At 63.8% G+C, this 115,343-nt stretch carries 98 protein-coding genes and 1 tRNA gene (1 of these 99 running past the window's edge); 62 read left to right on the top strand and 37 right to left on the bottom strand.

What is annotated here, in order from left to right; all coding sequences use genetic code 11:
* The 5 genes from ACH196_RS06400 to ACH196_RS06380 form a co-directional block, all read left to right on the top strand.
* Positions 1-961: the end of a pseudouridine synthase gene (locus ACH196_RS06400; protein ID WP_396645881.1), read on the top strand. The gene continues 1,157 nt to the left of window position 1, outside the view; the window shows 961 of its 2,118 coding nt (coding positions 1,158-2,118); its start codon lies beyond the left edge, outside the window; it ends in the stop codon at positions 959-961.
* A 6-nt stretch (positions 962-967) separates the two neighbouring features.
* Positions 968-1,522 carry a 16S rRNA (guanine(966)-N(2))-methyltransferase RsmD gene (rsmD, locus tag ACH196_RS06395; protein WP_396645879.1) on the top strand — a complete coding sequence of 185 codons (555 nt, stop codon included), beginning with the start codon at positions 968-970 and terminating at the stop codon, positions 1,520-1,522.
* A 151-nt stretch (positions 1,523-1,673) separates the two neighbouring features.
* The gene (locus tag ACH196_RS06390) at positions 1,674-3,053 is read left to right on the top strand and encodes a M16 family metallopeptidase (protein WP_396645878.1); all 1,380 of its coding nucleotides are present in this window, start codon (positions 1,674-1,676) and stop codon (positions 3,051-3,053) included.
* Between the two features lie 29 nt (positions 3,054-3,082).
* Complete coding sequence (locus ACH196_RS06385; RefSeq protein WP_396645876.1) at positions 3,083-4,426, top strand: M16 family metallopeptidase; 1,344 nt, start codon at positions 3,083-3,085, stop codon at positions 4,424-4,426.
* Positions 4,426-5,268 carry a patatin-like phospholipase family protein gene (locus ACH196_RS06380; RefSeq protein WP_396645874.1) on the top strand — a complete coding sequence of 281 codons (843 nt, stop codon included), beginning with the start codon at positions 4,426-4,428 and terminating at the stop codon, positions 5,266-5,268. The genes ACH196_RS06385 and ACH196_RS06380 overlap by 1 nt, the downstream gene beginning before the upstream one ends.
* Here the strand turns inward: ACH196_RS06380 and ACH196_RS06375 are convergent.
* Together ACH196_RS06375 and ACH196_RS06370 are read right to left on the bottom strand one after the other, a co-directional pair.
* Positions 5,265-6,635 (bottom strand): MATE family efflux transporter, encoded by a 1,371-nt coding sequence (locus tag ACH196_RS06375; protein ID WP_396646000.1) that lies wholly within the window; start codon positions 6,633-6,635, stop codon positions 5,265-5,267. The genes ACH196_RS06380 and ACH196_RS06375 overlap by 4 nt on opposite strands.
* Positions 6,636-6,666: 31 nt before the next feature.
* Complete coding sequence (locus ACH196_RS06370) at positions 6,667-7,083, bottom strand: VOC family protein (RefSeq protein WP_396645873.1); 417 nt, start codon at positions 7,081-7,083, stop codon at positions 6,667-6,669.
* 143 nt (positions 7,084-7,226) lie between these two features.
* On the opposite strand from ACH196_RS06370, the gene ACH196_RS06365 reads away from it, so the two are divergent.
* The 6 genes from ACH196_RS06365 (at position 7,227) to lpxK (ending at position 12,835) form a co-directional block, all read left to right on the top strand.
* Positions 7,227-8,570, top strand: coding sequence for a TldD/PmbA family protein (locus tag ACH196_RS06365; protein ID WP_396645872.1), 1,344 nt, complete (start codon positions 7,227-7,229; stop codon positions 8,568-8,570).
* Positions 8,557-9,381, top strand: a complete 825-nt coding sequence (locus ACH196_RS06360; protein ID WP_396645871.1) for a 3'(2'),5'-bisphosphate nucleotidase CysQ — start codon at positions 8,557-8,559, stop codon at positions 9,379-9,381. Before ACH196_RS06365 ends, ACH196_RS06360 begins: the two co-directional genes overlap by 14 nt.
* Positions 9,382-9,456: 75 nt before the next feature.
* Complete coding sequence (locus ACH196_RS06355; protein WP_396645870.1) at positions 9,457-9,711, top strand: DUF4170 domain-containing protein; 255 nt, start codon at positions 9,457-9,459, stop codon at positions 9,709-9,711.
* The gene (locus ACH196_RS06350) at positions 9,711-10,499 is read left to right on the top strand and encodes a lysophospholipid acyltransferase family protein (protein ID WP_396645868.1); all 789 of its coding nucleotides are present in this window, start codon (positions 9,711-9,713) and stop codon (positions 10,497-10,499) included. Before ACH196_RS06355 ends, ACH196_RS06350 begins: the two co-directional genes overlap by 1 nt.
* Positions 10,496-11,812: a lipid IV(A) 3-deoxy-D-manno-octulosonic acid transferase gene (gene waaA, locus ACH196_RS06345; RefSeq protein WP_396645867.1), complete on the top strand. Its 1,317-nt coding sequence runs from the start codon at positions 10,496-10,498 to the stop codon at positions 11,810-11,812. The genes ACH196_RS06350 and waaA overlap by 4 nt, the downstream gene beginning before the upstream one ends.
* Positions 11,813-12,835, top strand: a complete 1,023-nt coding sequence (gene lpxK, locus ACH196_RS06340; protein WP_396645866.1) for a tetraacyldisaccharide 4'-kinase — start codon at positions 11,813-11,815, stop codon at positions 12,833-12,835. It begins immediately after the preceding gene.
* On the opposite strand, the gene ACH196_RS06335 is transcribed toward lpxK, so the two are convergent.
* Both ACH196_RS06335 and mutL read right to left on the bottom strand, forming a co-directional pair.
* Complete coding sequence (locus tag ACH196_RS06335; RefSeq protein WP_396645865.1) at positions 12,828-13,067, bottom strand: DUF2093 domain-containing protein; 240 nt, start codon at positions 13,065-13,067, stop codon at positions 12,828-12,830. The genes lpxK and ACH196_RS06335 overlap by 8 nt on opposite strands.
* Before the next feature lie 94 nt (positions 13,068-13,161).
* Positions 13,162-14,991 (bottom strand): DNA mismatch repair endonuclease MutL, encoded by a 1,830-nt coding sequence (mutL, locus tag ACH196_RS06330; protein WP_396645864.1) that lies wholly within the window; start codon positions 14,989-14,991, stop codon positions 13,162-13,164.
* 225 nt (positions 14,992-15,216) lie between these two features.
* Between mutL and ACH196_RS06325 the strand changes: the two genes are divergently transcribed.
* The 4 genes from ACH196_RS06325 to ACH196_RS06310 all read left to right on the top strand — a co-directional run bounded on the left by ACH196_RS06325 (position 15,217) and on the right by ACH196_RS06310 (position 17,398).
* Entirely contained in the window at positions 15,217-15,531 is a 315-nt protein-coding gene (locus tag ACH196_RS06325; protein WP_396645863.1) for a hypothetical protein, read from the top strand.
* Positions 15,532-15,658: 127 nt separating this feature from the next.
* The gene (locus ACH196_RS06320) at positions 15,659-15,967 is read left to right on the top strand and encodes a hypothetical protein (RefSeq protein WP_396645862.1); all 309 of its coding nucleotides are present in this window, start codon (positions 15,659-15,661) and stop codon (positions 15,965-15,967) included.
* Positions 15,961-16,587 (top strand): hypothetical protein, encoded by a 627-nt coding sequence (locus ACH196_RS06315; RefSeq protein WP_396645861.1) that lies wholly within the window; start codon positions 15,961-15,963, stop codon positions 16,585-16,587. Before ACH196_RS06320 ends, ACH196_RS06315 begins: the two co-directional genes overlap by 7 nt.
* Positions 16,588-16,720: 133 nt before the next feature.
* Complete coding sequence (locus ACH196_RS06310) at positions 16,721-17,398, top strand: superoxide dismutase (RefSeq protein ID WP_396645859.1); 678 nt, start codon at positions 16,721-16,723, stop codon at positions 17,396-17,398.
* A 24-nt stretch (positions 17,399-17,422) separates the two neighbouring features.
* Here ACH196_RS06310 and queF read toward each other — a convergent pair whose 3' ends face one another.
* Together queF and ACH196_RS06300 are read right to left on the bottom strand one after the other, a co-directional pair.
* Positions 17,423-17,884, bottom strand: coding sequence for a preQ(1) synthase (gene queF / locus ACH196_RS06305; protein ID WP_396645858.1), 462 nt, complete (start codon positions 17,882-17,884; stop codon positions 17,423-17,425).
* Between the two features lie 160 nt (positions 17,885-18,044).
* Entirely contained in the window at positions 18,045-18,914 is an 870-nt protein-coding gene (locus ACH196_RS06300) for a DUF2270 domain-containing protein (protein WP_396645857.1), read from the bottom strand.
* 45 nt (positions 18,915-18,959) lie between these two features.
* Between ACH196_RS06300 and ACH196_RS06295 the strand changes: the two genes are divergently transcribed.
* Complete coding sequence (locus ACH196_RS06295) at positions 18,960-20,162, top strand: acyl-CoA dehydrogenase (protein ID WP_396645856.1); 1,203 nt, start codon at positions 18,960-18,962, stop codon at positions 20,160-20,162.
* A 114-nt stretch (positions 20,163-20,276) separates the two neighbouring features.
* Here the strand turns inward: ACH196_RS06295 and ACH196_RS06290 are convergent, their stop codons facing one another.
* Positions 20,277-20,639 (bottom strand): SPW repeat protein, encoded by a 363-nt coding sequence (locus tag ACH196_RS06290; RefSeq protein WP_396645854.1) that lies wholly within the window; start codon positions 20,637-20,639, stop codon positions 20,277-20,279.
* Between the two features lie 193 nt (positions 20,640-20,832).
* Entirely contained in the window at positions 20,833-21,939 is a 1,107-nt protein-coding gene (locus tag ACH196_RS06285) for a mandelate racemase/muconate lactonizing enzyme family protein (RefSeq protein ID WP_396645853.1), read from the bottom strand.
* 140 nt (positions 21,940-22,079) lie between these two features.
* Here ACH196_RS06285 and ACH196_RS06280 point away from each other — a divergent pair, with 140 nt between their 5' ends.
* Both ACH196_RS06280 and tdh read left to right on the top strand, forming a co-directional pair.
* Positions 22,080-23,264: a glycine C-acetyltransferase gene (locus tag ACH196_RS06280; protein ID WP_396645851.1), complete on the top strand. Its 1,185-nt coding sequence runs from the start codon at positions 22,080-22,082 to the stop codon at positions 23,262-23,264.
* 239 nt (positions 23,265-23,503) lie between these two features.
* The gene (gene tdh, locus ACH196_RS06275) at positions 23,504-24,538 is read left to right on the top strand and encodes an L-threonine 3-dehydrogenase (protein ID WP_396645849.1); all 1,035 of its coding nucleotides are present in this window, start codon (positions 23,504-23,506) and stop codon (positions 24,536-24,538) included.
* A 14-nt stretch (positions 24,539-24,552) separates the two neighbouring features.
* On the opposite strand, the gene ACH196_RS06270 is transcribed toward tdh, so the two are convergent.
* Both ACH196_RS06270 and ACH196_RS06265 read right to left on the bottom strand, forming a co-directional pair.
* On the bottom strand, positions 24,553-24,957 hold the full coding sequence (locus ACH196_RS06270) for a type II toxin-antitoxin system VapC family toxin (protein WP_396645847.1): 405 nt from the start codon (positions 24,955-24,957) through the stop codon (positions 24,553-24,555).
* Positions 24,957-25,208, bottom strand: a complete 252-nt coding sequence (locus ACH196_RS06265; RefSeq protein ID WP_396645845.1) for a type II toxin-antitoxin system prevent-host-death family antitoxin — start codon at positions 25,206-25,208, stop codon at positions 24,957-24,959. The genes ACH196_RS06270 and ACH196_RS06265 overlap by 1 nt, the downstream gene beginning before the upstream one ends.
* Positions 25,209-25,397: 189 nt before the next feature.
* Here ACH196_RS06265 and ACH196_RS06260 point away from each other — a divergent pair, with 189 nt between their 5' ends.
* The 5 genes from ACH196_RS06260 (at position 25,398) to ACH196_RS06240 (ending at position 28,525) form a co-directional block, all read left to right on the top strand.
* The gene (locus ACH196_RS06260) at positions 25,398-25,907 is read left to right on the top strand and encodes an HPP family protein (RefSeq protein WP_396645843.1); all 510 of its coding nucleotides are present in this window, start codon (positions 25,398-25,400) and stop codon (positions 25,905-25,907) included.
* 143 nt (positions 25,908-26,050) lie between these two features.
* Positions 26,051-27,064: a fumarylacetoacetate hydrolase family protein gene (locus tag ACH196_RS06255; RefSeq protein WP_396645841.1), complete on the top strand. Its 1,014-nt coding sequence runs from the start codon at positions 26,051-26,053 to the stop codon at positions 27,062-27,064.
* Positions 27,065-27,137: 73 nt separating this feature from the next.
* Positions 27,138-27,662 (top strand): hypothetical protein, encoded by a 525-nt coding sequence (locus ACH196_RS06250; protein ID WP_396645839.1) that lies wholly within the window; start codon positions 27,138-27,140, stop codon positions 27,660-27,662.
* 12 nt (positions 27,663-27,674) lie between these two features.
* Positions 27,675-27,965 (top strand): hypothetical protein, encoded by a 291-nt coding sequence (locus ACH196_RS06245; RefSeq protein ID WP_396645838.1) that lies wholly within the window; start codon positions 27,675-27,677, stop codon positions 27,963-27,965.
* Between the two features lie 2 nt (positions 27,966-27,967).
* The gene (locus tag ACH196_RS06240; protein WP_396645836.1) at positions 27,968-28,525 is read left to right on the top strand and encodes a DinB family protein; all 558 of its coding nucleotides are present in this window, start codon (positions 27,968-27,970) and stop codon (positions 28,523-28,525) included.
* Between the two features lie 90 nt (positions 28,526-28,615).
* Here the strand turns inward: ACH196_RS06240 and hppD are convergent, their stop codons facing one another.
* Entirely contained in the window at positions 28,616-29,728 is a 1,113-nt protein-coding gene (gene hppD / locus ACH196_RS06235; protein ID WP_396645835.1) for a 4-hydroxyphenylpyruvate dioxygenase, read from the bottom strand.
* A gap of 126 nt (positions 29,729-29,854) precedes the next feature.
* Between hppD and ACH196_RS06230 the strand changes: the two genes are divergently transcribed.
* Positions 29,855-30,322, top strand: a complete 468-nt coding sequence (locus ACH196_RS06230) for an Lrp/AsnC family transcriptional regulator (protein ID WP_396645834.1) — start codon at positions 29,855-29,857, stop codon at positions 30,320-30,322.
* Between the two features lie 210 nt (positions 30,323-30,532).
* The gene (locus ACH196_RS06225) at positions 30,533-31,726 is read left to right on the top strand and encodes a succinylglutamate desuccinylase/aspartoacylase family protein (protein WP_396645999.1); all 1,194 of its coding nucleotides are present in this window, start codon (positions 30,533-30,535) and stop codon (positions 31,724-31,726) included.
* 108 nt (positions 31,727-31,834) lie between these two features.
* Here ACH196_RS06225 and ACH196_RS06220 read toward each other — a convergent pair whose 3' ends face one another.
* Positions 31,835-32,173, bottom strand: coding sequence for a TIGR01244 family sulfur transferase (locus tag ACH196_RS06220; protein WP_396645832.1), 339 nt, complete (start codon positions 32,171-32,173; stop codon positions 31,835-31,837).
* Positions 32,174-32,366: 193 nt separating this feature from the next.
* Between ACH196_RS06220 and ACH196_RS06215 the strand changes: the two genes are divergently transcribed.
* Positions 32,367-33,494, top strand: coding sequence for an NAD(P)/FAD-dependent oxidoreductase (locus ACH196_RS06215; protein WP_396645831.1), 1,128 nt, complete (start codon positions 32,367-32,369; stop codon positions 33,492-33,494).
* 26 nt (positions 33,495-33,520) lie between these two features.
* Positions 33,521-33,865, top strand: coding sequence for a RidA family protein (locus tag ACH196_RS06210; RefSeq protein WP_396645830.1), 345 nt, complete (start codon positions 33,521-33,523; stop codon positions 33,863-33,865).
* Between the two features lie 92 nt (positions 33,866-33,957).
* Here the strand turns inward: ACH196_RS06210 and hutC are convergent, their stop codons facing one another.
* On the bottom strand, positions 33,958-34,698 hold the full coding sequence (hutC, locus tag ACH196_RS06205) for a histidine utilization repressor (protein ID WP_396645998.1): 741 nt from the start codon (positions 34,696-34,698) through the stop codon (positions 33,958-33,960).
* Between the two features lie 14 nt (positions 34,699-34,712).
* Positions 34,713-36,068 carry a formimidoylglutamate deiminase gene (locus tag ACH196_RS06200; protein WP_396645828.1) on the bottom strand — a complete coding sequence of 452 codons (1,356 nt, stop codon included), beginning with the start codon at positions 36,066-36,068 and terminating at the stop codon, positions 34,713-34,715.
* Between the two features lie 166 nt (positions 36,069-36,234).
* Here ACH196_RS06200 and hutI point away from each other — a divergent pair, with 166 nt between their 5' ends.
* From hutI to ACH196_RS06160, 8 genes are all read left to right on the top strand, one after another.
* On the top strand, positions 36,235-37,470 hold the full coding sequence (hutI, locus tag ACH196_RS06195) for an imidazolonepropionase (RefSeq protein ID WP_396645827.1): 1,236 nt from the start codon (positions 36,235-36,237) through the stop codon (positions 37,468-37,470).
* Complete coding sequence (gene hutH, locus ACH196_RS06190) at positions 37,467-39,002, top strand: histidine ammonia-lyase (protein ID WP_396645826.1); 1,536 nt, start codon at positions 37,467-37,469, stop codon at positions 39,000-39,002. The genes hutI and hutH overlap by 4 nt, the downstream gene beginning before the upstream one ends.
* Complete coding sequence (gene hutG / locus ACH196_RS06185) at positions 38,999-39,793, top strand: N-formylglutamate deformylase (RefSeq protein ID WP_396645825.1); 795 nt, start codon at positions 38,999-39,001, stop codon at positions 39,791-39,793. The genes hutH and hutG overlap by 4 nt, the downstream gene beginning before the upstream one ends.
* Positions 39,794-39,821: 28 nt before the next feature.
* Positions 39,822-41,492 (top strand): urocanate hydratase, encoded by a 1,671-nt coding sequence (gene hutU, locus ACH196_RS06180; RefSeq protein WP_396645823.1) that lies wholly within the window; start codon positions 39,822-39,824, stop codon positions 41,490-41,492.
* Positions 41,489-42,076, top strand: coding sequence for a HutD family protein (locus ACH196_RS06175; protein WP_396645821.1), 588 nt, complete (start codon positions 41,489-41,491; stop codon positions 42,074-42,076). The genes hutU and ACH196_RS06175 overlap by 4 nt, the downstream gene beginning before the upstream one ends.
* A gap of 265 nt (positions 42,077-42,341) precedes the next feature.
* Positions 42,342-50,942 carry a GH36-type glycosyl hydrolase domain-containing protein gene (locus ACH196_RS06170; RefSeq protein ID WP_396645820.1) on the top strand — a complete coding sequence of 2,867 codons (8,601 nt, stop codon included), beginning with the start codon at positions 42,342-42,344 and terminating at the stop codon, positions 50,940-50,942.
* Between the two features lie 220 nt (positions 50,943-51,162).
* Positions 51,163-52,938 carry a glucan ABC transporter ATP-binding protein/ permease gene (locus tag ACH196_RS06165; protein WP_396645818.1) on the top strand — a complete coding sequence of 592 codons (1,776 nt, stop codon included), beginning with the start codon at positions 51,163-51,165 and terminating at the stop codon, positions 52,936-52,938.
* A gap of 88 nt (positions 52,939-53,026) precedes the next feature.
* Entirely contained in the window at positions 53,027-53,824 is a 798-nt protein-coding gene (locus tag ACH196_RS06160; protein ID WP_396645817.1) for a heme ABC transporter permease, read from the top strand.
* 9 nt (positions 53,825-53,833) lie between these two features.
* Here ACH196_RS06160 and ACH196_RS06155 read toward each other — a convergent pair whose 3' ends face one another.
* The 3 genes from ACH196_RS06155 to ACH196_RS06145 all read right to left on the bottom strand — a co-directional run bounded on the left by ACH196_RS06155 (position 53,834) and on the right by ACH196_RS06145 (position 56,045).
* On the bottom strand, positions 53,834-54,070 hold the full coding sequence (locus ACH196_RS06155) for an Lrp/AsnC ligand binding domain-containing protein (RefSeq protein WP_349006819.1): 237 nt from the start codon (positions 54,068-54,070) through the stop codon (positions 53,834-53,836).
* Between the two features lie 29 nt (positions 54,071-54,099).
* Complete coding sequence (locus tag ACH196_RS06150; protein ID WP_396645815.1) at positions 54,100-54,921, bottom strand: alpha/beta hydrolase; 822 nt, start codon at positions 54,919-54,921, stop codon at positions 54,100-54,102.
* Positions 54,922-55,019: 98 nt separating this feature from the next.
* Positions 55,020-56,045, bottom strand: a complete 1,026-nt coding sequence (locus ACH196_RS06145) for an aldo/keto reductase (RefSeq protein ID WP_396645813.1) — start codon at positions 56,043-56,045, stop codon at positions 55,020-55,022.
* Between the two features lie 131 nt (positions 56,046-56,176).
* Here ACH196_RS06145 and ACH196_RS06140 point away from each other — a divergent pair, with 131 nt between their 5' ends.
* From ACH196_RS06140 to ACH196_RS06120, 5 genes are all read left to right on the top strand, one after another.
* The gene (locus ACH196_RS06140; protein WP_396645811.1) at positions 56,177-56,989 is read left to right on the top strand and encodes a BtpA/SgcQ family protein; all 813 of its coding nucleotides are present in this window, start codon (positions 56,177-56,179) and stop codon (positions 56,987-56,989) included.
* Complete coding sequence (locus ACH196_RS06135) at positions 56,989-58,122, top strand: M42 family metallopeptidase (RefSeq protein WP_396645810.1); 1,134 nt, start codon at positions 56,989-56,991, stop codon at positions 58,120-58,122. The genes ACH196_RS06140 and ACH196_RS06135 overlap by 1 nt, the downstream gene beginning before the upstream one ends.
* A complete protein-coding gene (locus ACH196_RS06130) occupies positions 58,119-59,612 on the top strand; it encodes an FGGY-family carbohydrate kinase (protein WP_396645809.1) in 1,494 nt (497 codons plus the stop codon). The genes ACH196_RS06135 and ACH196_RS06130 overlap by 4 nt, the downstream gene beginning before the upstream one ends.
* Positions 59,609-60,163, top strand: coding sequence for an SIS domain-containing protein (locus ACH196_RS06125; protein WP_396645808.1), 555 nt, complete (start codon positions 59,609-59,611; stop codon positions 60,161-60,163). The genes ACH196_RS06130 and ACH196_RS06125 overlap by 4 nt, the downstream gene beginning before the upstream one ends.
* A gap of 144 nt (positions 60,164-60,307) precedes the next feature.
* Positions 60,308-61,051, top strand: coding sequence for a creatininase family protein (locus ACH196_RS06120; RefSeq protein ID WP_396645997.1), 744 nt, complete (start codon positions 60,308-60,310; stop codon positions 61,049-61,051).
* A gap of 122 nt (positions 61,052-61,173) precedes the next feature.
* Here the strand turns inward: ACH196_RS06120 and ACH196_RS06115 are convergent, their stop codons facing one another.
* Entirely contained in the window at positions 61,174-61,611 is a 438-nt protein-coding gene (locus ACH196_RS06115) for a hypothetical protein (RefSeq protein WP_396645807.1), read from the bottom strand.
* Positions 61,612-61,754: 143 nt separating this feature from the next.
* Here ACH196_RS06115 and ACH196_RS06110 point away from each other — a divergent pair, with 143 nt between their 5' ends.
* Entirely contained in the window at positions 61,755-62,003 is a 249-nt protein-coding gene (locus ACH196_RS06110) for a type II toxin-antitoxin system RelE/ParE family toxin (RefSeq protein WP_396645806.1), read from the top strand.
* Positions 62,004-62,015: 12 nt separating this feature from the next.
* A complete protein-coding gene (locus tag ACH196_RS06105) occupies positions 62,016-62,378 on the top strand; it encodes a helix-turn-helix transcriptional regulator (protein ID WP_396645804.1) in 363 nt (120 codons plus the stop codon).
* Positions 62,379-62,396: 18 nt separating this feature from the next.
* On the opposite strand, the gene ACH196_RS06100 is transcribed toward ACH196_RS06105, so the two are convergent.
* The 4 genes from ACH196_RS06100 to ACH196_RS06085 all read right to left on the bottom strand — a co-directional run bounded on the left by ACH196_RS06100 (position 62,397) and on the right by ACH196_RS06085 (position 68,724).
* A complete protein-coding gene (locus ACH196_RS06100) occupies positions 62,397-63,314 on the bottom strand; it encodes a carbohydrate ABC transporter permease (RefSeq protein ID WP_396645802.1) in 918 nt (305 codons plus the stop codon).
* Between the two features lie 172 nt (positions 63,315-63,486).
* On the bottom strand, positions 63,487-64,506 hold the full coding sequence (locus tag ACH196_RS06095; RefSeq protein ID WP_396645996.1) for a carbohydrate ABC transporter permease: 1,020 nt from the start codon (positions 64,504-64,506) through the stop codon (positions 63,487-63,489).
* A gap of 201 nt (positions 64,507-64,707) precedes the next feature.
* Positions 64,708-66,354, bottom strand: a complete 1,647-nt coding sequence (locus tag ACH196_RS06090) for an extracellular solute-binding protein (RefSeq protein ID WP_396645800.1) — start codon at positions 66,352-66,354, stop codon at positions 64,708-64,710.
* 258 nt (positions 66,355-66,612) lie between these two features.
* Entirely contained in the window at positions 66,613-68,724 is a 2,112-nt protein-coding gene (locus ACH196_RS06085; protein WP_396645798.1) for a calcium-binding protein, read from the bottom strand.
* A gap of 524 nt (positions 68,725-69,248) precedes the next feature.
* Between ACH196_RS06085 and ACH196_RS06080 the strand changes: the two genes are divergently transcribed.
* The 3 genes from ACH196_RS06080 to rbsK are packed head-to-tail and all read left to right on the top strand — an operon-like array spanning position 69,249 to position 71,723.
* A complete protein-coding gene (locus ACH196_RS06080; protein ID WP_396645796.1) occupies positions 69,249-70,298 on the top strand; it encodes an ABC transporter ATP-binding protein in 1,050 nt (349 codons plus the stop codon).
* 41 nt (positions 70,299-70,339) lie between these two features.
* A complete protein-coding gene (locus ACH196_RS06075) occupies positions 70,340-70,792 on the top strand; it encodes an RbsD/FucU family protein (protein ID WP_396645794.1) in 453 nt (150 codons plus the stop codon).
* A gap of 4 nt (positions 70,793-70,796) precedes the next feature.
* A complete protein-coding gene (gene rbsK, locus ACH196_RS06070; RefSeq protein WP_396645994.1) occupies positions 70,797-71,723 on the top strand; it encodes a ribokinase in 927 nt (308 codons plus the stop codon).
* Positions 71,724-71,732: 9 nt separating this feature from the next.
* Here rbsK and ACH196_RS06065 read toward each other — a convergent pair whose 3' ends face one another.
* Entirely contained in the window at positions 71,733-72,551 is an 819-nt protein-coding gene (locus ACH196_RS06065; protein ID WP_396645792.1) for an SDR family oxidoreductase, read from the bottom strand.
* A 188-nt stretch (positions 72,552-72,739) separates the two neighbouring features.
* On the opposite strand from ACH196_RS06065, the gene ACH196_RS06060 reads away from it, so the two are divergent.
* Both ACH196_RS06060 and ACH196_RS06055 read left to right on the top strand, forming a co-directional pair.
* Positions 72,740-74,371, top strand: coding sequence for an LTA synthase family protein (locus tag ACH196_RS06060; protein ID WP_396645992.1), 1,632 nt, complete (start codon positions 72,740-72,742; stop codon positions 74,369-74,371).
* Positions 74,368-75,666, top strand: a complete 1,299-nt coding sequence (locus tag ACH196_RS06055) for a capsule biosynthesis protein (RefSeq protein ID WP_396645790.1) — start codon at positions 74,368-74,370, stop codon at positions 75,664-75,666. The genes ACH196_RS06060 and ACH196_RS06055 overlap by 4 nt, the downstream gene beginning before the upstream one ends.
* Before the next feature lie 44 nt (positions 75,667-75,710).
* Here ACH196_RS06055 and ACH196_RS06050 read toward each other — a convergent pair whose 3' ends face one another.
* The gene (locus ACH196_RS06050; RefSeq protein ID WP_396645789.1) at positions 75,711-77,105 is read right to left on the bottom strand and encodes an aminotransferase class I/II-fold pyridoxal phosphate-dependent enzyme; all 1,395 of its coding nucleotides are present in this window, start codon (positions 77,103-77,105) and stop codon (positions 75,711-75,713) included.
* The gene (locus ACH196_RS06045; RefSeq protein ID WP_396645788.1) at positions 77,102-84,607 is read right to left on the bottom strand and encodes an SDR family NAD(P)-dependent oxidoreductase; all 7,506 of its coding nucleotides are present in this window, start codon (positions 84,605-84,607) and stop codon (positions 77,102-77,104) included. Before ACH196_RS06045 ends, ACH196_RS06050 begins: the two co-directional genes overlap by 4 nt.
* Positions 84,608-85,207: 600 nt before the next feature.
* Here ACH196_RS06045 and ACH196_RS06040 point away from each other — a divergent pair.
* The 3 genes from ACH196_RS06040 (at position 85,208) to ACH196_RS06030 (ending at position 88,718) form a co-directional block, all read left to right on the top strand.
* A complete protein-coding gene (locus ACH196_RS06040; protein ID WP_396645787.1) occupies positions 85,208-86,659 on the top strand; it encodes a phosphomannomutase in 1,452 nt (483 codons plus the stop codon).
* Complete coding sequence (locus ACH196_RS06035) at positions 86,656-88,071, top strand: mannose-1-phosphate guanylyltransferase/mannose-6-phosphate isomerase (RefSeq protein ID WP_396645786.1); 1,416 nt, start codon at positions 86,656-86,658, stop codon at positions 88,069-88,071. The genes ACH196_RS06040 and ACH196_RS06035 overlap by 4 nt, the downstream gene beginning before the upstream one ends.
* A 74-nt stretch (positions 88,072-88,145) precedes the next feature.
* Complete coding sequence (locus tag ACH196_RS06030; protein ID WP_396645785.1) at positions 88,146-88,718, top strand: DUF1349 domain-containing protein; 573 nt, start codon at positions 88,146-88,148, stop codon at positions 88,716-88,718.
* Positions 88,719-89,236: 518 nt separating this feature from the next.
* On the opposite strand, the gene ACH196_RS06025 is transcribed toward ACH196_RS06030, so the two are convergent.
* A complete protein-coding gene (locus ACH196_RS06025) occupies positions 89,237-90,238 on the bottom strand; it encodes a LacI family DNA-binding transcriptional regulator (protein WP_396645990.1) in 1,002 nt (333 codons plus the stop codon).
* A 236-nt stretch (positions 90,239-90,474) separates the two neighbouring features.
* On the opposite strand from ACH196_RS06025, the gene ACH196_RS06020 reads away from it, so the two are divergent.
* The 7 genes from ACH196_RS06020 (at position 90,475) to ACH196_RS05990 (ending at position 99,821) form a co-directional block, all read left to right on the top strand.
* Positions 90,475-92,070, top strand: a complete 1,596-nt coding sequence (locus tag ACH196_RS06020; protein WP_396645784.1) for a sugar ABC transporter ATP-binding protein — start codon at positions 90,475-90,477, stop codon at positions 92,068-92,070.
* Positions 92,067-93,383, top strand: a complete 1,317-nt coding sequence (locus tag ACH196_RS06015) for an ABC transporter permease (protein WP_396645783.1) — start codon at positions 92,067-92,069, stop codon at positions 93,381-93,383. Before ACH196_RS06020 ends, ACH196_RS06015 begins: the two co-directional genes overlap by 4 nt.
* A complete protein-coding gene (locus ACH196_RS06010; protein ID WP_396645782.1) occupies positions 93,380-94,348 on the top strand; it encodes a substrate-binding domain-containing protein in 969 nt (322 codons plus the stop codon). Before ACH196_RS06015 ends, ACH196_RS06010 begins: the two co-directional genes overlap by 4 nt.
* Positions 94,349-94,723: 375 nt before the next feature.
* Positions 94,724-95,557, top strand: a complete 834-nt coding sequence (locus ACH196_RS06005) for a DUF6030 family protein (protein ID WP_396645781.1) — start codon at positions 94,724-94,726, stop codon at positions 95,555-95,557.
* A 128-nt stretch (positions 95,558-95,685) separates the two neighbouring features.
* Positions 95,686-96,909: an MFS transporter gene (locus ACH196_RS06000; RefSeq protein WP_396645780.1), complete on the top strand. Its 1,224-nt coding sequence runs from the start codon at positions 95,686-95,688 to the stop codon at positions 96,907-96,909.
* Between the two features lie 176 nt (positions 96,910-97,085).
* Positions 97,086-98,060 carry an ABC transporter substrate-binding protein gene (locus ACH196_RS05995; RefSeq protein WP_396645779.1) on the top strand — a complete coding sequence of 325 codons (975 nt, stop codon included), beginning with the start codon at positions 97,086-97,088 and terminating at the stop codon, positions 98,058-98,060.
* Between the two features lie 159 nt (positions 98,061-98,219).
* The gene (locus ACH196_RS05990; RefSeq protein WP_396645989.1) at positions 98,220-99,821 is read left to right on the top strand and encodes an ABC transporter permease; all 1,602 of its coding nucleotides are present in this window, start codon (positions 98,220-98,222) and stop codon (positions 99,819-99,821) included.
* 7 nt (positions 99,822-99,828) lie between these two features.
* Here the strand turns inward: ACH196_RS05990 and ACH196_RS05985 are convergent, their stop codons facing one another.
* Positions 99,829-100,869: an ABC transporter ATP-binding protein gene (locus ACH196_RS05985; RefSeq protein ID WP_396645778.1), complete on the bottom strand. Its 1,041-nt coding sequence runs from the start codon at positions 100,867-100,869 to the stop codon at positions 99,829-99,831.
* Between the two features lie 445 nt (positions 100,870-101,314).
* Between ACH196_RS05985 and ACH196_RS05980 the strand changes: the two genes are divergently transcribed.
* Both ACH196_RS05980 and ACH196_RS05975 read left to right on the top strand, forming a co-directional pair.
* On the top strand, positions 101,315-104,476 hold the full coding sequence (locus ACH196_RS05980; RefSeq protein WP_396645777.1) for a hypothetical protein: 3,162 nt from the start codon (positions 101,315-101,317) through the stop codon (positions 104,474-104,476).
* A gap of 192 nt (positions 104,477-104,668) precedes the next feature.
* Positions 104,669-104,742 (top strand) — tRNA-Gln (locus ACH196_RS05975).
* A gap of 59 nt (positions 104,743-104,801) precedes the next feature.
* Here ACH196_RS05975 and ACH196_RS05970 read toward each other — a convergent pair.
* From ACH196_RS05970 to ACH196_RS05960, 3 genes are read right to left on the bottom strand one after another with little or no spacing between them, the layout of a single operon-like run.
* Complete coding sequence (locus tag ACH196_RS05970; RefSeq protein WP_396645776.1) at positions 104,802-105,833, bottom strand: tyrosine-type recombinase/integrase; 1,032 nt, start codon at positions 105,831-105,833, stop codon at positions 104,802-104,804.
* Positions 105,817-106,023 (bottom strand): hypothetical protein, encoded by a 207-nt coding sequence (locus ACH196_RS05965; RefSeq protein ID WP_396645775.1) that lies wholly within the window; start codon positions 106,021-106,023, stop codon positions 105,817-105,819. Before ACH196_RS05965 ends, ACH196_RS05970 begins: the two co-directional genes overlap by 17 nt.
* Positions 106,020-106,703 (bottom strand): hypothetical protein, encoded by a 684-nt coding sequence (locus tag ACH196_RS05960; protein WP_396645773.1) that lies wholly within the window; start codon positions 106,701-106,703, stop codon positions 106,020-106,022. The genes ACH196_RS05965 and ACH196_RS05960 overlap by 4 nt, the downstream gene beginning before the upstream one ends.
* A gap of 419 nt (positions 106,704-107,122) precedes the next feature.
* Here ACH196_RS05960 and ACH196_RS05955 point away from each other — a divergent pair, with 419 nt between their 5' ends.
* Positions 107,123-107,968 (top strand): hypothetical protein, encoded by an 846-nt coding sequence (locus tag ACH196_RS05955; RefSeq protein WP_396645771.1) that lies wholly within the window; start codon positions 107,123-107,125, stop codon positions 107,966-107,968.
* Positions 107,969-108,052: 84 nt separating this feature from the next.
* Here ACH196_RS05955 and ACH196_RS05950 read toward each other — a convergent pair whose 3' ends face one another.
* The 6 genes from ACH196_RS05950 to ACH196_RS05925 all read right to left on the bottom strand — a co-directional run bounded on the left by ACH196_RS05950 (position 108,053) and on the right by ACH196_RS05925 (position 113,277).
* Positions 108,053-109,129: a phage portal protein gene (locus tag ACH196_RS05950; RefSeq protein WP_396645769.1), complete on the bottom strand. Its 1,077-nt coding sequence runs from the start codon at positions 109,127-109,129 to the stop codon at positions 108,053-108,055.
* Between the two features lie 2 nt (positions 109,130-109,131).
* Positions 109,132-109,683 (bottom strand): hypothetical protein, encoded by a 552-nt coding sequence (locus tag ACH196_RS05945; protein ID WP_396645767.1) that lies wholly within the window; start codon positions 109,681-109,683, stop codon positions 109,132-109,134.
* Between the two features lies 1 nt (position 109,684).
* Positions 109,685-110,239, bottom strand: a complete 555-nt coding sequence (locus ACH196_RS05940) for an HK97 family phage prohead protease (protein WP_396645765.1) — start codon at positions 110,237-110,239, stop codon at positions 109,685-109,687.
* A gap of 67 nt (positions 110,240-110,306) precedes the next feature.
* Positions 110,307-111,671, bottom strand: a complete 1,365-nt coding sequence (locus ACH196_RS05935; RefSeq protein ID WP_396645763.1) for a phage major capsid protein — start codon at positions 111,669-111,671, stop codon at positions 110,307-110,309.
* The gene (locus ACH196_RS05930) at positions 111,572-111,865 is read right to left on the bottom strand and encodes an HNH endonuclease (RefSeq protein WP_396645988.1); all 294 of its coding nucleotides are present in this window, start codon (positions 111,863-111,865) and stop codon (positions 111,572-111,574) included. The genes ACH196_RS05935 and ACH196_RS05930 overlap by 100 nt, the downstream gene beginning before the upstream one ends.
* Positions 111,865-113,277, bottom strand: a complete 1,413-nt coding sequence (locus ACH196_RS05925; RefSeq protein WP_396645987.1) for a terminase large subunit domain-containing protein — start codon at positions 113,275-113,277, stop codon at positions 111,865-111,867. Before ACH196_RS05925 ends, ACH196_RS05930 begins: the two co-directional genes overlap by 1 nt.
* A 401-nt stretch (positions 113,278-113,678) precedes the next feature.
* Between ACH196_RS05925 and ACH196_RS05920 the strand changes: the two genes are divergently transcribed.
* The gene (locus ACH196_RS05920; protein ID WP_396645762.1) at positions 113,679-114,125 is read left to right on the top strand and encodes a hypothetical protein; all 447 of its coding nucleotides are present in this window, start codon (positions 113,679-113,681) and stop codon (positions 114,123-114,125) included.
* 221 nt (positions 114,126-114,346) lie between these two features.
* Here ACH196_RS05920 and ACH196_RS05915 read toward each other — a convergent pair whose 3' ends face one another.
* Positions 114,347-114,643 carry a hypothetical protein gene (locus ACH196_RS05915; protein ID WP_396645761.1) on the bottom strand — a complete coding sequence of 99 codons (297 nt, stop codon included), beginning with the start codon at positions 114,641-114,643 and terminating at the stop codon, positions 114,347-114,349.
* 247 nt (positions 114,644-114,890) lie between these two features.
* On the opposite strand from ACH196_RS05915, the gene ACH196_RS05910 reads away from it, so the two are divergent.
* Positions 114,891-115,256, top strand: a complete 366-nt coding sequence (locus ACH196_RS05910) for a hypothetical protein (protein ID WP_396645760.1) — start codon at positions 114,891-114,893, stop codon at positions 115,254-115,256.
* The last annotated feature ends 87 nt before the right edge of the window (positions 115,257-115,343 follow it).

Genomic DNA, 115,343 nt, shown 5'->3' with positions numbered 1-115,343 from the left:
CACCAATGACGGTGGCCTGGCCCGCACGCTGGAATTGCCCGCGACCGGCTGGCTGCGGCGCTACAGGGCGCGAGTCCACGGCAAGGTTGAGGAATCCGCGCTGGCGGCGCTGAAGGATGGCATCGCGGTCGATGGCGTGTTCTACGGTTCGATCGAGGCGTCGCTCGACCGCGAGCAGGGCTCCAACGCCTGGCTGACGATCGGCCTGCGCGAGGGCAAGAACCGCGAGGTCAAGAATATTCTTGGCGCGCTCGGCCTCGACGTGACGCGGCTGATCCGCATCTCGTTCGGTCCGTTCCAACTCGGCGAACTGCCGGAAGGGCATGTCCAGGAATTGAAGGGTCGCCTGCTGCGCGACCAGCTCGGCGAGCGGCTGATCGAGGAGTCGGGCGCGAATTTCGAGGCGGATATCGTAAAACCGTTCTCCAACCGGCCGGTGCGGGGCAGCGAGGCTCCGGCGGAGGAGGCAGCGCGGCCGAAGATCGTGCGCGACGGGATGCCCGGCCGTATCGGCGAGGGCGGTCTGATCAAGGCCCGCAAGCGCCGTGAAAATAGCCGCGACGACGCTCTGGGCAAGCTTTCGACCAAACCGGATCGCGGTGGCTTCGGTGCGAAACCCGACCGTGGGCCGCCCGGCGTGAAATTCGATCGCGGCGAGAAGCCAGCCTTCGGCGACCGCCCGCCGCGCGGCAAGAAGTTCGGTGAACGTGAGCAGCGGCCGATCGAGCCGCCGGGCCAGCGCAAGACCAATGTCTGGATGGCTCCGGGGTCCAGGCCGCAGGGTGCTGGGCGGATTGCCGCCGAAAAGGCCGCCGCGGAAGCCAAGAAAAGCCGCAAGCCGGGCTACGGAAAACCGGGCGGCGCAAAACCGGTCGGCAAGCCGCGGGGCGAGGGCAGGGGCGGCGATGGGGGTCCGGGCGAGCGCCCGACCCGTCCCCGCAAGCCACGCACGGACGAGTAGCCTCGGATGCGCATCGTCGGGGGAGAGTTTCGCGGCAGGCCGCTGGCCACGCCGCGTTCGCAGGACATCCGTCCGACCACCGACCGGACTCGCGAATCTGTGTTCAACGTCATTGCGCATCGTTTTGGTGACCGGCTGGCCGGTGCCCGCGTGCTCGACCTGTTCGCCGGCACCGGTGCCCTCGGGCTGGAGGCGCTGTCGCGCGGCGCTGGCTTCGGCATGTTCATCGAGGAATCGGCCGAGGGCAGGGGGCTGATCCGCACCAATGTCGAGGCCTTCGGGCTGACAGGGCGCACGAAAATCTTCCGGCGCGACGCGACCAGGCTTGGCGATGCCGGCACAGTCCAGCCTTTCGGTCTGCTCTTCGCCGATCCGCCCTACGGAAAAGGCCTTGGCGAGCAGGCGCTGCATTCGGCCAGCAGCGGCGGCTGGCTGATACCGCATGCCCTTTGCGTCGTCGAGGAGACCGCCTCGGTGCCTTTCGGACCGGTCGCGGGTTTCACGCTATTGGACGAACGCAACTACGGCGAAACGGTCATCCGCTTCCTCGAAGCCGCCTGATGCCAGCCAAAGGCGTGCTGAAATTCGGGTAATGCCGGCCTGACCTAAATATCAACACACCCGTGCTCCACGGCAACATGACGAACAATTCACTTTCCGCGTGAAGCCGGCGAGCCATATAAGGCCGGAACAAAGCAGTTCAGGAGCCTTCATGAGTCTCGAAGACCGCCCGGTCCGCCGCTTCCTCGCCGGCCTTTTTCTGTCCGTCGTCGTCGCATTGCCGGTGGAATCCGCTTTCGCCGACGCGCAAGGCAAGCGCGAACCGGTGGCCGACTTCACGCTGGCGAACGGCATGGAGGTGGTGGTGATCCCCGACCATCGCGCGCCGATCGTTACCCACATGGTCTGGTACAAGGTCGGCAGCGCCGACGAGCCGCTCGGAAAATCCGGCATCGCGCATTTCTTCGAGCACCTGATGTTCAAGGGCACGACGAACCACAAGCCGGGCGAGTTCGACGCGGCGGTGGCCTCGATCGGCGGAAGCGAGAACGCCTTCACGTCCTACGACTACACCGCCTATCACGAGACGGTTCCGCCGGACGCGCTGGGCACGATGATGGCGTTGGAAGCCGACCGCATGCGCAACCTGATCCTCACCGACGCGGTGATTGGGCCGGAGCGCGACGTGGTGCTGGAGGAGCGCCGTTCGCGCATCGAGGGTGATCCGGAATCGCTGCTTTCGGAAGAGGTGCAGGCGACGCTCTACCAGAACCATCCCTATCGCGTGCCGGTGATCGGCTGGATGCACGAGATGGAGAAGCTGAATCGCACCGACGCGGTGGCTTTCTACAATCAGTATTACACGCCGAACAACGCGGTGCTGGTGGTGGCCGGCGACGTCGAGCCCGACCAGGTACGCAAACTGGCGGAGGAAACCTACGGCAAGGTGGCGCGCGGCCCGGACCTGCCGCCGCGCGACCGCCCGACCGAGCCGGAGCAGAATACCAGCCGCACGGTGACGATGACCGATCCGCGTGTCGGCATCCCGAGCTTTGCAAGATACTGGCTGGCACCGTCCTACCGGACCGCCGAGCCGGGCGAAGCGGAAGCGCTCGACCTGCTTTCCGAGATTCTCGGCGGCGGCACCCGCAGCCGGCTGTACCAGCAACTCGTAGTGAAGAGCGATGCCGCGGCCGGAACCGGCGCTTACTACGACGGCACGGCGCTCGACGAGACCAGCTTCGTGGTCTACGGCTCCCCTCGCGACGCCGAGGGCCTCGCCAAGCTCGAGACCTCGATCAACGCAGAGGTCGCCCGCATCCAGAAGGACGGTGTCTCCGAAGACGAGTTGCAGAAGGCCAAGAACCGGCTGGTCCGCAGCATGATCTTCGCGCAGGACAGCCCGTCCAGCATGGCGAACATGTATGGATCGGCGCTGACCACCGGCAGCACCGTCAAGGACGTGCAGGCCTGGCCGGACAAGATCAAGACCGTTACGGCGGCGCAGGTTAAGGCGGCTGCGGTCAAATATCTCAACCCCCATCAGTCGGTCAGTGCCTATCTGCTGCCGTCGCAGGATACGTCGAATTGAGGGGCGCGGGCATGAATTCCGGAGTTCTTATGCGAAATCGGATAACGACCCATGCCGCGGCCTTGCTTGCGGCGCTCGGCGCCCTGCTGCTGCTCGTGAATTTTCCCGCGCAAGCCGCTGTGAAGATTCAGGAAGTCAAATCGGACAGCGGCGTCACCGCCCGGCTGGTCGAGGACTATTCCGTGCCCATTGTCTCGCTGCGCTTCTCGTTCGAAGGTGGCGAATCGCAGGATCCCGTCGGCAAGGAAGGCATGGCCAACTTGATCACCGGCCTGTTCGACGAGGGCGCCGGCGACCTCGACAGCGAGGCATTCCAGACGCGGCTGGACGACGCGGGCGCCGAGATGAGCTTTCGCGCCAGCCGCGACAACATCTACGGCTCGATGCGCATGCTGGCCGACCAGAGGGACGAGGCACTCGACCTGATGCGGCTGGCGATCACCGCGCCACGCTTCGACCAGGCGCCGATCGACCGCATCCGTGGCCAGATGATCGCCAACATCCGGTCGGAGGCCAAAGATCCGCAGACCGAGGCGTCGCGCCGATGGCTGAAGGCGCTCTACGGCGATCATCCCTATTCGCGCCCGGACGACGGAACGGAAGAGACGCTGAAGACCATCACTGCCGACGACCTGAAGGCATTCCACAAGGCGCTGTTCGCCCGCGAGCAACTGCATGTCGCGGTGGTCGGCGCAATCGACGCCGAGACGCTGAAGCGCGATCTGGACAAGCTGTTCGGCAGCCTGCCCGAGAAACCGAGCCTGACGCCGGTGGCCGATGTGACGCCGAAGCTGGATCAGGTGGTGCGCTACGAATATGCGCTGCCGCAGACCAGCCTGCATCTCGCCTATCCCGGTGTCGCCCGCAAGGATCCGGACTTCTTCCCCGCCGTGGTGATGAACCATATCCTTGGCGGCGGCTCCTTCACCTCGCGGCTGTTTCGCGAAGTGCGCGAGAAACGCGGCCTAACCTATGGAATCGATTCGTCGATCGTCAATTACGAGCATTCCAACGCGCTGACCATCGGCACCTCGACGCGCGCCGGAAAGGGCATCGAGACGCTTGGTATCATACGTGACGTGGTCAAGCAGATGGCGGAAAACGGTCCCACCGAGGCGGAACTGGCGGCGGCCAAGAAATACCTGATCGGCGCTTACGCCATCAACAACCTGGATTCGTCGAGTTCGATCGCTTCCACGCTGGTCGAATTGCAGATCGACGGGCTGGGTGCTGACTATTTCGAGCGCCGGGCCGACTACATCAACGGCGTCACGCTCGACCAGGCGAAGGCCGCGGCGAAAAGGCTGCTTAACGCCGAGCCGGCGGTGCTGATCGTTGGACCGGCCGAAGAGAAGGCGCAGGAGGGCAACTGATGAGCCCGACATTCGCCGTCGCGTTTGGCGGAGGCGGAGCGAGAGGACTCGCCCATATCCATATCATCGAGACGCTGGACGAACTTGGCATCCGGCCGGTGGCGATTTCCGGCTCGTCCATTGGCGCGATCATGGGCGCCGGCATGGCGGCAGGCATGACCGGCCGCGACATCCATCACTACGCCGGCTCCATACTCGGCCGTGGAACGGAGGTGGCAAGCCGCATGTGGCAGGCGCGGCCAGGCACCTTTGCAGAGGCGCTGCAAGGCGGCATCAGACTCAGCCAGTTCAACATCGAACGTATTCTGAAGGCCTTCCTGCCGGTGGCCATTCCGGACCGTTTCGAGGAATTGAAGATACCGCTGAAAGTTACGGCAACCGATTTCTACGGCCACAAGCTGGCGGTCTTCGAGGAAGGCGACCTGTTTTCGGCGCTCGGCGCCTCAGCGGCCATTCCCGCGGTGTTCAAGCCTGTGCGCCGGGATGGCGTTCTTCTGATCGACGGCGGCATCTACAATCCGGTGCCGTTCGATCTGGTGACCGGACTGGCGGATATCGTCATCGCGATCGACGTGGTGGGCGCGCCCGAGGAGAATGCGCGGCAGCGCCCGAACTCGATCGATCTGATGTTTGGCGCCACGCAACTGTTGATGCAGTCGATCATCGCCGGCAAACTGGAGCACATGCAGCCGGACATCCTGCTGCGCCCGCCGGTATCGCGCTTTCGCGTACTGGATTTCATGAAGGTCGAGTCGGTGCTGTCCGAGACGGCCAGCATCAAGGACGAGCTGAAGCGGGCTGTGGAGAAGGCTGTCGCGGTATGCGAGGCGCGGCGAGCCTAAGCTGCCGGTTCCTCATTTGATGCCGGAGCCGCGATCTTTCCCAATACCCGGAAGCAAACGATCACCGACGCGATGCCGAACACGACAGCGCCGAGGCCCCAGCCAGCGACCACGCCATGTGCGCCGTACAGCCACGCGCCGGCCCAGACGAAGGGGATGACGCCGAGCGTCGAGCGGCCCCAATTGAAGACCGTCGAATAGGTCGGGTAGCCGAGATTGTTGAAGGCCGCACTCGCCACGAACAGTGCGCCGTTGAACAGGAAGCTGCCGGCGGCGATGTGGCAAAAGAAGACGATCAGCTCGCGCGACAGGCCCTGCGCCTGGAAGAGGCCGGCAATCGGCTCGGCGAAGATGGCGAGGAGCGCCCACATGACAGCGACGTAGATCACCGTGACAGCCAGGCTGTCGCGCATGATCGTGACGAGGCGGTCGTATTTTCGTGCGCCGAAATTCTGGCCGAGGATCGGCCCGACCGCGCCCGACAGCGCGAAGATGACGCCGAAGGCGACCGGCAGGATGCGGCCGATGATCGCCCAGCCGGCGACGGCCTGGTCGCCGAACGCCGCCATCTCGACGGTGACAAAGGTGTTGCCGACCGGCGTAGCGATCTGGGTGAGGACGGCGGGAAAGCCGATCGAGAAGAATGGCCGCGAGGCTTCCTTGAGCCGCGTCCAGTCGGGCAGGCGGACAAGGCGGTGGATATTATGCGAGCCATGGATGCCGATGGCCAGCATGATGAAGCGGACGACGACCGTCGAAATCGCCGCGCCGTCGAGGCCGAGCCCGAGGGCGAAGATGAAGATCGGGTCGAGGATTGCGGCAGCGAGCCCGGCGCCCAGGGTGACATACATGGCCCGCCGGGCATCGCCACAGCCACGCAGGATGCCGGTGGTGCACATGCCCAGCGCCAGGATCGGCGTCGACGGGAAGACGATGCGCAGGAAGCGCGTCGACAGTTCCAGCGTCTCGCCGCGCGCGCCCATGAGCCAGGTGAGTTCCCGCAGAAACGGCCAGACGATAACCATCAACAGTGTCGTGGTGGCCGCCATGAAAACCAGCGATGCGCCGCCCATGCGCGCCGCTTCCTCACGATTGCCCCGCCCAAGGCAGCGCGAGACAACCGCACTGCAGGCGATGGTGAAGCCTATGCCGACGGAGATGGTGAAGAACAGCAGCGTCGAGGCGAAGCCGATCGCCGCCGCCAGTTCCTGCACCCCGAGCAGCGAGATGTAGAAGAGGTTGAGCGCGTCGACGATGAAGATCGAGATGAGGCCGACCGAGCCAGTCGCCGTCATGACGATGACGTGGCGCAGCGTCGAACCGGTGGTGAATTTGGCGACCGGTGCGGATTTCGGCGAGCCGGTCATGGGTTTCACGTTGGCTTATTCAGCCCGATGCTCAGTGCGCGAACACCTGTTCGAGCGAGGCAAAACCCTTGAATTCCAGCGCATTGCCGGAAGGATCACGGATAAATAGCGTCGCCTGTTCGCCGGGTTCGCCGGCGAAGCGGACCATCGGCCGCTCCAGCCAGTCGATGCCGGGTTCGGCTTCCAGCCGTTCGGCGAGTTTCTTCCAGTCGTCCATCAGCAAGACCGCACCGAAATGCGGGATGGGCACGAGCTTTCCGTCGACCTTGCCGTCGGCATCAGCGGCGGCAAGCGTTGGTCGCAGATGTGCCGACATTTGGTGACCGAACAGGTCGAAATCCACCCAGGTCTCGGACGAACGGCCAATCGCGCAGCCCAGGATCTCACCGTAGAAGGCACGCGTCTCGTCGAGATCGCGGACGGGGAAGGCAAGATGGAAAGGCGTCATGGCGTAACTCCCGATGCTGCCGGAACTGCGCCCGACTTCATAAGACCCGGGCCGCTGGGGGCGGCGCGCTGCCGCAAGCCATTGCACAAGCCGGGCCGGAACAATAGATGGTGCAGCGTAAACAATGAAAGCTCGATAGCCTCATGGACGCCAGAATGGAAGCCGCCAGCCTGATCGACCGGGTCTCGGCCCTGGTCGACGCCGCCAAGACGGCCGGCGCGGATGCGGCCGACGCTGTCGCGGTGCGTGGCCGCTCGACCAGCGTTTCGGTGCGGCTCGGCAAGGTCGAGTCGACGGAGGCTTCCGAGGGCGACGACGTGTCGCTACGGGTGTTCGTCGGGCAGCGGGTGGCGAGTGTTTCCGCAACCGCCGCCTCCGACCCGAAAGTGCTGGCGGAACGCGCCGTGGCGATGGCGAGGGTCTCGCCGGAAGACCCGTATCAGGGACTGGCCGACGCGGCGCTGCTGGCAAAGGCGGTGCGCGATCTCGATCTCTACGATCCGACGGTGATTTCCGCCGACACGCTCAAGGAACACGCGCTGGCAGCCGAAGAGGCTGCGCTGGCGGTGCCGGGCGTGAGCAATTCCAGCGGCAGCGGCGCCAGCGCCGGGTTGGGCGGCATGGTGTTGGCGACCTCGCATGGCTTCCTCGGCCAATATGTCGGCTCCCGCTTCTCGCGCTCGGCCAGCGTGATTGCCGGTGAAGGCACCGGCATGGAGCGCGACTACGACTATTCCTCGCGCCTGCATTTCGCCGATCTCGATTCGCCCGAGGCGATCGGCAAAAGCGCCGGCGAACGCGCGGTGCGTCGGCTCAATCCGCGCAAGGCGCAGACTGGCGAGGTGACAGTGATCTTCGATCCGCGCGTGGCGCGCGGCATCGCCGGACATTTGGCCGGTGCGATCAATGGCGCCTCGGTGGCGCGCAAGACCAGTTTTTTGCGCGACATGATGGGCAAGCAGGTTGCGTCGGCGGCAATCACCGTCATCGACGAGCCGGCGCGCCTGCGCGGCCAGGCCTCGCGGCCCTTCGACGGTGAGGGCGTGGACGGGCGGACGCTGACAATGGTCGACAAGGGCGTGCTGAACCACTGGTTCCTGTCGACTTCCGCCGCCCGCGAACTCGGGCTGACCACCAACGGCCGCGGCTCGCGCGGCGGCTCCTCGGTGTCGCCGAGCTCGACCAACCTGTCGATCGAACCGGGCGACCAATCGCCGGAAGCTCTGATCGCGTCGCTGAAGTCGGGTTTCTACGTGACCGAGGTTTTCGGGCAGGGCGTCAACATGATCACCGGCGAATATAGCCGCGGCGCTTCCGGTTTCTGGATCGAGAACGGCGCGCTGACTTACCCGGTGTCGGAAGTGACGATCGCCTCGAACCTCAAAGATATGTTCCTGCGCATGGTTCCGGCAACCGATCTCGACCGCAATTACGGCACGGCGGCGCCTACGCTGCTCATCGAAGGCATGACACTTGCCGGAAGCTGAGACACGCGAGGCTGTTTCGGACCTACAGGCCGACCTCGAGCTTTTGCGCGAGGCGGCAGCCGAGGGCGGCCGCATTGCCATGCGCTATTTCCGGCAAAAGCCGGAGGTGTGGATGAAGGCCGGCAGTTCCCCAGTCAGCGAGGCCGACTACGCGGTCGACCGTTTTCTGCGCGAGACGTTGCTGGCGGCGCGGCCGGATTATGGCTGGCTGTCTGAAGAGACCGCCGATTCGGCGGCGCGGCTTGATGCGCGGCGCACTTTCGTGGTCGATCCGATCGACGGCACGCGCGCTTTCCTCGAAGGCCAGGACATCTGGTGCGTCAGCGCGGCCATTGTCGAAAATGGCTTGTCGGTGGCCGGCGTTCTCGATTGCCCGGCGCGCCGCCAGGTCTATTGGGCATTGCCGGGGCAGGGCGCTTACCGCAATGGCGTGCGACTCAAAGTGCGTGCGCCCGGCGCGCGTTTGGAGATCGGCGGCCCCAAGGCACTGATCGACGCGATGCCGCAGCGCTGGCGCGACGTGCTGGAGCGGCGCGCATACATCCCCTCGCTCGCCTATCGCATCGCCATGATCGCCGACGGCAGCCTGGACGCCACTTTCGTCAAGCCCAACGCCCATGACTGGGACCTCGCGGCAGCCGACCTGATCCTGCGCGAGGCGGGCGGAATGCTGCTGAATGACCGGCGCGAGCAGCCGCTTTACGCGGGCAAGATCGTCAACCATGGCGCGCTCGCTGCCGGCAGCGGCGAGTTGTTGGGCGTAATGGCTGAGGTAGTGGCATCGCAGGCCGACCCAGCTTCCGGTGGGTAGCCGGCGGACATATTTAAAATCCGGACGAATTCCTCTAGACAATGCGCACTCTCGCACACGACTCAGGATCATCGCATGGCTGAAGAAGGCGGCAAGAAGCAGCTTTTGCACCTCGTCTTCGGGGGCGAGCTGAAATCGCTCAAATCCACCGAATTCCGCGACCTCGACGGTCTCGACATCGTCGGCATCTTTCCCGACTACGCCTCGGCTCTTGCCGCCTGGAAGAGCAAGGCGCAGGCCAGCGTCGACAACGCCCATATGCGCTACTACGTCGTCCACCTACATCGCCTGCTCGATCCGGAAAACGGCGCCAAGGCTGGCCAAAACTGATGAGCGACGCACGGCTTGCGCCGCTGGCGGCTAGGGCGGCGAAGAAAAAGCGCCGCCGCGCTGGGGGCATGAAGGGATTCTGGCGCAGGATACGCGAGCCGCTGGCGCAGTCCGACCTGGTCAAGTCGGCGCTTGCGACGCTTCTGGCCGGCGGCCTGCGTTTCGTCCGCGCGACGAACCGCTATGCCGAGGGGTCGAGCGACGTTGCGCAATCCTACGCCAGGGTGACGCCCTCCATACTGGCGATCTGGCATGGGCAGCACCTGCTGGCGCCGGTGCTCTATCCGCGGGGTGAGCCGCTGGCGGCGATGGTGTCGCGCAGCGCCGACGCGGAACTCAATGCCCTGGTGGTCGAAAAATTCGGCTTCGAGGCGGTGCGTGGCTCCGGCGGGCGCGGCGGCAAGAGCAAGAGCGACAAGGGCGGCGCACAGGCGCTCATTGCCCTGAAAAAGGCGCTCGACGGCGGTAGCAATGTCTGCATGATCGCCGATATTCCGCATGGAACGCCGCGCCAGGCCGGCATGGGCATCGTGACGCTGGCGCGGCTTTCGGGCCGCCCCGTGGTGCCCGTCGCAATGACCACCAGCCGCCGCAAGGTGCTGGAGAAGACCTGGGACAAGACCACCATCAACCTGCCTTTCGGCCGCTGCGCCATGGTCGTCGGCGAGCCGATCACCGTGTCCGCCGACGCCGACGACGCCGAACTCGAGCGCAAACGGCAGGAGATCACGGCAGGCCTCAACGAAGCGACGGAGCGGGTCTACCGCATCGTCGATCGCCGCGCATGAGCGAACGCTGGGCAAGGGCGACGCTGCGGGCCTATCGCCTGGCGGGCGCCGCCGTCTATCCGGTGATCGGCACCTATGTCGCCTGGCGCACCAGCCGCGGCAAGGAGGATCGCGCCCGTCGGCGGGAGCGCTATGGTCATGCCAGCAAGCCGCGCCCGCCGGGGCCGATCATCTGGGTGCATGCGGCAAGCGTCGGCGAGACCAACGCCATCGTGCCGCTGGTGCAGCGCATCCTGGGTTACGGCGTGAACGTCGTGCTGACCACCGGCACGGTCACGTCGGCGCAGGTCGCCGAGGAGGTGTTTGGCGACGCCGTCATCCACCAGTATGTGCCGCTCGACCTGAAGCCGGCCGTCGACCGCTTCCTCGACCATTGGGAGCCGGACCTCGCCATCATCGCCGAATCCGAGATATGGCCGATGACCATCCTCGAACTCGGCGACCGGCGGGTTCCGCAGGTTCTGGTGAATGGCCGGCTGTCCGACCGGTCGTTCCGCTCCTGGAAGAAGCGGCCGCACGTGGCGGAGGCGCTGTTCGAGAATCTTGCGCATGTTGTCGCCCAGTCGGAACTGGACGGCGAGCGGTTCCAGGCGCTGGGCGCGCGGCCTGTCACCGTGTCGGGCAACCTGAAAGTTGACGTAACGCCGCCGACAGCCGACGAGACAGTGCTGACGGGTTTGCGCCAGCAGATCGGCAAGCGGCCGACCTGGGCGGCAGTGTCGACGCATGACGGCGAAGAGAAATTCGCCTCCGAGGTGCATCTTGCGTTGCGCGGCCGCCATCCCGGACTGCTGACCATCATCGTGCCGCGCCATCCCGACCGCGCGTCCGCTCTGATGGCGGAATTCTCGGCGGCGGGCCTGAAGACGGTGCGGCGCACCGGCGGCGAGAAGGTCGCGCCCGACACCGACATATTGCTTGGCGACACGATCGGCGAGATGGGGATTTATCTCAGGCTCACCGAGATCGCCTTTGTCGGCCGTTCGCTGACTTCCGAAGGGGGCCAGAACCCGCTGGAACCGGCGATGTTGGAGACGGCGGTGCTGGCCGGCCGCAACGTCCAGAATTTTCGCGATGCCTATCAACGGCTGATCGACAGTGGCGGGGCGCGGCTGGTGCGCGACAAGGACATGCTGGCCGGCGCGGTCAATTACCTGCTCACCAACGAGGAGGCGCGGCGCGAGATGATCGCCGCCGGCGCCACCGCCGTCGGCGAGATGCGCGGCGCGCTGGAGCGGACGCTGAAGGCGCTCGACCCGTTCATCCATCCGCTGGTGGTGAAATCGCGGCTGGAAAAGCCGAACGGGGCCTGATTGTCTCTGGACGCCCCTCGCTTCTGGTGGCGGCCGCCGGGCTGGCAGGCGTGGGCGCTCTCTCCCGTCTCGGCGATTTATGGTGCGGTGGCGCGCCGCCGGCTGGTCACTGCACCGCGGGAGCCTGTCGACCTGCCGGTGCTGTGCGTCGGCAATTTTACGGTTGGCGGTTCGGGCAAGACGCCGGTGGCGATTGCCTTGGCCAAGCAGGCTGCCGAAATGGGCCGAAAGCCCGGCTTCCTGTCACGCGGCCATGGCGGCAGTTCATCTGCTCCGCGGATCGTGGATCCGGCTGCTGACAGTGCCCGCGACGTCGGCGACGAGCCGCTGCTGCTGGCCGCACACGCGCCAGTCGCGGTGTCGCCGGACCGGGCGGCGGCGGCCCGGATGCTCGCCGCACAGGGCTGCGATTTCCTCATCATGGACGACGGTTTTCAGAGCGCCCGCATCCTGTTCGACTACGCGCTGCTGGTTGTCGATGCGCGCCATGGCATCGGCAACGGGAAGGTCCTTCCCGCCGGCCCGTTGCGGGCGCATGTCGCGGACCAGTTGCACTACGCCGACGCGGTGCTGCGCATGGGCGAGGGAACGGCGGCCGATCCTGTGCTGCAAGCGGCGCCCGGCGCGGGCAAGCCGGTATTCGGCGCGGTCTTGCGGCCGCGCAACCCCGCGCGTTTCGCCGGGCGGCGCATGCTCGCCTTCGCCGGCATCGGCCATCCGGACAAATTCTTCGAGACATTGCGCCAGGCAGGCGCCGAAGTGGCGGTGGCACAGCCTTTTCCCGACCATCATTTCTATGCGGCCGACGAATTGCAGAGCCTGGCCGATACGGCGCAGGGTCAGAACCTTGGAATGGTCACCACAGCCAAGGACGCCGCGCGCTTGTCGGGGATGGGATTGCCTGCAGAAATTCTCGGCATGGTCGAGGTTCTGGAGATCGACGCGGTGTTCGAGGACGATCGAACGGCGGAGCGGATTGTCAGGGATGCGCTGGCGGCCTGGAAGAAGCGCTGGCCTACCTGACTCCGCGCCTGCGCAGCGACGGGTCGGCTTCGATCTCGCGCCTCAGCGACGCCGTGGCGTCGATATAGGGCTCCTGCCGCGCGACGCTCCAGTATTTGAGTTCGTCCAGCGCGATGCGCTCGCCGGTGACCGCGCAGCGCACGAAAGACCCAGGGCTGGTGACCTGGAAATCTCCATCGAGGTAGCGGATCCCGGCTTCCCTTGCGCCCGGACCCTCGAAGCGGTTCATCATCTGTTGCTCTGACCGGAGGGCTTGACCCGCATCCGCCACAAAACGGGCGGGAAATCAAGCGCGGGCCGTCACCGACTTTCGCCCGGGCCGGTGGTCATCGCCGCCCGAACAGCTTTTCGATGTCGGTGAGCTTCAGCTCGATATAGGTCGGACGGCCATGGTTGCAGGTGCCGGAACCGGGCGTCGATTCCATCTGCCGGAGCAGCGCGTTCATCTCGTCTGGCAGCAGGCGGCGGCCGGAGCGCACCGAGCCGTGACAAGCCATGGTGGCGGCGATGGCGTCGAGCCGCTGTTTCAGCGTGTCGACGGTGTCGTTGTCGGCGATCTCGTCGGCGAGGTCGCGCATGAGTTGCTCGATGTTGGTTTCACCGAGCATGGCCGGCGTCTCGCGCACGGCGACCGCGCCGGGGCCGAAGCGCTCGATGCCGAGGCCGAAGCGTCGCAGCGTGTCGGCATGCAGCGAAAGCCGCTCGGCGTCGTCCTCGGGCAGGTCCACGATCGCCGGCAGCAGCAGCAATTGTGCCGGCATTGGCCGGCTGGCAAGCGCGTTCTTCAGGGCTTCGTAGATCAGCCGCTCGTGGGCAGCGTGCTGGTCGACGATGACCAGCGAATCGCCGGTCTGGGCGACAATGTAGTTCTCATGCACCTGCGCCCGCGCCGCGCCGAGCTTCAGCCCGGTTGTCTCGACGGCAGGCCCCTCGACCGCTATCCGGACGTCGGCGCTGTCGAGCGGGCCGGTGTCGAAAGCTGCCTGCACCTCTTCGCCGAAGCCGGCCTCCAGCGGCCGATGGAAGGAACGAGCGGTGTCAAACGAGCCGCCGCCACCGCTGCGGAAAGCAGGGTTGTAACCGCGGTGGCCGCCGGCCGGGCCGGGATGGCCGTAGCTGGTCGGCCCGGATCGAAAAGCGCCCATCATCGCCGAAGCGCCGGTTGAGGCCGGGCGGATGCCGGCACCGGCAAGCGCCTCACGGATCGCGCCGACGATCAGCCCGCGCACCAGGCCGGGGTCGCGGAAGCGCACATCGGCTTTGGCCGGATGCACGTTGACGTCGACCAGCGCCGGATCAAGCGTCACGAAAAGGGCGGCCACCGCGTGCCGGTCGCGCGCCAGCGTGTCTGCGAAGGCGCCGCGGATGGCGCTGGCGATCAGCCGGTCGCGCACTGGCCGCCCGTTGACATAGACATATTGCTGGAGAGCGTTGGCGCGCGAGAAGGACGGGATGGAGACGTGGCCGTCGAGCCGCACGTCCTCGCGCATGGCGTCGATGGTGATCGAGTTCTCCGGGAATTCCGCGCCCATCACCTGGGCGATGCGACGCAACCGGTCGTCGGTCGCAGCGAAATCCAGCGTCGAGCGGTCCGGGCCGGACAGGGTGAAACGCACCGACGGGAAGGCGATGGCGATGCGCCTGACAACATCGGCGATGGCCGAGGCTTCGGCGCGCTCGCCCTTCATGAATTTGAGGCGTGCTGGCGTGGCAAAGAACAGGTCGCGGACCTCCACGGCGGTGCCGCGATTGGCGCCGGCCGGCCGCACGGCGGAGACCTGGCCGCCCTCCACCGAAATCTCGGCCGCCTCGCCGGCGCCGGTGCGCGAGCGGATCATGAGCCGCGACACGGCGCCGATCGACGGCAGCGCCTCTCCCCGGAAACCCAGCGTGCGGATGTCGTCTATGCCGTTGGCGAGCTTCGATGTGCAGTGGCGCGACACGGCGAGTTCCAGTTCATCCGCCGCGATGCCGGAGCCGTCGTCGCTGACGCGGATCAGCGACAGCCCGCCGCCGGCGGTCGCGATCTCGACGCGGCTGGCGCCGGCGTCCACGGCGTTCTCGACCAGTTCCTTGACGACACTCGCCGGCCGTTCGATCACCTCGCCTGCGGCGATCTGGTTGATCATGGTTTCGGTGAGGTGGCGGATCGGCATGCAGGCATTGTATCCGGATTCGAGGCGAGGCGAACAGGGTATGGCATGATCGGTTCCGCATGATTTGATCGCGGAGATGGCGTCTGCGCCGCTGCGACGCCGCTATTACGCGCCGCCTTGAAGGCTTTTGTCACGGGCAGTTGATGGCTTGGCGAGGTCGGATGAACAGGCGGGTATGTTTTTCCGGCATTTCGGCGCTACCCTGCGGCTCAACGGAGTGCCGCAATGCGTACGACCAGACTTGGCCTGTTCTTCTACGCACTGCTCGTCGCGGGCCCGTCCATGGCAGACGCTGCGGACCGGCGCGCGGCGCTATTCGACGATCCGCTCTTTCGCCGTTGCATCAACTGGATGCTGGACGGCAGTGGCGGTGCGCTGATCGAGAACCTCTGCATCGACGATTTTGCCATCCCGCCGCCATCGATCTTCTCCTGCGCGCGCAAGGTGATGACGGGCTTCCAGTCTGCCGCCGACCAGGAAGGCTGCGCGTTGATCTTCGAGGAGCAGGCGAAGAAGGTGCGTTCCGGCTATGTGAAGTGATGCCAATGAGAGTGCCAGGCGCCCAGGTCGACCAGAAGATCGTCGTGGCGGTTCAGGATTTCGGCGCACGGAAAAAAGCCGCGGTTGCGGATGCTTGGTATTGCCGTCACGACCGGAGAGGGTGTTCATGATCAGGATTGCCTTGGCGGCCGCCGCATTCTTCATCGCCGCCGTACCGGCGCTTGCCGGCCCCGCAGCCGACGCCGTGAAGTTCTTTTACGAACCGGTCGGTTCTCCGGGCGATCCGGAATTCCGCGACCGCTTCGTCGATTCGGCGCGAACGAAATTCCAGGAGAACGATACGCTTTCCAGCAATGGCGGCGAAATTGGCTGCATCGATTTTGCGCTGCCTGTCGACGCGCAGGATCTCGACGATGCCGAGGTGGCGCGCACGCTGAAGCTCGACGAAAAGGTTTCGGAGACGATGCCATGGTGACGGCGAGCTTCAACCTTTTTCCCGGCGAAGCCGAGAGCCGGAGAGAGGTCGTCTGGACGCTGAAGAAGGTCGGCGATGCCTGGAAGATTTCCGATATCGCCGCGCCGAAGAGCGACTGGAAACTCAGCCAATTCGACTGCACGACCCCGCAGCAGGGAGGTTGCGGCATGTTGACCGGCCGAATCGTAGGAAGCTCCGTCGCGGCCTTGTGCATCGTCGTACCTGCATCGGCGCTCGCCGGTACGCCGACCGAGGCGGTGATGGCTTTCTACGATCATGTCGGCCTGGAACTCGATCCGGCGGAGCGGGGCCGGTTCGTCGATCCGGCGAGGGCGGTGTTCGACGGCAACGAGCGGCTGCATAAGGCGGGCGAGGGCGATTGCCTCGATCCGAACATGCCGCTGGACAATGTCGAGACCGGCGCCGATGAGATCGGCAAGACGCTGAAGTCGCTGGAGACGGTGAAGGGTGACCAAGCGAAGGTCACAGTCGCCTTCGTGGCGGCGGGAGCGCCGCATCGATTGCAATGGCAGCTGAGAAAGGTGGGCGATGCATGGAAGGTCGCCGACATTCTGTCGATCACCGGCGAGTGGGCGCTGAGCCAGTATCACTGCGAATGAGGGTGCTTGCTGAACCGCGCTCTCCCCGCCGGTCACAAAATTGCGAACGCGGCCGGCCAGGCTTCTGCGGGAACCGATCCCCGGATAAGAGGTTGGGGCAGCAGGCAGACCCCGCCAAACGAGGAGACATCCGATGATCGTATCGCGCCGCACCACACTTGCTCTGGCGGCCGGCGCCGCCTTGGCGGCAACCGCGCGTCCGTCCATCCTGCGCGCCGCCGCACCGTTCGTGCAGCCGCCGCTGCCTTATGGCGAGGACGCGCTGGCGCCGCAGATTTCCGCGCGCACCGTCGGCCTGCATTACGGCAAGCATCACAAGGGCTACTTCGACAAGCTCAACCAGTTGGCGCCGGGTACGCCCTATGCCGACATGGAATTGGAGGCGGTGGTTGTCGCCGCGAAGAAGGACGGCCAGGACAAGATCTTCAACCAGGCGGCGCAGGCCTGGAACCATGTGTTCTACTGGGAGCAGTTCAAGGGCGGCCCCGAAAAGCCCTCGGGCGCGTTCGCGGAGGCGGTGGAACGCGACTTTGGCGGTGACAAGGGCTTGTTCGAGGCGTTCGGCAAGGAGGCGGACAACGTCTTCGGCACCGGCTGGGTCTGGCTTTCCGCGGGCCAGGGCAAGCTCGTCCTGAAAGGTTATCAGGACGCCAACAATCCGCTACAGGACGGCTTGAAGCCGCTGGTCGGCATCGATGTCTGGGAGCACGCCTACTATCTCGATTATGAGAACCGCAAGGCGGAACATATTGCCGCGGTTCTGTCCGAGCTAGTGAACTGGCAGGCGGCCGGGGAGAAAATGGCAGGGTAAGTTCACCCGCCGTGAGAGACAGGATCAGCCCCTGCCGCGATAGGGCAACACGCCGGAGTCAGGCAGCCAGGCCCCATCCGGCGGCGCGCCAGTCTGCCAGAAGACGTCGATGGGAATGCCGCCGCGCGGATACCAGTAACCCGCGATGCGAAGCCAAAGGGGTTTGGCGGCTTCGATCAGGCGCCTGCCGATCATCACCGTACATTCCTCGTGAAAGGCGCCATGGTTGCGGAACGACGTCATGAACAGTTTCAGCGATTTTGACTCGACCAGAAGAGTGTCCGGCGCGTAGTCGATAACGATGTGAGCGAAGTCGGGCTGGCCGGTGACGGGGCAGAGCGATGTGAATTCGGGACAGGTGAAGCGCACGATTGCGGGCGGCCCGTCGCCGCGCTGAAACGGCACGATCTCGAGGCGCGCTTCTTCAGGGGAGGCGGGGATGAACGCCTTGGCTCCGAGTAGCGTGAGTCTGTCGGTTTCGGTCATGGTCGGCTCCATTTGGTGCCCACATAACGGTTTGGCCGATGGATCGAAAGCCGATGATCACTGATCCCGCCCCCCAGCCTTGCCGGCCACGAGCATGCATGATGATCCACTTCACCGACGTCAGTCCGGCCGCCTGAAAAAGCCCGGCTTCGGACCGCCGTCACACATGCACGTCTCCGTCGCTCGGCAAGGGCGCAGGCTGAAGGAAGGCCGTGTAAACCAGCCAGGCATAAAAGACCGCGACCACTGCCACCACCAACCAGCCGGGCAGGAAACCCAAAGCAGCATTGTCGATCATCTCGCGCAGCGAAGCGACCACGTGGCGACTGGTTTCGACCTCCTGCAGTTTCGGCGTCGACAGTTTGAGCACCCAGGCGAGCAGGATCATCAGAAAGATCCAGAAATAATTCCGCCGCAGCCGCCGCGACATGGCGCTGTGAAGGCTGATCATGAACTTCGGGCTGTCGAGACTTCTGCCCAGCGCGCCAGCCCAGCCGGGATCGACCGGCTTGCCCGATGAGAACAGCGGCGAGAAATAGTTTCGTTCGACGAGGCGCACGCGGGCGCGGTAGACGTCGAAGAAGCGGTAGCGCCTGGCTTCGATGATCAGGAATAGCAGAACCAGCAGCATGGTGAACAGCAGCACGCCGTGATGCGCGGAGGCCGACGACAGCGATACCGACAGCATCGCGCCGCCGCCGGTTATCGCCCAGTTGGTGGTGCGGTCTATGCGGTCGCGCCAGCCCGCCATGCGGGCGATTTCCGCGCGGTGATAGTGCGCGAGCGCCGTGATGTACTCCGACGACGTTGCCGGCATCGGCGGGGTCGAGAAGACCGGAGCGGCCGGTTCCTGTTGTTGCAGATCGCCTACCCCATTACCTGCTCCTTCTCGGATCGGTGGGATTATGCGCCCGGGCATCCGCGCTGCCAAACACAATCGCTGCCCTTCGAACGGGCGGGATCGTGCCATAGCACATAGGCTCTTTTCGCCCTTGACGCCGGCAATCAGAAAGGCTTCGACCGGCGGCACTTTCCGCTCTAAAATCGGCGCGAAGAACAAGGACTGGATTTTGACATGAACATCGAGAGCAAGCCCGCCGCCGCTTCGTTCGTCTGGAACGACCCGTTCCTCATCGAGGACCAACTTTCGGAGGATGAGCGCATGCTGCGCGATGGGGCGGCGGCGTTTGCGGCCGACAGGCTGGCTCCACGCGTTGAGGCCGCGTATCTGGAGGAAAAGACCGACCCGGCGATTTTTGCGGAGATGGGCGAGGCCGGCCTGCTCGGCATCACCATTCCGGAAGAATATGGCGGGCTCGGCGCCGGCTACGTCTCCTACGGCCTTGTCGCGCGCGAGGTGGAGCGCGTCGATTCGGGCTATCGCTCGATGATGTCAGTGCAGTCTTCGCTGGTCATGTATCCGATCCATGCCTACGGCACGGAGGCTCAGCGCAAGAAATACTTGCCGAAACTGGCGAGCGGCGAATGGATCGGCTGCTTCGGCCTGACCGAGCCGGACGCCGGCTCCGATCCCGGCGGCATGAAGACCCGCGCCGAGAAGATCGATGGCGGCTACCGGATTTCCGGCGGAAAAATGTGGATTTCGAACGCGCCGATCGCCGATGTGTTCGTCGTCTGGGCGAAGTCGGCCGCGCACGACAATCAGATCAAGGGTTTTGTGCTGGAAAAGGGCATGAAGGGCCTGTCGGCGCCGAAGATCGACGGAAAGCTCAGCCTGCGCGCCTCGATCACCGGCGAAATCGTCATGGAGGGCGTCGAGGTTGGCGAGGATGCGCTGTTGCCCAACGTCTCGGGTCTGAAGGGGCCGTTCGGCTGCCTGAACCGCGCGCGCTACGGCATTTCCTGGGGCGCGATGGGCGCCGCCGAGGATTGCTGGTTCCGGGCGCGCCAATATGGCCTCGACCGGAAGCAATTCGGAAAGCCGCTGGCCGGCATGCAGCTTTACCAGAAGAAGCTCGCCGACATGCAGACAGAGATCGCACTCGGTCTCCAGGGCTCGCTGCGCGTCGGAAGGTTGATGGACGAGGGCAAAATGGCCCCCGAAATGATCTCCATCGTCAAGCGCAACAATTGCGGCAAGGCGCTCGACATCGCCCGCCAGGCCCGGGACATGCACGGCGGCAACGGCATCCAGATCGGCTACCACGTCATGCGCCACGCGCAGAATCTGGAAACGGTCAACACCTATGAGGGCGCGCACGACGTGCACGCGCTGATTTTGGGCCGCGCGCAGACGGGATTGCAGGCGTTTTTCTGAGCGGCCCTTTCCCGCGCGAATTCCTGCACAGGTTTTCCGAAACGACATCGGCCCGCCATTTGCATGGCGGGCCGATTGTCTTGCGTCGTTCGGTTCGGCGCTAGGCCGAGCCGGTCACGCATGCGCGTGCGGGCCGTGTCGAAAGTCCCAGACCGCCCAGGCCGACGCCGCAGCGATCAGCACACCCATGATCACATGGGTCCACATCGCGTTCACGTTGGCGGAGAATCCGAGCAGCCAGGGCGAGACGACCAGCCAAAGGCCGAGCAGGAAGTTCACCCATTCCTCCCACTCGGCGAACGCCGAAATCGCGGCGAGCGTGAAACCGGCGAGCACAACGCCTACAACCCAGGCGTTCCATGCCGGCCTGACGTCCGTCACGAATCCGATGAACCAAGGGGAAACGAACAGGCAGACCGCGAGGGCAAGGTTGATCCAGTCTTGCGCCTTCCTGCCTTCCATCAGCGAGTTAGCCATGACAACCTCCACGGATGAAGCTTGATCAAAGCGTTCAGTTCGCGTGCATAGCACGCTTGAGAATCACATAATTGCGGCTGGGCGGGGTTCAAGTGGCTGGCGCTGCTCCGTGACACAAATAGTGAACGCTAGCGCTGCCGCGGCGTTGCGAAGGCCCGCCACGGAACCGTCGGCCATTCCACTCCGCCCTCAACTACTGGCGCGCCACGAAAATCGGATCGCCAAACATTTTTGTATCGACCTCGACTCCCAGTCCCGGCCCGGACGGTGGCGTGATCGCGCCGCCTTCGATGCGGAACTCGGCGCGGGCGTTTGAAACCGTCACCCAGTTGTGGAAGTCGACCGTGTGCTGGCGCAGGCTTTCTGGCGTCGACAGCATAAGCGCGCAATAGGCTGATGTGTCGATCTCGGCGCCGCCGGTGTCCTCGATGGTGATCTTCAAATTGCGGGCAATCGCGACGTCGCGGATCAGCTTCGCCCTGGTGATGCCGCCGACCCGCGCCAGCTTTATCGTGATGCCATCGACCAGCCCATCGGAAATGGCGCGCAGCAGCACGTCGACGCCGTCTATGGTCTCGTCCAGAACGAGCGGCCGGTCGCAGGCCGAGCGGACCGCCAAATTCTCCTCGTAGCTGGCGCAGGGCTGCTCCAGCACATAGTCGATGGAGCGGGTGGCGCTGAGGAAGCGCCTGACCTCGGCGGTTCCCCAACTGGCGTTGGCATCACAGAACAGCACGGTGGCGGAAGGCACGGCGGCGCGGACCGCCTCCAGCCGCGCGACATCCTCATCGACGTCGAGCCCGACCTTGACCTGCAGCCGGCGATAGCCCTCGGCGACGTATTTTTGCGCCCGCCTGGCCATGGCGTCGGGCGCTTCCTGCGCCAGCGAGCGGTAAAGCGCGATGGTATTGCCCTCGGCGCCGCCGGTGAGCGCGGCGAGCGGCTGGCCGGCGCGCTTGCCGGCCAGATCCCAAAGTGCCATGTCGATCGCCGCCTTGGCGTAGGGATGTCCCTTCAGCAGCAGGTCCATTCGGCGGTTCAGCTTTTCGATGCCGGAAGCATCCGCGCCGACCAGCCGTGGGCAGAGTTCGCGCATCGCGGCGCGCGCGCCTTCCGCAAAGGCCGGGTCGTAAAAACTGCCCAGCGGCGCCATCTCGCCATAGCCGGCATGGCCGTCGCGCGTCCTGATCTCGACGATGGTGGAATCGAATCCCTCGGCGCTGCGGCCGCCCGAGCAGCGGTATGTCCCGTCGCGGAACGGCTGCCATTGTCGGAACAGCGTGATCGATTCGATGGTCATTGCATTTGTGCCTCGATGTTTGCTGAACCTAGCGGGCTGGGGCGCGCCTCGCCGCGAGAGAAGCGGCGCGTGGGCTGGTCGGATTTCTGCTAGAGTTCGGCAGCTTTCGGCGCTAACCCTGCCGCATCCGGAGATTTTTCATGGCCCAGCCCTTTCTCGCCCATCTGTCCGCCGAGTTGGAGGGCCTGAAGTCCGCCGGGCTCTACAAGTCCGAGCGGGTGATCACCTCCACCCAGTCGGCCGAGATCGAGGTCGGCGGGCAGAAGGTGTTGAACTTCTGCGCCAACAACTATCTCGGCCTCGCCGACAATGACGGCCTGCGCGACGCCGCGAAAGCCGCGCTCGAGCGCTATGGCTACGGCATGGCCTCGGTGCGTTTCATCTGCGGCACGCAGGAGGAGCACAAGCAGCTCGAGGCGACGATCTCGCGCTTCCTCGGCATGGAGGACACGATCCTCTACGGCTCCTGCTTCGACGCCAATGGCGGGTTGTTCGAGACGCTGCTCGGCGAGGAGGACGCCATCATCTCCGACGCGCTCAACCACGCCTCGATCATCGACGGCGTGCGGCTCTCCAAGGCAAAGCGTTTTCGCTACGCCAACAACGACATGGCGGCACTGGAAGAGGAATTGAAGAAGGCCGAAGGCTGCCGCTTCAAGCTGATCGCCACGGACGGCGTGTTTTCGATGGACGGCATCATCGCCAATCTGAGGGGTGTGTGCGACCTCGCGGAAAAATACGGCGCCATGGTCATGGTCGACGACAGTCACGCGGTTGGCTTCGTCGGAAAACACGGGCGCGGGTCGGCCGAACATTGCGGCGTCGAGGGCAGGGTGGACATCATCACCGGTACGCTCGGCAAGGCGCTGGGCGGCGCCTCGGGCGGCTACACGTCAGGCAAGCGCGAGGTGGTGGACTGGTTGCGCCAGCGTTCGCGGCCCTATCTGTTCTCCAACACGCTCATGCCGGCCATTGCCGGCGCGTCACTGAAGGTTTTCGAGCTGATTGAGCAGGGCGACGCCTTGCGCGAAAGGCTTTATGCCAATGCCGCGCGGTTCCGCGAGAAGATGACGAAGCTCGGCTTCACGCTGGCCGGCGCCGACCATCCGATCATTCCGGTGATGCTGGGCGACGCAGCCCTTGCGCAGGAAATGGCGGCAAGCATGCTGAAGCGGGGCATTTATGTCATCGGTTTTTCGTTTCCGGTGGTGCCGAAGGGCCAGGCGCGCATCCGCACGCAGATGTCGGCCGCCCATTCGAGCGCGGATATCGATCGGGCGGTAGAGGCGTTTGGCGAGGTGGGGAGAGAACTCGGCGTGATATGAATCCCGGAGGCCAGTGCTGCTTTTGCGGGCGCTTGATCGAAAGTTCCGACCGGAATGCGATAGAGTTCCGGCTGATGAATCTTTGGGTTGAAGGCGGCTCCCAGTACCTCTTTTCGCATTCAGAATGTGCCCGCGCGCGGTTTACCCATCGCCAGGCGCCGATAGAATTCGAGGCACTAGCCGATCCTGACGGCAGGCCGCAGGATGATGAACTCATTTGACCGGCTCGGAGTAATCCTATGTCCAACATGATGCGCGCCCTCGTCAAAGCCAAATCCGAACCCGGTATCTGGATGGAACAGGTGCCGGTCCCCGAGATCGGCCCCAACGACGTGCTGATCAAGGTTCGCAAGACGGCGATCTGCGGCACCGACGTTCACATCTACAACTGGGACCAGTGGGCCCAGAAAACCGTGCCGGTGCCGATGGTGACCGGCCACGAATTCGTCGGCACGGTGGCGGATTTCGGCGCGGCGGTGACCGAATACAAAATCGGCCAGCGCGTGTCGGGCGAGGGGCACATCGTCTGCGGCCATTGCCGCAACTGCCGCGCGGGCAGGGGGCATCTCTGCCGCAACACGCTGGGTGTCGGCGTCAATCGGCCCGGCGCCTTCGGCGAATTTTTGGCGATCCCGCAGCACAATGTCGTACCGATCCCCGACGATATTCCCGACGAGGTTGCGGCGATCTTCGATCCGCTCGGCAATGCCGTTCACACCGCGCTGTCCTTCGATCTGGTCGGCGAGGACGTGCTGGTCACCGGCGCCGGGCCGATCGGCATCATGGGCGCGCTGGTTGCTCAGTGCGTCGGCGCGCGAAAGGTGGTGATCACCGACATCAACCCGACGCGGCTGGCGCTGGCCAAAAAACTCGGCGTGCAGCATGTGGTCGACGCTTCGAAGGAAAAGCTGCGCGACGTGATGGGCGGCATCGGCATGACCGAGGGTTTTGACGTCGGGCTGGAAATGTCAGGGGCGGCGCCCGCCTTCCGCGACATGATCGACACCATGAACAATGGCGGCAAGATCGCCATTCTGGGCATTGCGCCGACCGGTTTCGAGATTGACTGGAACAAGGTGATCTTCAAGATGCTGCATCTGAAGGGCATCTATGGCCGCGAAATGTTCGAGACCTGGTACAAGATGATCGCCCTGGTGCAGGGACCGCTGGACGTAACCGGTCTGATCACCCATCGCATCGGCGTCGACGACTATATTTCGGGGTTCGAGGCGATGAAATCAGGCAATTCCGGAAAAGTGGTGATGGATTGGTGAACTGCCACCCGCGCTCAGGCGCTCAACACTTGTACGCCCGCTGATTTCGCGGCCGAAGCCAGTCGGCGATCAAGCGTCGCCAGGGTAGACGGCGTTCGCACGGCTATTTCAAGATAGGCCGCATCATAGACAGTCAAGCTGAACGTCCGTGCAAGACTGAATAGCACCTGCTCCACGACATTCGCGTCGATCACGCATGGGATATCGCCAATCCGTATCAGGCCCTGCTCGATCTGAGCCGGGGCAATCCGGCTACGCCGCTCACTGACGAGAAGCACGTTGCGAAGCTCGTACCAGAACAAGGGTGGCACCAGCATTCCTTCCGCGGATACGATTTCCAAAGCGCTATTGGCAACTTCGGAAAATTCGTCAGGCATCAGCCAACAGGCGGCCACTGAACTGTCGATGACGACAGGCATCAGGGTTTGCGACCCTCGTCTCGCGCCGACAGGATGTCATCGACGGTCATTCCGGTGGGCGGTAGCGTCTTGCGCCAGGCCTTCAGCCGGTCGACCGCGCGCTCGCGGCGCTCCTGCTCGTCCGCTTCCGGCGGTACCAGGCGCGCAATCGTCTTGCCGTGACGGGTTATGCTGACGATCTCGCCACGCTCGACGTCACTGAGAAGAGCCGAAAACTTTGCCTTCGCTTCCGCGGCTTGCACGACTTTCATAGGCGAACCCGTTTCGACTGGTCATTTTAACCGGTCAATTCTACATTTTTCCGGCGCACGCCGCAAGAAATCGGAAGGGGTTCGGAGTGCGATTAATTTTTCATCTCCTGCCCAAAATTCGAACTTTGTTCGTTGCCTGTTGCGTAGGCAAATTGCTATCGAGCCCAGCCTTGACAGTCGGGTTCCCGCATGCGCCGTCACATCGTGCCATTTATCGTCCGCCATGAGCCGAACGGCCGGGCGCTTTCGCATCTGAAGTCCGGCATTGGCGCCGTGATCGGCATTGCCGGCGTCGGCGCGCTGTCGTCTCTGACCGGCCTGCCCCTGCTGATCGCGCCGCTGGGCGCGACGGTGGTGCTGCTGTTCGGGCAGCCAGCCAGCCCGCTGGCGCAGCCGATCAACATTTTTGGCGGCTATCTGCTCGCCACGATCATCGGCGTCGCTGTCGCACTGGCATTCCCGGGCCTGCTGTGGGTGGCGGCGGTTGCGGTCGGCGCGGCAATCGCCGGCATGCTGGTCCTGCGCGTCACCCATCCGCCGGCGGGCGCCATTCCGCTTGTCGCGCTGGCCTCTCCCGCGAGCAGCGCCTCGCTCTTTGTGACGATCCTGATCAGCTGTGTCAGCCTTGTCGCACTGGCGTTGGTACACCATCGCCTGCCGCCGCGCGTCCAGTATCCGCGGCTGCTTCCGCAGAACTGACCAAAATTCCAGACTTTGATAGGTTCGTGTGATGAGCGCATGGATTTCCGGTGCGCTGACAGTCGCGAACCGGCCATGCACCTTGACCCGTCACGAGGATTGGCTTCAGGGTCCTCTAGAATGCGGATCGAGGAGGAGACGGGATGAAGCTTGCCAGCCTGAAGGACGGATCCCGCGACGGGCAACTCGTGGTCGTCTCGCGCGACCTGACCCGTTACACCGACGCGTCCTTTCTCGTGCCGACGCTGCAGGCAGCACTCGACGATTGGCTGCGTCTGTCGCCGCATCTCATGGCAATGGCGGAATCGCTGGAGACGGGTGCCGTTCCGGCCTCGCGTTTCCACGAGCATGACGTCCATTCGCCGCTTCCACGCGCCTATCAGTGGGCCGATGGCTCGGCCTATGTGAACCATGTCGAACTGGTGCGAAAAGCGCGCGGCGCGGCCATGCCCGAAAGCTTCTGGACTGATCCACTGATCTATCAGGGCGGCTCGGATTCCTTCCTCGGGCCGCGCGATGCCATCGCCATGGCTGACGAAGCCTGGGGCATCGATTTCGAGGGCGAGGTCGCCGTCATCGTCGACGATGTGCCGATGGGCGCTTCGGTCGAACAAGCGGGTGCCGCGATCCGCCTGGTCATGCTGGTCAACGACGTCAGCCTGCGCGGGCTGATCCCGGCCGAGCTGGAGAAGGGTTTTGGCTTCTTCCAGTCGAAACCGTCCTCCGCCTTCTCGCCAGTCGCGGTCACGCCGGACGAGCTGGGCGAGGCCTGGGACGGCGGCCGGCTGCATCTGCCGCTGCTGGTCGAGCTCAACGGAAAGCCGTTCGGCCGGGCCAATGCCGGCGTCGATATGACCTTCGATTTCTCGCGCATCATCGCCCATGCGGCGAGGACAAGGCCGCTCGCCGCTGGCGCCATCATCGGCTCCGGCACGATCTCCAACAAGCTCGCCGGCGGTCCCGGCAAGCCGGTTTCGGAAGGCGGCGCCGGCTATTCCTGCATCGCCGAGCAGCGCATGGTCGAGACGATCGAGACCGGCGCCGCCGCGACGCCGTTCATGCATTTCGGCGACACGGTGCGCATCGAGATGAAGGACAAGGCCGGCCACTCGATCTTCGGCGCGATCGAGCAGACCGTCCGGCCGACGGGTCGATAAGCGATCTTGGAGATTTCGACACAATTCCGCTGATTTCCCATCGAGAGTGGAGCGAAAGGGTGGAGCGGTGGAGATGTCTGGAAAAGCACTCGTTAGACGCCTGCTGTCGACAATTGCGATTCTTCTGGCTGCCGAAACAAATGTGCTGGCGTGCCAATCTGGAGATGAAGCCAACTACGACACCGCAAAGAATGCACTGGTCGTGCGTGCGCTGGTCTCGTCCGTTGAACGGGAAGCGACTGCGGGTAGCGTTTGTCTCAACGTGACTTATGAGGTGCGCGAGGTATTTTTCGGCAGTTATTCTGGCTCAGTTAACGTATCAATGTGTACGAAACGCACAGACGATAGCCTTCCTGAATCAGAGCAACAAAGTATCGATGAAGACGCGGGTATTGTAGTGGGAGCGGAGGTGCTTGTCGGCCTCACCAGCGAGCCGCCGTTGAAAGGGATGAATTTGTTGCCAAACGCCGCCGGCGCGTTTCGATTTCTGATCTATACGTGTTGGGGACCACTGCACGTCCGCCACGACCAGCTTCCCGATGAAGAACGGTCGGTTTTTATCGAACAAATCCGGACGGATATGAAAAGCTGGCAGTAGACAGGAGGCGACATGAACGCGTTCGGATGGATGGCAGGCATTTGGGGGCTCGTCATGGTGGCCGTGTTCATCCAGGCGATCCGACTGTCCTATCGCATCGAGGCGCGGTCGCCGGCTTTGACCAACACCTCCGGATTTCCGCGCAACGCCATGATCTTCCTCACCGTTACGAATTCGGGCGTGGCGCGCGACGCCGAGACTCAAGGCATGCGGCGGCGCATGAACCTGCTGCTGCTGGTCAATCTGCTCGGCTTCGCGCTGCTTGGGGCGGGCATATATTTCTCCCGGCTGCCGGAGGCATGAGCATGGACCCGCTTACCCACTTCCGCCGCATGGCCGAGAACAATCTCTGGTCGAACGATCGGCTTTATCGGGCCGTGCAGGCTTTGCAGCCGGGCGAGCTGGAGGCACCGCGCACCAGCTTCTTTCCGTCACTCAAGGAGACGCTGAACCACATCCTCTCCGTCGATCTTTTTTATCTCGACATGATGGAAGAGGGCGGCGTCGGTCGTGCGATCTTCGATGTCTATGTCGACAGTGGCGACGCGAAGGCGCTTGCGGAGAGCCAGGCTAACTTCGATCGTCGGCTTCTAGCTTTTTGCGAAAGGCTTATGCCGGCCGACCTCGACCGCCGCGTCCCGACGGATCGCGGCAAGGCGGGCATGATCCCGGAACGCATCGGCGACCTGCTGGCGCATCTGTTCATCCACGAAATCCACCATCGCGGCCAGGTGCACGCGATGCTGTCGGGCACGTCGGTGAAGCCGCCGCAACTCGATGAATATTTTCTCGACTACGATTTGAGGTTCAGAAGGGACGAGGTGACGCGGCTTGGACTTGGGAACGCGGCCGAGGCGAATTAGCCTCTGGCCGACACTGTTCGTAGGCCAAATGTCCTCGGACAAAAAAGGGCCGGCATTTCTGCCAGCCCTGATTGCGAGGCAAAGGCGCCGTTAGGCAGCCTTGTTCGCGTGCAACACGCCGCGCCGAATCTGGTCCTCCTCGATCGATTCGAACAGGGCGCGGAAATTGCCCTCGCCAAAACCTTCGTCGCCCTTGCGCTGGATGAACTCGAAGAAGATCGGGCCGATGACGGTCTTGGAAAAGATCTGCAGCAGGATTTTGGTCATGCCGCCGTCGACCACGCCTTCGCCGTCGATCAGGATGCCGTGCTTCTTCATGCGTTCGATCGGCTCGTCATGGCCAGAGACGCGGGCGAAGGAGCGCTTGTAGTAGGTGTCCGGCGGGCCAGGCATGAATTTCAGGCCATTGCCGGCCAGCCGGTCGGTTGCCTCGTAAATACCATCGGTGCCGACGGCGATGTGCTGGATGCCTTCGCCCTTGTATTTCTTCAAAAATTCCTCGATCTGGCTGGTGTCGTCCTTCGACTCGTTCAGCGGGATGCGGATTTTTCCGCACGGGCTGGTGATAGCGCGGCTGACCAGGCCGGTGATGCGCCCGTCAATGTCGAAATAGTGGATCTGCTTGAAGTCGAACAACTCGCGGTAGAACGCCCACCACTTGTCCATCTGGCCGCGATAGACGTTATGGGTGAGGTGGTCGAGATAATAGAAGCCGACGCCTTCCGGTTTCGGATCGCGCTCGCCAAGCCACTCGAACTCCTGGTCGTAGGCGGAACCCTTCTCGCCATAGTGATCGACGAAATAGAGCAGCGAGCCGCCGATGCCGACGATGGCCGGCACGTCCAGCGCCTTGTCGTGGCCGTAGTAGGGCGTCGCACCCTTGGACACAGCGTGCTCGAAGGCATGCTGCGCGTCGACGACGCGCCACGCCATGGAGGGCGCGCAAGGGCCGTGCTGCTCGACGAAATTCATCGCGTGCGAACCGCGCTGGGCGTTCAGCACGTAGTTGATGTCGCCCTGCCGCCAGACCGTGATGTTCTTGGTGCGGTGCCGGGCGACGGGGACATAACCCATGCGCTCAAACAGCGTCGCGAGCTTTTCCGGCTCGGGGTGCGCGAATTCGACGAATTCGAAACCGTCGGTGCCGGCCGGGTTGGCCTTGCTGATTTTCGCGGGCGGTGCGTCGTGCGGGAAGGGACCCATGCTGGCCTCCGGTCTGCCTGAAATGATCAACGCCGATCATAAGCCTTTCGATCCGCATTGTGCTTGCATTCGGAGGCGTTCGGTGGTGCCATGGTGCATGGATCATGCACGAAGTGACGCCGAACCATGCAAGACGAACGCATAGACCGCTTTGACCGCAAGATACTGGCGCTTCTGCAGGCGGACGCGCGGCTGACCAACAACGATCTGTCGGAACGCGTGAACCTGTCGCCGTCGCAATGTTCGCGGCGTCGGCAGCGGCTGGAGGAAGAGGGTTTCATCGCCGGCTATCGCGCGACGCTGGATCGTGAGCGGCTGGGCTTTTCGCTGGTCAGCGTGGTCTCGGTGACGCTCGCCACCCACAATCGCGACAATGCCCGCCGCTTCGCCGACCTGATCTCGCGCCTGCCGGAGGTGCAGGAGGCGCATGCGCTGACGGGGGAGATGGATTACTACCTGAAGGTGGTGACGCCCGACCTCAAGGCGCTGTCGCGTTTCGTCAACGAGGAACTGTTGCCGCACGATTCCGTGCAGCATGTGAAGACCGCGATCGTGCTGGAAACGCTGAAGGAAACCGGCGCGCTGCCTTTGTGAACCCGTCCCAAGGTGGGAATGGTTGACCGAGACGAGCAACCAACGCCATTTCCGGACTTTGCCGCAAAGGTCCTCGTATCGCCGACATTGCTGGCAGAATCTTGCTAGGCCATGAGCCCACTGGCAGTTGCAAGTCGGGTGGGGATTTTTATAGTCGGTCTGCGCGTCGTTGTTCGACCGCAGCTTTTCACATCGCAAAGGATTCCCGTCATGTCGGACAGACCTCAAGAAGGCCTCGGTCGCCGCGACTTCATGCTCGCATCGATTGCTGCGGTCGGCGCGTCGGCTGCCCTGGCGGTCAGTGCCGGCGCCGCGAATGCCCAGGAGGCGGCAAAACCCTCGGCCGATGCGCCTTCAGGAACCGTCTACACCGGCGATGTGATCGATGGAAAAAAGGTCGTCACCACGCTCGACGTCAACGACCTGGAACCCGGGCAGAAGCATCTTTTGTATTTTCAGGGTGTGCAGATGCCCACGGGGCACTACTGGTATGTGTCCGTGACAGTCGTCAAGGGGGCAAAGCCGGGCAAACGCGTCGTGCTGACCAGTGGCGTGCATGGCGACGAGATGAGTTCCATCCATACGGTCCAGACCGTGATGAACCAGCTCGATCCGGCTGATATGTCGGGCACGGTCATGGCAGTCACGGACATTGCACGCCCGGCCCTTGAAAGCATGCAGCGCAGATGGCCCAACCAGGGCAGGGGCATCGACCTGGTCGACATGAACCGGGTGTGGCCCGGCAACGAGAACGACGTCACCGCAGCCAGCCGGCACGCCGGGTTGCTGTTCAACCGGCTGCTGCGGCCGAACGCCGACTTCGCGATCGACTTCCATACCGGAACGACCGGCTTCGAGGTCGCCGCATTCAATATTGCCGAGATGAACGTGCCCGAGATCAAGGCGATGGCGGAGCTCTATCCCGTCGGCCAGATTTTCGACAACCCTACATATCCCAGTGTCCTCCACAACGCGTTTAACGCCGCGGGTATCCCGTCCTTTTGCCCGGAGATCGGGGCGGCCCGCCACCTGGACTTCGAGATGATCGCGCTGTTCGTGGAAGGCACGATGAACGTGCTCAAGCATCACGGCATCGTCGCCGGGCCGATGGGCCGCACGGGCAAGGACGTGACCGTCTTCGTCGGCAACAGTGCGTTCCCTATCCTGGCAACCGAGGGCGGGATCGTCGAGCATCTGGTCAAGCTCAACGACAAGGTCGAGGCCGGACAGAAGGTGGCCATCCAGCGCAACAGTTTTGGCGAAGTGGTCGCGGAATATACCAGTGGCGTGGCCGGAGAGGTGACGGGCCAGCGCAGCGACGTAATGTCCGAGCCTGGCAACCCGCTGGCATTCATCCTTTTCAACAGGCCGGCGCCGGAAGGCGTTGAGACTTATCCCGAGTGAACCAACGCCGGAGCGACCTTCGCGACGGGATCTGACTTAACGTCACAAACGTCGCGGCTGGAACAGTTTTTGCGGAATCTGTCGAAGCAGGCGAGACTCAGCGTGTGCCTACGCCTTCGTCTGCTTTGCCGCCATATAGATGTTGGTCGAGCGGGCGCCGGAGCGGCAATAGGCGAAGACCGGACCGGGAATCTCGTCCAGCGCCTCGACCATCTTCTGCACGTCGTCCTCAGTCATCTGGCCACTGACGAAGGGAATGTGGCGGAAGATGAGGTTGGCGGCCTCGGCGGCCACGGCGATGTCGGCAGCACTTGGCTGGCCGGGCTGCTCGTCGTCGGGCCGGTTGCAGATGATGCTGCGGTAGCCGGCTTCCTTGATGGTTTTGATGTCGTCGGCGGCGATCTGCGCGGAAACGGCGTAGTCGTCGGTAACTTGGCGGATGTCCATGGTCGAAACTCCGTGAATTTTTCTGCGGCTGTCATGCCACCGCGCGCGCCGCTCCGCAACCATCGTCCGGCGCGGCCAATCAGCCGGTTTATCGATCGGTCCAGAGGGGTCGGATGCTTGCATCGTCGGCAGCCCCTCGCTAGGTCGATTGCGGGGCCAAGGCGCGGTGTGTCCGCAAAAGTGGGAGCAGGCGATGGCTGACTTCATCGAGGCCGATATCGTCGTTATCGGCGCAGGCATCGCGGGCACTGGCGTGGCGGCCGACCTGGCGCGCGATTTCCGGGTGGTCATCGTCGAGCAGGAAGACCGGCCGGGCTATCATTCGACCGGGCGCTCCGCCGCCCTGTTCATCCAGAACTACGGCAATGCGGTCATCCGCGCGCTGACCCGCGCCAGCGCGCCGCTGTTCAACGGTGCCGACCGCGAGCTTTTTCCCCATCCGCTGCTTTCTCAGCGCGGTGTGCTGAATGTCGCCGACGCCGAGGCAGCCGGCGAACACGCCAAACTGGTCGTCGAAGCGGAAGGGTTGCGCGAACTGACGGCCGCCGAGGCGGTGGCGATGGTGCCGATCCTGCGGGAAGAAAATATCGTGGCCGCCTCCTACGAGGAGGACGCGCAGGACATCGACGTCGCCGCTCTGCACCAGGGCTGGCTGAAGGCGGCGAAAGCCGGCGGGGCGAAACTGGTCACCAGCAATCCGGTGCTTTCGGGTGAACGGTCGGACGGACGCTGGATTGTCGAGACGCGCGACCACCGAATCGCCGCGCCGATTGTCGTCAATGCCGCGGGCGCTTGGGCAGATCAAGTCGCGCGCTCCTTCGGTCTGGAACCGATCGGCCTGCAGCCCATGCGCCGGTCGATGGCCGTGCTGCCGGCGCCGGAAGGGTATGACAGCCGCCGCTGGCCGCTTCTCAACGACGCAGCCGAGCGCTGGTACGCAAAACCCGACGGCGGACGCCTGTTTGTTTCGCCGTCGGACCAGGATCCGGTCGAGCCGCATGACGCCTTTCCCGACGACATGGTGCTGGCGGAAGGTCTCTACCGCTTCGAGCAGGCGGTGACGATCCCGGTGACCCATGTCGAGCGCAGTTGGGCGGGGCTCAGAACCTTTGCGCCGGACCGCACGCCGGTTGCTGGGTTCGACCGGACGGCGGACGGTTTCTTCTGGCTGGCGGGGCAGGGCGGCTATGGAATCCAGACATCGCCCGGCTTGTCACGGCTGGCGGGAGCGTTGATAAGGCGCTCGACACTGCCGGCCGAGATGGAACAGATCGTGCCGGCGCTTTCGCTGAACAGGTTTCGCGTTTCACGTCCGGAATAGCCGGCAATTTCGAGGAAGGAATGACTATGAGCGTAAAGAGACTTGGTGTCGGTCCGCGCATGAGCGACATCGTCATTCATGGCAACACCGTCTATCTCGCCGGCCAGGTCGGCGCCCCGGGTGAAAGCGTGACCTCGCAGACCAAGGCGATCCTCGCCACCATCGACGGGCTGCTGGCGCAGGCCGGATCGGACAAGACGAAAATCCTGCAGGCGATCATCTGGCTGGCCGACATGTCGACCTTCCAGGAGATGAATGCCGTCTGGGACGCCTGGGTGCCGCAAGGCAACACGCCGGCCCGCGCCACCGGCGAGGCGAAACTTGCCGCTCCCGATTACAAGGTCGAGATCATCATCACGGCGGCGATTTGAGATAAGTGCTGGGGACAGTTTATTTTTTTCGGCCAGCGTGACTTCTGAACTGCCGCAGCTTTTCGGCCGAAAGAAGCAGACTGTCCCCACCGCTACCCATGTGACGGCGTGAAGCGGGCGACCAGCGTGTGACTGTCGCCGGCATAGGTGAAGCGTACATGCGTCACCGGTTGGTCGGCGCTCCAGGTCTGGCGCTCGACCACCAGTGACGGCGTTCCGGCATCTATGTCCAGCATCGGCGCGAGGCCAGCCTCCACGCCGGTGGCGCGGATACGGTGCTCGGCGACGCTCCACGGGATGCGGGCGACCAGCCACGGTCCGGGAGCAATGTTGGCAAAGGTCTCGTGCCCGGCATCCGGCACGGTTTTCAGGCTGATCACCCGATTCTCATGGCAGAACGGACGCAGGCCCGCGAAATGCAATGATATCAGCTCGATGATTTCGGATGGCTTGGTCAGCCCAAGCCGCTCGATATCGTCGGATGTACCGCGTCTTATGCACCGGGAGACCAGTTGATAGTGATAGGGCAGGCCGAGCGCCTGCACCTCGGTCTTGATGTCGTGGATCTCGAGGATCGCCGCTTGCGACTTTGGCCGGCGGACAAAACTGCCGGAACGCCGGCGCCGCTCGATCAGGCCTGCCTTGGCGAGTTGCGTCAGCGCCTTGTTGACGGTCATGCGCGAACAGCCATACGTGGCGGACAGCTCATATTCGTAGGGAATGCGATGTCCCGGCGCCCATTCGCCCGACAGAATACGATCGGAAATATCGGACAGGATGCGCTGGTGCAGCGACGGCGTGTCTTCCGCATGCGGCCGATCGGCAATCTCCAGCACCGCGAATCTCCTCATTGTACCGAGAGTACAATCATCGTCTTCCTGAAGCGTTCGGCAATTGCCTCATGGTGCAAATGCCGGCCCTCGGATACCAATTTGCGGCCGCCGGCCCAGACGCAATCGACATGCGCGCCGGCGGCGAAGATCCAGGCGTCGAGGATGGAGTCGCCGGATTTTCCCGCAAGCGACGGATGCGAGGCGTCGAGGGAGACGAGGCTGGCAGCATTGCCGACGGCGATGCCGGAAGGCCGTCCGCCGAGCGCCTGGTTGCCGCCGGCAAGCGCGGCATCGAGCAGCGCCCGGCCGTTCGAACCACCCGGCGCGGCGAGCACGTTGCGCTGGCGGTGGGCGAGCCGCTGCGAATATTCGAGCTGCCGCAACTCGTCGGTGACACCGATCAGCACGTTCGAATCCGAGCCGATGCCGAACCGGCCCCCCTGCGCGAGGAATGGGCGTGCCGAAAAGGTGCCGTCGCCGAGATTGGCCTCGGTGATCGGGCACAGGCCGGCCACCGCGCCGGATTTCGCCATGGCCCCGGTCTCTGCCTCGGTTATGTGGGTGGCGTGGATCAGGCACCAGTTTTCATCGACCGGCGCATTGGCGAGCAGCCATTCGACGGGCCGCGCGCCCGACCAGGCGATGCAGTCCTCGACCTCGCGCGTCTGCTCGGCCACATGGATGTGGATCGGGCCGTCTTTTCCTAGCTCGGCGACCGTCGCAAGTTCTTCGGGCGTCACGGCGCGCAGGCTGTGTGGGGCGACTCCTACCACAGCGTCGTCCATGCCCGAGACGATTTGCCGGCTCGCTTCAAGCAATCGCCTGAAGGAATCGATATCGTTGATGAATCGCCTCTGGCCCTCGTTCGGCGACAATCCGCCGAATCCCGAATGCGCGTAGAAGACCGGCAGCAGCGTCAGGCCGATGCCCGTCTCGGCCGCCGCCGCCGCGATGTGCTCCGCCATTTCGGCGACGTTTGCATAGGGCTGGCCGTCGCGGTCGTGGTGCAGATAGTGGAACTCGCCGACGCGGCCGAAACCGGCCTCCAGCATCTCCATGTAAAGCTGCGCGGCGACCGCCTCGACCTGATCCGGTGTCATGGTGAGCGCAAAGCGGTACATGACCTCGCGCCATGACCAAAAACTGTCGTCGCCGGGACCGCGCGTCTCCGCCAGCCCCGCCATGCCGCGCTGGAAGGCATGGCTGTGCAGGTTTGGCATTGCCGGGATGAGAATGGCGACGCGCTCGTCGGTGGGCGCAGGCTTGCTCTCGGCTTCCACACCGGTGATGGCCCCGCCGTCGAAGACGATACGGACGTCGGTCGCCCAACCGGACGGGAGGAGGGCTTGTGAGGCGAACAGACTGGTCATTGCATAGCGCTCCCGGATGCCGTCGGCAGAGTAACGTCGAGCGGCATCGTTTCTGGCTCCTTGCGACAAGATTTGCTGAATGCGAACATTTCCCCTCGCCAATCCGCTTGCATCCATCCTCATTATGTATATACATATTCGGGCCGACTTGAAATGGAAAAAGACGATGGGCGTCAGCAAAAGGCAAGCGACGGTGAATACGCGCATCTGGCGCAATGCCCGGTTGGCCACCATGTCGCCGGCGCTTCCCGGGCTGGGCGTCATCGAGCATGGCGCCATCGCGGCGGTTGACGGAAAGATCGTTTTCGCCGGAGCGGAAGCCGAGCTGCCGGCGAATGTGGCCGCCAATGCGGAGACGATCGACTGCGAGGGCCGCTGGATCACGCCCGGCCTGATCGACTGCCACACCCATCTGGTCCATGCGGGAAACCGCGCCAACGAATTCGAGATGCGGCTGGCCGGCGCCACCTATGAGGAAGTGGCGCGGGTGGGGGGGGGCGTCGTGTCGTCGGTGCGTGCGCTACGCGCCGCGAGCGAGGACGAACTTGTCCGCCAGACCTTGCCGCGCCTCGACGCGCTGATCGCGGAAGGCGTGACGACGGTCGAGGTCAAGTCCGGCTATGGGCTCGATCTCGCGAACGAGGCGAAATCGCTGCGCGCCGCGCGCCAGCTCGGCCGCGAACGGCTGGTGTCGGTCAAGACCAGTTTCCTCGGTGCGCACGCTTTGCCTCCGGAAGCCGCCGGCGACAAGGACGCGTTCATCGCCAAGGTCGCCGACGAAATCCTGCCGGCCATCGCGGCAGAACATCTTGCCGACGCCGTCGACGGTTTTTGCGAGGGCATCGCCTTCTCGACGGACCAGATTTCGCGCGTTTTCGATAAGACGAAGGCGCTGGGCATCCCGGTCAAATTGCATGCCGACCAGCTTTCCAATCTCGGCGGCGCCGCGCTTGCCGCACGATACGGCGCATTGTCGGCCGATCATCTTGAATACACCGACCAGGATGGCGCGGTCGCCATGGCCAAAGCCGGCACGGTCGCGGTGATCCTGCCCGGCGCTTATTATTTCATCCGCGAGACCAAGAAACCGCCGATTCAGCTTTTTCGCGACGCCGGCGTGGTTATGGCGGTGGCGACGGACTGCAATCCCGGCACCTCGCCGCTGACCTCGCTGCTTTTGACCATGAACATGGCGGCGACGCTGTTCGGCATAACGGTAGAAGAATGCCTGATCGGCGTCACCCGCAACGCGGCCACCGCACTTGGCCTGTCCAGCGAAACCGGCACGCTGGAACTCGGCAAATCGGCGGACCTGGCGATCTGGGACATCGAGCGCCCGGCCGAACTGGTCTACCGCATGGGTTTCAACCCGCTTCACGCGCGCGTCTGGAGAGGCGAATGAACCAGATTGTCCTGAAATCCGGCTCGGTTCGGCTGCAGGATTGGCAGGCCGTCCTCGACGGCGCCGTGCCGTCGCTCGACCCGGCCGGCCGGGAGCGCATCGCCGCGGGCGCGGCGGTGATCGCCGGCATCGTCGCCAAAGGCGATCCTGTCTACGGCATCAACACCGGCTTCGGAAAGCTCGCCAGCGTGCGCATCCCGGCAAACGACGTCGAGACGCTGCAGCGCAATCTGATCCTGTCGCATTGCTGCGGCGTCGGCGAACCGCTGGCGCCGGAGATAGTGCGGCTCATCATGGCGCTGAAGCTGAATTCGCTCGGGCGCGGCGCATCTGGGGTGCGGCCCGAAACGATCGCGCTGATCGAGGCGATGCTGGCGAAAAATATTGTGCCGGTCATCCCGGAAAAAGGCTCGGTCGGCGCTTCGGGCGACCTTGCCCCGCTGGCCCATATGACGGCGGCGATGATCGGCGTCGGCGACGTTTTTTACGAGGGCACGCGCATGCCGGCCGAGGCCGCGCTGCAAAGGGCCGGGCTGAAGCCGGTCGTGCTGGCGGCCAAGGAGGGGTTGGCGCTGATCAATGGCACCCAGGTTTCGACGGCACTGGCGCTGACCGGCCTGTTCCGCGCGCATCGCGCGGCGCGGGCTGCACTTATCACCGGGGCACTGTCGACCGATGCGGCGATGGGTTCATCCGCGCCGTTCCATGCCGAAATCCACGAACTGCGCGGGCACCGCGGCCAGATCGATACGGCCGCTGCCTTGCGGGCGCTCCTGAAGGGGTCCGAAATCCGCGATAGCCATCTCGAAGGCGACGAGCGCGTGCAGGACCCATACTGCATCCGCTGCCAGCCGCAGGTCGACGGCGCCTGTCTCGACCTGTTGCGTATGACCGCGCGGACGCTGGAGACCGAGGCCAACGCCGTCACCGACAACCCGCTGGTGCTCGGCGATGGGTCGGTGGTATCGGGCGGCAATTTCCATGCCGAGCCGGTGGCTTTCGCCGCCGACCAGATCGCCATCGCGGTCTGCGAGATCGGCGCGATCGCCCAGCGCCGCATCGCGCTCCTGGTCGATCCGGCGCTATCCTTTGGTCTGCCGGCCTTCCTGGCGAAGAAGCCGGGGCTGAACTCCGGATTGATGATCGCCGAGGTGACGTCTGCGGCTTTGATGAGCGAAAACAAGCAGATGTCGCATCCGGCTTCGGTGGATTCGACGCCGACCTCCGCCAACCAGGAAGACCACGTTTCCATGGCCTGCCACGGTGCGCGACGCCTGCTGCAGATGACGGAGAATCTCGCCGGCATCATCGGCATCGAGGCGATCACCGCCGCGCAGGGCGTGGATTTCCGCGCGCCGTTGAGGACCGGAACCGAGTTGCTCAAGGCGCATGCCGCGATCCGAGCGGCCGTGCCCGATCTGGAGGTAGACCGCTTCATGGCGGACGATCTGGCCGCGGGAGCGGAGTTGGTGCTGTCGGGCAGGCTCGATGCAAGCGTGAGCGCGGGGATACTGCCGGGGTTGGGAGCATGATTCCTGTCGAAGTCACACGTGGCTCGTCGCCGGTCATCCTCGGTTTTCCGCATGTCGGCACGCATGTGCCCGACGACATATGGGCGCGCTTGAACGACGAAGGCCAAAAGTTCCGCGATACGGACTGGCATGTCGACCGGCTCTATGACGGACTGCTGCCCGGCGCGACGATGGTGCGCGCCACGTTCCACCGCTACGTCATCGACGCCAACCGCGACCCGTCGGGGCAAAGCCTCTATCCGGGCCAGAACACCACTGGCCTCGTGCCGCTCACCGACTTCGATGACCAGCCGATCTGGCGGGAGGTGCCGACCGAGGCGGATGTCGCCGCGCGGCTAGAGGCCTTTCATCAGCCCTATCACGCCGCTCTCGCCGCCGAGATCGAGCGCGTGAAGGCGGAGCACGGCGTCGCCATCCTCTACGATTGCCATTCCATCCGTTCCGTATGCCCGTTCCTGTTCGACGGGAAGCTGCCGAACTTCAACATCGGCACCAACAATGGGTCAACCTGCGCTCCGGAGATCGAGGCGGCGGTGCGCGAAACCTGCGCGAAAGCAGAAGGTTACACGCATATCGTCAATGGCCGCTTCAAGGGCGGCTGGACGACGCGCCACTATGGGCAGCCCGCGAAGGGCGTCCACGCCATCCAGATGGAACTGACGCAGTCGACGCACCTTGCTGGCGAGTCTCTGCCGTTCGCCTATGACGAGGCGAAGGCGGAGCGGCTGCGCGTCCATCTCAAGGCAATCCTGACCGAACTCGAAACCATTGCCCGGCGGCTCGCCGCCTGAACATCGCCCGCCATCGAAGGAGCGCATCATGACCAACCCGCGCCACAACATCCGCGAAGTCCGCGCGCCGCGTGGCGAGAAGCTCAACGCGAAATATTGGACGACCGAAGCGCCGCTCCGGATGCTGATGAACAATCTCGATCCGGACGTCGCCGAGAACCCGAACGAACTGGTGGTCTATGGCGGCATCGGCCGCGCGGCGCGCACCTGGAACGACTTTGACCGCATCGTGGATTCGCTGAAGACGCTGGAGAACGACCAGACGCTGCTGGTGCAGTCGGGAAAGCCGGTCGGTGTCTTCCGCACCCATGCCGACGCGCCGCGCGTGCTGATCGCCAACTCCAATCTTGTGCCGCACTGGGCCGACTGGGCGCATTTCAACGAGCTCGATAGGAAGGGCCTGATGATGTACGGCCAGATGACGGCCGGTTCATGGATCTACATCGGCACGCAAGGTATCGTGCAAGGCACCTACGAAACCTTCGTCGAGGCCGGCCGCCAGCACTATGGCGGCAATCTCAAGGGTAAGTGGATACTGACCGCCGGTCTCGGCGGCATGGGCGGAGCGCAACCGCTGGCCGCCGTCATGGCCGGCGCCTCCTGCCTCGCCATCGAATGCAATCCCGACTCGATCGATTTCCGTCTGCGCACGCGATACGTCGACGAGCGTGCCGACACGCTGGACGAGGCGCTGTCGATGATCGACCGCTGGACCAAGGCCGGCGAGGCGAAGTCCGTTGGCCTGCTCGGCAACGCCGCCGACATCGTGCCGGAACTGCTGCGCCGCGGCGTGCGGCCGGACATGCTGACCGACCAGACGTCGGCGCATGATCCGCTGAACGGCTATCTGCCGAAAGGCTGGTCGCTGGCCGAATGGCGCGAGAAGCGCGTCAGCGATCCCAAGGCTGTGGAGCGCGCTGCCCGCGCGTCGATGCGCGAGCATGTCGAGGCGATGGTCGGCTTCTGGAACGCCGGCGTGCCGACGCTCGATTACGGCAACAACATTCGACAGGTGGCGAAGGACGAAGGATTCGAGAACGCCTTTGCGTTCCCGGGCTTCGTTCCGGCCTATATCCGTCCGCTGTTCTGCCGCGGCATCGGCCCGTTCCGCTGGGCGGCTCTGTCGGGAGATCCTGAGGATATCTACCGCACCGACGCCAGGGTGAAGGAGCTTACGCCCGGCAACACACATCTGCACAACTGGCTGGACATGGCGCGCAAGCGCATCTCGTTCCAGGGGCTGCCGGCGCGCATCTGCTGGGTCGGGCTAGGCGACCGCCACCGCCTGGGGCTTGCCTTCAACGAGATGGTGGCCAAAGGCGAGTTGAAGGCGCCGGTAGTCATCGGCCGCGACCATCTGGATTCCGGTTCGGTCGCCTCGCCCAACCGCGAGACCGAATCGATGAAGGATGGGTCAGACGCGGTGTCCGACTGGCCGCTACTCAACGCGCTGCTCAACACGGCCTCGGGCGCAACCTGGGTGTCGCTGCATCATGGCGGTGGCGTCGGCATGGGCTTTTCGCAGCATGCCGGCATGGTCATCGTCGCCGACGGCACTGAGGACGCGGCGCGCAGACTGGAGCGGGTGTTGTGGAACGACCCGGCGACCGGCGTCATGCGCCATGCCGATGCGGGCTACGACATCGCGCTTGACTGTGCTCGCGAACACCAGTTGAACCTGCCCGGCATCCTCGGGTGAGTGGGCTCACCGTCATCCGCGCCGCCGACCATCGCGTCATGCGCTGGAAGAACGGCGGCGGCACGACGGCGGAAATAGCGGTGTCGCCGCCGGGCGGCGGCCTCAACGATTTCGACTGGCGGCTGTCGATGGCTAACGTCGAAACGGACGGGCCGTTCTCGACGTTTCCGGGCATCGATCGGACTTTGTCGATCCTGGAAGGCGAGGGGATTCGGTTGCGGGTCGGAGCGAACGTACCGATCGAACTGACCAAATCGTCAGATCCTCATTTCTTTGCGGCTGACGTTTCCGCTTCGGCGGAACTGGTTGCCGGCCCCGTTCTCGACCTCAACGTCATGTCGCGGCGGGGCCGCGTCGCGCATGCCGTCCGCCGTCTGCATCTGGTGGAACCCGTGGAAATCGCGGCCGGCGGCCATGACGCGGCCATCTTTTGCGCCGAAGGGCGATTGCAAGTGGACACGGGTGATGGACAGACCGATCTCGCCCACCACGACACTGCGATCTGGTCGAATGGCCGGACCGAAGCAAGGCTCCGGCCCGATCCGTTCGCCCTGGTCTACACGGTCGAAATCCGGCGCGTCTGACCACGCGTCCGCGATATTTGGGACGCGCTTATTTTTATCACGAAAAAGCCAAAATCTCGCCGCTTTGCATCGCCGACCGGACGAGTTCGGCTGGTTTCGGCAGACTGCCGGAACGGTCGAGTTTCGAAAAACATTGTGTCGCGGCTGAATTTGAGGATCGGCTGGTGTTGCAATGCAACTTTTGCCATCTGAAGCGGTTATGCGTTGATTGCGGCTGCGGCATTCGCCGTGGCCTCCCTGTCTGTACCCTGGAATCTGTCGTTTCATGAATATTCAGGCTCGGCCCGAAGCCACCCAGACTGCGACCTTGCTGTTTCCTGCCGAAGCTGAGCAGCCCATCCGATCGACCTTCCTTCAGGAGGACCGTTTGCGGGCGCTGGGCGCAAGCCTTGCCCGCAACGAGATTGAGAGCCTCTACGGGTTGAAGGAATTCGACTTTCAGGCGCGGCACCGCGAGAACGCGGCCAAGATTCTGGAGACCTATCGCTCGACCAACGCCGCGCAGGCGCGGGGCGAGCCGATAACGCCTGCCGCGCAATGGCTGCTCGACAACAATTATCTGGTCGAGGAGACGATTTTCCAGATCAAGCGCGATCTGCCGCGACGCTTTTACAGGCAACTTCCGTCGATGAAGGTGCCGGGCGGCGGCGAGGTACCGCGCGCCCTGGCAGTTGCCTGGGCCTATGTGGCGCATTCCGACAGCGCCGTGTCGTCGCAGATGCTGAAGGCCCTGGTCGACGGCTACCAGAGCGTGGAGCCGTTCCGTATCGGCGAGTTGTGGGCGCTGCCGTCGCTGCTGCGCTTCGTGCTGGTCGAGAACCTTCGCCGCATCGCAGTCCGCGTCAAGCGGGCGCGCGAGATGCGGCACATCGCAAATGACGTCGCCGACCGGGTTCTGGCCTCCGGCGACGGCGAGGACCGGCGCAAGATCATGTCGGGCTACGCGGCGCATGCCCGCGACACCACCTTTGCGACGCAGCTTCTCTACCGCTTGCGCGACGGCTCCCACAATGCCGGTGAAGCGCTGATCTGGCTCGAGGAGGAACTGGAAAAGTCCGGATCGGACGCGGAAGAAATCACGCTCGGCGAGCATCATACGCTGTCCAGCGGCAACGTCACGGCTGGCAACATCATTCGAGGCCTGCGCCTCATCAACGATGTCGACTGGCCGGACTGGTTCGAGGGCGTCAGCCGCATCGACGAGCAGCTGCGCCAGCGTGGCGACTATGCCGCTCTCGATTTCGAATCGCGCAACCAGTATCGCGGCGAGATCGAGGAACTGGCCCGCCGCTCCAACCTGTCAGAGTTCGAGGTTGCCAAGCGGGCGACCGAGCTTGCCGGCATGTCGTCGCGGCCGGGCGATGTCCTGGACGATGAGGGCGCGCCGCAAGGCACGGATGTCGGCTTTTTCCTGGTCGGCGAGCGTCGTCCCGAACTGGAAAGGGCGATCGGCTACAAGCCCGGTTTCGGCCGCCGCCTGGTGCGGGCTTTCCGTTCCACCGGCTGGCTGGGCATCGCCGTGCCGGTCTTTATCCTGACCGTGGTGCTGCTTGTCGCGAGCGGCATGGCGCTGGAGGGCATCGGCCTGCCGGGTTGGGCGATCGCGCTGATGCTGATCCTGTTCGCGGTGCCGGCAAGCGACGGCGCGATGTCCTTCTTCAACACGGTCGTGCTGCTGTTCCTCGAACCCACCCGCTTGCCGGGCTACGAGTTCAAGGAGGGTATCCCGTCCCGGGCGCGCACGCTGGTCGTGGTGCCGTCGTTGATCAACTCGCGCGACGACGTTGAGGAAGCGGTACGCACGCTCGAAGTTCATCATCTCGCCAACATGAAAGGCGCGCTGCATTTCGCGCTGCTGTCGGACTGGCCGGACAGCGATACCGAGCAGAGCACCGCCGATCTGGAGATCCTCGAACACGCCCGGGAAGAGATCGCGCTGCTGAACGAGCGCTATCCCTCGGAGGGACTGCCGAAATTCTACATCCTGCATCGCCGCCGGCTCTTCAATGAGTCGGAAGGTTGCTGGATGGGATGGGAGCGCAAGCGCGGCAAGCTGCATGAGTTGAACATGCTGCTGCGTGGCGACGCCGACACCACCTTCCTGCCGACCGAGCAGCCGCTGCCGAACGACGTTGTCTACGTGATGACGCTCGACGCCGACACCAAGATGACGCGCGACGTGGTCACCGAACTGGTCGGCAAGCTGTCGCATCCGCTCAACCGCCCGGAGTTCGACGCGACGACCGGCAAGGTCACCCACGGCTATTCGATCCTGCAGCCGCGCGTCACCGCCTCGCTGACCACCGGCGACGAGGCCTCGTTCTTCCAGCGCGTCTTCTCGGCCAATCGCGGCCTCGACCCCTACGTCTTCACCGTCTCCGACCTCTATCAGGACGTTTTCGGGGAAGGCACCTTCACCGGCAAGGGGCTCTATCACGTCGACGCCTTCGAGGCGGCGCTGCGGGGGCGCATCCCCGAAAACACCGTGCTCAGCCACGATCTGCTTGAAGGCGCCTATAGCCGTTGCGCACTGGTTACCGACGTAGAGGTGGTGGAGGATTATCCGACCCGCTATTCGGTCGACGCCTCCCGGCACCATCGCTGGGCGCGGGGCGACTGGCAGCTCCTCAGCTTTATCATGGACCCGACCTCCGGCGTTCCGGCGCTGTCGCGCTGGAAGATGGTGGACAATCTCAGGCGCTCGATCACCCCGATCTTCTGGGTGATGGCGACGATCGCCGGCTGGGCTCTGCTGCCGTTCACGCAGGCCGCGCAATGGCAGGCTCTGCTGATCCTCAGCCTGTTCATGGCTCCGACATTCAACATCGTCGACGCCATCCTTCCGAAGAACACTGACGCGACGGCGCGCGGCCACTTCAACGCGCTGTTCCAGGATACCGTCTTTGGCACCGCCATGGTGGCGCTGAAGATCGTGCTGATGGCGCATTCGGCCTGGATGATGGGCGACGCGATCATCCGCACGCTCTACCGCCTGTTCGTCAGCCACAAGCACATGCTCGAGTGGCGCACCGCTTCGCAGGCACAGAAGTCCGGCGACAACTCGCTGACTTCCTACTATCGCATGATGTACGGCGCAGTGATCATCGCTGTCGTCGGACTGGTGATCCCGGTCATGGCCGACTCGACAGGGGCCTTTGTCGCCTTCTTCTTCGCCATCTTCTGGGCGGGATCGCCGGCCTTCGCCTGGCTGATCAGCCGCTCGGCCGAGACCGAGGACCGATTGCGCGTGTCGAAATCGGACCGCAAGGCGCTGCGGGTCGTCGCCCGCCGCACCTGGGCCTATTTCGAGGCGCATGTGACGGCCGAGCAGCATTTCCTGCCGCCCGACAATTTCCAGGAAACGCCGCTGCCGCTGGTGGCGCCGCGCACCTCGCCGACGAATATCGGCGTCTACCTGCTATCGACCGTCTCGGCGCGCGACTTCGGCTGGATCAGCCTGTCGGAGGCGGTCACCCGCATCGACCAGACGATGGCGACGATCGAAGGCATGGAGCGCTTCAAGGGCCACCTCTACAACTGGTACGAGACCAACACGCTGCGTCCGCTCTATCCGCTCTATATATCGGCGGTCGATAGCGGCAATCTGGCCGGCCACCTCGTCGCGGTCGCGGCCGCCTGCAACGAATGGGCGGAGGCGCCGTCGGTCCATCTGCAAGGCGAGTTCGACGGGCTTCTCGATACGGTGACCATCCTTGAGGAAAGCCTCGACGAACTGCCGGACGATCGCCGGCAACTGCGGCCGCTGCGCCAGCGCCTGCGCGACCGCATAGAAGGCGTGCGCCGCGCCGTCGAGACGATCAAGGGCCAGCCCGAGATGGCCTCGATCCGCACCATCAACCTGACGGTGCTGGCCGGCGAGATCCGCAAGCTCGCCGGCGCCATGCATGCCGAAGTGGGTTCGGAAAAGAGCGAGGTTCTCGCCGAATGGGCCGAGAAGCTGCTGGCGACCTGCGAGGCGCATGTCCATGACGCGCACAGCGACGACCGCGCGGTCGAGGCGCTACGTGCAAAACTGATCGAACTGCGCGACCGCACGCGCAAATTCGCTTTCGAGATGAATTTCTCGTTCCTGCTCAGGCAAGATCGCAAGCTGCTGTCGATCGGTTACCGCGTTGAGCAGCATCAGCTCGACGAGGCCTGTTACGACCTGCTTGCCTCGGAGGCCCGCCTCACCAGTCTGTTCGCCATCGCCAAGGGCGACATCCAGACCGACCACTGGTTCCGGCTTGGCAGGCCGATCGTCGAGATCGGCTTCCAGGGCGCACTTCTGTCCTGGTCGGGCTCGATGTTCGAATATCTGATGCCACCGCTGGCGATGAAGGAGCCGCAGGGCGGCATCCTCAACCAGACCAACAAGCTGATCGTCCACCGCCAGATCCAGTATGGCCGCCAGAAACGCGTGCCGTGGGGCATCTCGGAAGCCGCCTACAATGCGCGCGACCGCGAGATGACCTACCAGTACACCAATTTCGGCGTGCCTGGTCTCGGCCTGAAGCGCGGTCTCGCCCAGAACACGGTGATCGCCCCCTATGCGACGATCCTCGCGGCACAGTTCATGCCGCACGAGGCCATGCGCAACCTCGAACGGCTGAGGGCGGTCGGCGCGCTCGGCCGCTACGGGTTCCACGACGCCGTGGACTACACGCCGCAGCGCGTGCCCGAAGGCACCGACCACGCTGTCGTCTACAATTATTATGCTCACCATCAGGGCATGTCGATCGTGGCGGTCGCCAACGCCATCTTCGAAGGCCGGATGCGCGACCGTTTCCACAGCGATCCGGTCATCGAGGCTGCTGAACTCCTGCTCCAGGAGAAGGCGCCGCGCCATATCCCGGTGGCGACGGTGCGCACCGAGGCCGACGACGAGGTTGGCGTCGAGGAGGACGAGACCATGAACGACAGCCGCATGATCCTCAACCCGGCACATGCGCTGCGAGCCACCAACGTCATGTCCAATGGCCGCTATTCGGTCATGGTCACGGCTCTCGGCGCCGGCTACAGCCGATGGCAGGATTTTGCCGTCACCCGGTGGCGCGGCGATCCGTCGGAGGATCGCGACGGAACTTTCATCTTCCTACGAGACGTGGAAACCAGCGACTGGTGGTCGGCGACCGTCGAGCCGCGCCGCGCCGAGGGCGAGAAGGTCTATGCCCATTTCACCGACGATAAGGCGACCTTCGTCAAGACCGTCGGCACGCTGCGCTCGGAGGTCGAGTGCATCGTCGTTTCCGAAGGCAATGGCGAGGGGAGAAGGGTCAGCATCTACAATGAGGGCGACGTCGACCGGCATATCGAGGTGACGTCCTTCGCCGAGTTCGTGCTGGGGCCGGACGCCAACGACGTGGCGCACCCGCTGTTCTCGAAAATGTTCGTCGAGACCGAGATCGGGCGCGGCGGCAACGCAATCTTCGCGCGGCGTGGCAAGCGAGCGCCCGACGACCCCGAAATCGAGGCCGCGCATTTCGTCACCGATGCCTTCGGCATCGCCCGCGAGACCGAGGCCGAGACCGACCGGCGCGCCTTCATCGGCCGCGGGCGCAGCATCGCCGATCCTGCTGCCTTCGACGATGGCGCGACGCTCGGCGGAAGCGCAGGCTTCGTGCTCGATCCGGTGATGGCGCTGCGAAGGCGCGTACGCGTTCCGGCTAACAAGAAGGTGCAACTGACCTTCTGGACGGTGGTCGGCGCCAACCGCGGCGAGATCGACGCGGTTGTCGCCCTGCTCGACCATCCCGAAAGCTTTGCGCGCCAGGCCATGCTGTCGTGGACGCGTTCGCAGGTGCAGACCCGCCACATGGGCCTCAGCCTCGCCGATGCTGCCAACGTCCAGCGGCTGGCACGCTACCTGATCTATCCCGACCCCTTTATGCGCACTGCGCCAGAGACGATTGCGTCAGGCCTCGGCAAGCAGTCGGCGCTGTGGCCGATGGCGATCTCCGGCGATTTTCCGATCTTCACGGTGCGCATCGGCGATGTCGCCGACCTCGAGATCGTCGCGCAGGCGCTTCGCTATCAGGAATACATGCGGGCGAGGGGGCTGGTCGCCGATCTGGTGATCCTCAACGAGCAGGCGGCGTCCTACGTGCAGGATTTGCAGCAGGCGATCGAATCGCTCTGCGAGAACAGCCGGGCACGCGGCAGCGAACTTGGTCCCCGCCAGCACATCTTTGCCGTCAGGCGCGACCTCATGGACGAGGACTCCTATCGGACGCTGCTGGCGGTGGCACGCATCGTGCTGCACACCCGCAACGGCACCGTCTTCGACCAGGTCGAGCGCGCCGAGGCGGAGGCGCTCGCCGCACGCGACGCGCTGCGGGTCGTGGCCGATACGAGTGGGGCGGCTACGGCGACGCCGGCTACAGCGGTGGCGGATATCCGCCCGGTCGCGCGGCTCGCCGAACGGCGCAACATCGCCGCAGACGGATCGGGACTGGAACTGTGGAACGGCTTTGGCGGCTTCGCCGACGGCGGACGCAACTATGTCGTGCGGCTGGCCGGCACGCGCTCGACGCCGCAGCCGTGGATCAACGTCATCGCCAATGCATCCTTCGGCTTCCACACCTCTGCCGAAGGCGCGTCCTTCACCTGGAGCCGCAACAGCCGCGACTTCCAGTTGACGCCATGGTCCAACGATCCGGTGTCGAACCGCCCGGGCGAGGCGTTCTACGTCTACGACCACGCCAGCCGTAAACTTTATTCGCCTTTCGCTGCCGTCGCGCGCGATCCGGCGGTTACCTACGAGGCTCGCCACGGGCAGGGCGTCAGCACCTTCCTCGCCACGCGTGGAACGGTGTCGCTCGAACTGACGCAGATCGTCGATCCGAAGGATTCGGTGAAACTCGCCCGGCTCAAGCTGCGAAACACCGGTTCGCTGGCGGCAAGATTCACGGTCTATGCCTATGCCGAATGGGTGCTTGGCAACAACCGGGCGCTCTCGGCGCCGAACATCGTGCCGTCGCTCGATGCCGAGACCGGCGCGCTGCTCGCCCGCAACCCGTATAGCCTGGATTTCTCTGATCGCGTTGCCTTTCTGGCGTCCGACGACAAGGCGGACTCACTGACGACGGACCGTGGCGAATTCCTCGGGCCGGAAGGCTCGGTCGAATGGCCGGTGACCGCCATGGCGGGACAGACGCTCTCGGGCAAGGTCGAGGCGGGCGTCGATCCCTGCGCGGCGATGGCCCGCGACATCGAAATCGCACCGGGCTCGGAAGTGACGCTGCTGTGGCTGATGGGCGATGCCGGCTCGGCTCAGGAAGCCACGGCCCTGGTCGTCCGCCACCGCGCGAAGGATTTTGACGAGCGCCTTGCCGAGAACAAGGCGGCATGGCGCGGCTTCCTGGATACTCTGCAGGTCGAGACGCCCGACAAGGCGCTCGACGCCATGGTCAACAACTGGCTTCCCTACCAGAGCCTTGCCTGCCGCATCCGCGCGCGCTCGGCCTTCTACCAGGCGAGCGGCGCCTTTGGCTTCCGCGACCAGCTTCAGGACACGCTGGCGTTTATGCTACATGACCCGGATCTGGCGCATGAGCAGATCCTGAATGCCGCCGCCCGTCAGTTCACGGAGGGCGACGTGCAGCATTGGTGGCTGCCACGCAGCGGCGCGGGCGTCCGCACCATGATTTCGGACGATGTCGTCTGGCTGGCCTATGCAACCGCGCATTTCATCGATGTGACGGGCGACCGGACTATCCTCGACACGAAGATCCCGTTCATTTCGGGGCCTGCCCTTAAGGAAGGGGAGCATGACGCCTTCTTCACCCCGGAACCGACCCGCGAAACGGCGACGCTCTATGAGCATTGCGCCCGCGCGCTCGACCTCGCCATCGCCCGGTCGGCGCCGAGCGGCCTGCCGCTGATCCTCGGCGGCGACTGGAACGACGGCATGAACGGCGTCGGTGCGCATGGCAAGGGCGAGAGCGTCTGGCTGGGCTGGTTCCTGCTGAAGGCGCTCGGCGACTTCGCGCCGATCGCGCGCGCACGCAAGGACGAGGCGCATGCCACGAAATGGGAGGCCCACGAAAAGGCGCTGAAGAAAGCGCTGGAACATTCCGCCTGGGATGGCGCGTGGTATCGCCGCGGCAGCTACGACGACGGCTCACCGCTCGGATCGCACAAATCCGACGAATGCCAGATCGATTCGATCGCCCAATCCTGGAGTGTGCTCGCGGGTGGCGATCCGAAGCGGTCCGCACAGGCGATGGAGTCGGCCTTCGAACGGCTGGTCGATCCGGAACTCGACATCGTCAAGCTCTTCACCCCCGCCTTCTCGAAGACGAAGAAGGAACCCGGCTACATAAAGAACTATCCGCCGGGCGTTCGCGAAAATGGCGGCCAGTACACCCACGCCTCGACCTGGTTTGTCATCGCTCTGGCCAAAATGGGGCGGACCGACGATGCGTGGCGCTGCTTCCGCATGCTCAATCCGGTGAACCACGCGGCCGATGAAAGCGCCGCCGAGCGCTACCGCGTCGAGCCCTATGTGGTCGCGGCCGACATCTATTCGAGCGACGACAAGGGTGGCCGTGGCGGCTGGACCTGGTATACCGGCTCGGCCGGATGGCTCTATCGCGCTGCCGTCGAGGGCATCCTCGGCATCACCCGCAAGGGCAGCGAAGTTATTGTCAATCCTGCGATTCCCGGCGACTGGAAAGGCTATTCCGCAACCCTTGTCCTTGACGGCGAAAGCTATCGTATCCGCGTCTCACGCGAGGAGGGTGCGAAAGCGGCGACAGTCGAAGTAAACGGCAAGAAATTGAAGGACGGAAGCTTTCGGATAGCCGGCGCCAAGACAGGCGCCCGCCGCTCGAATGTCATACCGCTTCGAGGCACGGGAAGCTGAGTTCACAAATTGGGTACCGTTCGCCATGATTTCGCCGCACCGGTGCCTTTTTTCCTTAAAACTCAAACCGTTACCTGATCACGAAAAGTTGCAGACCGTTACGATCTTTTGTTCGAAACCGGGGAACCCGGTGTGTAGGAGGGCATTGAAGTGCGGGGCCGCAGTCGATACGTCTTGTGGATTGCTGCAACGCACAATGTTTTAGGTATGAGGTATTCGCGTGACTTTGTTTGAAGTCTACTGGCGGGCGCTCCGTTACCTCGCAGCGGAAAGACACAAGGTCGCTCTGATCTGCGCGGCGAATGTCGGGCTTGGCATCGTCACCATTGCCGAGCCGGTGCTGTTCGGCCAGATCATCGATGCGATCGCCGACAAGGACGACCTGATCGATTCGCTGGCTCTGTGGGCCGGCCTGGGCGCCTTCAACATCGTCGCCTTCGTTCTTGTCGCCCGTGGCGCGGACCGGCTTGCGCATGCGCGCCGCGTTTCGGTGCTGTGCGAATCCTTCGAGCGCGTGATCTCCATGCCGCTGTCGTGGCATCAGAAGCGCGGCACCTCCAATGCCCTTCATACCTTGCTGCGCGCGGTCGAGACGCTGTTCAGCCTGTGGCTGGAATTCATGCGCACCCATCTTTCGACGGCGGTGGCGCTGCTGTTGCTCATCCCGACCGCCATGTCGATGGATCTGCGCATGTCGGGCGTGTTGCTCATGCTCGGCGCGCTCTACCTTGTCATCGGCCGCCTCGTCATGCGCAAGACCAAGGACGGGCAGGCTCGCGTCGAGGGCCATTTCCACGAAGTCGTCTCGCATGTGACCGACACGGTCAGCAACGTCTCGGTGCTCCAGAGCTACAACCGTGTCTCGCAGGAGACCGAGGCGCTGCGCATGTATACCCGCCGCCTGCTCGACGCTCAGTTCCCCGTGCTTGACTGGTGGGCGCTGGCCAGCGCCATGCACCGTCTCGCCTCGACCATCTCGATGATGGTCGTGCTTCTGATCGGCGCGCTCCTGGTGCAGAGCGGGCAGTTGCGCATCGGCGACATCGTTGCCTTCACCGGCTTCGCAACGCTGCTGATCAGCCGCCTCGACCAGATCTCGGCCTTCGCCAACCAGATTTTCGAGGCTCGCGCCAAGCTCGAGGCGTTCTATGACCTCGAGGAGGCAGCAACCCTCGCCGCTGAACCGGAGGGGCTTGCCGAACTCCCGAATGTCGACGGGCATGTGCGCTTCGAGGATGTCAGCTTCTGCTTCCCCGACACGGGTGAAGGCGTCGAGGACGTGTCGTTCGACGTGAAGGCCGGCCAGACGGTGGCGATCGTCGGCCCGACCGGCGCCGGGAAGACGACGCTGATCAATCTGCTGCAGCGCGTCCACACGCCGAAGGAAGGCCGCATCCTGATCGACGGCACCGACATACGCACGGTAACCAAGCATTCGCTGCGCCAGTCGATCGCCGCGGTGTTCCAGGACGCCGGGCTGTTCAATCGCTCGATCGAGGACAATATCCGCATCGGCCGCGAAAGCGCGCACAACGTCGAGATCCATGCCGCCGCCCAGGCCGCGGCCGCGCAGGAATTCATCCTCGCCAAGAGTGAAGGCTACGACACGCGTGTCGGCGAACGTGGCGGCCAGCTTTCCGGTGGCGAGCGCCAGCGCGTAGCGATCGCCCGCGCCATCCTCAAGAACGCGCCGATCCTCGTGCTCGACGAGGCGACCAGCGCGTTGGACGTCGAGACCGAAGCCCGCGTCAAGGACGCCATCGATGCGCTGCGCAAGGGCCGCACGACCTTCATCATCGCTCACCGCCTGACGACCGTCCGCGATGCCGACCTGGTGATCTTCATGGACAAGGGCCGGGTGATCGAGATGGGCGGCTTTGCCGAACTGTCGGCGACCAACGGCCGCTTTGCCGCGCTGCTGCGCGCCGGCGGCCTGCTCAACGACGAGGAGGTCCGTCGCCTGAGCCGCATCTCTGTGAAGGACGAGGCCGCCTGAGCCGGCAACCGGTTCGGCTCGTTCCGACGAAACTGCTTCGACCTTTCGCCGCGTTGCGGCGGTGGGCGGCGCGGTTTATGTAGGTCCCATGAGCGAGACCCCCACACGCAACCAGACGATTGCCCGGACCGGACGATGGGCGGACCTCGCCAATCCCACCCGCTTCCTGGCGCTCGCCGATCGCCTCCTGCCGTGGTTCGCCGCCGTCTCGGCGATCGTCCTGGCGGTCGGCCTCTACCTCTCCTTCACCGCGCCAGAAGACTACCAGCAGGGCATCACGGTGCGGATCATGTATATCCACGTGCCGTTCGCCTGGCTGGCCATGATGTGCTACACGCTGATGGCGATCTCGGCGCTGGGCACGCTGGTCTGGCGTCATCCTCTGGCTGACGTCGCGCTCAAGTCGGCGGCGCCGATAGGTGCGATTTTCACGGCGCTGGCGCTGGTCACCGGCTCGATCTGGGGCAAGCCGATGTGGGGCACCTGGTGGGTTTGGGACGCCCGGCTGACCTCGGTCTTCGTGCTTTTCCTGATGTATCTCGGCATCATCTCGCTGACCCGGGCGCTCGACGACCCCACGCGTTCGGCCCGCGCCGCCGCGATCATCACGCTGGTCGGCTTCATCAACATCCCGATCATCAAATTTTCGGTCGAATGGTGGAACACGCTGCACCAGCCGGCATCGGTGCTGCGCCTCGACGGCCCGACCATCCACCCGAGCCTGTTGTGGCCGCTGCTGGTCATGGCGGTCGGCTTCACCGTGTTGTTCTTCACGCTGCATCTGATGGCGATGCGCAACGAAATCCACCGCCGCCGCGTCGCCGCCATGCGCCAGATCGCGGCACGGCGCGCCGAGCGCGGGGCTGCCGTCAGGACGGCCTCGTAGGCGGTCCGTTCAGAATGCGGTAAAAGTCAGCGTCGTCAGAGAACGGACGATGCCCGGCACATTGGCGATGTTTTCGTTGATGAATTTGCCGATGTCGACCTCGTCCTCGAGATAGATCTTCATCAGCAGGTCGTATTCGCCGCTGGTCGAATAGAGCTCCGATACGACCTCGCGCTCATAGAGCGCGCCGGCGACCTCGTAGGTCTTGCCGGGTGTGCATTGAAGCTGGACGAAGACGGCTCGCATGGAAACTCCGGAGGGCTATCCGGCCCTTCTTACAGGGCAAGCAGCGATCGGACCAGAGCGTGGTTGCGATCGGCCAACCCTTCGATGACGCTGAAATGATGTTTTGCCGGCTCGACGACGATATCCACCTTGGCATTGCCACCCCAGGCATCCTGCATCAAGCGGGTCTGACGCAGGAATTCCGGGCGCTCGTCCGCTCCGACCCAGAAGGTGATCTCCGTTCCGGGGAGAGGTTGCAGCAGTGACGTGCTTTCGCGCTCTGCCTCCGCTGCGTCGAGTTTCAGCGTCTCGACCATCTTGGTGTTCATCAGCGGCCGCAAATCGTGGACGCCCGAAATCGACACGGTTTTTCGCAGCCGTGACAACAGGTTGGGCGCCAGCGGCGATGTGGCCGAAACCATGCGCGAGACCAGATGGCCGCCCGCCGAATGGCCGGTCAAATGGATCGGCCCGTCGATCTCGCCGGCGGCCACCGCGATTGCATCACCGATTTGCGCGGTGATGTCGCTGATCCGCGCCTTCGGGCAAAGCACGTAGGAAGGGACGGCTACCGCGTAGCCTTGTTCCACCGCGCCTTTCGCCAGATGCGAAAAAGTCTTGCCGTCGAACAGCATCCAGTAACCGCCATGGACGATAACGGCCAGCCCCTTGGGTTTGCCCTCCGGCAGGAACAGGTCGAGCCGGTTGCGCGGATGCGGGCCGTAGGCGATGTCGGCGTGCATCCGGCCTGACTGCTCAAGCTCGTCGCGGAACACTTTCGCATCCACCGGCCATTGGTCGACGATGATGTTCGCATCCTTGATGTAGGCGCGGTTGGCGTAGGCGTCGTCCCAATCGGTAATCTGTTGCATCTTCGGCGTTCGGTCCCTGACATTTCCCGCGGCGAACATGCCGCCGCTACGCTGTCATTGCAACGCAGCGCGGCCACAAATGAAAGACGTCCCCGGCGTCAACCGGCGGTCGGCGCGTCCTGCCGCAGCAGCCCCTCTGACTTGAGGTCCTCCCAAAGTTCGGGGGGGATTTGGACATCGAGTATCGTGCGGTTGCCTTCGACCTCAGCCACCCACTGGCCGCCAGGAATGAGAGAAACCACCGACGGATGAGCGAGTGGGAACTGAAGCGCGGCTTCGATGAGCTTGACCCCATGGCGCTTGCAGACCGCCTCGATGCGGTTGACGCGGTCGAGGATATCCTGAGGCGCCGCGTCGTAATTGTAGTAGGCGCCGGGCTTGGCTCCCGTCGCGAGGATGCCGGAATTATACGGGCCGCCGAGCACGATGCCGATGCCGCGCTTTTCGCAGAGCGGCAGGAAGCTGTCGAGCGCTTCCTGTTCAAGCAGCGTATAGCGCCCGGCGAGGAGAAAAAGATCGAAGTCGCCGCGTTCGGCGAGCGTCTGGGCGACCTGCCATTCATTGATGCCGCCGCCGATCGCCTTGATGACGCCCTGGTCGCGCAGCGAGATCAGAGCGCTGTAGCCGGAGCGCATGAACTCGTCGATACGCGCGTCCGACGCCTCCTTGCTGCCGTGGGTAAAGATGTCGAGGTCATGCGCGAACAATATGTCGACGCGGTCGACACCGAGCCGCTCCAGCGAGAATTCGATGGAGCGCATGACGCCGTCAAAACTGTAGTCGTAGACCTCGCGGCGCGACGGCGTGTCGAAGAATTTGCCGATGCCGGTGCGCTCTTCCGGTTTCGACACGCGCATGAGGCGGCCGACCTTGGTCGACAGCACATAATCGTCGCGGCGCTTGCCGCGCAGGAAACGGTTGAGGCGGGTTTCGGAGAGGCCGAGCCCGTAGAGCGGCGCGGTGTCGTAATAGCGGACGCCGGTTTCCCAGGCTTTTTCCAGCACGGCATTCGCATCGTCCTCCGAGATGGCACGGAAAAGATTGCCGAGCGGCGCGGTGCCGAAGCCGAGTTCCGTGAAATTCAGACCGCCATTGCCGATCCGGTCGAAATGCCGAACTTTCATAAGACGTTTCCTCTGCGAATTCGGCGCGGACACTAGCAACTGTCTGGTACGACCAAAAGTCCGTGGAAGCGTTGGACAGGCATTTTTCCGGTTGCTAATCATGCGCCGGAAACAAGCGGTTCGAGGCAAGAGTGACCCAAAAATTCAGGAATGTTTTCGGCGCCGGCAAGCCGGTAATCGCCATGGTGCATTTCGGCGCGCTGCCGGGCTCGCCGCTCTATGACGCCAAGGGCGGGCTCGCCGCGCTGATCGACGGCGTGACCAAGGATCTGGATGCCTTGCAGAAAGCGGGCGTGGACGCAGTCATGTTCGGTAACGAGAACGACCGGCCCTATGAATTCCAGGTCGACACTGCCTCGACAGCCACCATGGCCTATGTGATCGGAAAAATACGCGAAAAAATCACTGTGCCATTCGGCGTCAACGTTCTGTGGGACCCGATGGCGTCGGTGGCGCTGGCGGCGGCGACGGGCGCTGCCTTCGTGCGCGAGATCTTTACCGGCACCTACGCCTCCGACATGGGGCCGTGGACGCCGGACGCCGGCAAGGCGATGCGCTATCGCGACCGGCTGCACCGCTCCGACCTGGCGCTGCTCTACAACGTCTCGGCGGAGTTCGCCTATTCGCTCGACCAGCGCTCGCTGCCCGACCGGGCGCGCTCGGCGGTGTTTTCGAGCATTCCGGACGCGATCCTGGTGTCCGGCCAGATCACCGGCGAGGCGGCGTCGATGAGCGACCTGGAGGCGGTCAAGAAAGTGCTGCCGACCACGCCGGTGCTGGCCAACACCGGCGTCAAGCATGCGACGATCGCCGACGTGCTGAAGATCGCCGACGGCGTCATCGTCGGCTCGTCGCTGAAGGTCGACGGCAATACCTGGAACGCGGTCGACCCGCAGCGCGCGGCGGAGTTCATGCGGCTGGCACGCGCCGCAAGGGGTGAGTGATGCCAGCGGTGGCCGGATCGAACGACGAACTGCGCGACCGCCTCCGCACGCTCCTTACGGAGCTGATGCTGATCCCCGGCCTCAGCGGCCACGAAGGGCGTGTGCGGCGGTATCTGGCGGCCGAACAGCGCAAGCTGGGTCTGACCACTCGCACCGACCGGCTCGGCAACTTGATCGCCACGCTGGAGGGGGAAGCGGGCGCGCCTGATGTCATGCTGTTCACCCATATGGATCAACTCGGCTTCGTCGTGCGCAAGATCGAGAACGACGGTTTCATCCGCGTCGAGCGGCTGGGCGGCGTGCCGGAGCGGGCGCTGCCGTCGCAGGCGGTGACGATCTGCGTCGGCGAGGGCAGGGACCGCGCCGGCCTGATCGCCAACAAGAGCCACCACGCCACCACGCCGGACGAGAAATACAAGGTGGTCCCCTATATGGACCTCTATATCGACGCCGGCTTTTCGAACCGCGCCGAGGCGGAGGCCGCGGGTGTGCTGATAGGCACGCCGATTGTCTACCGGCCGCAGGTGATCGAGCTTTCCGAAACGCGCATTGCCGGAACCTCGGTGGACGACCGCGCCGGCTGCGCGGTGATCGTCGAGGTTGCCCGCGCGTTGGGCGAGGCGGCGAAGCGGCCGACCGTGCATTTTGTCTTTTCCGTGCAAGAGGAATTCAACCTGCGCGGCGCGCTGACGGCGGCGCAGGTGCTGAAGCCGGACATCTGCATCCAGCTCGACCTGCTGCTCGCCACCGATACGCCCGACATGGCCTATCGCGGCAATGTGACCATGGGCGGCGGCCCGGGCATCAGCCTCTATTCCTTCCATGGTCGCGGCACGCTGAACGGCACCATCCCGCATCCGGCGCTGGTTTCGCTGTTCGAAAAGACCAGCCGCGCGGAAGACATCCCACTGCAGCGCAGCGCCCATACCGGCGCGCTGACCGATTCGTCCTATGTGCAGCTCGTCGAGGGCGGGGTGGCGTCGATCGATGTCGGTTTTCCCATGCGCTACTCGCATTCGTCGCTGGAAGTGGTCGATCTCGGCGACCTGGAGCAGCTTACGCGCCTGCTGGTGGCGGGCATTTCTTCGATCGACAAGGATTTCAGCCTGGACCGGGACGATTTCGTCGGATGAGCTACACACTCGGCATCGACATCGGCACCTTCGAATCCAAGGGCGCGATCGTCGACGGATCGGGCAACGTCGTTGCCACGGCGGCGCGGCCGCACAAGATGCTGGTGCCGCAGCCCGGCTGGGCGGAGCACCGGCCGAAACAGGACTGGTGGGGCGACTTCTGCTTCATCTCGAAAAAGATGCTGGCCGAGAGCGGCATCGACCCGAAGGCGATCCGGGCGATCGGCACCAGCGCCATCGGCCCGTGCATGCTGCCGGTCGATGCCGAGGGCGAGGCGCTGTCGAACGCCGCGCTCTACGGCGTGGACAACCGTGCCGTGGTCGAGATCGAGGAACTTACGAAGCGGATCGGTGCGACAAAAATCCTCGACCGGTGCGGCAACGCGCTGACCACGCAGTCGGTCGGCCCGAAAATCCTGTGGCTGAAGAAGAACCGCAGGGAACTCTATGATAAGGCGGCGAAAGTCGTCACCTCGACCACCTATCTGGTGCAAAAACTGACCGGCGAATGCGTGGTCGACCACTATTCGGCGGCGAATTTTTCGCCGCTTTACGAGATCGACGTGAAGGGCTGGAGTGCGGCACTGGCGCCCGACATCATCGAACTCGACCGGCTGCCGAAAGTGCTGTGGACGACCGACATCGCCGGGCAGGTGACGAGGAAGGCCGCGCGTGAGACGGGGCTGGCGGCGGGCACGCCGGTGATCGCCGGGACCATCGACGCTGCCGCGGAGGCGCTCAGCGTAGGCGTGACCAGGCCGGGTGACATGATGGTGATGTACGGCTCGACCATCTTCATCATCATGCTGTCGCAAAGGCGCATCCAGGACGGGCGGCTCTGGTACGCGCCCTGGCTGTTTCCCGGCGAGCACGCCTCCATGTCGGGGCTGGCGACCAGCGGCACGCTGACTCATTGGTTTCGCGACCAGTTCGCGAAGGATTTGCCCTTCGAGAGCGCCTTCCGGACGCTGACTGAGGAGGCGGAAAAATCGCCGCCCGGCGCCAATGGCGTGATCATGCTGCCGCATCTGTCGGGCGAGCGGACGCCCATCCACGATTCGCACGCCAAGGGCGTGATTTTCGGGTTGAACCTGACGCACAACCGCGGCGACCTCTACCGCGCGGCGGTGGAAGGCATCGCCTACGGCACCAACCGCATATTCGAGACCTACCGCGAGATCGGCGAAGCGCCGCAAAAACTGCTCGCGGTCGGCGGCGGCACCAAGAATCCGGTGTGGATTCAGGCGACCTCGGACGTTTCCGGCATGCCGCAAACAGTCCGCGAACGTTCCTTCGGTGCAAGCTACGGCGACGCTTTCCTGGCCGCGCTGGCGATCGGGGCGGTGAAGAAGAGCGACATCGCATCGTGGAATCCCACGGCGCGAAAAATCTCGCCGCGTGGGAAATTCCGCGAGGTCTATGAAAAACAATATTCGATCTTCAAGCGCATCTACGGTCAGACCAAGGATCTGATGGCGGAACTGTCATGACGACATTGTTCCAGACAGCGCTCGACGAACTGGGAGCCGTGCTGGGCCGCGTGGACGAGGCTGATGTCGATCAGGTCTGCAGGATGCTGGCGCAGGCGAGGCGCATCGGCACGCATGGGCTCGGGCGCGAGGGGCTCCAGATGCGGGGCTTCGCCATGCGCCTTTTCCATCTCGGCATGCCGGTTGGCGTGGTCGGCGACATGACCATGCCGCCGCTGGGCAAGGGCGACGTTTTCCTCGCTTCGTCCGGCCCGGGCGAGACGACGACGGTGCTGACGCTGATGAAGGTGGCAAAGGATGCCGGCGCCACGGTGGTTGTGGTGACGGCAGAGCCGCAAGGCAGCGCGGCGAAACTCGCGGATTTCACGCTGCTGATCCCGGCGCAGACCATGGCCAGCGACCGGGGCGCGGCTAAAACCTCGGTGCTGCCGATGGGCTCGGCTTTCGAGGGTGCGCTGTTCGTGCTGTTCGAGGTGATGGTGCTGAAGCTGAAGGCGCTGGTGAACGCCTCGCCGGAAGCTATGCGGGCGCGCCATACCAACATGGAGTAAGAGACCTTGGAAATTCGTGATGGCGGGCTGCAAATGGCGATTTCTGCGCTTCCGGTGCTCACGTACCCAAAAGTACGCTGCGCTCCGGTTCTCGAAATCGCCATTTTCGCCTCGCCCTGACGAATTTCGAAAGGTCTCTTGGCCATGCGCTACGAACTGATGCTGCCGCACCAGATCCGGCAGGCGATTGCCGAAAACTGGCCGGTGGCGCTGCCGCTCGGCGTGCTCGAATATCATGGCGAGCACATGGCCGTCGGCATGGACACGCTGGCCGTCATCAAGACGCTCGATCTGATCGAAAAGGAGATGCCGCTGGTCATCCTGCCGCCCTTTTATTACGGCGCGGCGAGCTACGCGGTGGAGAAGCCGGAAGGCAACGGCTCGGTGCAGGTCGGCGGCAAGGCGCTGGCGGCGTTTGGCGAGGATTTCTTCTACTCGCTGCTGCGCATCGGCTTCCGCAACATCCACGCCATCATCCATCACCAGACCGAGAATTTCGCGGCTGGCATGCCGACCGATCTGGCGTTCAAGACGGGCGGACGGCAGGCGATCTTTCGCTTCCTCGAGAAGGAGCATGGGGAGGGATGGTGGGGCAATGAGGCCTCGGCCAATTATTATGCCGACCATGCGGCGGGGGCGAACCCGTTCAACTGGGTGCAGGTCCATTCGCTCATGGGGCCTGAAATGTTCGGGAAATTCCCGTTCGACCACGCCGGGGAGGGCGAGACCTCGCTGATGCTGGCGCTTTGCCCGGAAGCTGTTGATATGGCGAAGGTCGGCGACAACAAGGGCTGGTACACGGAGACGGCCAAGGCGGCGAGCGTCGAGGTGGGAGCCAGGGGCGTGGAGATGATACTGGCCCGGTTGCGGACCTTGTTGAAGGGCTGAGGCTGATGCCAACGGCGGTCGACTTTGATCGCCGTTGGCATAGACCCACGACTCTTGCCGCCAAGCGCTCCCGGCGGATGGCGTTCGAATTCTCAACTCGTTTTAAACTGGACGGTCGGCGGTCATGACGTATCGATGCGTCCCGCCCCGCAAGAGACCATTGCGCGCCGCGCCTTCATCGCGCGGCCTCGCCCTGTCATCGCCGGCGCGCATTGCGAAAGACGCCCGCCTGGCCTGCCGCGAAACAGCCGCCACCCGGCGAAAAAGCCCTGCAGGCCGCCGAAGACGCAGGCCAGCAAGCGGAAGCAGCGGGCGAGCCGCAAAGCTTCGGCGCAGCCGTCGCCATCGGTCCCGCAGAGCGCGGCCGGAGGCAAGGCCATCGCGCCGCCGGCCAATTCGATAGCGAACGCCCGCGCGACGGCCTCGGCCGGCCGCAGCAGCGTCAGCACCATAACGCGAACCCGGAGCGGCAGAACGCAAAGGAGTTCAGCCAGAACGGCCAGATGGAGCAGCGTCGCAACGATGCCCCTCAGCGTCTCCTCGTATTCGCCGCGGTCCATTCCAGCCTCCATTCGCCACACAGAATAGCAGAGAGGCGAGAAAGATCAAGGAAATATTTCCTATTTCAGCCCGGACTTGCTCTCTATCGCAAGGTGTGATTTAGGACCTTGTGAATAAATAGCTTTATGCGATATTCGCTCTTATGAAGCGCGTCGTCTATCTCGCCGCCGCATTAAAAGCGTTGCGCAAGCATCGCTCGGATGCGGCACGCATAGACGAGAAGATCAGGCTTTACGCAGCAGAGCCGGCGGCGCTCGCCAACAATGTAAAACAGCTTGCCGGCTCCGAGGAGAAGCGGTTGCGCGTCGGCGACTATCGGGTGATCTTCCTGGAAACTGAGGACGAGATCATCGTCAGCCGGATCGGCCCGCGCGGCTCCGTCTATGATTGAAGGGATATCGGAATGAGTGTTCACTATTTCACGACGCCGAAGGGCGAGGAGATGGCGATCTTGCCGCGCGCCGAACTGGAGGAACTGCGTGATATGGCGGCGCGGACCCGAGAGGTGGCGGACTATAGAGCCGGACGCGCGCCAGGGTTCTCGCCGGATGAGGCGCTCGCCTATGCCAGCGCCGCGTCGCCGCTCGCCTTCTTCCGCAAACGCGCCGGGCTGACTCAGGGCCAGCTCGCCGACAAGGTGGGCGTGGCGCAGGGTTATCTTTCCGACGTCGAGAACGGCAAGCGCGATGGACCGGTCGCGCTCTGGCTAAAGCTTGCTGGCGTGCTGGAAGTGCCGGTCAATCTGCTGGCCGACGGCGAAGAGTGAAGCCGACTCGGATTGACGCTACTTCACCGCGCCCGCCGTCATGCCCTTGATCAGATAGCGTTCCAGCAACACGCCGATGATCGCCAGCGGGGCGATCGCCGCGGTGGAGAGCGCCGCCATCGACCACCAGTTGATGCCTTGCGAGCCCGTCTGGCTGGCGACCATCACGGGGATGGTATTGGCGTTGGTGGAGGTGAGCAGGGCGGCGAAGAAATATTCGTTCCAGCACAGCACCATCGACAGGATGAAGGCCGCCACCATGCCGGGCAGGGCTATGGGCAGCACGATCTGGAAGAACGCGCCCCACACCGACAGGCCGTCGACGAGTGCCGCTTCCTCCAGTTCGACAGGGATCGAATTGAACTGGTCGCGCATGATCCAGATGACGATCGGCAGCACTGCCAGCGTGTAGAGCAGGATCAGGCCGATCCTCGTGTCGAGCAGGCCGAGCCCCTTATAGAGCGCGAGGAAGGGCAGGGCGAGCACGACGGGCGGCAGGATCAGTTGCGACAGGAAGAAAAAGGAAATGTCCTCGTTCTTCATCCACAAAAACTTGTAGCGGAAGCGAGTGAGCCCGTAGGCCGCCAGGCTGCCGATGACGATCGCCAGCACCGAGGCGCCGATCGAGGTGATCACCGAATTGAAGAAGCGCTTCAGGAATTCGTCGCGCACGGTGGAGGTACCACCGATCGTGTCGGGCGACAGGCCGAGCGAACGCCAGCCGCGCCAGTCCGGCGTGAAGTCGACAAAGGGGATGAGGTGGCCCTGAGTGACGTTGGGCGCCGTCTTGAACGAGGTGGTGATGGTCCAGTAGATCGGAAAAAGACAAATGAAGGCCCAAAAAATCAACGCGCCGTAGATGAAGACGCGGCTGGTGAAGAAGGCAGCCGGAGAGCGGACTTCGGAAGGGGCGTGTTCGATGGCTTCGGCGGTCATGCGGCCATCTCGAATCTTGTGTGCGGAGTACCCCCACCCCTAACCCCTCCCCACAAGGGGGAGGGGGATACTGCGACCGTTGCGCCAACAGTGGTGATGATAGCGCCGCGTTTTTCCCCTCCCCCTTGTGGGGAGGGGTTAGGGGTGGGGGTACGGTTCATCTCCATCGCCATCACGTCACATTCCGCACGAAGCGGTTCGCGAGTTTTAAAAGAAGCGTCACGAACACGATGATGATGACGAGATAGACCATGGCGAGCATGGTGCCGTAGCCGACATTGGAGCGATCTCGATACTCGCGGAAGATGAAGCTGGTGACCGTGTCGGTCGCCCCGCCGGGGCCGCCGGAGGTGACAGTGATGACGATGTCGGCGAGTTTCAGCTTGAAGATGATGCGCAGGATGACCGCGGTCACCGACACCGGCAGCATCAGCGGGAAGGTGACGCCCCAAAAAGTCTGCCAGGCGGTGGCGCCGTCGACCTTGGCGGCTTCCAGCACGTCGCGCGGCATCGCCTGCAGGCCGGCGAGCAGCATGATCATCAGGAAGGGGATGAAGGTCCAGGCATCCAGCAGCATGATCGAAATCTTCGCCGTCCATGGGCTGGCGAAGAAGGCGGGATTGTCCCATCCCAGCTTGCGCGCCAGCGTGGCGGCCGGGCCGAAGCGGTATTCCATCAGCGACTTGCCGATCATCCACGACACCGCCACGGGCGACAGCATCAGCGGCAGAAGGAAGACGACGCGGAAGAATTTTCTTGCACGGATCTGAGCGTTGAGCAGGAGCGCCAGGCCGAAGGCGATGACATATTCGACGAACACCGCCAGCACGTAGAATACCATGTTGAGCAGCGCGTTGCTGTAGAACGGATCGCGCAGCATTTGCCAGAAATTGTCGAGGCCGGCGAATTTCGGCGTGCCGCTGAGATTCCAGTCGAGCGTGGCGATATAGAAGCCGAACAGCGTCGGGAAGACCACCATGGCGACGGTGAACAGCACTGCCGGCAGCAGGAACAGCGCGCGGTGGCCTTCCTCGCCGCGCGTCAGCACCTGGCCGACGCCGAGGGCCACGCCCCACACTATGTAGGCGTAGAGCAGCGGCCGCCAGGTCGAGAAACCGAAGCCGATGGCGCCGGCGGCGTAGAGAATCTGGAGGAGGGCGACGATGACGAGGCCAGCCGTGGCGAGCGCCATGACGGTGCGGCCGAGTTTCCTGCGGCCGGGCGCGATGGTGTCGAGCGCGGCGCCCAGCGACGTGTTCTCAGCGATTGCCGTGGCTTGTTCGGACACGCGGTCGTTCCAGAGGGCGGATGAGAGGAAGCCTATCCCGGCTTGCCGGTCAAAAAAAGCCCGGCGGCAGGGCCGCCGGGACGATATTCAGGCCTTTCGGCCGGGCTACATGCCGAGCGAGGCCTTGTAGAGCTTGATCTGGCTCTCGCGGCCGATCTGGTCGGTGATCTTCTCCCAGGCGGCGGCGATGGCGTCGGCAGTTTCCTGCGCCGATTTGTACTGGCCGTTGACGCCCTTCACCAGTTCGTCCTCGGCAATCGAGTAGTACTGGAAGATGCCGGGGATGCGCGGTTCGATGGCGGCGTTCGGGTGATTGTAGCTGTCGAGGTTCGAGCCCAGATAGTCCTCGACGAAGGCACGGTCATAACCGGCCGCTTCCCACTCCTCGTACTGGAAGTGCGAGTTGCGGTAGGGCTGGAAGCCCGACGGATAGGCGGCGGTCCACAGCGAGATGTCCTTGCCGCCGAGATGAGCGGCGGCAGACCAGGCGGCCTTGCGTTTCTTCTCGTCGGCCGAGACGCGGCTGGTCACGTAAACGCCCCAGCCGATATAGGCCATGTTCGGAGCGAAATTTTCCTTCTCCTCCCAGGCGCTGGTCTTGGCGTTGTAGACGCGCTTGGCGCCGGGGTTGATCGAGAAGCCGACCACGTCGCCGACCACGGAGGTATCCGAGGTGCGGGCGTTGGAGCCGACGTCGCCCCACCAGCACAGTGCCGCACCCGTGCCGCCGAGGAACTGCGAGAACGCCGTGGCGTTCGGGTCGGCGTTGAGCTGATCCGGTGGATAGGCGTTGGCCTTGACGAGATCGAGCACGTCCTGGATCGCCTGTACCCAGGCCGGGTTGTTGACGCGCGGCTTCATGGTGTCCGGGTCGAACAGCCAGGCCCGATCGTCGGGATGCTTGGCATAGGCGGAGGCGCGGTCCCCGAGGAAGTAGAAGCCGAAACCGCCCCACTGGTACTTCAGCGGATCGAGGAAGCCAAAGGCCGGTGCGCCGGTGAGCGGATCGGTCTTGCCGGCGAGCGCGGTCGCCAATGCCGGGAAGTCTTCCCAATGCTTCGGCACTTCAGCCATGCCGCTGAGCGAACCGTCGCCGAAATAGTCCTTTCGGTAGGCGAAGGTGTGGCAGTCGCCGTCGATGGTGATGCGGTAGGTCTTGCCGTCCCAGGTGCCGACGGGCGCTTTCAGATAGTTGACGAGGTCGTCGGCTTCGATCTGGGTCGCGACCCAGTCGGGCATCTCGTCGAGCAGGCCCTTGCCGGCGGTGTCGCCCTCGAACGGCGCGCCCATCTCGATGACGTCGAAGTCGACCGTGCCGGTGGCGATCGACTGCTGCAGGCGGGCGTTGTAGTCGGCCTGGGCGAGGTCGATCCAGTTGATCTTGGCGCCGGTATAGGCTTCCCACGGCTTCAGGAAGCCGCGGAACAGGAAGTTGTGGAGGTTCTGGTTGTTGAGCCCCATGAAGGTGAGCTCGACGCCGGCGAACTCGCCTTCCTTGACGTTGGCCTTGGTGGCGCCGAGGCAGAGTTCGCCCACCTTCTGCCAGTCGGCGTCGGTGGGCGAACCCTTGCCGACGCCCGGAATCTTCAGGATTTCGGCGCGCACATTATCCTGCGCCGACGCCTCGCCGGTCAGTGCGCCGAGCCCGGCGGACGAAGCGGCGGCGATGGCTGCCATGCTGGCGGCACCCTTCAGCACGTCGCGCCGTGTGGCGCCCATGCGAAGCATCTGGTTGTAAAGACTTACTTTCATGTCGTTTTCCTCCCGGACATGCCCTGTGAACTGGTGATGGCCAAAACGGCCGCTTGCGGTGCTCTCTGTCGTTCCCCTTGAGCCGAACGAAATAAGGTGAGCTTTTGCTCACCCGTTTATCGGCGCAGATTTATTTCATGCGTGCAAGACGTGTCGCCACTATTCTCGGAACGCGTTTGCGTGTCAACGAAGTTGGTGGAATTGATCGAACCAGTTGGGGTTGTAGTGGAACGGGCGTTCCACCGCCTTGGCTAACGACTACAGGAAGAACCAGCTGGACTCAGGCGCCGTCGCACCGAGAAAGCGGATGGCGAACTCCGCGTCGGCGTCGCCGTCCACGTTGAATTCGGCGAGGAAGCCGCCGGTGACGGCGGAAAAGCGGTACTGTCCGGCGGAGGAGAAGGCGGTGCCCTCGGCGATGAGCTCGTCGAACTTCTGGTCGAGGATCTGCCCTTCGTCCGCGTCGATGGCGATTAGGTCGACGAGATCTCCCTCGGCCCGGTCGAAATCGTCGATGCGATCGAGGCCGGAGGCCTGCCGGCTGTCCGACAGAGCGAGGTAGCGGAACGTGTCGGCGCCGAGATTGCCCCTCAGTGCGTCCGCGCCTCCCATGCCGGTGATGAGGTTGTCGCCGGCATTCCCGGTGATGCGGTTGGCGCCCGCGGTGCCGGAGGCGCTTCGGTCCGACGATCCGAGCAGCGTCAGATGCTCGACGCCAGTACCGAGCCAGTAGTCGACCGAGGAAAGCACCGTATCGGACCCTTGGGCGTTGCTTTCAACGACCTCATCGAAGACATGATTGACGACATAGACGTCGTCGCCCTTGCCCCCGGTCAGCGTGTCGCCGCCGCCGAGACCATTCAAGCGGTTGTTCCCTTCGTTGCCGGTCAGCACATTGCCGGCGGCGTTGCCCCAGCCGTTGGCGTCGGCCGTGCCGGTGAGCAGCAGGTTTTCGAGATTGGCGCCGAGAATGTAGCTGTAGCGGATTTCGACCGTGTCGATGCCTTCGTTCGCAGCCTCGATGACGACGTCGCCATGTTGGTCGACCACATAGGTGTCATTGCCGCGGCCGCCCTGCATCTCGTCCGCGCCGCGCCCGCCATCCAGCCGTTCCTGGGCCGCGTAGCCATGCAACCTATCGTTGCCTTCCTCGCCATAGAGGTCGTTGCGGGAGCTTGCCGCAGCGCTCACGTCGACGTACACCTCGTCGTTGCCGGCTCCGCCGTAGAGCTTCGAGTTGGTTCCGGCACCGCGGAGCTGGTCGTCGCCTTCGTCGCCATACGCCTGGTCATCGTTCGAGACGGCGATCAGATCGGCGCCGGCGCCGCCGTGCAGGATGTTGTTGCCGAAGGAGCCCTGCAAGTGATCATCCCCGGCGTCGCCGAAGGCAAGATCGTTGCCCGACGTCGAGATGAAGTCCCCGCTGTCGCCGCCATGAAGCTCGTCGACCGTCGGATCGGAGGTCGAGTCGTAGTAGCTCGTCCTGTGCCCGCCGTAGAGATAGTCACTGCCGCCGAGCCCGTGCAAGACATCGGCTCCGGAAGAGCCGATCAGCTCATCGCCTTGGCTTCCCCCGGACAGATCGTCCGTGAAGGCGCTTCCGGTGATCGAAACGCTCTCGATCTCGACGAACCGGGATCCGTTGTCCAGTGTCGCGACGCCGCCCACGACCACGAAGGAGAAAGCAGTGCCGCCGGTGCGGTCGATGACGACCCGGTCGATGCCCGCGCCGCCGGCGAAATAATCCACGCCGCTGCCATAGTGGAAAATGTCGCTCCCGCCGCCGCCTCCAACCTGGTCGCTGAACGGGCTATCGAGGATGATATCGCGGCTGGCCGACCCCGTGAAATACAGGGCGGACGTCAGGTGGCGGGCATCGTAGGTGTTCGCCTCGCCGGTCGCCATCGTTGCCTGCAGGTCGAGCGCTCCGCCGGCCCCGAACAAGCGGAAATACGCCAGCGTTCCGCCGATTTCGTCAAAGCCGGCGAGCTGGGCGATCGATATTTCGGTCTCCCATCCGACGTTCAGGACCTCGAAACCCGAGAGATTTGCGTCGCGCAGCGAGAGAAAACCATCCACATCGTCGGCGTCCCCTCCGGGGTCCAGACGAATTCCGAGATTGAGCGTGTCCCGTCCGGCGCCGCCTTCCAGGACGCCCTGGAAGCCCGGGTCCAGGTAGTTGAAGAAATAATCGTACTGCTCTGGATAGGTCTCCACGAATTCGAAATAGGCAATCTGATCGATGGTCGCGACGTCGTCGCCGCCGCCGAGGTCGATCTGGTCGTTGTCGCCGGTGTTGCCGGTCACAGTGTCCGCACCGGGCGTGCCGTCGATGACGTCATCGCCGTATCCGATCGTGTAGTCCGCCATTTTGATCATGCTCCTGCGTAGAAATGTTGCACAAAAGCCAATGTGGCTGCCTAACAAATAAGCATATACATCAAAATTAGGCAGGAAAGCATAGTCTATTTTGCTTCAATAAGAGAAATAAACAGTATCCTGAAATTCTATTGGAAGCAACCGATAAGCACCTTCATACTTTACTGGCAAAATGCCTTGTGAATTTTCGTCGGCAGACGGGCTCGGCAAATGTCCGTCGCCCGCGAGTGGGGATCTGTCTCGAGCAACCAGCGCTTGTCTGTGTTTTCGAAGTGGAACTGCCGGTGACGTCAGACGCCCAGGGGTGGCGGCACCCACAGAAAGCAACGCCGCCTAGGTGTGAGCGCTCAGAAGGTGCCGGGCTGCTTCCATCGGATGCGGTTCCCGTTCGGGGTCGCGCGGTGGCGGGCTGGAGGTCCAACAATGAACGACAGTATCGTTCGCCTGTGGACTTGCCGCCGTCCGTTCGTTAGCTTCGCCGCAAAAATCGGCGGACGCCGACACGCGGGGGAGCGATGGCGCAGGTAGCGATCCGGAACGTTTCGAAGGCCTTTGGCGCGGTCAAGGTGCTGCACGAGGTCAGCGTCGACATCGCCGACGGCGCGTTCGTGGTGCTGGTCGGGCCATCGGGCTGTGGAAAGTCGACCTTGCTGCGCATGGTGGCCGGGCTGGAGAGCGTCAGCGGCGGCAACATCGCTATCGGCGAGCGCGAGGTGACCAACCTGCCGCCGGCCAAGCGCGACATCGCCATGGTGTTCCAGAACTATGCGCTCTATCCGCACAAGACCGTGGCGCAGAACATGGCTTTCGCGCTGAAGCTCAGGAAAACGGACCCGAAAGTCATCGCGGAACGCGTAAAGAAAGCCGCCGAAATCCTTGATCTCGCTCCTTATCTCGAACGCTATCCCCGTCAGCTCTCCGGCGGCCAGCGGCAGCGTGTGGCGATGGGTCGCGCCATCGTTCGCAATCCGCAGGTGTTCCTGTTCGACGAACCTCTGTCGAACCTCGACGCGAAACTGCGCGTGCAGATGCGCACCGAGATCAAGGAACTGCACCAGCGGCTGAAGACGACCACCATCTATGTGACCCACGATCAGGTCGAGGCCATGACCATGGCCGACAGGATCGTCGTCATGCAGGCAGGGCGCATCGAGCAGATGGGCGCGCCGCTGGACCTTTTCGACCGCCCTGCCAATGTCTTCGTTGCCGGTTTCATCGGCTCACCGTCCATGAACATGCTGAAGGGCAAGGTTTCCGGCGGTGCGGTCGACATCGACGGCGTGAAGATGCCCATCCCCGCCGGCGCGAAGGTGTCAGACGGCCAGGACGTGCTTTACGGCGTGCGGCCGGAGCATCTCGAACTCGCCGCGGATGGGTTCCCGGCCGAGATCAAGGTGGTCGAGCCGACTGGGTCCGAGACCATGGTATTCCTGCGCTTCGGTTCGGGCGAACTGGTGGCGCTGTTCCGCGAAAGGCACAATTTCAAGCCGGGCGACACGCTGAACCTGCGCCCCCGCGCCGAAGCCGTTCATCTGTTCGACCCGCAGAGCGGCAAGCGTCTCTGATGCAACATCGGGTCCGTAAGGCGATTCCAGGAGGAGTTTGAATGCTCAAGGGAATAAATCCGCTGCTCAACGCGGATGTGCTCTATGCTCTGCGGGCGATGGGCCATGGCGACGACCTGATCCTGGCCGACACGAATTTCCCATCCGATTCGGTGGCCCGGCAGACGCGGCTCGGCAAGCTTCTCAGGATCGACGCCAGCGCCGCAGAGGTTGCGAAGGCGGTGCTGTCGCTCTACCCGCTGGACACTTTCGTCGACGATGCCGCCGCGCGCATGGAGATCGTCGGCAAGCCGGACGAAGTTCCGCCGGTGCAGCAGGAGGTGCAGAAGGCTGTCGACGCTGCCGAAGGAAAGTCCTGGCCGATGATCTCGGTCGAGCGCTACGCCTTTTATGAGCGCGCCAAGCAGGCCTATTGCGTGATCCAGACCGGGGAGCGCCGTTTCTACGGCTGCTTCGCCTTCCGCAAGGGCGTGGTCCCGCCGGATGCCGCGTGACGCCATGGCGACCGGCAAGCCGATCGTCATTCTCGGCGTCTTCGTCGCCGACACCGCCTATCGCGCGCCACGCCAGCCGCGCATCGGCGAGACCATCATGTGCGACTATTTCAAGCTCGGGCCCGGCGGAAAAGGCTCCAACCAGGCGGTGGCCGCGGGCCGGCTCGGAGCCGACGTGACCTTCATCACCAGGCTTGGCCGCGATCCTTTCGCCGAGATGGCGATGGCGACGTGGAAACAGGCCGGCGTGAAAGCGGCTGTCATCGAGACGCCCGAGAGCTACACGGGCGCTGCCTACATCTTCGTTGAGGAGGGGACGGGCAACAACGCCATCATCGTTTCGCCGGGGGCCGCGACGCTGATCTCGCTGGCCGACATCGACAACAATGCCGAGCTGATCCGCTCGGCGGGTGTGTTCGTCACGCAACTCGAGCAGCCGATCGACGCGGCAATCCATGCCCTGGAGATCGCCAGGAACGCCGGCGTGACGACGATCCTCAATCCGGCGCCGGCCGCAAAGCTGCCGGATACTATCTTCGCACTTTGCGACTACGTGACGCCCAACGAGACCGAGACCGAGGAATTGACCGGCATCAAGGTCGAGACCGCCGACGACGCACGCCGCGCCGCCGCGGTGTTTCTGGAAAAGGGCGCGGGCGCCGCCCTGATCACGCTCGGCGAAAAGGGCGCGCTGCTGCACGACGGCAAGGTGTCCGAACTGGTCCCGGCCGTTTCCGCGGGACCGGTGGTGGAGACGACCGGGGCAGGCGACGCCTTCAACGGCGGCTTCGCGGTCGGCCTGTCACGCGGCCTCGATCCGCTGGCGGCGGTGCGCTTCGCTTGCGCCGTCGCTGGCATATCGGTGACGCGGCCGGGCACGGCGCCGTCGATGCCGACGCTCGACGAAGTCGAAAAATTGCTGGTGCGCTGACGGCCAGTGTCAGGGCTTGCGCGATTGGATCCGGCGCGCCACGGCGATCTTGCGGTCGAACCACGGCCTCAGCAGCGGCATGGCGACCGATCCGAACAGGCCGAGCATCTTCATCTGCATGCCGGGGTAGATGGCGAACCGGCCGCGATCGAGTCCCGCCAGAGCCACGCGCGCTACAGCAGGCGCCGGCCACAGGCCGCCGGCGCCGATGGTGGCGTGTGCCTCCGCCGGCCGCAGCGGGCGCTCTGCAGCAAGCTGCGGCGTTTCGGTGTCGGGCGGAAAGCAAATCGAGACAGTGATGCCGTGGGGTCTTGCCTCGGCGCGCAGGGCTTCCGCGAATCCGGCCACGGCATATTTCGACGCGCAGTAGGCGGTGTAGCCATAGACGCCGATCAGGCCCGCGCCGGACCCGAGCATCAGGATTTTCCCGCGCCGCCGCTCGCGCATGCCGGCATAGACCGCGCGGACCGCGTTGACGGTGCCGAACAGATTGGTGCGCAACTGGCTTTCGAAAGCCTCGGCGGAAAGCTCCTCGAACCGGCCGGGAATGACGATCCCCGCCGATGTGATCAACGTGTCGCATGGCCCGAGCGCGGTTTCGCAGGCGGCGATTGCGTTGGCGACCGCCGGGCCATCGCCGGTATCAGCCATTTCCGCATGGAAACGCCGGCCGCTTTTGCCGAAACGCCTTTCAAGGTCGCCGAGCCCTGTCTGCAAGGCGGTTTCCGAGCGGGCGATCAGCGAGACGTCGTCGCCTTTGGCCGCACTCGCCTCGGCCAGGGCGGCGCCGATACCGCTCGATCCCCCGGTTATGATGACATGCGCCATGCCTGCTCCCGTCGATGGGTCGTTACCATGCGGCTGCTGCCGCGACAAATCCGTGAAACGTCGCCGGCGCATAAGAATGGGGCGATGTGCCTTGATATCGGCGGCAAAAATTGCGAACACCCGCCGTCCAACGGCAATACCGGAGGGGGTTCGGCCGTTCTGAAATGCAGCAGGTCCCGCCTGTTCGAATTGGGGCCTTGACGGGGAATGGCTTGAGTTTGGCACTTTTCGGGCACCCTTTGGCGCTGGTGGCGACGATGTTCGTCGCCGCTTTCGCCGTGACGCTCGCCGTTGACCGCCTTGCGATGCCGGCGGCCGCGTGGAGCGCCAGCCGCCCTGCAGGCGGGGCGCATCTTTTTTCCGACCTCATGGCGCGCGCGGTCATGGTGGCGGTGATCTTCGCCTTCTTCTTCGCCATCTCCTGGCGTCCGCTCTATGCGGCCGCGGCTGCCATCAGCACCTTTGCGATTTTCACGCTGATCTCGCGCGCCAAATACGAGTTCATCCGTGAGCCGCTGGTGTTTTCCGACATCGCGCTAGTGATGCTGGTCTTCCGCCACAAGGAGATGTTTTATGCCGGCTGGCTGAACATCCTCTTCTGGGTCGTGGCCCTGGGCTATGTATTCGGCGGCTCGGCGCTGTTCATGGTATTCGAGCCCTCGGTCCTGCCGTTGACCGGACGACCGCAATTGATAGGGATCATGGCGCTGGCGGCTGCTGCGCCGTGGCTGCTTCCGCTCGATCCGCATGTCCGGCGGAGGCTGGCGGTCATCTCCGCTTGCATCGTCGGCAGGCACGACATCAAGGTCTTGACGGTTCGCCTCGGAACGCTGGCGGCGGTTACCTACAGCTTCCTTGCGTGGCTGGGGGCGCGACCGGCCCCGGTGTCGCAACCGGCGCTGCCGCGAGAATCGGAGACTTCGAGCGGGGCCGGAATGCCGGAAGGCAAGCCGCTGGTGGTGGTCTGGCAGTCCGAATCCTTCATGGACATGCGGCATTTCGGCGTTACGTCGCTGTCATTGCCCAATCTCGACCGGCTGCGCCTGCGCTCGGTCGAATGGGGGCGCATGTCGAGCATCTTCGAGGGAGGCTATACGCTGCGCACCGAGTTTTCGGTGATTTCAGGCCTGCCGCCCGCCGATCTGGGTCATGACGCCGCGCATCCCTATCTGCGCGCAGCACCATACGCGGATGTTTCCTGGCCCAATCGTTTCCGCAAGGCGGGCTGGTCGACGCACTTTATACATCCCTATGATCGTCAGTTCTTCTCGCGCGACCGCGCCCTCCCGCAACTCGGTTTCGAAGCGCTTACCATGCTCGACGCCTTCGACCACGACACGGAGCATGACGGCCCGTATGTATCCGACCTGACCTTGTCCAAGCGGGTGCTGGACTATTGCAAGGAGCAGGGCGAACCGAAAGGCCAGTTCCTGTTCGCGGCATCGATGGAGAATCATGGTCCATGGCGTCCCGGTCGCCACGGCGACAGCACCGACCCGGTGGAAATCTATCTCGGCATTCTGGAGCGCGCGGACGCGGCGCTGGGCCATCTCGCCGATGAGCTTGATCGCATGGACCGGCCCGTCTGGCTGGCTTTTTACGGCGACCATGCGCCGGTCCTGAAGGCTTTCGCCGACCCCTTCTCCGATCCCCGGACGGAATATCTCATCGTTCCGATGGCGCGCGCCGCCGCAGGCGCGACACCGGCGAAATCGCCTACCGAAAAGGCGCCGTGGCACATCATTGCCGATATGGTGAAGCACGCGGGGATCGAGGGCTGGCTGGCTGAAGCCACATCGCGTGCCGGAGCGGCGCGATGAGGGTGGAAAAGCCGGCCGAGGCTGCTTCGTCGCGGCAAACATTCCTGTTCCTGCAAGGGCCGTCCTCGCCGCTGTTCGCGCGCATCGCCGATAATCTGCAGCGGCTGGGACATCGCTGCCTTCGTGTCAATCTATGCGCAGGCGACTGGGTATTCTGGCGCCGTCCTGGCGCGCTCAACTACCGGGGGCATCCCGACGGTTGGCCGGCTTTCGTCGCGGCTCTGTTGGACCGCGAGCGCGTTACCGGCATCGTGCTGCTCGGCGAGGAGCGCCCGCATCATCTTGTCGCCATAGCGGCTGCGAAGGAGCGGGGTATTCCGGTCTACGCCGTCGAGATGGGCTACCTCAGGCCGGACTGGATTCGGATCGAAAAGGGCGGCAGCGGCCATCACTCGCATTTTCCGGTTGAACCAACGGCGATCCTGCGCGCCGCGGCCGATCTTCCTGAGCCGGATCTGCGCGCGCACTATAGCCAGACGTTCGTTTCGGACGCCGTCTACGACCTGATGTTCAACCTGCCCAACGTCTTCGCCTGGTTCTTCTTTCCGCATTACCGCTGGCATGCGATCTTCCACCCGCTGGCGGAATATTATGGATGGATCGGCCGGCTTCTCACCGGACGGCGGCGGACCCGGGAGTCCGAGGAAACCATCGCCCGGGTGACGGATGGCTCCGATCCCTATTTCGTGATGCCGCTGCAACTGGAAACCGACTACCAGATACGCAGCTATTCGGTCTTCCGAAGCCAGCGCACCGCGATCAAGCTGGTGATCACCTCCTTCGCCGAGAATGCGAATCCGAATGCCCGGCTGCTTATCAAGGTCCATCCGCTGGACAACGGGCTGATCAAATGGCCCGATGAGATCAAGGCCCATGCGCAGCGTCACGGCGTCGCCGACCGCGTCCATTTCATCGATGGCGGCAACCTCAATCGTATGGTTGCCCGCTCGGCCGGCGTGGTGACGATCAATTCCACCGCCGGAATGGTCGGGCTGCAGCGGGGGATCCCGGTGAAGACACTGGGGCTCGCGATCTACGACATTCCCGGCATGACCGACGACCAGCCGCTCGACAGCTTCTGGCTCGAGCCGAAAGCGCCGGACGCGGAACTCGTCGGAGCTTTCGTGCGCCTGGTCGCGGCGACCGTGCATGTGCGCGGGAATTTCTATTCCGACGCCGGGGTAGAGGCAGGTGCGGCGGCCATTGCCAAACGCCTGCACGAGAACACGGTCAACGAACCGGGTGGGTTCGTGGAAGAGCCGCAGCGCAGCCGTCCCGACAAAGACCATTTCTGAGAGGGGTAGCGGGTTGCTCGGGCGCGGTTCGCCCGGCCCGGCGCTCAGACTTCCGCGGCCATCCTGCGCAGCACCGCCTCGACATCGACCGAGCCGATGCCGAAATTGCGGGCGACCAGCGCTTCGAGCTTTTCGGCGGTCTGGTCCACGGCGTATTCGATCTGCTCAGGCGTGTGCTCGCTGGTGATGAAGAAGCGCAGCCGCGCCAGGCCCTCCGGCACCGCCGGGTGGATGATCGGCATGACATTGACGCCGGCCGCCAGCAGGTCGTTGGAAAGCTGCGCGGCCCGTAGCGAGTCGCCGATGATGACGGGGATGACGGAGCAGCCGACGCTGACGCCGGTGTCCAGTCCGCGCTCGCGGGCGAGGTCGAAGAACAGATTGCCGTTGCGGCGCATGCGGGCGACACGCTCTGGCTCGCGGTCGATCAGGTCGAGCGAGGTCCATGCCGCGGCGGCAAGCGACGGGGCGAGCCCGACGCTGTAAACGAAACCGCCGGCGTGGCCCTTGAGCAGCGTGATCAGCGCCTGGTTGCCGGCGATGTAGCCGCCACAGCTCGCGGTCGTCTTGGACAGGGTTCCCATCCAGATGTCGACGTCGCGTGGATTGCGCTTGTGATATTCCGCCGTGCCCCGGCCGGTATCGCCGATGACGCCGAGCGCATGTGCGTCGTCGACCATCAGCCAGCATCCGTAACGCGACTTCAGTTCGATCAGCTTGGGCAGGTCGGCGACGTCGCCATCCATCGAATAGACGCCTTCGACCACGATCAGGATGCGGCGATGGCGGCCGGTGACCGAGCGCAGCACGCGCTCCAGGTCTTCCATGTCGTTGTGGCGGAACAGCCGGCGATGCGAGCCCGAAAGTTTCGCTCCGATCAGCGCGCTGTTGTGGATGAACTCGTCGTGGATGATGAGATCTTCCGGGCCGAGCAACGTGCCGATGGTCGCCACATTGGTCAGGTAGCCGCTGACGAAGACGATGGCGGCCTCGACCCCGTAGAAGGCGGCGATCTTGGCCTCGAGTTCGCCATGGACCGGCCGCTCGCCGGCGACGAGGCGGCTGGCCGAGGCCGAAATGCCGTAGCGGTCGATCGCGGTCTTGGCCGCTCCCAGCACCTCGGGATGACGGTTCATGCCGAGATAGTCGTAGGAAGCGAAGTTGATCAGCGTCTTGCCGTCGACGACGGTGGTTGCGCCGGCGGCGCCCGCATGGCTGCGGAAGAACGGGTTGTCGATGCCGAGCTGGTCGCCGGCGGCCGCCTGCGCCATGATCTGCTTGTGCTCCGGCAGGTCGGTGAACGCGGGAGCCGGACTGGCCTGCGGCACGGCGGCCGGCCGGGCGGGGCGCTTCGGTGTCGCCGGTCGGGCATGGTCCTTCATGAAGCTCAGGACCTGGTCCCGGACCGCCCTGGAACCCTGGTTGGTGCCGTCGGTCATTGCACGTTCGCCTTGGCCGGATTGGTGTGGCGTGTCGCGAGGTGATCGACCACGACGGTGTTCGCCGCCTTTTCCTCTGCCTCGTCGGATCCCGCGTGCTGCGTGATCTTGAGATAGAGTTTTCGGGACACGTCGCCAACCGTCGTGCTCTGCGTGACGCTCGAAAGCGGCATCTCGAAGCCGGTCTTCTGGCGGAAGCTCATGCCGAGTTCCATCGCCATCAGGCTGTCGAGACCGACATCCTTGATCACTTTCAGCGGCGATATCTCGCTGGCCGGGACGCGCAGGATCGACGCAATCTCGCTTGCGACAAGCTGGAAGATGAGATTCTCGCCTTCCTCCTGGCTCTTGCCCTCGACCAGCGCCACGAGATCGATCAATTCGCCGTCGCCCGCCGTCGACTGGGTCTTGGCGGAACGGGCGACCACGTCGAACAGGGGCGCGGCGACCGTCTTCAAGTGGCGGGCCATGCTCATGTCGATCTCGGCGATCGCCACGGAAGCCGCGTCGACGGTCCCGGGATCACGCAGCAGATAGTCCTCGACATAGGCCAGCGCTTGCGCTGCGGTCATGCCGGTCTTGCCGATGCGTTTCGACAGCATGTCGTTGACGTCGGTGTTGCGGGCCAGGAAGCCGGTGTCGGAGATCGCGCCGAAGCCGGCCGCCAGCGCCGGCAGTCCGATGCGTCGGCGTGCCCGGGCCAGCCCTTCGAGATAGCCGTTCGCCGCGACGTAGTTCGCCTGTCCCGGATTGCCGACCAGGGTGGTGGCCGACGAGAACAGGATGAAATGGTCGAGTTCGTCCTGGCGGGTCAGCCTGTCGAAGATCGCGGCGGCCTTGGCCTTCGGTTCGACGACGGCGCGCACGCGCTCTTCCGTCAGGTTCTCGATCAGCGCATCGTCCAGCACCATGGCGGCGTGGATCACGGTCTTCAGCGGAGCGTCCGCCCGGATATCGCCGAGCATCTTGGCGACCGCGGCTTCGTCGGTGATGTCGCAGGCATAGACACTGGTGATCACGCCGCGCGCCGCCCATTTGCGGATCGCCGCCGCAGTCTCTTCGTCGGCGACGCCGCGGCGCGAGCAGAGCGCGAGCTTGCGCGCGCCATGTTCGACCAGCCAGCCGGCCGTCGCCAGGCCGAAGCCGCCGATGCCGCCCAGCACCAGATGCACGCCTTCGCGGTCCAGTTGCAGGCCGGCGCGCGGGGCGATGGACACGAAATCCTCGCCCGATACCGGCGCGGTCACGACGATCTTGCCGATGTGGCCGGAGCCCTGCATCAGGCGGAAAGCGCCGACGATCTCGTCGTGCCGGAACGCGCGGTAGGGCAGGGGCGCGAGTTCGCCCCGATCGAACATTGCGGAGATTTCGGCAAGCAGGCTGGAACTCAGTTCCGGCAGCGTGTTCAGCAACTGGTCGGCGTCGATGCCAAAATAGCTTATGTTGCGACGGAATGGCCGAAGCCCGATCTTCGTGTCGGAGTAGAAGTCGCGTTTGCCGAGTTCGAGGAAGCGGCCGAACGGTTTCAGCAGCGAAAGGCTGCGCTCCATCGCTTCCGAGAACAGCGAGTTGAGCACGACATCGACGCCCACCTGACCGGTCGCGGCGAGCACATCGTCGACGAACTGCAGGCTGCGCGAATTGAAGACGTGGTCGGCGCCCAGCGTTTCGAGCAGCCGGCGCTTTTCCGTCGACCCGGCCGTGGCGATGACTTTTGCGCCGCGCGCCTTGGCGATCTGCAGCGCCGCGAGCCCGACGCCGCCCGCGCCGCCATGGATCAGGATCGTCTCGCCGGGACGGATACGCGCCAACTCGACGATCGCATAGTAGGCGGTGAGGAAGGCGACCGGCAGGGTTGCACCGGCGATCGGGTCGATACCGGCGGGAAGTTTCGCCACGCCGGAACGCTTCACGCAGACATGCGTCGAGAACGCTGCCGGCGCGACCGCCATGACCGCATCGCCAACCGCGAAACCCTCGACATCGACGCCGACGGCCTCGACATAACCGGCGCATTCCATGCCGATGGTCGGGCCGGCAAAGCCGTCTTCGAGCGCTTCCTCGGGCAGCATGCCCATGGCCCACATCACATCGCGGAAGTTGAGGCCGGTGGCCGCGACAGCGATACGGATTTCGTCCGGCTCCGGCTCGGCCGGGACGGTAGTCTGCCATACGATGCTGCCGACCTGCGAGGCCGTGCGCTGCCTGACAGTCGCGGCGGCGAAATCGCTGGTCGATGCCTGGCCGGCCGGCAGTGGGCCGGGAACCACGCGCACTTCCATCGCGCCGGCGGTAACCGGGTCAATCGCCCATTCGCGGTTTTCGCTCTCGGCCGTCATCAGGGCCAGGGTCCGCTTGATGCGGGTTGCGAAATTCCAGTCCCGGGCGCCGGAGAGATCGACGGAATGGAGGTCGATCACGTCGAACTCATTTCGCAGCACGCGCAAGAATGCCCACAATCCGGCGTCGCTTGCGGATGCATGATGCGCCGTCTCTTCGGCCTCCATCACTGCCGCCAAACGCTTCTTCACGGCAGGCGCATCCGAGGGTGCGTGTGCTCTCAGGACTTCGGCGACGGTACGCAGCCGTAGGACGCTGCGCTGCAGCCTTTGCGACCCGTCGCCCTCAATGGTGTCGGGCAGATAGATGACGTTGACGTCGCCATTGCCGAAGCGGCCGAGCGCCGTCGTCAGTGCGGCGCGATCCTTGTCGGCAGTGCCGGTCAGGCGCAGGAAGCCGGCTTCCGAATCCTCGAACGCGGTCCTGGCCTTCGCGGATATCCGGCCGTCATGGACGACAAGCACAGGTGGCCGGGCGGCAGGCGCCGCGGTCACCGCATCTGCGGCTCGTCCGCGTGCCTCGACCGCGATGGCCGGTCCGTGAGCCAGGCTGTGTCGCGCTACGGCGACATTTTCGAAGGGCAGGTAGCGCAGCAGCGAGTGCCAGTCGTCCACGGAGGCAAGCTGCCCGATCGGGAACTCGACGCCTTTGCTGCGGTCGAACCATCCGTGGTTGAGACCGAAGGCAAAATCGACGAACGCATTGGGTGCGGTCGCGCAGAACAGAAGCTGCGTCGAAGCCCCGACCGCGGCTTCGATGGCCTCGTGGCCGCCTTCGGCGCTCAGCAATTCGTAAATATGGTCCGCGGCGCTGACGATGATGTCGGCGGCTCCGGTCCGCGCCAGGTCCGACGGCCGGGCAATGGTGACATGCGGAGCGGTTTCGAAGGCGATCGAAAGTTCGCCAAACGCGGCATCACGCGATTCCACGGCAATGAAGGCCGCCCCGGCTTCTGCGGCGAGGCGCGCAAAATTCGCCGTCACCGAGCGAGAAACCGTGCCGAGCTCAATGATGCGGCGCGCTGGCGCCGAGGCTTTCCGCGCCTCGATGGCTTTCTTCAAGGCGCTGGTCACCATGCCGACGCGGCTCGCGCTGGCGGGCGAATGCACCCGCAGGCTTTCCAGCACCGTATCGCCGATGACATAGGGTTTCGGCTGGCCGGAGTTCTCCTGCCTGGCCTGTCCGCTGGATGGCGCATGCAGCGCGTCGAGCCGCTGAATCGCCTCGAAACACACATCGTTGACGGCAACGATCTCGGCGATACGGTCGGGCCGTTCGCGATAGATGGCGTTGAGGATAGCCGGAACCGGCGGCAGCGAGCATTCCGCCTGAAGTGTCCAGTTGCCGTCGCCTTGCGCGGCGAGGCCGACTTCCTCGAGCAGATACAGGCCATTGGCGACGAAACGCTGGAAACCCAGATCGCCGGGCAGAGCGTCACTGGCAATGACGCCGGTGTTGCGGCTTGCCTTGCGGGCGATCTCGAAATTGGCGCGATAGATTGCCGCTTCGAGCATCTGCGACGAACCGTCGCCCTCGTCATCATCCGACACGGAGAAGAACGGGACAGGCTGTTGCCCGGTCTGCTGCCTGCCCGCGTCGCCGAACGGCGACAGCCGCGAGGGTATCAGGGTCTGGTGATAGCTGACGTCTTCGAGCGGCTTCTGCTGACGCAGGAAAGTGCGTTTGAAGCGGCAGTCCTCGAAGCTGGCGACGACTTCGCCGGCCTTGTCGAGGAAGATGAACCCCGCCTTGATCGAGCCGGAGGAAACACGCCCGATGTCTATGATCGCGCGCGTGATCGTCGCGCCGGGGCGATAGAGGCGCGCCGTCCCGAAACGCACGGGAATATAGGGCGCGCCGCGCTTTTCGCCCGAAATCTCTCCGAACACCGCGACAAGCCCGTGGAAGGCCGCGTCGACCGACACCGGATGCAGGCTGTAGGCGGAATGCGGGTTCCTGGCCGGCTCGGGCGGGGCGATGGCCACGTCGATGCGGCTTTCGCTGATCCGCGACGCCTCGCGCATCAGGCGGAAAGTCGGCCCATAATCCAGCCCGAACTGATGGGCGGTCTCGTAGGCCGTTGCGCCATTGATCAGCGTCGTGTCGGCGCGCTTCCAGGCGGGCGACATCGCCGCCGGGCGTCCGGTCGAAAGTTTTCGGCAGCGGGCAACGGCATGCAGCGTCCAGTCGTCGTTGCTCAGCCTGTCGCGCGACTTGATCTCGACGTCCCCGGTATCGCCGAAGATCGTCGTCGACAGTTCGCGAAGATGGTTCTCCGACAGCTCCAGCGGACGGAATATCTCCAGGTTGGAGACCTCGATCTGGTCGGTCGAGAAAAACTGGCGCGCGACCGAGAGCGCGATGTCGAGGAACGCGCTGCCCGGCAGGATCGATTTGTGGTCGACGACATGCTCGGCCAGATCCGGAAACAGATGGGCGTCGACATGGTTCTTCCAGCTGCCGCTCGACAGGTCGATCCGCCACCCGGCCAGCGTGTGAGGAGCCTCGAGCCGCCCGTAGAGGTCGATCGCGTCGCTGGTGAACTCGTGCCGCATGTCGGTCGGTTCGAACGGCAGGGACGGCAGGACGATCCTGGCGTTGCGCTGGCCGAACGCCTTGCGCCGGTCGAACGCGCCGCCATTGGCCAGCACCCGCGCATAGACGGTCGACACCGGGTCGGCGACGCTTTCCTCGCGCATCAGCGACGAGATGGCGGAGGCTGCCACGGCGCGCTCCTTGATCGTGTCGCGCAGATACGAGGTCAGGATCGGGCGCGGCCCTATCTCCACGAACAAGGTGCAGCCCATGTCCAGCGCCGCATTTGTGCCGGCCAGGAAGTTCACTGGCTCGCGGACATTGCTCCACCAGTAGCTTGGATCGAGGTTGTTGCCGGAGAGAACACCGCCCGTCACCGTCGAGATGAAGGGGATCTGCGACGGCCTGAGCGCGATCTGCGCCATGTCGTCGAGGAAGTCGTCCTTGGCGATCTCGATCAGCGGGTGATGGAACGGATAGTTGATGTCGAGGACCTGGCCGACGATCCGCTCGGCCTTCATGATTTCCCGGAGCGCGACGATCTGTTCGCCCGGTCCCGAGACCGTCACCGAACCCTTGGCGTTCACGGCCGCGACGGTGATCTGGTCGAGGCCGTTGCGCCGGCAGAACGCCAGCGCATCGTCGGGAGAAAGCTGCATGGCCGCCATGCGGCCGAGGCCGGCAAGCCGGTCCTGATGATAGGAGCGCTTGGCGACCACCGAAACCGCGTCGACCAGCGAAATCGCGCCGGAAACATAGGCGGCCGCGACCTCGCCGACCGAATGGCCGTAGACCGCATCGGGCTTCACCCCGAGCAGCGACAGCACGTCGGCCAGTGCGGCCTGGATGGCGAACAGCAGCGGCTGCGCGATCTTGGTGTCCTGCAGCCTGGTCTCCAGGTCGCCGTCGAACAGAAGGTCGATCAGGCTGATTTGCGAGCGCACCTGGAACAGCGCGTGGATAACGTTGAAACGGTCGCGGAAGGCCATGTTGCGGCGATAGGCATCGATCGCCATTCCCGCCCATTGCGAGCCGTTGCCCGAAAACACGAAGGCGATCTTCGATTGATCGCGGATAGCTTCGGCCTGCACCGCTTCGCGGCTGTCCCGGTCGCGAGTGCGCGAATCGATCGCCTTGACGATCACGTCAGGATCATCGTTCGCCACCACGAAACGATGCTTGAGGTGATGGCGGTTGGCGCCGGCAGAGGCGATCAGCGGCCGCCGTTCAGCCGGCGTCGCGTCCCTGAGGGCTGCACGGTAGGATTTGAGCAGGGTGTCAAGTGCCGAAGCGGTATGCGCGCTGGCGAGGAAGACCTTGCCGACTGCTTCGGGCTTTTCGCGTTCGCGCGGGTTCTGCGGGTCGCTGATGATGATATGGGCGTTAGTGCCGCCGAAGCCGAACGAATTCACGCCGGCGAGGCGCGCATGCTTGCCGTGCAGCAGCTCGATCGGCTCGGCTGCGACATGGACATTGAGCGCATTGAAGTCGACTGCGTCGTTCGGCGTCTCAAAGTGCAGCGAGGCCGGGAAATAATTGTTCTCCAGCGCCAGCATCGCCTTCATCAGCCCGAGCAGGCCGGAGGCGGGTTCGGTGTGGCCGATATTGCTCTTGATCGAGCCGATCGGGATCGGAGCCCTGCGGGCCGCACCGATGACCGTGCCGATCGACCAGACTTCGGCCGGATCGCCGACCTTCGTGCCGGTGCCATGGCCTTCGATGAAGGCGAGACGGTTCGGATCGATGCCGTTGCCTTCGTAGAGCGATTTGAGAAGCTGCGCCTGTGCCTGCTCCGAGGGCAGGGAAATGCCGTTGGTTCGGCCCGCCGAATTGACCGCGGAAGCCAGAACCCGGCCATAACTCCTGTCGCCTTGGGTCAGCGCGACATCGCTGCGGCGCAGGATAACGACGGCGCCGCCCTCGGCGCGGACATAACCCATGCCGTCATTGTCATATGCCCGGCAAAGTCCTTCGGGCGAGAGCATGCGGGCCTGGGCGAAACCGACGAAAGCGGCGGGATGCGTAAGCGCGTTCACGCCGCCGACGATCGCTGTATCGACCTCGCCGCTTTCCAGCGCCTTCATCGCCAGATCGAGCGCCACCAGCGACGACGAGCATGCGGTGTCGACCGTCAGGCTCGGCCCATTGAGCCCGAAGACGTGCGAAATGCGGTTGGAAACGATCGACAGCGTGTTGCCGGTCATGAAATGCGGACCGGCGGCGGCTGGATCCTCGACCATCAGATTGCCGTGGTCGAGCGCCGAAGCGCCGACATAGACGCCGACGCGCTGATGGCGAAGGTCGGAAAAATCGATGTTGGCGCTTTCCAGCGCGCGCCAGGTGAGTTGCAGGATCATCCGCTGCTGTGGGTCCATCAGTTGCGCTTCGCGCTGTGACAGCCCGAACACGCCAGGGTCAAAGCTGAAGCAGTCGTCGATGATGCCGGCTGCGAAACTGTAAGTCTTGCCGCGCGTGCCGATCTCGGGATGCCAATAGCGCGACTGGTCCCACCGGTCGGCGGGCACTTGCGTGATCATGCAGCGACGCTGCCGCAGCAGGTCGAAAAGCTGTTCGGGTGTGTCCGCGCCGGGCGCTCGGACTGCGCGACCTATGATTTCTACCGACATGTCCCCTGACGCCACTATACCAAGATCATGAATGAAATACCGGCTTTCGCAAGCCGGGCGTCAGCGGAAGCCGCTCGTGCTTCCCGTATATGTTGCGCCTCGCAAAAGAAGACGAGAATCTGGAAATGACACCATTGGCGTGTCCCACCGTCCTGGTAGTTGCATCCTGAGCCCGCAAATTGCCTGCCGCCTAGTCTCATGCTCCCCAGCAATTCCGTAGTAGCTCATATGGTGGCGCGAGACAATCGACGCGAGGCGAATAGAAAGATGCTGCAACGTAACCCGATCGGGAAAGCGTTTCCATTCAAACCTTTAACCGGACCCTGCCGGACCGCTCGTATCGCCGCCGCCTTTCCGTCCTTATTGTCCATGCGAGTCGGACGATTCAGCGGCCAAGTCGAGTCCAATCGTGGTTTTCTTGCGTCAAACCGCCAAAAAATAGCAGCCATGACTCTATCGCATGGCTGCGCGGCGAATGGCAGGACGATCGGGTCGTCGAAACAGGTCGACGTCGTGCGCGGGCTGGTTGCAGGAAACGCCCGGCATTGACAAGCCGCCGCTGCCCGATCATTGGACGCACCAAGCGCTGAAATCGCGAAAATGCGGGGTGGAATGGTTGCGTTCGGCACGAGCGGACTTCGCGGCCTGGCCACGGACCTTCTGGCCGGCCCCGGCTACGCCCATGTGGCGGCCTTCGCGTCCTATCTTCTCTCCAGCGGCAGGGTTGCCCGCGGCGGCAAGATCCTTGTCGGCTGCGACCGCCGCGAGAGCAGTCCGGATCTGACCCGGCAATCGCTGGCGGCGCTCGTCGGGGCAGGGCTTCAACCCGTCTATTGCGGCATCCTGCCGACGCCCGCGCTTGCTTTCAGCAACATCACGCTTGGGGTGCCGGCGGTCATGGTCACGGGGTCGCATATCCCGCCGGACCGCAACGGTCTCAAATTCTACCGGCCGGATGGCGAGATCGACAAGGCGGATGAGTGCGCGATTGCCGCGCTGGCCCTTGAAGCTTCCGCCGCCGGCATGCCGGTATTGGCCTCCTTGCCCGGCCTGCCGTCTCCCGACGGCGAAGCGCTCCGCTCCTACGTTGCGCGCTACAAGGCAGCCTTCGCCGAACCAATCCTGCAGGGCCGGCGCATCGGCGTCTATCGGCACAGTTCCGTCGCCAGCGACACGCTCGCTGAACTCGCCGCCTGGCTGGGGGCGGATGTGATGCCGCTCGGCGAAAGCGGCGAGTTCGTCGCGGTCGACACCGAAGCCATCGACGCATCCACGGCCGGGCGGCTGCAAAACTGGTCGCGACAACTTCGGCTGGACGCGATCATCTCCACCGATGGCGACGGCGACCGGCCGCTGATGACCGACGAAACGGGCGCCGTCATAAGGGGCGATGCGCTCGGCCTGCTGTCGTCTCTGTTCCTCAAGGCGGACGCGGTAGTGACACCCGTCTCGTCCAACCCGGGAATCACCGGCCGCTACGGCTTCACCGTCATCCGCACGAAAGTCGGCTCGCCCTACGTGCTGGAAGAGATGGACAAGGCGGTGGCGCAAGGGTTCAAGCGCGTCCTCGGCTTCGAGGCGAATGGCGGACTGCTGGTCGGCACCCCTGTCGAGGTGAACGGTTCCGCCCTGGCCGCGCTGCCGACACGCGACAGCATCCTGCCTATCCTCTGCGCCTTCTCGGCCGCGCATGCGGCAAGGCTGCCGCTGTCGGAACTGGTCTCAGACCTGGCGCTGCCGGTCTGTCTCAGTGGCCGCATCGAGAATTTTGCGCGCGGAAACAGCGACAGGCTGATGGCGAAGCTGCGCATTTCGACGGAAAATATCCGCGTTTTCTTAAGTGATGTCGGAATAGTGTCCCGCGTCGAGGATATAGACGGGATCCAGATCCATCTTGAGGACGGCGGCATGATCCATTTGCGGCCATCCGGCAACGCTCCGGAAATGCGGTGCTACGCATCCGCGCCGACCGGTGAGCGAGCCGCGGCCCTGTTGCAGGCGGGGCTGTCCAGGATCGAGCAATTCCCTGACAACAACGGGGCAGGCGATTGAGCATCGTTTCAGTGATCATCAGCGGCGGCGCCGGCGCGCGGCTTTGGCCGCTGTCGCGCGAAAGCCATCCGAAACCGCTGATCGACGTCGGCGACGGGCAATCGCTTCTCCAGCATGCCTTCCGCCGTGCCCTGGCGATCCCGGGGGTAACGGAACTGGTGACCGTCACCAACCGCGAACTGCTGTTCGCCAGCGAGGACGAATACCGCGACACCGGGCTGACGCCACCGGGCCTGACCTATCTGCTCGAGCCGGAGGGCCGCGAGACGGCGGCGGCGATCGCTGCCGCGACGCTTGCCGTCGAGGAAGCACATGGCCGCGACGCTGTGCTGTGCATACTGCCGGCGGACCATATGGTCGCGGACGTGCCGGCCTTCGTCGCTGCGGTCGAGCAGGCGACCGCCCTGGCCAAAAAGGGGCGCCTCGTCACCTTCGGCATCCGCCCGACGCGCCCTGAAACCGGCTACGGCTATATCGAGGCTGATGGCACCGACGTCGTCCGCTTCGTCGAAAAGCCCGACCTCGAAACGGCGGAGAAATATCTCGCCAGCGGCCGCTTCTTCTGGAACGCCGGCATGTTCTGCTTCACCGCCGCCACCATGCTCGATCTGCTCGGAAAGCTCGGCGCCGACATTCTGCAGGGCTGCCGCGACGCCCTGAAGGCCGCCCGGCGGTCGTCGGGCACCGGCGTGGTCCAGATCGAACTGGACAAGGCGACATTCTCCACGGTCCGCAAGGAATCCATCGACTACGCCGTGCTGGAAAAGGCTGACAACGTCTCGGTCGTGCCCTGCGACATCGGCTGGAGCGACATCGGCTCCTGGACGGCCTTTGCCGACCTCTTGCCCGGCGATGAATTCGGCAACCACACGCTGGGCGAGGTCGCGCTGGTCGATACGAAGAACTCGATCATCAGCGGCGGCGGCCGGCTGATCGGCGCGGTCGGCGTCGAGGACATGATCATCGTCGACACCGCCGACGCGCTGCTCGTCGCCCGCAAGGATGACGCGCAGAAGGTGAAGACGCTGTTCAACCGGCTGAAGGCCGAGGGACACGAATCGACGAAACTGCACCGCACCGTGCATCGCCCGTGGGGCACCTACACGGTTCTGGAGGAAGGCGAGCGCTTCAAGATCAAGCGCATCGAGGTCAAGCCGGGTGGCCGCCTCAGCCTGCAGATGCACCATCACCGCTCGGAGCATTGGGTCGTCGTCTCGGGAACCGCGCGCGTCGTCAATGGCGATACCCAGATGCTTCTCGCCACCAACCAGTCGACCTATATCCCGGCGGGAACTAACCATCGGCTGGAGAATCCGGGCATATTGCGGCTCGTCATGATCGAGGTGCAGACCGGCGATTATCTCGGCGAGGACGATATCGTCCGCTTCGATGATGTGTATGGTCGGAGTTGATCGGAATCCGGCCAATGCTTTCCGTAGCCCGGCTGTTTCAGAGATCTCCAGACGAAGAGACGGGGAGGGGAGTTTTGACCGGCATTTATAGTTGGATCAACGAGCCCGCCTCATGGCAGGGCGACGCCGCCGACCTCACCCTGGCAACGGGCGAGGCGACCGACTTCTGGAAAAAAACCTTCTACGGCTTCACCCGCGACAACGGCCACGCCTATCTCCGCCCGGTCTCCGGCGACTTCAGCGCCTCGGCGGCGGTCCTCGGCGCCTATGAGCAGCTCTACGACCAGGCCGGCCTGATGCTGCGCATCGACGAACGCAACTGGATCAAGACCGGCATCGAATATACCGACGGCCTGATGCATTTCAGCGTGGTGGTGACGCGCGAAATGTCCGACTGGTCGGTGATCCCGCTTCCCGATGCCACGACCGAAAGCCGGGTCCGCGTCCGGCTCACCCGCCATGACGACGCGGTTCGCGTCCAGTATGCGATCGACGATTCGCATTGGCGCATGGCGCGGCTCGCGCCGTTTTCGGCGGCCGACGCCTTTGTCGGTGTGATGGCCTGCTCGCCCGAGCGCGCCGGGTTCCGGGCGCAGTTCCGCGATATCGAAGTCGGACCGGCGATCGACCGGAAGCTGCACGACTAGATCCGGCCGCTGCATTGTCCGGGCTGCGCGCAAGCAGCATCGCCCGCGTTTCGATCGTCAATCCCTCCGGGCCGTTCTCCTTGACTATCCGCGTTCGTCGCTGCGAAGCGAGCAAGGCGGACGCTGGCACGGCTTTTGCAACGTCTGAATCGCCAGCCACATTTTGGCACCGATGTACCAAATCGGGAATGAAAGATCGCCGGGGCATGGGCGGGGTGGGTTAGGCCCCGGCGAGCTTTCAATAGGTTGGTGACCGGGCTCACCTCAACACGTGGCGATATGTTGCCTGAGTTCGCCTCGTGGTGGTGTGCAGTGAGCCCGGCCGTCTCCTACGCTATCTGAGTCTTCGAAATACTGCTTTTTACAATAACGTATGTGCACAGCTTCTAATGCGCATCATGGTTACCTGTTCCTAAACGAAACAGGTAAAAATGCGAATTGACCGGCCTGCTGCCGCGTTTCCGCCATTTCGGCACAAGCCCATTCGATGTGGCCGGCGGACAAAGCGAACATGTCGCCTATCCGCCTATTCGCGGAGCGCAGGAGTTTCGCACGATCAGCCTGCCCTGCAGCACGATTTTTCGCGGCGGCGCGTTGCGATTCGCGCCAAGCCGGTCGAGCAGCAGTTCCGCCGCTTGCTCGCCGATGGCGCGCACCGGCTGCGCGACGGTGGTGAGCTGCGGCTGAAAAACGTCGGCCCAGGGAAAATCGTCGAAGCAGGCGACCGACACGTCCTGCGGACAGGTGAGGCCGAGGTCGCGGACCGCCTTCATCGCGCCGATGACCATCGGGTTGTTGGCCGAAAAGATGGCGGTCGGCCGGTCGGCCACCGAGAGCAGTTGCATCGCCGCCCGGTATCCCCCGGCCTCGCGGAAATCGCCGATGCGCACCAGGTCTTCGGCGACCGGCAGGCCCGCTGCCCGCAGCGCCTGGTCGTAACCCAGCCGCCGGTCGTGGATGGGTGAAGTGTCGAGCGATCCCGAGATATAACCGATGCGGCGGTGGCCGAGACCGATCAGGTAACTGATTGCGTCAAACACCGCGCGCTGGTTGTCGAGCACGACGGCGTCGGCCTCGATGCCCTCGCAGAGGCGGTCGATCAGCACCACGGGCACGCCGCTTCCCTCGATCACCTTCTTGAAACTCGCGCCGTCACCGACGCGCGCCACGATCAGCCCGTCGACCATGCGGTCGAGCAGCAGCCGGATCTGTTCGTCCTGGTTGTGCAAGTCCTCATCGGTGCAGAACAGCATCACCGCATAGCCGGCGCGGTCGAAGGCCTGCTGGATGACCGAGACGACGTCGGTGAAGAACGGGTTGGTGATGTGCGGCACCGTCAGGCCGATCGTGTGCGTGGTGCCCATCTTCAGGCTGCGGGCGATGGCGTTGCGCTTGTAGCCGATGTCGCCGATCACCCGCTCGATCCGCGCCTTCAATTCCGGGCTGACGACGGCATTGCCGTTCACCACCGCCGAAACGCTGGCAACCGACACGCCGGCCGCCTCCGCGACATCGATCATCGTCGGCGCGTCGGATCGTCTGCGGCGGCGGGATTCGCTCATTTTCTTGAAACGTTTAGAAATGCCCGTTTCAAGAGGACTAGGCAGTTTTTGCCTGTTTTGCAAGCGTTTGGCTGTTTGCGGTGCAACATCTTCCGTAATTACTCCAGACGGACAGGGCATCGCATTGACAATCCCGAAACGTTTAGATTAGCTTTCGAGGCAGATGACGACGTGGAAGGGAGGCCACGGTTGTTATGACGGGAGAGCCGCTTTCAGCCGCTTCTGGCGATCAAAGTTCCGGCGCTGGACGGCGTCCGGTGCTGGTCGCTTCCGGCGTCAGCAAGCATTTCGGCGGTATCGCCGCCCTGACCGATGTCGGTTTCGAACTACGTGCCGGCGAGATCCATGCGCTGATGGGCGAGAACGGCGCCGGCAAGTCGACGCTGATGAAGATCCTGTCGGGCGTCTACGCCGCCTATGACGGCGAGATTGCCGTCGACGGTCGGCCGGTTCATTTTGCCAACGTACGGCAGGCGGAAGCCGAAGGCATCGCCATCATCCACCAGGAACTCAATCTCGTCCCCGAGCTTTCGGTCGCCGACAACATTTTTCTTGGCCGCGAGCCGCGCATTGCGGGTCTGATCATCGACCGCAAGGCCTCGCGCGCCGCCGGGCGGGAACTACTTGCAAGGCTGGGTATAGCGCTCGATCCTGATGCCCGTGTCGGCGGCCTGCGCGTCGGCGAGCAGCAGCTTGTTGAGATCGCCAAGGCGCTGTCGCTTTCGGCCCGCATCCTGATCATGGACGAGCCGACATCAGCGCTTTCGCCAGCCGAATGCGAGCGGCTGTTCAAGATTGTCCGGCAACTGGCCGAAGACGGCGTCGCCATCGTCTACATCTCGCATCGGATCGACGAGGTCATGCACCTTGCCGACCGCGTGACCGTGTTCCGCGACGGCCGGCATGTGCTGACACGCGACATCGCGGATCTCGACGAGGACCGTATCATCGCCGCCATGGTCGGGCGCAACCTGTTGGCCACTGCTGGCACGGAGCGGAATTCGAGCGGAGAAACAATCCTTTCGGTGCGTAACCTCACTCTGTCCAAGCCGCATCGGCGCGGTTGGCGCGAGGTGCTACGCGGCGTCAGCTTCGATCTCTGCCAAGGCGAAATCCTCGGCATTGGCGGCCTGCTAGGCTCCGGCCGCACCGAGATCCTCGAATCGATCTTCGGCTCGACCACCGGCAGCGTCGGCGGCGAAATCCGGCTTTTCGGCGAGGCGGTCGACATCCGCTCGCCGCTGGACGCGAGGCGGCTCGGCATCGCGCTGGTAACAGAGGACCGAAAATCGCAAGGCCTGCATCTGCAATCCTCCATCACCGACAATGTGGCGCTGCCGCTGGTCAGCCGTCTGTCGCGGTTCGGCGTGCGGTCGTTTTCGGCGGAAGGCGATCTGGCGCGCCAGGCGGTCGAAAAACTCGGCATCCGCTGCAGCGGTACCGGGCAGCTTGCCGGCACGCTTTCCGGCGGCAACCAGCAGAAAGTGGTGATCGGCAAGTGGCTTGCCACGCGGCCGCGCATCCTGCTTCTCGACGAGCCGACGCGCGGCATCGATGTCGGCGCCAAGCGCGAGATCTACGACCTGGTCTTCCGGCTGGCGCGCGAGGAGGGGCTGGCGATTGTCATCGTCAGCTCCGAGCTTCCGGAACTCCTGCTCCTGTCGGATCGCATTCTGGTCATGGCCGAAGGCCGCCAGACCGGCCTGATGAGCCGCGCCGAGGCAAGCGAGGAGCGTTTCATGCAGCTTGCCGCGCCTTACGGCGGCGTGCGTGGAAAGACCGCCGCATGACCGCTCTGCGCTTCCTGTCCAGGACAAAACTCTATTGGGGCCTGATCGCCATCTTCCTGATCGGCGTGCTGACCTCGCCGGTCAGTTCCAAGGGCAACAACATTTTCCTGTCCTATGGCAATCTGCTCGACGTGCTGCGCCAGGTGTCGATCACCGGCCTGATCGCCACGGGCATGACCGCCGTCATCATCACCGGAGGCATAGATCTGTCGGTCGGCTCGCTGATGGCGATCTGTTCGGTCGTTACCGCCATGCTGCTGACCGTCGAGGGCGACACGCCGGCTGCGGCGATGGGACTGCCGATGGCGGGCATCGTCGCCTTGGTGATCGGCTTTTCGGTCGTCCGCTTCGTCTTTTCCAACATTGAAAAGGCGCGGGCCGGCGGGTCGGTCGGTCGCGACCTGACGCTCGACACAACGCGCGGGCTGGTCATTCCGCTCGCCGCCGGCGCGGTATTGGCCGGCCTGCTGATCTGGTTCCTGTTGCCGCAGGTCACCACAAAATTTGGCGTGCTCGGCGTATTGATCGTCGCGCCCTGCGTCGGCCTGTGTTTTGGCGCCATCAACGGCCTGCTGATCGTCGGCGGCCGGCTGCAACCCTTTATCGTCACGCTCGCCATGATGGTGACGGCGCTGGGCATCGCCCGGCTGACGGCGGGTCAGAACAATGCCGTGCTGCCGGTTTACACCGGCTCCAACGCCGTCGCCGAGTTCGACAATCTGCGCTCGCTGCTGTTCGGCGTGGTGCCGATGCCCGGCATCTTTTTTATCGCGGCGCTGGTGATCTACGCGGCGGTGCTGCGCTTCACGCCGTTTGGCCGCTACGTCTATGCGATCGGCGGCAATGAGGAGGCGGCGCGGCTGTCCGGCATCGAGGCCGGCAAGGTCAAGATCGCCACCTATGCCGTCTCGGGGCTGCTCGCCGGCATCGCCGCCGTGCTCTATGTCGCGCAATACCGCCAGGGCAAGCCCGACGCCGGCGCCGGGCTGGAACTCGACGCCATCGCCGCCGTCGTCATCGGCGGCACCAGCCTGATGGGCGGCCGCGGCTCGATGGCCGGCACCTTCTGCGGTGTGCTGATCTTCGGCCTGCTTTCCAACATCCTGCAGCTCCACAACATCAACTCGAACCTTCAGCTCGTGCTGAAGGGCCTGATCATCATCGGCACCGTGCTCGTGCAGGAGCGCAACGCCGCCGATCTCCTCAGCTTTCTGCGCCTGCCGGTCCGCCGGCCGGCGCAAAAGGAAGCGGCAGCGCGCAAGCTGCCGCCGCAAGAAACAGCAACTGAAAACATCGGAGGAAACACCAAATGAAACGTCGCGACCTGTTCAGACTTGCCGCCCTGTCCGCCGTGCTCGTGTCGGGCACCATGCTTGCCGGAAGCGGCGACGCCTTCGCGCAGGACAAGAAGTGGAAGATCGGCTTTTCGCAGGCGACCACCATCGAGCCGTGGCGCGCCCAGTTCAACAAGGACATCATCGCTGAGGCGGCGAAACATCCCGAGGTCGAACTGATTATCACCGATGGCGAGGACAAGACCGAGAAGCAGGTAGCCGACGTCGAGAACCTGATCCGCCAGGAAGTCGACGCATTGCTGGTCTCGCCGAAGGAATCGGCCGGCCTGACCGGCGTGGTCCAGCAGGCAATTGATGCGAAGATTCCGGTCTTCGTGCTCGACCGCAACGTCGACACCGACCAGTACACGCAGTTCGTGGGCGGCGACAACAAGCTGATCGGCCGCGCGGCAGGCGAATATGCGGTGGAAGTTCTGGGCGGCGCCGGCAAGGCGACGGGCAACGTCGTCGAGATCTGGGGCGGCATGGGCACCCAGCCCGCTCATGATCGCCACGACGGTTTCCATGAGTTCACCGACAAGGAGCCGGGCATCAAGAACCTGCTCGACCAGCAGTCCGGCGACTGGAAGCAGGACCAAGCCTACAACATCATGGCCAATGCGCTGAAGAACAACGAGAAGATCGATCTCGTCTACGGCCACAACGACCCTATGGCCTATGGCGCCTATCTCGCCGCCAAGGACGTCGGCCGCGAGAAGGAGATAAAATTCATCGGCATCGACGCGTTGCCGGCCGAAGGCGTGACCTGGGTGAAGAATGGCGAGCTCACCGCCACCTTCCTCTATGCCACGCCGGGCGCCGAGGGTCTTCGCCAGGCGATCAAGCACCTGAACGGCGAGAAGGTCGAAAAGGCGATTGTGCTGCCGACCGAAAAGGTGACCTCCGAGAACGCCGAGGCGATTCTGAAGGAAAAGGGCCTGTAATATTGTTCCATATCGGGCGGCGCTGGCGCCGCCCGGTTCGTTCGCAACAGGACGCGGTGGGCCACGTCACGTTTCTGCTGGTCGGATCATGGTTCTGGCGCTTCGTAAGGGGCTAATGTCCGGTCTCCGAGGGCTCTATGTCCGGCCTATCGTCGGGTTTTCCAATGGATTTTCCCGCAAGCCTCTGAAGTCGTTCTATCTTTCAGGCATGACATAGTGAGTGTCGGTCGGTCGCCCTTCGGGTCTTGCCGCGCCAAAGCCTTGTTTCCCTTGCAAAAGCTTTAGCGATAATTAGGGCAAGCTGACGGAAGCTATGCTTGATGCCGCATCCCGCCCGGAGCGGCAGGCGAGGCCGCGCAGGGAATGAAACGGGACATGCCGAGCGAACCTGAGATTGCCGGGGGGAAGGACGCGCGATCGACCAGGATGCGGGCGATCCTGCTGCCGCTTATGGGTCTTGCGCTCGTGCTGCCGGTCGTGGCGATGGTGTCGATGATGCCCGAATCCGCGCCGCGTCCCGAACCGGCGCTGCCGGTAGAAATCCTTGCGGATCAACCGGTTACAGTAACCAAGGCAATACTTGCCACGCCGGAGCCGACGCGCTTTCGCCCGGGTTTTCTTTCGTCAAACGTCGACAGCCCGCATCCGTTTCGGCCGCTGATCGGCAAGGATCCCGAGCGCATCTGTGAGAACCTCGACGGGGCCGGCTTTGCCAATCTCGGCTGGAAACCCGCCGAGGTGGCCGGCACCGGATGGGAGTGCATGGCCCGCACCGACGAGGCCGACATCGTCGACACCAGCTCGAACAGCCTGTTTTACATGCTGCGTGGCCGCGGCGGCCAGCGCATCGGCAACGCCCGGCTAAAGATCAACCTTCCAGATCCCGCCAACGGCGCGTCAATGCTCGATCAGGCACAGGAATTCGTTCGCTTTTTTTCGGAACAGGTCGGCTTGGCCGCGCCACCGGAAATCCTCCGCGCGATCCGCGACACCCAGCCGGCCAGGGTCGTCCTGCGTGATGCCACCTACACTTTGAAGCGTGAGTTCGGCGATCCGCCCCGCTACAATCTGTCGATCGAGTTCGGCCCAAGCCCTTATTCTTTCTATCAGACCGCCGACCTTCGGATCTCCGGCGAAGCAGGCCTGACCCTGCCGCCCGCGGCTCCGGCAGCCGGTGGAACCGAGAAAGGCCCGCGGCTTCGCAACTGATCGAGCCGCCGGCGACCGCTCCACCCCTGGAGCGGTGGAAAGCGCGCCGTGGCGCTGACGCCCCCCAGTGATCGGCCCGATCATCGCGGAAACCCGAATCCGGGCACGAAACGCGCAAGGCCGTCGACATGGACCATACGCAGCGGCTGCATCAGGCGGCCGACATAGACGGCGCCTATGCCTGGACGCGGCTGGCCACCAGCGTGCTTCTGGCCACGATCGGCGGCGCCGGCATGTGGGCGGTGGTCGTCGTGCTGCCGGCCGTCCAGGTTGAGTTCGGCGTGGATCGGGCAGACGCATCGCTTCCCTACACGGCGACCATGCTCGGCTTCGCCTTCGGCAATGTGGTCATCGGCCGCCTGATCGACAGCATCGGCTACTGGCGGCCGGCGCTGCTCGCCTCCATCCTGCTCGGCGGCGGCTTTGTCCTTGCCTCGCTGACCACCTCGATAATCCAGCTTGCGATCGTCCAGGGCGTGATGATCGGCGCCGGTTCGTCGGCGATGTTCGGCCCGTTGATCGCCGATATTTCGCACTGGTTCCAGCGCCGGCGCGGCGTCGCGGTATCGGCGGCGGCGGCCGGAAACTATCTGGCTGGTGCACTCTGGCCGATCGTCATGCCTTACATGATGGCGGCGCAAGGCTGGCGCTTCACCTATGCCGCGGTTGGCGTGGTCTGCCTCGTGACGATGGTGCCGCTGGTCTTCCTGCTGCGGCGGCGCGCGCCGCTGCATGCCGCTTCGAGCCCCAACGGCGCTCGACCAGTTCAGCCAATCTCGATCTCGCCTTCGGCCTTGCAGGCTTTGCTCATCGTCGCCGGCCTCGGCTGCTGCGTCGCCATGTCGATGCCGCAGGTCCATATCGTCGCCTATTGCATGGATCTCGGCTACGGTGTGGCGCGCGGCTCGGAGATGCTGGCGATCATGCTCGCCGCCGGCGTCATCAGCCGCATGGCCTCCGGCTTCGTCGCCGACCGCATCGGCGGCATCCGGACGATTCTCATCGGCTCGGTGCTGCAGGGCCTGTCGCTGCTACTCTATATCCCGTTCGACGGACTGGCTTCGCTCTATGTCGTGTCGGCGGTGTTCGGCCTTTCGCAGGGCGGCATCGTTCCCTGCTACGCGATCGTCGTGCGCGAATACATGCCGGCGTCGGAGGCGGGCAGGAGGGTCGGCATCGTCATCATGTCGACCATCATCGGCATGGCGCTGGGCGGCTGGATGTCGGGCTGGATCTACGACATGACCGGTTCCTACGCCGCCGCTTTCCTGAACGGCATCGCCTGGAACCTGCTCAACGTCACGGTGATGAGTTTGCTGCTGTGGAAATCGAGCCGGCCGGCTGTGGCCTGACCCGAATCCCGATACAGCCTATGCGGCCAGAATAGCTTCCATGTGCGAGCCGGTCGTCCGCCCTCCCACGGCGGCGCGAACTGTCATAGAACAGTTATCCTTCGCGCTTAGGGGAGGGTTTCGCGTCCGGTTCCTTCGTTGCGGATCGGCCACGCTTTGCCGGGAAAGGGATTTTTATGCGCAAGACGGTTCTCGCCTCTCTTCTGTTTGCGGCCGCTCTGGGCCAGGCGCAAGCGGCCGATGGCAAGCTCGTGCTCTACACCAGCCAGCCCAACACGGACGCGCAGCAGACCGTCGACGCCTTCATGGCGAAGAATCCGGGCGTCACCGTCGAATGGGTGCGAGACGGCACGCCGAAGATTATGGCCAAGCTGCGCGCCGAGATCGAGGCCGGCCAGCCACAGCCGGACGTGCTTTTGATCGCCGACATCGTCACCATGGAAGGGCTCAAGAAGGAAGGCCGTCTGCTCGCCTATCCCGAAGCCAATCTCGCGGGCTACGACGAGACGCTGGCTGACAAGGACCGCACCTATTTCTCGACCAAGCTGATCACAACCGGCATTGTCTACAACACCGAGGCACCGTTCGTGCCGGAAAGCTGGGCGGACCTGGCCAAGCCGGAGGCCAAGGGCCTGATCGCCATGCCGAGCCCGCTCACCTCGGGTGCGGCGCTGATCCACACCGTCACGCTGGTCGAAAACCTGCCGCAGGGATGGGACTATTATGCCTCGCTGGCCACGAACGGCGCGCAGGCGGCCGGCGGCAACGGCGACGTGCTGAAAGCCGTCAGCGGCGGCGACAAGCTTTACGGCATGATCGTCGATTACATGCCGATCCGCGAGAAGGCCAAGGGCGCGCCGGTCGAGTTCGTGTTCCCCAAGGAGGGCGTCTCAGCCGTCACCGAGCCGGTGGCGATCCTGGCGACCGCAAAGAATCCCGACGCGGCCAAGGCCTTCGTCGACTTCCTTATTTCCAAGGAAGGCCAGGAGGTTGCGGTCAAGCAGGGTTACATCCCGGTCCGCGCCGATGCCGGTCTTCCCGCCGGCTACCCCGATCGCTCGGCTATCAAGATCCTCGGCTTCGACGCCACCGCCGCCCTTGCGAACGAGACCGCGAACAAGGAGAAGTTCAGCGAGATGATGGGCCAGTAAGACGTCGCCGTTTCGGTGACTTCCGTCCAGGATTTTTTTTTGGCAGCACGGCCAGTTCCGCGGTCCGGCTTTCCAGGCCAGGCCAGCGCCTGGCAAGGCTTGTTCCGCCCCTCGACCATTGTTGTCCTGCTGCTGATCGGTCTTCTCAGCGTTCTGCCGATGGCGCGGCTGGTCGTCGCGGCTATCGCGCCGGGTGGCGAGGTTGATCTCGCTGCCTTCTTTAGCCGCTTGGCAAAACCCTCGGCATTACGCGCCATGGGGCACACGCTGGACACCGCTTTCTTCGGTGCGCTGCTTTCGCTGCTGCTCGGCGTGCCCTTCGCGATCGCCGTCGCGATGACCGACCTGCCCGGGCGCAAGATCTTGGGCTTCCTGCTGCTCCTGCCGCTGATGATCGCGCCGCAGGTGACGGCGCTATCCTGGCTGCATCTGTTCGGTCCGTCCAGTGCTCTGCTCAGCATGCTCGGCCTCGCGCCGCCGCCCGGCACGCCGAACCCGATGCTCGGCCGCAACGGCATCATCCTGCTCTACGGCGTGCAGCACGCGCCGATCGTCTTCATCACGCTGCGCGCCGGCCTGGCGCGGGTGCCGCGCGATCTGGTCGAGGCGGCGCGTGCTTCCGGTGCGGGGCCGGGGAGGGCGCTCGGCACCATTGTGCTGCCTTTGCTGCGTCCCTATCTCGTGGCCGCCGCAGCACTTGCCTTTGTCTCCGGCGTCGGGAATTTCGGGATACCCGCACTGCTCGGCGCGCCGGTCAACTACCTAACCTTGCCGACGTTGATCTATCAGCAACTGGCGAGCTTTGGTCCGGAGGTCCTGCCGCAAGTTGCGGCGTTGTCGGTACTGATCGGTGCGCTGGCGCTGGCGGGCGTCGGCGCCCAATCCTACGCCTTGCGTGGCGCCGGCCACCGCTATGCCGCCGGCACACCGGCGCAATTTCAGTTAGGCCGCTTCCGGCTGCCGCTTGCCGCTCTCATGTGGCTGGTGATCGCCATAATCCTGGTTCTGCCGGCCCTGGCATTGCTGACGACCTCGCTGATACCGGCATTCGGCGTGCCGCTGGGCTGGGAGACGGTGACGCTTTCGAGCTACGCGGAGGTTCTGACACGGCAGGCCTCGACCATGCGCGCATTCCGCAATTCAGCGCTGCTGGCGGGAGGAGCAGCGGTCATCCTGGCAATCGGCGTCATCCCGGCGGCAATCGTCATGCAGCGATTCAGCCAGCGCCTTCGCCGGCCGCTCGACGGCCTGATGGAACTGCCCTACGCGATACCCGGCGTTGTCCTGGCGATCGCCTGCATCCTGCTGTTCCTGCGCCCGCTGCCGTTGATCGGCAGCCTCTACGCGACCGCCGCGATCATTCTGGTCGCTTATACGATGCGGTTTCTGCCGCTGGCGATGAAACCCGCGACCACCGCCATCGGCCAGATCCCGCGCGATCTCGACGAGGCGGCGGCGGTCGCAGGGGCGGGGCCGCTGCGCCGGCTGGCGACGATCACCGCGCCGCTTGCCGCTCCGGCCGCGGTGGCCGGCGGGCTGCTGGTGTTCATGAGCGCCTTCAACGAACTGACCGTCTCGGCGTTGCTGTGGTCGAGCGGCAACGAGACGCTTGGCGTCGTGCTGTTCAGCCTCGAGGAGGCGGGACTGGGAACGCAGGCCGCTGCCATCGCCGTCTCCACCATCGTCGTCGTCATGGTGATGCTGGCGCTGCTCGACCGTGTCGGACGCAAGCTGCCGCCGGGAGTGCTGCCGTGGCGCTGAGGACACGTCAGGCGGTCGGGATGACCCAGGCATCCGAGCAAGCCACATGAACAAGTTCGCCAACAGCCGGCGCGTGGATGCTGTCGAGGACGAGTTCCTCATCCGTCGCAAGCGCCAGCCGCACCTCGTAAACCGGTCCGCGATAAACGGCGTCCACCACCCTCGCGGCAAAACCCTCCGAAGCGAGGCGAAGCGCCTCGGGCCGCAGCAGAATCTTTGCCGGCCCCGTCGCCTTGCCGCCGCTTCGCGCCTTAAAACGATGCCCGGCGGCCTCCACCATCGCCGTCCCGCCCGCGGCCTCTTTCACCGAGCCGGCTATGAGGCCGCCGCGTCCGACGAATCCCGCCACCGTCGCGTCCGCAGGGGCCCGGTAGACTTCCTGCGGCGGCGCGACCTGCAGCAGTTTTCCCTTGCTCATCACCGCGACGCGGTCTGCAAGCGCCAGGGCTTCGGCCTGGTCATGCGTGACATAGACGATTGTCGCGCCCGTACGGCGGTGGATGTCGCGAAACGCGTCCACCATCGAGGCGCGAAGGTGCATGTCGAGATTGGCGAGCGGCTCGTCGAACAGGATGATCTTCTGGTCGGCGACGAGGCAGCGGGCGAGCGCCACGCGCTGCCGCTGTCCACCGGAAAGCTCCTCGATCCGGCGCGCCTGGAAGCCGGCGAGCCCGACGATCTCCAGCACGTCGCCGACGCGCGTGGCGATTTCCGTGCTTGCCGTCCGTCTCGTCTTCAATGGATAGGCGACGTTGCCGGCGACATCCATGTGCGGCCAGAGCGCATAGGACTGGAACACGACGCCGACGCCGCGCGACTCGGGCGCAACCTGCCGCTCAGGATCGGCCATCAGTTTTCCGTCGAACAGGATTTGCCCTTCCGCCGGCGCCTCGAAGCCGGCGATCAATCTGAGCAAAGTCGTCTTGCCGCAGCCGGACGGGCCGAGCAGGGCGGTGAACGATCCTGTGGGAAAATCCAGAGAAATACCATCGACCGCCGCGATGTTGCCGTATCTGCGCGACAGCGTCTCGACGCGAATGAAGGTCACTGCGGGCTCCCGGCGAATCTGATCGACGCGTCATTACCGTGGCCCAGCCATGGCGTCTCTTTTTTTCACGGGTTTGACGGATGGAGAACAAAACGCCGAAAAGCGGCCCTCCATTGCCTCCGGGTTTGCGTGGTGGCCCATGGCCGGGAACGAATCCGGCTGGCGGCTTGCAGTGTAAGGGACTACACTCGCAATCCTTGGAAGTATATGCGGACAGGTTTCGTATCGGCTTCGGCAGTTTTCGCGCCGCGGCTGCAAGTACCCTTGCGGAAGCAAACCATATGGGGTACCGACAAGCCGCCGAACGCGATGCGCCGCGCTTTTCGGGGCAGTGCATTGTTTGACTGTCGAAAGCGAAACCAGCCTAACGGCAATTGATCAGGCAAGAGTGGTTGCATTGAAGATGGGCGTTATCCGTAAGCAAATTGCGAAACAATCCAAACGTTTGGCATCACGCACCGGTATCATCAAGCTGTCCCGCAGCTTGCACCGGGGCACAAGCGACTTCCTTACGAGGACCGCGCAGAATCTTGCCGAGAAGACCTACGACAAGCCGAAGACCGAGCGCTTCGTCGACACCTCGATACGCCTGCTCGGCTTTTCCAGGACCAGGCGGGTTTTCGCTACCGGCCTCGTGATCAACAGGCTGAAAAAGGCCGACCCGGATGATATCCGCGTCCTCCTGACAGGTCTCGCGGAGATGGAGGCCATTCGCGCAACCGCACCGGCGGTCGCTGGCAAGCGCATCGGCGAACTGCTGATCAGCGATGAAGGCCGGGAAACGATACGGGAGGCCGCTCGCGATGTGCTCGAGCGCTTCCCCGCAAGTGCTTTCCTGACCTATCTGTATGCGGCGACCCTGGCCAAGTCCGGCGCCTATCAGGAAGCCCACGACTTCGTCATGACGGCCATCCAGGACTGCCAGAAGGCGATGGCCTCGGGCAACGCGACGGCCGATGAAACGCGGCGCTTCAACAGCCTCAACAAGACCTGGCGGATCGTCGACGAGATCTCGCGCGACAACATGACCTGGGCCGATGGTGGCGACGGCTACGGCGGCGGCGAGGAAGGCTCGAACGACACCGGCGGTACGGACGACGTAACCGGCGCCTCCGATGATGCAACCGGCACCGCAACGTCGCAGGAGGGCGCTTCCGCGGAGGATGAAGACGGCGATGCCACGAGCACGCGGGAATCCGACGATCGATCGTCTTCCGCTTCGGAGCCTGCCGGTCAGGAGACAGCCGGCAAGGAAGATGGCGACGAAAAATTCGTCTTCGCGGAGCGGTTGATCCAGGGGCGGCAGCACGACCGCTACCTTCAGGTCTGCAAGCGCCAGTTCGACGAAGCCAAGGACCTGAACGGAAAGTTCAAGGCGATCAATGCTATGCTGCGACAGGGCATACGCCGAATCCCCAGCTATCAGGACTCGCATCGCCTCGCGCGGGCCAGCTTCAAGCAGATTCGTCCGATGTGGCTGGAGATCACCAGCCAGAAGGTGATCAAGACGCATATCGACAAGGCCGGCATCCGCTCGCTAACGCTTGCGCGCCAGTTGCGCACGGCCCTGCAGATATCGAGGGATCTCGACCTGCCGAGCGAAGTTTCGCGGTTCGAGAAGGCGATGCTCTATCTCGCCGAGAAGCCGAGGGCCATTCCGGCTCTCTGGTCGATCGCGGCATCGCTGGTCGAAGGGGATTCCAATAAACATGAGGCGGTCACGGCCCGCTTGTTGTCGGACGCCGCACGCAAACCGGAGAAGGAGCACGAGATTCGCGACTTCTTCCTGTGGGCGCTGAACGCGCAGCGCTATGACATGGCGCATGAATTCGTCAAAAGCCTGCCGGAGAAGGACAAGCGCTCCAAGGCTTTCCTGCAATATGCCCGTATCCTGCAGCGCGAGGGCCAGTTCGAGCGCGCCACGACGCTGGTCAAGCGTGTCCACGAATCGCTTTTGTGCCGGCCGCATTCGGTCGATCCGAAAGGGAGTTGGAGCCTCATTCGCCGGGTAGGCGAACTGGAGTTCGCCGCCGAATCGACACGATGGTTCTCCCGCGTCGCGCAGCCGCAAAAGCCGGAAGGTGTCATCTTCGTCGCGCCGCGTTCGATCGAGCAGCTACGGAAATTCCCGTTGGTCGTGCTGATGGAAATGAAGAAGATGGGATGGGCGATCATCCCGCTGGTCAAGGGCGTCCTTCCTCTCGAGAAGACCGGCAACCCGCAGATTGACCGTTTCCTCGGCTGCCTGACGCCCGAATGTGAGTTCGACCGCAAGGCGAAACGGCTCCTCAAGCCGATCGAGGATTTCGAGGTGAATGTCGCGCAGGGCCAGTTGCGCTGGAAGAACATCGACCTCGAGCACATCGTCTGGGAAGAGGCCGCGATCAACCGCCGCCGCTACAACGTCGACTATACATGTCCGGTCATGCAGAAATTCCTCGGCCGCCTCGCGGAATGGACGAGGCTCACGGCGATCGTCCTCGAAAACATCAACCGGTCGGTTGTCAGCGCCGGCATCGATTGCGGCTTCATGGTCTTGCAGCAGTCGCGCCTGCCCGATGCGGTCGTGCGCTTCTACCTTGAGGAATTCGGCCATCCCGAAAAATTCTTCTGCATCCATTCGGCGAACGGCTACCAGAACTACTTCCTCAACTTCGCCTCTTCGGTCTCGACCAAGACGACCGTGCGCAACATCACGCTGCATCGTGAACTTCGCACCGCGAGTTTCCCCATCCCGGGCGAGTTCCTGAAGTTCTACCAGGAGAACAAGCACCGCGGTCCGGAGATGTTGCAGGCCGTGCAGGAGGTCGCTCTCACCCGGCGGTCCACGGGCGGCCAATCCGAACGCATGCCGGAGGCGCAGCAGGCCCTGGACCGTATCCTCGACTGGCGCAAACGGGGCGGCAAGGTCGCCTGCCTGTTCGGCAAGGTCGTGTGCGACTCCCTTGTTCCCTTTGACGGCGGACCCGCTCACGTCAACATGAAGGACTGGCTGAACCACGCCATCGAAGCGGTGCGCGACAGCAACACGCTGCTGCTCATCAAGCCGCATCCGCACGAGATGCGGCACGACATCGGTGTGTTCCTGACGGAAAACTTTGCCGACCTCATCGAGGTCGAACTCCCCGACAATGTGATGGTGCTTGGCCACCGCTGGCTGGACCTTCAGGATCTCGACGGGCTGATCGATCTCGGCGTGATCTACAACGGCACCAGCGCGGCCGAACTCGGCCTGCTGGGCGTCCCTTGCGTGCTGTGCGGCCATTTCGCGCCCATCGACTATCCGATCGGCCATCTGGTGCCGAAGAGCCGCCTGCATTTCCGCCGCATGCTGCGCTTCTCGCAACGCATCTCGGCCGCCAAGGACCTGAAGGAACGCGCCGCGGCTTGGATCTATTTCATGAGCAGCGATAACATGTCGCGCGACTATCGCTATCACGCGCGCCAGATCACCAACCGCGTCGTCTATCCACCGTGGTGGTTCCGCGACGACATCGAGCGCTATCTGGCCGAGGGCGATCCGAATGTGGCGGTGCTTGCCCGCCGGGCGATCGAATCGGCCCATGCCCACGATCACGGCGGCTACGACGCGGTCGCGGCGGAATAGTCTTTTCGGCGCGCAGCGCAGGAAATGCGGCCGGATTGCGCGCGAGATACCAGGCCGGCCTTGGAGCTGACCAAAAGCAAGGCCGCGCGATCGACTGCAATTGGTTTGCGGGCTTGACTCTTTCGCCGCGACGAATACAACGCAGCCCATTCCGCTTCGGCGGGATCGGTTGCGGCTTCGGCGGACCGCTGCTGGGGAATAGGTTAACGGTAGACCCACGGACTCTGACTCCGTTAGTCCTGGTTCGAATCCAGGTTCCCCAGCCAATTGATTTCGCTACGCTTTTTCCCTTTCTCATCTGGAACATTTTGTGTCAGTTGGGCGCTCAGTTGGGAGATTTCGTTCTGTTTTCGAGCTTCGTGATGGCCGAATCGCCGAGCCTTTGATCCCTGTGAAGATAGTGCGCGTCGAGAATCGCATTGACATCGCGCATGCTGTGCCCCGTGATCGTCGCTATCTCCGGGACCTCGCAACCTGACAGAGCGAGGCGGGTGACAGCAGTCCCGCGAAGATCATTGAACGTGACGCCTACGACGCCGGAAGCAGCACATGCCTTGCGCCAGGACGATCGGAAGCCGTCGGGCGTCCACGCTGCGCCATCACTATTGAGGAGGATTTGGCCTTCCTTCTGGCGGACAGGGTCGAGGGCAGCCTTTAGCGGCGCTCCGACCTTAATCACGACACGGCGGCCCGTCTTGCTCTGCCGAAGGCGAATGTGTGCGCCATCGTACTGCATCCATGTGAGCGCGAGAATGTCGCCCTGCCGCTGGCCGGTCCACAGACCGATAAGAAGCGGGAGATGTAAGTGTGCGGGCGCCCTCGCGAGAAAAGATGCTTCGTCGTCATCAGTCCATACGTTATCGGCCCGGGTGCCGCGGTAAAGGCGACCGCCTTTTTCGCATGGGTTCCTCGCAATCAGGCCGCGCCCTTGCGCCCACGACAGAATGCGGGCGAGTACCTGCCATCCATAGTCGGCCTGCCGACGTGATGACTTGGCGCGCTTATCTCGCCATTCCATAAATTCGCCCCGCGCGCGCTGGTCAGCGAGCGCTGACAGCGGCATGTCGCCAAAATCCTTCTCGATGACCTTGATCAGCTTGACGTAATCCCGGCGTGTTCGATCGGCGAGATCATCCCAATCCGAACTGGCCTGGAAGCCTTGGAGGATGGAAAGCAGCACTCCTGCCGGCGTTATGACCTTCCGGGCTACGGCAGCATTGTAAGAAGCGATGAACTCGGGTTCGCCAGGCTGGCCGGAGAGGGGAGGGCCACCCTTCCATGCGTACCAGAAGATTTTGACGGTGCCATCCGCGAGCGTCTTCTTGGTACGGTTGAGGCCTCTAAGATTGATTCGCATGGCGTTTGGCCTCCCGATTTTTGAAATACGTATCAACCTCGTCGACAGCCCCTTGGGCAGTCGCCGCCGGCGGATGAATAGTGATCTTGCCAGGTTCGATCTCGACGGCTCCCGGTTCGAGACCCGCCGCGCGATAGGCTTTCAGCGCACGTTTGAGGTCTGTGATCGTGAATATTGATACGCGCTTCACGTCTTGCGCCCTCTAAAGATGGCAAGCCGATCGAGGCCATTGCGGATTGCCAGTGAAAGGTTGACGGTTAGAATGCCGACGGCGTTTAGTCGAAGTGACTTAGTTGCCTCGTTTAGCCGATCTTGGTCATCAGCTCCTCTCCACTCGGAGGTTGTCTCTGCCAATGAGTGAAACCCGACGTCGCTTCCGCGCGCCCATCCTTCAATCCGCCCCTCATAGTTCCATTTGTCGGGTTCTATGACACCGCCGAACGTGAATACGTGTTCGCGCTCCGCAATCTCGACACGGTAATCCGACTCGAACGCTTCGCCTGGTCGATAAAGATCCGGCCTTGTGAGGAGCGCACGATGCCGCCAGTAATCGGACATCCCACGATCGCGCGGGAATGCCGCAGGACCGAGGTCATTGTCGAAATCGACAAGCCGGCTCGGAAACTCGCCGTCGGTCTGATTGAGAGCCCAAAGTAGCTTATTCGTAACCCGCCCCGCGACGAGCATCGGAACACCGGCCGAAACAAATGCGCCGATCGCGCAACCCCGCTTGAGGTCGCGAATTCCTCCGTCGCCGGGCAGCAACCCGTTGTCCGCCACCATCTGCACCGACCGTTTGGTGCTGCCACTTGCAACCGCCAAATCGTTGTGGCTGAATAGGTCGGCAGGGTCTTTAGGGCGACGCGGCATGGCACATTATCGAACCAATTGTGTGCGATTGTCAACGCTTCAAGCCGCCGTTTGGCAGCGTGCTTTCGGAGACGAAAGGGCGGCATATTTTTTCATAGATATTCAGCCGGTTTGCGGCTGCACGGTCTAATAGAATCCCGTCAAGCAGCCCTTGCGGCCTCGGGCCAAGCTTTTTTGTGAAAACAGCCCCTTCAGAAAATGAAGCGCACCACAGTCGCGATGCCATGAGTTTGAAAAGAATTCCAATCCCCCGATCGTTGCAAAGCGAGGTGCTCATAGCGAACAGACATGCGTGCTGCGTCTGCCAAAAGCCGCGCGTGCAACTCCACCACATTGACGGTGATCCTTCGAATAATACGTCAGAAAATTTAGCCTCTTTGTGCCTAGATCATCACGATATGGCATCAATGCAGATTGGGTTGACGAAGAAACTGCAACCTTCGCACGTTAGAAAGTATAAGAAGGATTGGGAAGATAAATGCTCGTCAGATATTTTATCTCTGTCGCGAAGCCGTTTTACGTTTTATTATTGTATATACAAGAATCCAATCCGACTACGCGAGGCTTATCGGTCTCTTTCAGAATATGAGAGAAAATCATCTGTTGAGAGATTAAAGAGACGCTTGAGTTTAGAGCAAGATCGAAAAAGCGAAGATAAGTGGTATGGCATGAATGCGGTACCTCAGGTTGATATACACACGATCGAGGCACTTCGATCTATTTATGACGGGGAAGAGCGTCCATCATATCTTGGAAAATTCAAGCCACATCCGGAGGACCCAGACTATTCAACGGACAGTTCATCCCAAGAGGCGATGAGCGCCTTCCATCTATACGACCTGTGGTGTCAGGTTTTGGCGCAAGTTTTGGCAGAGGCGCGGGAGCCAATTGCACTTGAAGATATATTTAGATTTGAGAGGGAGGAAGAGGTTGACCATTTTGTTGGCAGACTGGTCCACTTTCGGCTGAGCATTAGGGGAAAGGGAATACGAATTCCCTCTCTGTGGAAAGAATCTCCGGTAGGGACACTTCAAGCGGTTTCGAAAGGAGAGTATCGAAAGTGCCGTGTCAGAATGCAGGTTCGAAACATGTATCTTTTTTCGGACACGGCAGCGATCAACCTTGAACGCGGTCGCGTTTCCGGACTGGGTATTCTAAACGGTGCTGTCTTAAACGAAGATGATGAGATGGAAATTACTGTTATCCCGTTGGTGATTGGAGCAGGAGGATGGAATCTTCACCCTGAACATTATCCAACTCAATAAATATCGCCTCTCTCATAACTGCCGAGTGACGCGCCATCAGTGCATCAAGTTGACAAAAAATTTCGCTTGGTAGGATGTATCTGCCTAAGCGGCCCCATCGTCTTTTCCCCAATTGACGAGGGTCAGTGCCGCATTGACGTCTCCCGACGTTAAGCCGCCTTCCTTGGCGCGGGCGAGTGCGTCCACGATGGTCGCAAGCGCGCGAGCACGGCCACCGGCGTCAAAAGCTTGAACAGGCCGCATCAGGTCAATCATGACCTCGCTTCCGAGCTTCTGAGATGCTTCCTCGGCAAGAAGCATCGCAATCGGCTGGAGCGCCCATCCAGCGAGGTGGCGTTGTGCCTCTCGCACAAGTGGGCCAGTGGTCGACGAAGCGAATAAGGCCGGCAGAACACCAAAGGCCCCACAAACGGCCTCCCGGGCCGCCGACAGCGTTTCTGCGGTCATTGCGCGCTCCAGGTCCGGGGACAGGCTTGCTGGACGCCAGTCGGCTGCCGGCGCCGGTCCGCCGGCAGCCGAGACGGCGACGGACTCGCGCAAGAGCACGCGGCCTCTCTGACCTCGAAAGGATCGACCAAGGGCAGTACTGTCCTGTTCCGGCTGTTCCGGCATCGGCACGACTTGCGAGCCGAGTGGACTGTTTTCGAACACTTCGCCCAAGGCGCTTTCGACGGCCTGCAACAACCCGGCGGTGAGGGACGCGCGCCGCAATGGCGCCGTTCCAAGCCAAGGTGCAGCAGGATCCGATCCGATGCGAAGATGGAGCACTTCCGCCGCCAAGACCGTTTCCGTTGTGCCGCCGCCCGCTTCCGAAATTGAAATGCGGTAAGCACGAGGAACGCCGTTGCGCGTCGACAAATCCCAATCGCTACACGAGACAAGCGTGTCCCGGATCAGGAACAGTGCCTCACCGCGCAGCGCCACGGAGCGGGCCAGGAGAGCGAGGGTGCGGCGGTCCAGCAGATCGGTGCCCGAAACATCGGCAAGGGCGAACGCGCCCTCCCACAGGCTGACGCAGCCTTGTGCCGTGGCCGTGAGTTCGGCAACGCCGCGCCGGCCGCTGATGTAGGATTCGCGAGCCGCGACAATCTCCGCGGTAAAGCCGGATGCGGACGACCGCTTTTCGGCCCTGTACCTTTTACCGAACAACCACTCGAGCAACGTCAAACCCTCCGGTAGGGACGCAGGAGGTCGGCGGCCCCGCTATTTTGGACGGCGCGAGCCACCCACGACGCCGATCGGCTGATTTCCTTCGTCCCGATGCCTTGAACGATCTCAGTTTCGGACGTCGCTCCCGGTACGCCAGGCTTGGCGGCCGCGTACTCGGCAAACCTGCGGTAGGCTTCCAAGACCGGGGCAGGAATGGCGGACTCGTCATCACCGACAGTGCCGCTTATTCGATAGGAGCCATTGGGGAGCCTGAAACCTCCGAGTGGCGTCGCACCGGCGGTGAACGGGCCCCAACCGTCGCCCTGCCACCTCTCGACCGTCAAAGCGCTCGTCACCGGAGCAAGAGGCGCATTCCATCCGCCGCCGCCTTCGACGGCGACAATCCACGTCACAGCGCGTTCCGACCAGCGCCAGGCCGTGTAGGCTTCGATTCGCTGCCAGACCATCGCCGGGTCAAGCGCAGCGGCTGCCGTCGAAAGACCGGCTGGCGGGTCAGGATACCCCTCTGGCGGGCCTTCCGTCTGTTTGAGTGTCGTCGCTGTCATTTCAAGCTCTCCAGCGCCTGTGCACGTGCAGAAGGCCGGCCTCGTGTGCTTCGATGACGGGAGCCGGCTGCCAGTTGCGGGCCGATATCTGCGCCTGGTCATATGCCGCGCGCGTGACCATGCTGATTTCGAACAGATCGGCCTGAATGACCGTGCGCAGCAGCCCGTCGGCAGCGCGGGTCACCATGTCGCCTCCGGGCTTGACGCGGAAACCCGGACTCAAGCCCTTGGTCAAGCCGGAGGCGAGCGCAGCAAGGGCATCGGCCGCCCAGCTTGTCGACGGCGTGACGCGCGCCTCGATGTGCAGCGCGTCGTCATCGTCGCGCAGGGTGAGAGAGCCGGCCTCTGTGCTGGCGAGCGGCTTTTCGGGATCGTGGCCGGCAAGCAGGAAGACATTCTCGCCGGCCATGACACGGGAGCGAAACGCGCCGGCCGCGAACCTCTCGCGCCGCCCATCGCTAAGACAAGCTTCCGTACCATAGGGAAAGCGCCCCGAAAGCCGAGTGGCTCCGCCTTCGGTGCGGACCTCAAATGCAGTCGGGGCGCCATGCAACATCATCATCGACCCAAACGGGAGAACAAAAGGCCGATGTGACGTGCAACTGAGATCGGAGTGCGCAGCATCAAGCGGCCTCCAGCTCGAGGCCGGTGATGAGCTGCAGTTGCGCCGGACGGGCCACGGTGACATCCGCCGTGGTCAGCGCCGTCAGGCGAAGGCCACCCGACGCCGCGTCGGAGAAAACGTCGCGAACCAGATCTACACCTCCCCAAACGCCGACGAAGATCGGCGCAACACCGCCGGCCGAAGTCGTGAGCAAGGCCTGTGTTTCGAGCGGATCGCCAGACGGTGCAGCGAGCGCGTTGGCGCTCATGGCGATGTTCCGGGCCGGGATGTTCTTCAGCAGGCGATCCCATTGCGACACCGCTGTGCTGGTAATGAGCGTGTCATCAAGCAGAGCCCACAGTTCCGGGCGGATAAGGGCTTTCACGGCATCCGGCGAGCCGGCGGCATTGCCGGTCATGAACCGCACCACAGCAGCCCGGAACGCCGCCCACGATGCCATTGCGCCGGCGTCGGTCGACGTGATGCCGTAGGTCGCGGCTCCTGTGATCACGCCGAGCGGCTGCCCGTTGGCACCCGTGCCCAGGAACACCGCCTTGTCGAGTGCGACGGCAATCGCACCGTTCATATCGCGGCGGACGGCCTGCTCCAAGGCATCGCCAGACTGCTTCAACGCCTTGCGGCTGATCTTCATCTGCACGCCGAGGTTCTGTTCCGGCTTCAAAGCCCTGTCGGTCGTGGCAAAGACGGTCGGACCGGCCACATTGGCAAGCTCGCCGTCCGCCCATCCTGCCGTGACGGAGGACGTGACGACAGGCCATTCAATCGCGCCGCTGTCGATATTGATCATCTGCGCCCCCATGCGAGCCGCCACGCTGTCCGGAAACAGACGGTCGATGATCGGCCGGGTTTGGATCGGGTCCGGCGTGCCGCTGGCGATCGTCTCGCCGGCGCGTAGCTCAAGGGCTGCGAGCGGAACCGGATAGCCTCTGTAGCCGCCGTGGCCCCGCATTTCCGTGACGATTTCGGCCGTCGCGCCGTCAAGCGGCCGCCCTTCGTCCAGGGCCAGCGCAACTTGCCGCAGCTCGAACTTGGCGGCGAGTTCGGCCCACTCGCGACCGGCGCGCGTTTCGAGGTCAGCACCAGCTTCGCGCCGTTCCGCGTCTTCCGCGATAAGTGCGGCCCGAAAGCGTGTCTCATTCGAGCGGTACTCGACGTCGAGTTCGCCCATTTTGCGGGTTTCGTCTTCGGAGGGTGCGGTATTGCCGAGCAACTCCGACAGGGTCTGCCGGATTTCGCTCTGCCGGCGCTGAATTTCGGCACTTCTCAACATGGTGCTTCCTTTCTGAGGAGATTCCGCCAAGCGATTTGCTTGGCGGTCGGTGCGGAATGGCCTCGCTCGATCTTGATGTGACAGGTCGGGCAAAGGGTGCGGAGGTTGGCGAGATCGTACGCAAGGTCCGGCCGGTCGCGGACCGACCGGACGTGATGGACCTCCAGCCGGCCGCGCGAGGGACACGCGGTGCACTTGAAATCGTCGCGCCGCTTGGCTTGGAGCCGCAGCGCCTGCCAGCGCCGTGACCTGTAGACGTGCCAGCCAGCGCGCCCATTCTTGCTCATCAAGTCCATGCTGCAGCCCTCCGGGGTCGGGAGGTCCGCGCGGCACGGCGAGCCCCTTCGGCCACTGCAAGCAGGGCGGCGGCGGCAGCATCGATGCGGCCAAGACTACGGGCTTTGGCGAGCTTGTGATTGCCGGCTGGGTCAATCAGCGTGATCGCGTCGGCGAAGGCTGAGCGCAGCAACAGGGAGGGACGGGATTTCACCTGTCCATCGAACACAGCGCGCCGAAACCGCTCGATATCCTCCGAGCCGTCCTTCCACCCGAACCCGCGATAGATGAACGGGACGCGGCCAAGGTTGGCCTTGACCATCGCCTCCGAAAATTCGGCATGCCGAAATCGATCCCCGACGATGCAGGAAATCGAGGAAGCATCGATCAGGTTCACGACGCTGGCGAGCCAAGGGCCGGGCGGGACCGTGTTCTCGCCGAGCACCGAAAGCTCACCGCGCTCCTTCATGTCGAGATAGCGGCTGCCGACGCCGTCGGCGGCCCCGCGATCGGCAAGGTCAGGTTTGCCTGGAAAGGTGCCTACGGCCTCAAGCCGGCCCGTGGCGGGCCAGTAGAAGGCGGCGGCAGACATCGAACGGGAACCGCCGAGGTCGACGCCGAGAATGCATTCGCCTTCGCGGGGCGGGAGCGCGTCGGGCGAGACTTCGGCGGAGAGCCATTCGTCTACGGTGATCAGCACCGACCGATCTTCGGTCGAAACCCGCTCGTTTCGATTGAGGTTGCGGAAGCTGGAAAGAGCGGAGCCACCGCGCGCGATCGCGCGCCGAGCTTGAGCTTGCAACCATTCGAGGGACGCCCCGATGCCTTCCGCCGCGCCGGGATTGGCAAGCAGCAGCGACTCTGCATCGTCGGCGGGACGCCCGAACGGCGGGCGATGCTCTTGAACGTACGTTCCAGGCGGCGGTGCATCCAACCAACGCGAAAACGTGTTCGCATCGTCGGGTGCACTGGTCGAGATGATCAGCGCCTTGCCACCGCGCTTGCCGAGACCGGAAAGGACGGCATTCTCCAGCGCGTCACCTTTGTCGCGCTCCCATGCCGCCCGCTCGTCCAGAATGGCGAGCGTCGGGGCGCCACCAAGTACCGACCGGCCATCGGCCGCGATGCAGCGGGCCAGGCCGCCGCCATTGCCGCTGTACTCGACTTCGAGTCGAGATCCCCGACGGATGATGAACTTCGCCCGTTTCGACCTTGGGAGGCTTTCGATGAAACCGACGAGGAAGTTGAAGGCGGTCTTCGCCTGGTCGCGATTGCGCGCCGCCAGCAAGACCTCCCGTTTCGGCTGTCGATCCCATTCGCCCGTGACCGAGCCGAGTCCTAAGCCGGCCGCAAGCGCCGTCTTTGCGTTGCCGCGGCCGATCGAAAGACAGGCGACCATGTTGGCCGGGTCCAACGCTCCCATCACGAATTTTTTCTGAAATTCCGCCAAGCGGAGCTTTTGACCGGCTTTCGGACCCTCCGGAATCCGGAGCCTCTCGAGGAAGGCGATCGCGATCTCAGCCGGGGATTTTTCGGCCATCGGGAGAGAGAGAGGAAAACCCCGTGACGGTCCGCGATCTCGCAGGGATTTCCGGGCATTGGGACCAGATGAAGATTGCATGAAGTGTTGAAATCTCGCGCGAACAGTGCGCAATTGTATCGATATTTGCACGAGATCGCAACTTTATTGGATTCATGCGCGAGAATTATGCGTTGATCTGCGATAAAGGGTCGTCAATCGGCAAGGGGTGCCGAATTACTGCTTACGTGCCTTCGCTGGCGTCATGGTACAAACGGGCATTGCACAGTCAGAGGCGGGTCGAAATGGGCTGGTTGGAAAGTCTGCTGAGATATCGAAACGAGCGGGATGAACTTATCCGGCTACGGCATGGACTTGAGTACAACAACGCGACCTTTAAGGAGAAAACGGCCGACCTCTCAAAGAGGTCGCAGGAATATCGCGATGCGGTGAACGAAGGCGCCAATGAGCATTATCTTATGAGCGCTGAGATAGCCGAGATCGAAACCGCACAGATGCTGCGGAAGGCTGCGCGTTGGCGAATTCATGTGCCGCTAAGACCGACAAATGAGGATGACACGGAAATGTGGGAGTGGAACGTCATCCACGGCCGCCACTACCTCTCCGAAAAAGCAATGATGCAAATCCGTAGGGACGCCTATCAGGAGTTCGAGATGCGATCGAAGCCCTGGCTTTCATGGATGGCCATTTTAATCAGCATCATCAGCTTGGTGGTCTCTGTCCTCAGATAGTAAAGTCCAAGATGTGGTCTTTCCTCAGGAGGATGGGCATTTGATCCACACTCGGGGAGCCTGACTGAATATCCCATAGCTTCGCCCTTTCCGCCTTGAGGTATGGGATCGGTGCCCCTCCTCAAGCCCCTGACGAAGGGGAGGCCACCGGCCCGCGTACTCAGTACCCTTCGCTCTCACAGCGATGAGAGCCCAGCGCAGTGTCCCTGCGCTGGCCGCCGTCAGCTTTCTTCGGCGCTGACACACCGCAGGCTGGTCAGGTCGTCATCCCGATGACAGGCAAGCAGCGCAATCCACCGTTCCCGGGGGTTGCCCGGGTATCTCAAGGCACGCGGATGGAATGGGCACACCAGAGCCGCGTATTTTTGTTTCCCCGTTTTGGCAGAGGCCGGGGCCGGCCCGATGATCTTCATCAGCGCCACGAAGGCGATCGGCAGGGTCAAGATCGCGAGAAGACCGCCGATTGAACGCAGCACACGGCTGTCGCCGCCGGGAACCTCCGGGCAGACGCGGGTCAAGCCATGTGTGCGAGGTGATTTCATCTGGCGGTAAGCCCGCCACCGATTGCATCTTCTCGGAGGTGTGTTACATAGTTACACGGAACCGCCGCAAAGGTTTCTACAGTCCAGCCGCCGCCTCCAGCCTCGTCACCTGGAGCGGCGGTTTTGCTTCGGAGGGCCGTCATGCGGCCCTCGCGCGAGCGAGGCGGGCCTCTCGACAGGCGTCACATGCACCCTTGGCGTTGAGGCCGAATGTCTCTCGAAGATGAGGAAGGACCGGGCGCGGCTTATCAAGATCGGGCGTGGCGATCAGCCACGCGACGGCCGCATCAAAGGCGTGATTTCCGGTTGGCGAAACCCAGCTATCTATTTGATCCTGCATGGCCGCTTTTCTCCGCAGTTGGAGAAAAAGCGTTGCGAAAACATCATTCCCGTGGGGACTCTGACTCCGTTAGTCCTGGTTCGAATCCAGGTTCCCCAGCCAAACAATTTCAACGACTTAGCCGAAATCGAACCAGCCAAATCGGCGCCATGTCGCAGTTATGTCGCAGTGGCAGCCGCCAGAAGCCGTTTCTCGGCCTCGGCCAGGGCTGTTGATTTCCGCGGAGAACTGACCCGGGGTTTCCACTGAGAACTGACCCGGGTGGATGATGGTTTTGGGTCAGGTTGTCGTCAAGTTTCGAGCTTTCTCCTTTGTCGGTTTTGCAGTCTTTGCTGA

This window comes from Mesorhizobium sp. IMUNJ 23232 (assembly GCF_044326205.1).
Taxonomy (GTDB): Bacteria; Pseudomonadota; Alphaproteobacteria; order Rhizobiales; family Rhizobiaceae; genus Kumtagia.
The sequence above is the reverse complement of the archived record's forward strand: the minus strand, read 5'-3'. Positions and strand labels throughout refer to the sequence as shown.

Bases quoted from the DNA above. Each gene is read 5' to 3' on its own strand.
- ACH196_RS05940 (WP_396645765.1), bottom strand. From the start codon at position 110,239: ATGTTGCATGGCGCCCCGACTGCATTTGAGGTCCGCACCGAAGGCGGA.
- hutG (WP_396645825.1), top strand. From the start codon at position 38,999: ATGATTCCTGTCGAAGTCACACGTGGCTCGTCGCCGGTCATCCTCGGT.
- ACH196_RS06210 (WP_396645830.1), top strand. From the start codon at position 33,521: ATGAGCGTAAAGAGACTTGGTGTCGGTCCGCGCATGAGCGACATCGTC.
- ACH196_RS06255 (WP_396645841.1), top strand. From the start codon at position 26,051: ATGAAGCTTGCCAGCCTGAAGGACGGATCCCGCGACGGGCAACTCGTG.
- ACH196_RS06160 (WP_396645817.1), top strand. From the start codon at position 53,027: ATGAGCGAGACCCCCACACGCAACCAGACGATTGCCCGGACCGGACGA.
- ACH196_RS06085 (WP_396645798.1), bottom strand. From the start codon at position 68,724: ATGGCGGACTACACGATCGGATACGGCGATGACGTCATCGACGGCACG.
- ACH196_RS06000 (WP_396645780.1), top strand. From the start codon at position 95,686: ATGGACCATACGCAGCGGCTGCATCAGGCGGCCGACATAGACGGCGCC.
- ACH196_RS06215 (WP_396645831.1), top strand. From the start codon at position 32,367: ATGGCTGACTTCATCGAGGCCGATATCGTCGTTATCGGCGCAGGCATC.
- ACH196_RS05990 (WP_396645989.1), top strand. From the start codon at position 98,220: ATGGCGCGGCTGGTCGTCGCGGCTATCGCGCCGGGTGGCGAGGTTGAT.
- ACH196_RS06110 (WP_396645806.1), top strand. From the start codon at position 61,755: ATGAAGCGCGTCGTCTATCTCGCCGCCGCATTAAAAGCGTTGCGCAAG.
- ACH196_RS06320 (WP_396645862.1), top strand. From the start codon at position 15,659: ATGATCAGGATTGCCTTGGCGGCCGCCGCATTCTTCATCGCCGCCGTA.
- ACH196_RS06150 (WP_396645815.1), bottom strand. From the start codon at position 54,921: ATGCAACAGATTACCGATTGGGACGACGCCTACGCCAACCGCGCCTAC.
- ACH196_RS06385 (WP_396645876.1), top strand. From the start codon at position 3,083: ATGCGAAATCGGATAACGACCCATGCCGCGGCCTTGCTTGCGGCGCTC.
- ACH196_RS06105 (WP_396645804.1), top strand. From the start codon at position 62,016: ATGAGTGTTCACTATTTCACGACGCCGAAGGGCGAGGAGATGGCGATC.
- ACH196_RS05910 (WP_396645760.1), top strand. From the start codon at position 114,891: ATGAGGAAGGACCGGGCGCGGCTTATCAAGATCGGGCGTGGCGATCAG.
- ACH196_RS06080 (WP_396645796.1), top strand. From the start codon at position 69,249: ATGGCGCAGGTAGCGATCCGGAACGTTTCGAAGGCCTTTGGCGCGGTC.
- ACH196_RS06145 (WP_396645813.1), bottom strand. From the start codon at position 56,045: ATGAAAGTTCGGCATTTCGACCGGATCGGCAATGGCGGTCTGAATTTC.
- ACH196_RS05995 (WP_396645779.1), top strand. From the start codon at position 97,086: ATGCGCAAGACGGTTCTCGCCTCTCTTCTGTTTGCGGCCGCTCTGGGC.
- hutI (WP_396645827.1), top strand. From the start codon at position 36,235: ATGGGCGTCAGCAAAAGGCAAGCGACGGTGAATACGCGCATCTGGCGC.
- ACH196_RS06040 (WP_396645787.1), top strand. From the start codon at position 85,208: ATGCGGGGTGGAATGGTTGCGTTCGGCACGAGCGGACTTCGCGGCCTG.
- queF (WP_396645858.1), bottom strand. From the start codon at position 17,884: ATGACCGAAACCGACAGACTCACGCTACTCGGAGCCAAGGCGTTCATC.
- ACH196_RS05920 (WP_396645762.1), top strand. From the start codon at position 113,679: ATGGGCTGGTTGGAAAGTCTGCTGAGATATCGAAACGAGCGGGATGAA.
- tdh (WP_396645849.1), top strand. From the start codon at position 23,504: ATGTCCAACATGATGCGCGCCCTCGTCAAAGCCAAATCCGAACCCGGT.
- ACH196_RS06250 (WP_396645839.1), top strand. From the start codon at position 27,138: ATGTCTGGAAAAGCACTCGTTAGACGCCTGCTGTCGACAATTGCGATT.
- ACH196_RS06125 (WP_396645808.1), top strand. From the start codon at position 59,609: ATGACGACATTGTTCCAGACAGCGCTCGACGAACTGGGAGCCGTGCTG.
- ACH196_RS06135 (WP_396645810.1), top strand. From the start codon at position 56,989: ATGCCAGCGGTGGCCGGATCGAACGACGAACTGCGCGACCGCCTCCGC.
- ACH196_RS06375 (WP_396646000.1), bottom strand. From the start codon at position 6,635: ATGACCGGCTCGCCGAAATCCGCACCGGTCGCCAAATTCACCACCGGT.
- ACH196_RS06380 (WP_396645874.1), top strand. From the start codon at position 4,426: ATGAGCCCGACATTCGCCGTCGCGTTTGGCGGAGGCGGAGCGAGAGGA.
- ACH196_RS06015 (WP_396645783.1), top strand. From the start codon at position 92,067: ATGACCGCTCTGCGCTTCCTGTCCAGGACAAAACTCTATTGGGGCCTG.
- hutU (WP_396645823.1), top strand. From the start codon at position 39,822: ATGACCAACCCGCGCCACAACATCCGCGAAGTCCGCGCGCCGCGTGGC.
- hppD (WP_396645835.1), bottom strand. From the start codon at position 29,728: ATGGGTCCCTTCCCGCACGACGCACCGCCCGCGAAAATCAGCAAGGCC.
- ACH196_RS06280 (WP_396645851.1), top strand. From the start codon at position 22,080: ATGGCCCAGCCCTTTCTCGCCCATCTGTCCGCCGAGTTGGAGGGCCTG.
- ACH196_RS06200 (WP_396645828.1), bottom strand. From the start codon at position 36,068: ATGACCAGTCTGTTCGCCTCACAAGCCCTCCTCCCGTCCGGTTGGGCG.
- ACH196_RS06245 (WP_396645838.1), top strand. From the start codon at position 27,675: ATGAACGCGTTCGGATGGATGGCAGGCATTTGGGGGCTCGTCATGGTG.
- ACH196_RS05945 (WP_396645767.1), bottom strand. From the start codon at position 109,683: ATGACAGCGACGACACTCAAACAGACGGAAGGCCCGCCAGAGGGGTAT.
- ACH196_RS06355 (WP_396645870.1), top strand. From the start codon at position 9,457: ATGGCTGAAGAAGGCGGCAAGAAGCAGCTTTTGCACCTCGTCTTCGGG.
- ACH196_RS06295 (WP_396645856.1), top strand. From the start codon at position 18,960: ATGAACATCGAGAGCAAGCCCGCCGCCGCTTCGTTCGTCTGGAACGAC.
- rsmD (WP_396645879.1), top strand. From the start codon at position 968: ATGCGCATCGTCGGGGGAGAGTTTCGCGGCAGGCCGCTGGCCACGCCG.
- ACH196_RS06020 (WP_396645784.1), top strand. From the start codon at position 90,475: ATGACGGGAGAGCCGCTTTCAGCCGCTTCTGGCGATCAAAGTTCCGGC.
- ACH196_RS06095 (WP_396645996.1), bottom strand. From the start codon at position 64,506: ATGGCGCTCGCCACGGCTGGCCTCGTCATCGTCGCCCTCCTCCAGATT.
- ACH196_RS05930 (WP_396645988.1), bottom strand. From the start codon at position 111,865: ATGAGCAAGAATGGGCGCGCTGGCTGGCACGTCTACAGGTCACGGCGC.
- ACH196_RS06260 (WP_396645843.1), top strand. From the start codon at position 25,398: ATGCGCCGTCACATCGTGCCATTTATCGTCCGCCATGAGCCGAACGGC.
- ACH196_RS06350 (WP_396645868.1), top strand. From the start codon at position 9,711: ATGAGCGACGCACGGCTTGCGCCGCTGGCGGCTAGGGCGGCGAAGAAA.
- ACH196_RS06130 (WP_396645809.1), top strand. From the start codon at position 58,119: ATGAGCTACACACTCGGCATCGACATCGGCACCTTCGAATCCAAGGGC.
- ACH196_RS06225 (WP_396645999.1), top strand. From the start codon at position 30,533: ATGTCGGACAGACCTCAAGAAGGCCTCGGTCGCCGCGACTTCATGCTC.
- ACH196_RS06285 (WP_396645853.1), bottom strand. From the start codon at position 21,939: ATGACCATCGAATCGATCACGCTGTTCCGACAATGGCAGCCGTTCCGC.
- ACH196_RS06240 (WP_396645836.1), top strand. From the start codon at position 27,968: ATGGACCCGCTTACCCACTTCCGCCGCATGGCCGAGAACAATCTCTGG.
- ACH196_RS06055 (WP_396645790.1), top strand. From the start codon at position 74,368: ATGAGGGTGGAAAAGCCGGCCGAGGCTGCTTCGTCGCGGCAAACATTC.
- ACH196_RS06090 (WP_396645800.1), bottom strand. From the start codon at position 66,354: ATGAAAGTAAGTCTTTACAACCAGATGCTTCGCATGGGCGCCACACGG.
- ACH196_RS05970 (WP_396645776.1), bottom strand. From the start codon at position 105,833: ATGCGAATCAATCTTAGAGGCCTCAACCGTACCAAGAAGACGCTCGCG.
- ACH196_RS06310 (WP_396645859.1), top strand. From the start codon at position 16,721: ATGATCGTATCGCGCCGCACCACACTTGCTCTGGCGGCCGGCGCCGCC.
- ACH196_RS06120 (WP_396645997.1), top strand. From the start codon at position 60,308: ATGCGCTACGAACTGATGCTGCCGCACCAGATCCGGCAGGCGATTGCC.
- mutL (WP_396645864.1), bottom strand. From the start codon at position 14,991: ATGCCGATCCGCCACCTCACCGAAACCATGATCAACCAGATCGCCGCA.
- ACH196_RS06075 (WP_396645794.1), top strand. From the start codon at position 70,340: ATGCTCAAGGGAATAAATCCGCTGCTCAACGCGGATGTGCTCTATGCT.
- ACH196_RS06325 (WP_396645863.1), top strand. From the start codon at position 15,217: ATGCGTACGACCAGACTTGGCCTGTTCTTCTACGCACTGCTCGTCGCG.
- ACH196_RS06115 (WP_396645807.1), bottom strand. From the start codon at position 61,611: ATGGACCGCGGCGAATACGAGGAGACGCTGAGGGGCATCGTTGCGACG.
- rbsK (WP_396645994.1), top strand. From the start codon at position 70,797: ATGGCGACCGGCAAGCCGATCGTCATTCTCGGCGTCTTCGTCGCCGAC.
- ACH196_RS06335 (WP_396645865.1), bottom strand. From the start codon at position 13,067: ATGATGAACCGCTTCGAGGGTCCGGGCGCAAGGGAAGCCGGGATCCGC.
- ACH196_RS05960 (WP_396645773.1), bottom strand. From the start codon at position 106,703: ATGCCGCGTCGCCCTAAAGACCCTGCCGACCTATTCAGCCACAACGAT.
- ACH196_RS06230 (WP_396645834.1), top strand. From the start codon at position 29,855: ATGCAAGACGAACGCATAGACCGCTTTGACCGCAAGATACTGGCGCTT.
- waaA (WP_396645867.1), top strand. From the start codon at position 10,496: ATGAGCGAACGCTGGGCAAGGGCGACGCTGCGGGCCTATCGCCTGGCG.
- ACH196_RS06050 (WP_396645789.1), bottom strand. From the start codon at position 77,105: ATGACCGACGGCACCAACCAGGGTTCCAGGGCGGTCCGGGACCAGGTC.
- hutH (WP_396645826.1), top strand. From the start codon at position 37,467: ATGAACCAGATTGTCCTGAAATCCGGCTCGGTTCGGCTGCAGGATTGG.
- ACH196_RS05925 (WP_396645987.1), bottom strand. From the start codon at position 113,277: ATGGGAGCGTTGGACCCGGCCAACATGGTCGCCTGTCTTTCGATCGGC.
- ACH196_RS06100 (WP_396645802.1), bottom strand. From the start codon at position 63,314: ATGACCGCCGAAGCCATCGAACACGCCCCTTCCGAAGTCCGCTCTCCG.
- ACH196_RS06270 (WP_396645847.1), bottom strand. From the start codon at position 24,957: ATGCCTGTCGTCATCGACAGTTCAGTGGCCGCCTGTTGGCTGATGCCT.
- ACH196_RS06220 (WP_396645832.1), bottom strand. From the start codon at position 32,173: ATGGACATCCGCCAAGTTACCGACGACTACGCCGTTTCCGCGCAGATC.
- ACH196_RS06065 (WP_396645792.1), bottom strand. From the start codon at position 72,551: ATGGCGCATGTCATCATAACCGGGGGATCGAGCGGTATCGGCGCCGCC.
- ACH196_RS06290 (WP_396645854.1), bottom strand. From the start codon at position 20,639: ATGGCTAACTCGCTGATGGAAGGCAGGAAGGCGCAAGACTGGATCAAC.
- ACH196_RS06005 (WP_396645781.1), top strand. From the start codon at position 94,724: ATGCCGAGCGAACCTGAGATTGCCGGGGGGAAGGACGCGCGATCGACC.
- ACH196_RS06045 (WP_396645788.1), bottom strand. From the start codon at position 84,607: ATGTCGGTAGAAATCATAGGTCGCGCAGTCCGAGCGCCCGGCGCGGAC.
- ACH196_RS06370 (WP_396645873.1), bottom strand. From the start codon at position 7,083: ATGACGCCTTTCCATCTTGCCTTCCCCGTCCGCGATCTCGACGAGACG.
- ACH196_RS06155 (WP_349006819.1), bottom strand. From the start codon at position 54,070: ATGCGAGCCGTCTTCGTCCAGCTTCAATGCACACCCGGCAAGACCTAC.
- ACH196_RS06010 (WP_396645782.1), top strand. From the start codon at position 93,380: ATGAAACGTCGCGACCTGTTCAGACTTGCCGCCCTGTCCGCCGTGCTC.
- ACH196_RS06025 (WP_396645990.1), bottom strand. From the start codon at position 90,238: ATGATCGATGTCGCGGAGGCGGCCGGCGTGTCGGTTGCCAGCGTTTCG.
- ACH196_RS06365 (WP_396645872.1), top strand. From the start codon at position 7,227: ATGGACGCCAGAATGGAAGCCGCCAGCCTGATCGACCGGGTCTCGGCC.
- ACH196_RS06390 (WP_396645878.1), top strand. From the start codon at position 1,674: ATGAGTCTCGAAGACCGCCCGGTCCGCCGCTTCCTCGCCGGCCTTTTT.
- ACH196_RS06265 (WP_396645845.1), bottom strand. From the start codon at position 25,208: ATGAAAGTCGTGCAAGCCGCGGAAGCGAAGGCAAAGTTTTCGGCTCTT.
- ACH196_RS06170 (WP_396645820.1), top strand. From the start codon at position 42,342: ATGAATATTCAGGCTCGGCCCGAAGCCACCCAGACTGCGACCTTGCTG.
- ACH196_RS06315 (WP_396645861.1), top strand. From the start codon at position 15,961: ATGGTGACGGCGAGCTTCAACCTTTTTCCCGGCGAAGCCGAGAGCCGG.